The 103,485-nt window shown below is 38.3% G+C and carries 91 protein-coding genes, 1 rRNA gene, 2 pseudogenes, 1 riboswitch and 2 other annotated features (1 of these 97 running past the window's edge); of the genes and pseudogenes, 15 read left to right on the top strand and 79 right to left on the bottom strand.

Features of this window, described 5'->3' with window-relative positions; all coding sequences use genetic code 11:
- From J2S78_RS05715 to J2S78_RS05695, 5 genes are all read right to left on the bottom strand, one after another.
- Nucleotides 1-59 (bottom strand): 16S ribosomal RNA (locus tag J2S78_RS05715); the annotation flags it as partial.
- Nucleotides 60-485: 426 nt separating this feature from the next.
- Nucleotides 486-1,049: a hypothetical protein gene (locus J2S78_RS05710; protein ID WP_306896960.1), complete on the bottom strand. Its 564-nt coding sequence runs from the start codon at nucleotides 1,047-1,049 to the stop codon at nucleotides 486-488.
- 106 nt (nucleotides 1,050-1,155) lie between these two features.
- Nucleotides 1,156-2,517: a magnesium transporter gene (mgtE, locus tag J2S78_RS05705; RefSeq protein ID WP_306896959.1), complete on the bottom strand. Its 1,362-nt coding sequence runs from the start codon at nucleotides 2,515-2,517 to the stop codon at nucleotides 1,156-1,158.
- 200 nt (nucleotides 2,518-2,717) lie between these two features.
- Nucleotides 2,718-3,893: a cation:proton antiporter gene (locus tag J2S78_RS05700; protein WP_306896958.1), complete on the bottom strand. Its 1,176-nt coding sequence runs from the start codon at nucleotides 3,891-3,893 to the stop codon at nucleotides 2,718-2,720.
- Between the two features lie 3 nt (nucleotides 3,894-3,896).
- The gene (locus tag J2S78_RS05695; protein WP_306896999.1) at nucleotides 3,897-4,382 is read right to left on the bottom strand and encodes a cation:proton antiporter regulatory subunit; all 486 of its coding nucleotides are present in this window, start codon (nucleotides 4,380-4,382) and stop codon (nucleotides 3,897-3,899) included.
- Nucleotides 4,383-4,555: 173 nt separating this feature from the next.
- Here J2S78_RS05695 and J2S78_RS05690 point away from each other — a divergent pair, with 173 nt between their 5' ends.
- A complete protein-coding gene (locus J2S78_RS05690) occupies nucleotides 4,556-5,473 on the top strand; it encodes an LCP family protein (protein WP_306896957.1) in 918 nt (305 codons plus the stop codon).
- 2 nt (nucleotides 5,474-5,475) lie between these two features.
- On the opposite strand, the gene J2S78_RS05685 is transcribed toward J2S78_RS05690, so the two are convergent.
- From J2S78_RS05685 to J2S78_RS05665, 5 genes are all read right to left on the bottom strand, one after another.
- Complete coding sequence (locus J2S78_RS05685) at nucleotides 5,476-6,069, bottom strand: CPBP family intramembrane glutamic endopeptidase (RefSeq protein ID WP_306896956.1); 594 nt, start codon at nucleotides 6,067-6,069, stop codon at nucleotides 5,476-5,478.
- A gap of 27 nt (nucleotides 6,070-6,096) precedes the next feature.
- Complete coding sequence (locus J2S78_RS05680; RefSeq protein ID WP_306896955.1) at nucleotides 6,097-7,293, bottom strand: D-alanyl-D-alanine carboxypeptidase family protein; 1,197 nt, start codon at nucleotides 7,291-7,293, stop codon at nucleotides 6,097-6,099.
- A gap of 151 nt (nucleotides 7,294-7,444) precedes the next feature.
- Nucleotides 7,445-7,978: a thiol-disulfide oxidoreductase ResA gene (gene resA / locus J2S78_RS05675; RefSeq protein WP_306896954.1), complete on the bottom strand. Its 534-nt coding sequence runs from the start codon at nucleotides 7,976-7,978 to the stop codon at nucleotides 7,445-7,447.
- Nucleotides 7,979-8,207: 229 nt separating this feature from the next.
- A complete protein-coding gene (locus tag J2S78_RS05670; RefSeq protein ID WP_306896953.1) occupies nucleotides 8,208-10,340 on the bottom strand; it encodes a methyl-accepting chemotaxis protein in 2,133 nt (710 codons plus the stop codon).
- A gap of 227 nt (nucleotides 10,341-10,567) precedes the next feature.
- Entirely contained in the window at nucleotides 10,568-11,212 is a 645-nt protein-coding gene (locus tag J2S78_RS05665) for an SDR family oxidoreductase (RefSeq protein ID WP_306896952.1), read from the bottom strand.
- 154 nt (nucleotides 11,213-11,366) lie between these two features.
- On the opposite strand from J2S78_RS05665, the gene J2S78_RS05660 reads away from it, so the two are divergent.
- The 3 genes from J2S78_RS05660 (at nucleotide 11,367) to J2S78_RS05650 (ending at nucleotide 12,286) form a co-directional block, all read left to right on the top strand.
- A complete protein-coding gene (locus J2S78_RS05660) occupies nucleotides 11,367-11,579 on the top strand; it encodes a DUF1659 domain-containing protein (protein WP_306896951.1) in 213 nt (70 codons plus the stop codon).
- 32 nt (nucleotides 11,580-11,611) lie between these two features.
- A complete protein-coding gene (locus tag J2S78_RS05655; protein ID WP_306896950.1) occupies nucleotides 11,612-11,830 on the top strand; it encodes a DUF2922 domain-containing protein in 219 nt (72 codons plus the stop codon).
- Between the two features lie 261 nt (nucleotides 11,831-12,091).
- Nucleotides 12,092-12,286 carry a YvrJ family protein gene (locus tag J2S78_RS05650; RefSeq protein ID WP_306896949.1) on the top strand — a complete coding sequence of 65 codons (195 nt, stop codon included), beginning with the start codon at nucleotides 12,092-12,094 and terminating at the stop codon, nucleotides 12,284-12,286.
- A 61-nt stretch (nucleotides 12,287-12,347) separates the two neighbouring features.
- On the opposite strand, the gene J2S78_RS05645 is transcribed toward J2S78_RS05650, so the two are convergent.
- Complete coding sequence (locus J2S78_RS05645; RefSeq protein ID WP_306896948.1) at nucleotides 12,348-13,532, bottom strand: FtsW/RodA/SpoVE family cell cycle protein; 1,185 nt, start codon at nucleotides 13,530-13,532, stop codon at nucleotides 12,348-12,350.
- Between the two features lie 254 nt (nucleotides 13,533-13,786).
- Here J2S78_RS05645 and J2S78_RS05640 point away from each other — a divergent pair, with 254 nt between their 5' ends.
- The gene (locus J2S78_RS05640) at nucleotides 13,787-15,004 is read left to right on the top strand and encodes a DUF418 domain-containing protein (protein WP_306896947.1); all 1,218 of its coding nucleotides are present in this window, start codon (nucleotides 13,787-13,789) and stop codon (nucleotides 15,002-15,004) included.
- Nucleotides 15,005-15,094: 90 nt separating this feature from the next.
- Nucleotides 15,095-16,720, top strand: a complete 1,626-nt coding sequence (locus tag J2S78_RS05635; protein WP_306896946.1) for a sensor domain-containing diguanylate cyclase — start codon at nucleotides 15,095-15,097, stop codon at nucleotides 16,718-16,720.
- A gap of 50 nt (nucleotides 16,721-16,770) precedes the next feature.
- On the opposite strand, the gene J2S78_RS05630 is transcribed toward J2S78_RS05635, so the two are convergent.
- The 19 genes from J2S78_RS05630 to J2S78_RS05540 form a co-directional block, all read right to left on the bottom strand.
- The gene (locus tag J2S78_RS05630; protein ID WP_306896945.1) at nucleotides 16,771-17,253 is read right to left on the bottom strand and encodes a chemotaxis protein CheX; all 483 of its coding nucleotides are present in this window, start codon (nucleotides 17,251-17,253) and stop codon (nucleotides 16,771-16,773) included.
- Between the two features lie 18 nt (nucleotides 17,254-17,271).
- On the bottom strand, nucleotides 17,272-17,631 hold the full coding sequence (locus tag J2S78_RS05625) for a response regulator (RefSeq protein ID WP_125557105.1): 360 nt from the start codon (nucleotides 17,629-17,631) through the stop codon (nucleotides 17,272-17,274).
- A gap of 44 nt (nucleotides 17,632-17,675) precedes the next feature.
- On the bottom strand, nucleotides 17,676-18,140 hold the full coding sequence (locus J2S78_RS05620; protein WP_306896944.1) for a chemotaxis protein CheW: 465 nt from the start codon (nucleotides 18,138-18,140) through the stop codon (nucleotides 17,676-17,678).
- 17 nt (nucleotides 18,141-18,157) lie between these two features.
- Complete coding sequence (locus tag J2S78_RS05615) at nucleotides 18,158-20,230, bottom strand: chemotaxis protein CheA (RefSeq protein WP_306896943.1); 2,073 nt, start codon at nucleotides 20,228-20,230, stop codon at nucleotides 18,158-18,160.
- A 265-nt stretch (nucleotides 20,231-20,495) separates the two neighbouring features.
- Nucleotides 20,496-21,146, bottom strand: a complete 651-nt coding sequence (gene phoU, locus J2S78_RS05610; RefSeq protein WP_306896942.1) for a phosphate signaling complex protein PhoU — start codon at nucleotides 21,144-21,146, stop codon at nucleotides 20,496-20,498.
- A gap of 17 nt (nucleotides 21,147-21,163) precedes the next feature.
- A complete protein-coding gene (gene pstB, locus J2S78_RS05605; protein WP_306896998.1) occupies nucleotides 21,164-21,946 on the bottom strand; it encodes a phosphate ABC transporter ATP-binding protein PstB in 783 nt (260 codons plus the stop codon).
- Nucleotides 21,947-22,008: 62 nt separating this feature from the next.
- Nucleotides 22,009-22,911 carry a phosphate ABC transporter permease PstA gene (pstA, locus tag J2S78_RS05600; RefSeq protein WP_306896941.1) on the bottom strand — a complete coding sequence of 301 codons (903 nt, stop codon included), beginning with the start codon at nucleotides 22,909-22,911 and terminating at the stop codon, nucleotides 22,009-22,011.
- Nucleotides 22,911-23,849: a phosphate ABC transporter permease subunit PstC gene (pstC, locus tag J2S78_RS05595; protein WP_306896940.1), complete on the bottom strand. Its 939-nt coding sequence runs from the start codon at nucleotides 23,847-23,849 to the stop codon at nucleotides 22,911-22,913. The genes pstA and pstC overlap by 1 nt, the downstream gene beginning before the upstream one ends.
- A gap of 139 nt (nucleotides 23,850-23,988) precedes the next feature.
- Nucleotides 23,989-25,002, bottom strand: coding sequence for a PstS family phosphate ABC transporter substrate-binding protein (locus J2S78_RS05590; RefSeq protein ID WP_306896997.1), 1,014 nt, complete (start codon nucleotides 25,000-25,002; stop codon nucleotides 23,989-23,991).
- A gap of 281 nt (nucleotides 25,003-25,283) precedes the next feature.
- Nucleotides 25,284-26,024: an MBL fold metallo-hydrolase gene (locus J2S78_RS05585; RefSeq protein ID WP_306896939.1), complete on the bottom strand. Its 741-nt coding sequence runs from the start codon at nucleotides 26,022-26,024 to the stop codon at nucleotides 25,284-25,286.
- A gap of 204 nt (nucleotides 26,025-26,228) precedes the next feature.
- Nucleotides 26,229-26,531, bottom strand: a complete 303-nt coding sequence (rpmA, locus tag J2S78_RS05580) for a 50S ribosomal protein L27 (protein WP_125557091.1) — start codon at nucleotides 26,529-26,531, stop codon at nucleotides 26,229-26,231.
- Nucleotides 26,532-26,546: 15 nt separating this feature from the next.
- Nucleotides 26,547-26,876, bottom strand: a complete 330-nt coding sequence (locus tag J2S78_RS05575) for a ribosomal-processing cysteine protease Prp (protein ID WP_306896938.1) — start codon at nucleotides 26,874-26,876, stop codon at nucleotides 26,547-26,549.
- 11 nt (nucleotides 26,877-26,887) lie between these two features.
- Complete coding sequence (rplU, locus tag J2S78_RS05570) at nucleotides 26,888-27,196, bottom strand: 50S ribosomal protein L21 (protein WP_125556619.1); 309 nt, start codon at nucleotides 27,194-27,196, stop codon at nucleotides 26,888-26,890.
- Between the two features lie 10 nt (nucleotides 27,197-27,206).
- Nucleotides 27,207-27,278 (bottom strand) — a sequence feature (ribosomal protein L21 leader region).
- 67 nt (nucleotides 27,279-27,345) lie between these two features.
- Entirely contained in the window at nucleotides 27,346-28,848 is a 1,503-nt protein-coding gene (locus tag J2S78_RS05565; RefSeq protein ID WP_306896937.1) for an Rne/Rng family ribonuclease, read from the bottom strand.
- An 18-nt stretch (nucleotides 28,849-28,866) separates the two neighbouring features.
- Nucleotides 28,867-29,712 carry a M50 family metallopeptidase gene (locus tag J2S78_RS05560; RefSeq protein WP_306896936.1) on the bottom strand — a complete coding sequence of 282 codons (846 nt, stop codon included), beginning with the start codon at nucleotides 29,710-29,712 and terminating at the stop codon, nucleotides 28,867-28,869.
- Entirely contained in the window at nucleotides 29,705-30,490 is a 786-nt protein-coding gene (locus J2S78_RS05555; protein WP_306896935.1) for a M23 family metallopeptidase, read from the bottom strand. Before J2S78_RS05555 ends, J2S78_RS05560 begins: the two co-directional genes overlap by 8 nt.
- Nucleotides 30,491-30,655: 165 nt before the next feature.
- The gene (gene arsC, locus J2S78_RS05550; RefSeq protein WP_306896934.1) at nucleotides 30,656-31,075 is read right to left on the bottom strand and encodes an arsenate reductase (thioredoxin); all 420 of its coding nucleotides are present in this window, start codon (nucleotides 31,073-31,075) and stop codon (nucleotides 30,656-30,658) included.
- A gap of 14 nt (nucleotides 31,076-31,089) precedes the next feature.
- Nucleotides 31,090-32,421, bottom strand: coding sequence for an arsenic transporter (locus J2S78_RS05545; protein WP_306896933.1), 1,332 nt, complete (start codon nucleotides 32,419-32,421; stop codon nucleotides 31,090-31,092).
- Between the two features lie 14 nt (nucleotides 32,422-32,435).
- Nucleotides 32,436-32,795 (bottom strand): ArsR/SmtB family transcription factor, encoded by a 360-nt coding sequence (locus tag J2S78_RS05540; protein ID WP_306896932.1) that lies wholly within the window; start codon nucleotides 32,793-32,795, stop codon nucleotides 32,436-32,438.
- Between the two features lie 118 nt (nucleotides 32,796-32,913).
- On the opposite strand from J2S78_RS05540, the gene arsD reads away from it, so the two are divergent.
- Together arsD and arsA are read left to right on the top strand one after the other, a co-directional pair.
- Entirely contained in the window at nucleotides 32,914-33,270 is a 357-nt protein-coding gene (arsD, locus tag J2S78_RS05535) for an arsenite efflux transporter metallochaperone ArsD (protein ID WP_306896931.1), read from the top strand.
- Nucleotides 33,271-33,284: 14 nt separating this feature from the next.
- A complete protein-coding gene (gene arsA, locus J2S78_RS05530; protein ID WP_306896930.1) occupies nucleotides 33,285-35,015 on the top strand; it encodes an arsenical pump-driving ATPase in 1,731 nt (576 codons plus the stop codon).
- 132 nt (nucleotides 35,016-35,147) lie between these two features.
- Here arsA and J2S78_RS05525 read toward each other — a convergent pair whose 3' ends face one another.
- From J2S78_RS05525 to J2S78_RS05495, 7 genes and pseudogenes are all read right to left on the bottom strand, one after another.
- Nucleotides 35,148-35,315: a hypothetical protein gene (locus J2S78_RS05525; protein WP_185819699.1), complete on the bottom strand. Its 168-nt coding sequence runs from the start codon at nucleotides 35,313-35,315 to the stop codon at nucleotides 35,148-35,150.
- Nucleotides 35,316-35,610: 295 nt separating this feature from the next.
- Nucleotides 35,611-36,408 carry a septum site-determining protein MinD gene (minD, locus tag J2S78_RS05520; protein WP_125557069.1) on the bottom strand — a complete coding sequence of 266 codons (798 nt, stop codon included), beginning with the start codon at nucleotides 36,406-36,408 and terminating at the stop codon, nucleotides 35,611-35,613.
- A gap of 38 nt (nucleotides 36,409-36,446) precedes the next feature.
- The gene (minC, locus tag J2S78_RS05515) at nucleotides 36,447-37,127 is read right to left on the bottom strand and encodes a septum site-determining protein MinC (RefSeq protein WP_306896929.1); all 681 of its coding nucleotides are present in this window, start codon (nucleotides 37,125-37,127) and stop codon (nucleotides 36,447-36,449) included.
- A 120-nt stretch (nucleotides 37,128-37,247) separates the two neighbouring features.
- Entirely contained in the window at nucleotides 37,248-37,772 is a 525-nt protein-coding gene (gene mreD, locus J2S78_RS05510) for a rod shape-determining protein MreD (protein WP_306896928.1), read from the bottom strand.
- The gene (gene mreC / locus J2S78_RS05505) at nucleotides 37,769-38,725 is read right to left on the bottom strand and encodes a rod shape-determining protein MreC (RefSeq protein WP_125557063.1); all 957 of its coding nucleotides are present in this window, start codon (nucleotides 38,723-38,725) and stop codon (nucleotides 37,769-37,771) included. The genes mreD and mreC overlap by 4 nt, the downstream gene beginning before the upstream one ends.
- 14 nt (nucleotides 38,726-38,739) lie before the next feature.
- Nucleotides 38,740-39,783, bottom strand: coding sequence for a rod shape-determining protein (locus tag J2S78_RS05500; RefSeq protein ID WP_125557061.1), 1,044 nt, complete (start codon nucleotides 39,781-39,783; stop codon nucleotides 38,740-38,742).
- Nucleotides 39,784-40,082: 299 nt separating this feature from the next.
- A pseudogene (locus J2S78_RS05495) lies at nucleotides 40,083-40,250 on the bottom strand (JAB domain-containing protein); the annotation flags it as partial.
- A 180-nt stretch (nucleotides 40,251-40,430) separates the two neighbouring features.
- Here J2S78_RS05495 and J2S78_RS05490 point away from each other — a divergent pair.
- Genes J2S78_RS05490 through J2S78_RS05475 form a run of 4 tightly spaced genes read left to right on the top strand, consistent with a single transcriptional unit; the run spans nucleotide 40,431 to nucleotide 47,232 of the window.
- Nucleotides 40,431-41,675: a site-specific integrase gene (locus J2S78_RS05490; protein WP_306896927.1), complete on the top strand. Its 1,245-nt coding sequence runs from the start codon at nucleotides 40,431-40,433 to the stop codon at nucleotides 41,673-41,675.
- 36 nt (nucleotides 41,676-41,711) lie between these two features.
- A complete protein-coding gene (locus tag J2S78_RS05485; RefSeq protein WP_306896926.1) occupies nucleotides 41,712-44,942 on the top strand; it encodes a hypothetical protein in 3,231 nt (1,076 codons plus the stop codon).
- 2 nt (nucleotides 44,943-44,944) lie between these two features.
- The gene (locus tag J2S78_RS05480) at nucleotides 44,945-46,585 is read left to right on the top strand and encodes a site-specific integrase (protein ID WP_306896925.1); all 1,641 of its coding nucleotides are present in this window, start codon (nucleotides 44,945-44,947) and stop codon (nucleotides 46,583-46,585) included.
- Entirely contained in the window at nucleotides 46,585-47,232 is a 648-nt protein-coding gene (locus J2S78_RS05475; RefSeq protein ID WP_306896924.1) for a hypothetical protein, read from the top strand. The genes J2S78_RS05480 and J2S78_RS05475 overlap by 1 nt, the downstream gene beginning before the upstream one ends.
- Nucleotides 47,233-47,543: 311 nt before the next feature.
- On the opposite strand, the gene J2S78_RS05470 is transcribed toward J2S78_RS05475, so the two are convergent.
- The 22 genes and pseudogenes from J2S78_RS05470 to J2S78_RS05365 form a co-directional block, all read right to left on the bottom strand.
- The gene (locus J2S78_RS05470; protein ID WP_306896923.1) at nucleotides 47,544-50,708 is read right to left on the bottom strand and encodes a type I restriction endonuclease subunit R; all 3,165 of its coding nucleotides are present in this window, start codon (nucleotides 50,706-50,708) and stop codon (nucleotides 47,544-47,546) included.
- Nucleotides 50,709-50,720: 12 nt separating this feature from the next.
- Complete coding sequence (locus J2S78_RS05465) at nucleotides 50,721-51,932, bottom strand: restriction endonuclease subunit S (RefSeq protein WP_306896922.1); 1,212 nt, start codon at nucleotides 51,930-51,932, stop codon at nucleotides 50,721-50,723.
- Nucleotides 51,922-53,517 carry a type I restriction-modification system subunit M gene (locus J2S78_RS05460; protein ID WP_306896921.1) on the bottom strand — a complete coding sequence of 532 codons (1,596 nt, stop codon included), beginning with the start codon at nucleotides 53,515-53,517 and terminating at the stop codon, nucleotides 51,922-51,924. The genes J2S78_RS05465 and J2S78_RS05460 overlap by 11 nt, the downstream gene beginning before the upstream one ends.
- 654 nt (nucleotides 53,518-54,171) lie before the next feature.
- Nucleotides 54,172-55,905 carry a UvrD-helicase domain-containing protein gene (locus J2S78_RS05455; protein WP_306896920.1) on the bottom strand — a complete coding sequence of 578 codons (1,734 nt, stop codon included), beginning with the start codon at nucleotides 55,903-55,905 and terminating at the stop codon, nucleotides 54,172-54,174.
- Complete coding sequence (locus J2S78_RS05450; RefSeq protein WP_306896919.1) at nucleotides 55,892-57,745, bottom strand: AAA family ATPase; 1,854 nt, start codon at nucleotides 57,743-57,745, stop codon at nucleotides 55,892-55,894. The genes J2S78_RS05455 and J2S78_RS05450 overlap by 14 nt, the downstream gene beginning before the upstream one ends.
- A gap of 324 nt (nucleotides 57,746-58,069) precedes the next feature.
- Nucleotides 58,070-59,941 (bottom strand): hypothetical protein, encoded by a 1,872-nt coding sequence (locus J2S78_RS05445; protein WP_306896918.1) that lies wholly within the window; start codon nucleotides 59,939-59,941, stop codon nucleotides 58,070-58,072.
- 77 nt (nucleotides 59,942-60,018) lie between these two features.
- Nucleotides 60,019-60,357, bottom strand: coding sequence for a DUF5839 family protein (locus tag J2S78_RS05440; RefSeq protein ID WP_306896917.1), 339 nt, complete (start codon nucleotides 60,355-60,357; stop codon nucleotides 60,019-60,021).
- A 225-nt stretch (nucleotides 60,358-60,582) separates the two neighbouring features.
- Nucleotides 60,583-61,116, bottom strand: a pseudogene (radC, locus tag J2S78_RS05435) (RadC family protein); the annotation flags it as partial.
- A gap of 19 nt (nucleotides 61,117-61,135) precedes the next feature.
- Nucleotides 61,136-61,717, bottom strand: a complete 582-nt coding sequence (locus J2S78_RS05430) for a Maf family protein (RefSeq protein ID WP_306896916.1) — start codon at nucleotides 61,715-61,717, stop codon at nucleotides 61,136-61,138.
- Nucleotides 61,718-61,841: 124 nt separating this feature from the next.
- Nucleotides 61,842-62,804, bottom strand: coding sequence for a hypothetical protein (locus tag J2S78_RS05425; RefSeq protein WP_306896915.1), 963 nt, complete (start codon nucleotides 62,802-62,804; stop codon nucleotides 61,842-61,844).
- A gap of 141 nt (nucleotides 62,805-62,945) precedes the next feature.
- Nucleotides 62,946-63,599, bottom strand: coding sequence for a hypothetical protein (locus J2S78_RS05420; protein ID WP_306896914.1), 654 nt, complete (start codon nucleotides 63,597-63,599; stop codon nucleotides 62,946-62,948).
- On the bottom strand, nucleotides 63,589-64,179 hold the full coding sequence (locus J2S78_RS05415; protein ID WP_306896913.1) for a PilN family protein: 591 nt from the start codon (nucleotides 64,177-64,179) through the stop codon (nucleotides 63,589-63,591). Before J2S78_RS05415 ends, J2S78_RS05420 begins: the two co-directional genes overlap by 11 nt.
- A 31-nt stretch (nucleotides 64,180-64,210) precedes the next feature.
- Nucleotides 64,211-65,203 (bottom strand): type IV pilus biogenesis protein PilM, encoded by a 993-nt coding sequence (gene pilM, locus J2S78_RS05410; RefSeq protein WP_306896912.1) that lies wholly within the window; start codon nucleotides 65,201-65,203, stop codon nucleotides 64,211-64,213.
- A 36-nt stretch (nucleotides 65,204-65,239) separates the two neighbouring features.
- Nucleotides 65,240-66,004, bottom strand: a complete 765-nt coding sequence (locus J2S78_RS05405) for a prepilin peptidase (protein WP_306896911.1) — start codon at nucleotides 66,002-66,004, stop codon at nucleotides 65,240-65,242.
- 163 nt (nucleotides 66,005-66,167) lie between these two features.
- The gene (locus J2S78_RS05400) at nucleotides 66,168-66,671 is read right to left on the bottom strand and encodes a competence type IV pilus major pilin ComGC (protein WP_306896910.1); all 504 of its coding nucleotides are present in this window, start codon (nucleotides 66,669-66,671) and stop codon (nucleotides 66,168-66,170) included.
- Between the two features lie 99 nt (nucleotides 66,672-66,770).
- A riboswitch (cyclic di-GMP riboswitch) is annotated at nucleotides 66,771-66,851 on the bottom strand.
- Between the two features lie 63 nt (nucleotides 66,852-66,914).
- Nucleotides 66,915-68,123, bottom strand: a complete 1,209-nt coding sequence (locus J2S78_RS05395; protein WP_306896909.1) for a type II secretion system F family protein — start codon at nucleotides 68,121-68,123, stop codon at nucleotides 66,915-66,917.
- 30 nt (nucleotides 68,124-68,153) lie between these two features.
- The gene (locus tag J2S78_RS05390) at nucleotides 68,154-69,197 is read right to left on the bottom strand and encodes a type IV pilus twitching motility protein PilT (protein ID WP_306896908.1); all 1,044 of its coding nucleotides are present in this window, start codon (nucleotides 69,195-69,197) and stop codon (nucleotides 68,154-68,156) included.
- Between the two features lie 15 nt (nucleotides 69,198-69,212).
- On the bottom strand, nucleotides 69,213-70,871 hold the full coding sequence (locus tag J2S78_RS05385) for a GspE/PulE family protein (RefSeq protein ID WP_306896907.1): 1,659 nt from the start codon (nucleotides 70,869-70,871) through the stop codon (nucleotides 69,213-69,215).
- A gap of 14 nt (nucleotides 70,872-70,885) precedes the next feature.
- Complete coding sequence (locus J2S78_RS05380; RefSeq protein WP_306896906.1) at nucleotides 70,886-72,274, bottom strand: hypothetical protein; 1,389 nt, start codon at nucleotides 72,272-72,274, stop codon at nucleotides 70,886-70,888.
- 10 nt (nucleotides 72,275-72,284) lie between these two features.
- Nucleotides 72,285-73,001, bottom strand: a complete 717-nt coding sequence (locus J2S78_RS05375; protein WP_306896905.1) for a hypothetical protein — start codon at nucleotides 72,999-73,001, stop codon at nucleotides 72,285-72,287.
- Nucleotides 73,002-73,150: 149 nt separating this feature from the next.
- Nucleotides 73,151-74,446 (bottom strand): bifunctional folylpolyglutamate synthase/dihydrofolate synthase, encoded by a 1,296-nt coding sequence (locus tag J2S78_RS05370; protein ID WP_306896904.1) that lies wholly within the window; start codon nucleotides 74,444-74,446, stop codon nucleotides 73,151-73,153.
- 32 nt (nucleotides 74,447-74,478) lie between these two features.
- Nucleotides 74,479-77,121 carry a valine--tRNA ligase gene (locus J2S78_RS05365; protein ID WP_306896903.1) on the bottom strand — a complete coding sequence of 881 codons (2,643 nt, stop codon included), beginning with the start codon at nucleotides 77,119-77,121 and terminating at the stop codon, nucleotides 74,479-74,481.
- 51 nt (nucleotides 77,122-77,172) lie between these two features.
- Nucleotides 77,173-77,393 (bottom strand) — a binding site (T-box leader).
- A gap of 144 nt (nucleotides 77,394-77,537) precedes the next feature.
- Between J2S78_RS05365 and J2S78_RS17145 the strand changes: the two genes are divergently transcribed.
- Nucleotides 77,538-77,798: a YszA family small membrane protein gene (locus J2S78_RS17145; protein WP_503167812.1), complete on the top strand. Its 261-nt coding sequence runs from the start codon at nucleotides 77,538-77,540 to the stop codon at nucleotides 77,796-77,798.
- A 16-nt stretch (nucleotides 77,799-77,814) separates the two neighbouring features.
- On the opposite strand, the gene J2S78_RS05360 is transcribed toward J2S78_RS17145, so the two are convergent.
- Nucleotides 77,815-78,798: a YutH/CotS family kinase-like spore coat protein gene (locus J2S78_RS05360; protein ID WP_306896902.1), complete on the bottom strand. Its 984-nt coding sequence runs from the start codon at nucleotides 78,796-78,798 to the stop codon at nucleotides 77,815-77,817.
- Nucleotides 78,791-79,870, bottom strand: coding sequence for a stage VI sporulation protein D (gene spoVID / locus J2S78_RS05355; RefSeq protein WP_306896901.1), 1,080 nt, complete (start codon nucleotides 79,868-79,870; stop codon nucleotides 78,791-78,793). The genes J2S78_RS05360 and spoVID overlap by 8 nt, the downstream gene beginning before the upstream one ends.
- Nucleotides 79,871-80,075: 205 nt before the next feature.
- Here spoVID and J2S78_RS05350 point away from each other — a divergent pair, with 205 nt between their 5' ends.
- Nucleotides 80,076-81,377 carry an MFS transporter gene (locus tag J2S78_RS05350; protein ID WP_306896900.1) on the top strand — a complete coding sequence of 434 codons (1,302 nt, stop codon included), beginning with the start codon at nucleotides 80,076-80,078 and terminating at the stop codon, nucleotides 81,375-81,377.
- A 30-nt stretch (nucleotides 81,378-81,407) separates the two neighbouring features.
- On the opposite strand, the gene hemL is transcribed toward J2S78_RS05350, so the two are convergent.
- From hemL to hemA, 6 genes are all read right to left on the bottom strand, one after another.
- Nucleotides 81,408-82,694 carry a glutamate-1-semialdehyde 2,1-aminomutase gene (hemL, locus tag J2S78_RS05345; protein WP_306896899.1) on the bottom strand — a complete coding sequence of 429 codons (1,287 nt, stop codon included), beginning with the start codon at nucleotides 82,692-82,694 and terminating at the stop codon, nucleotides 81,408-81,410.
- Between the two features lie 135 nt (nucleotides 82,695-82,829).
- Nucleotides 82,830-83,810 (bottom strand): porphobilinogen synthase, encoded by a 981-nt coding sequence (gene hemB / locus J2S78_RS05340; RefSeq protein WP_306896898.1) that lies wholly within the window; start codon nucleotides 83,808-83,810, stop codon nucleotides 82,830-82,832.
- On the bottom strand, nucleotides 83,803-84,585 hold the full coding sequence (locus tag J2S78_RS05335) for a uroporphyrinogen-III synthase (protein ID WP_306896897.1): 783 nt from the start codon (nucleotides 84,583-84,585) through the stop codon (nucleotides 83,803-83,805). Before J2S78_RS05335 ends, hemB begins: the two co-directional genes overlap by 8 nt.
- Complete coding sequence (gene hemC, locus J2S78_RS05330) at nucleotides 84,585-85,517, bottom strand: hydroxymethylbilane synthase (protein ID WP_306896896.1); 933 nt, start codon at nucleotides 85,515-85,517, stop codon at nucleotides 84,585-84,587. The genes J2S78_RS05335 and hemC overlap by 1 nt, the downstream gene beginning before the upstream one ends.
- A gap of 31 nt (nucleotides 85,518-85,548) precedes the next feature.
- The gene (locus tag J2S78_RS05325; protein WP_306896895.1) at nucleotides 85,549-86,379 is read right to left on the bottom strand and encodes a cytochrome C assembly family protein; all 831 of its coding nucleotides are present in this window, start codon (nucleotides 86,377-86,379) and stop codon (nucleotides 85,549-85,551) included.
- A gap of 17 nt (nucleotides 86,380-86,396) precedes the next feature.
- On the bottom strand, nucleotides 86,397-87,791 hold the full coding sequence (hemA, locus tag J2S78_RS05320; RefSeq protein WP_306896894.1) for a glutamyl-tRNA reductase: 1,395 nt from the start codon (nucleotides 87,789-87,791) through the stop codon (nucleotides 86,397-86,399).
- A 195-nt stretch (nucleotides 87,792-87,986) separates the two neighbouring features.
- On the opposite strand from hemA, the gene J2S78_RS05315 reads away from it, so the two are divergent.
- Nucleotides 87,987-88,463: a LiaI-LiaF-like domain-containing protein gene (locus J2S78_RS05315; RefSeq protein WP_306896893.1), complete on the top strand. Its 477-nt coding sequence runs from the start codon at nucleotides 87,987-87,989 to the stop codon at nucleotides 88,461-88,463.
- A gap of 65 nt (nucleotides 88,464-88,528) precedes the next feature.
- Here the strand turns inward: J2S78_RS05315 and yihA are convergent, their stop codons facing one another.
- The 12 genes from yihA to ilvN all read right to left on the bottom strand — a co-directional run.
- Nucleotides 88,529-89,110 carry a ribosome biogenesis GTP-binding protein YihA/YsxC gene (gene yihA / locus J2S78_RS05310; protein ID WP_125557011.1) on the bottom strand — a complete coding sequence of 194 codons (582 nt, stop codon included), beginning with the start codon at nucleotides 89,108-89,110 and terminating at the stop codon, nucleotides 88,529-88,531.
- A complete protein-coding gene (gene lon / locus J2S78_RS05305) occupies nucleotides 89,100-91,430 on the bottom strand; it encodes an endopeptidase La (RefSeq protein WP_306896892.1) in 2,331 nt (776 codons plus the stop codon). Before lon ends, yihA begins: the two co-directional genes overlap by 11 nt.
- Before the next feature lie 200 nt (nucleotides 91,431-91,630).
- Entirely contained in the window at nucleotides 91,631-93,346 is a 1,716-nt protein-coding gene (lonB, locus tag J2S78_RS05300; protein WP_306896891.1) for an ATP-dependent protease LonB, read from the bottom strand.
- Between the two features lie 149 nt (nucleotides 93,347-93,495).
- Nucleotides 93,496-94,773 carry an ATP-dependent protease ATP-binding subunit ClpX gene (clpX, locus tag J2S78_RS05295; RefSeq protein ID WP_306896890.1) on the bottom strand — a complete coding sequence of 426 codons (1,278 nt, stop codon included), beginning with the start codon at nucleotides 94,771-94,773 and terminating at the stop codon, nucleotides 93,496-93,498.
- A 323-nt stretch (nucleotides 94,774-95,096) separates the two neighbouring features.
- Entirely contained in the window at nucleotides 95,097-96,428 is a 1,332-nt protein-coding gene (tig, locus tag J2S78_RS05290) for a trigger factor (RefSeq protein ID WP_306896889.1), read from the bottom strand.
- Between the two features lie 115 nt (nucleotides 96,429-96,543).
- Nucleotides 96,544-97,572, bottom strand: coding sequence for a tetratricopeptide repeat protein (locus J2S78_RS05285; RefSeq protein ID WP_306896888.1), 1,029 nt, complete (start codon nucleotides 97,570-97,572; stop codon nucleotides 96,544-96,546).
- A 73-nt stretch (nucleotides 97,573-97,645) separates the two neighbouring features.
- Nucleotides 97,646-98,233 (bottom strand): 3-isopropylmalate dehydratase small subunit, encoded by a 588-nt coding sequence (gene leuD / locus J2S78_RS05280; RefSeq protein WP_306896887.1) that lies wholly within the window; start codon nucleotides 98,231-98,233, stop codon nucleotides 97,646-97,648.
- Nucleotides 98,234-98,254: 21 nt separating this feature from the next.
- Complete coding sequence (gene leuC, locus J2S78_RS05275) at nucleotides 98,255-99,670, bottom strand: 3-isopropylmalate dehydratase large subunit (RefSeq protein WP_306896886.1); 1,416 nt, start codon at nucleotides 99,668-99,670, stop codon at nucleotides 98,255-98,257.
- Nucleotides 99,671-99,716: 46 nt separating this feature from the next.
- Complete coding sequence (gene leuB, locus J2S78_RS05270) at nucleotides 99,717-100,793, bottom strand: 3-isopropylmalate dehydrogenase (protein WP_306896885.1); 1,077 nt, start codon at nucleotides 100,791-100,793, stop codon at nucleotides 99,717-99,719.
- A 48-nt stretch (nucleotides 100,794-100,841) separates the two neighbouring features.
- On the bottom strand, nucleotides 100,842-102,389 hold the full coding sequence (locus J2S78_RS05265) for a 2-isopropylmalate synthase (RefSeq protein ID WP_306896884.1): 1,548 nt from the start codon (nucleotides 102,387-102,389) through the stop codon (nucleotides 100,842-100,844).
- A complete protein-coding gene (gene ilvC / locus J2S78_RS05260) occupies nucleotides 102,376-103,398 on the bottom strand; it encodes a ketol-acid reductoisomerase (protein WP_125556995.1) in 1,023 nt (340 codons plus the stop codon). Before ilvC ends, J2S78_RS05265 begins: the two co-directional genes overlap by 14 nt.
- Before the next feature lie 32 nt (nucleotides 103,399-103,430).
- Nucleotides 103,431-103,485, bottom strand: partial view of an acetolactate synthase small subunit gene (gene ilvN, locus J2S78_RS05255; RefSeq protein WP_125556993.1) — the 3' portion only. Its footprint extends 467 nt past the window's final position; only the last 55 of its 522 coding nucleotides appear in the window; the start codon falls outside the window, past its right edge; its stop codon occupies nucleotides 103,431-103,433.

The following is a 103,485-nucleotide window of genomic DNA, read 5'->3' as shown; positions in this document are numbered from 1 at the left end:
TGCATGTATTAGGCACGCCGCCAGCGTTCGTCCTGAGCCAGGATCAAACTCTCCAATAAAAAGATGTTTGATTCTAACTGATTGATTCAATCAATATTGAATCGATGTTTGTTGCTTGAATTGACAGACGCTTGACTTTCATTCAATTTTCAAAGAACAACTAAACTCTGTAGCCTTTTTATGGCGACTTAAATAATGTTACTAGACACGATTTATAAAGTCAATAATAAATATTGAATAACTTTATATAATGTCTGTGTCTTAAGCGACAAATACCAATATAGCATCTGATTCAAAGAAACGCAATAGGGATTTTAAATTTCTATCATATCCGCCAAATTGTTCTTCATGTTTAAATCATTCCCCTTCACTAATTGAAGGGACTTCCTATTATAACGTTTCACAAAATAATGTCAATAACACAATGGAAATATTCAAGATAAATTGCAGGAAAGTATGACTATACAAAAAAACAGAACCGTGAATTACCAGTCCTGCTTTCTTTTATGAACAGAAGACAACGTATGAATATTCGAACGACCGTCTTCTAATGAATCAATTTGTAATAAATCCGGAAAAATAACACTACTGTAAGAAGCGTTTATTGCCATTGCTTCAGCCACACTGGACAGTATTACTGGTTTTTTCTCAAATAAATAAAGTTTCAGTCGATCTGTTTCCTTAATAATTGGAACTGTAAAGGTCAACCCATCTCGTCTATCTGAATATTTTCTATACTGCAGCCAACCGCTGAGAACACCAGTTTCTTGTTCTAAAAGAGGCAATAACAAACCCGACACATGAACGAGCCATAAATAATAGGAGGTTTCATAACGAAACCAGCCTGAAGACATATTTACTTTCCACGTTTTCTTAAAAATGTCAATCAAAAGTGTTACATTTCGGTCTTCGACAGGATAGTTCAGTGCCTGTCTAATCACTTTATTGACAACGTCTTGGACAGCTTTTTTCCAAATGTCCATATGAAACATTTGCGTAGGATAGAAGGGTCCCTCTTGATCAAAAAAAGATTCATAACTCTCTTCCATATTACCCCTCCTCCTTTTCGTCGCTTATATTACTTACATTGTACGAAACGACGAAAAGGAATGTAAATAATTTTTTCAAATTAGACTAGAAAATTTGAGAGATTTTCTACACATGCTGTAGAAAAGAGGTGGCTATCGTAAAATAAATCATTAAACTAATAACATCACTCAACGTCGTAATAAATGGACCAGATGCAATAGCAGGATCCAGGTTTAACTTGTTAATAATAAGAGGGATAGTAGTACCAATAACACTTGCTACACCTAACGATACCATTATGGAGAGGCCTACTATGAACCCTAAGAACAAATCTCCATACAACAACCCGAGCAAAAGCGTAATGACAACTCCACAAGTAACGCCAATTAATAACCCAGTGGAAAATTCCCTTACAACAGTTTTCCAGAAACCGCGCTTTTCTAGTGTTCCTGTGGCAAGTGCGCGTACAGCTACGGCTAACGATTGAGTTCCCGTATTCCCAGCAGAACCCATTACCATCGGAATAAAAGCGGCTAGTAAGACTACGGATTCAAGAGTTTCTTCAAAAATTCCGATTACCTCTGCTGTTCCTAACCCAAAGAACATCAGTAATACAATCCATGGGGCTCGTCTTTTCGCGGCTTGGATGGAAGTTATCGTTACATCCGTGGAACCTCTGGACGCTGTAATTTCTCCTACGTCTTCTGTAGCTTCTTGCTCAAGAACATCAATTACATCATCAACAGTTACAATTCCAACAAGCATATTATGATCTGTGACTACAGGAGCAGCTAAAAAGTCATATTTTTGAATAAGTTGAGCAACCTCTTCTTGGTCTGTTTTAACATGAACCGATACAACACGCGAGCTCATAAACGTTTCTATTGTTTCATCAGACATTGAGGTAATCAGATCTCTAATAGATGTTACACCAACCAATTTACCGGCTTCATCCACAACATATAAATAGTAAATCGTTTCAGCATCCGGTCCTTCTTCACGAAGTAATTCTATCACTTCAGCTACCGTATGTGATGCCTTCACCGATATAAATTCTTTTGTCATGATTGAACCAGCTGTATTGTCTTCATACATCAGAAGTTCTTGAACATCATCCGCGTCTTCCTTATTCATCGCCTGTAAAATATCTTCAACGTGTTCCTGCTGTAATTCACCGAAAAAATCCGCAACATCATCAGCATACATTTTATTAAACATTTCGGCCGCGTAGTAATCATTCAGCTCAAGTGCAATCGCTTTTTGTTCATCTATTTCCAGACCTTCAAAAATCTCCGCAAACTCTTCTGGACTTAAAAACTCATACACACGTTTGCGTTCTGACTCCTCTAAACGTAAAAACACTTCCGTTTGATCAGCGGGATGAAGTTCCAGAAATAGACGTCTGAATTCGTCCAACTCCTCTTTTATCGCGGACTTCATAATTTTTTTAAAATAGTCTTCTCTTGTTTCCTCATTCAATTTCACCATTTTCATCCCCCCTATGCTAAAAAGTTTGTTCATGGTGACCGTTCATTGTCCGTTTATAGCAATAAAAACGCCCCCCATGTAGGGAAGGCGTGTATGGCTATACGGAGAAACAAATCGTGTGCATCCAAACAGCGCTTTTTCATTCGTTCTTTAATATAACGTCATAGAAAACATCTGTCAATTTGGTTTATATTGGGCATTTACCTGCCCGGTACTTTCACTTTTTCTACTTTTTTCTTTTCCCCAAATATTTTAGTTGTGATCAAAGGAGCAAATATGAATAATAAAATGCCAATGCTTGCAGAGAGTAAAATGTAGACACTTCCAAATGCCATTATTTCTGCTGTCGCCACACTAGCAATTATAATCGAAAATTCACCGCGTTGTGTAAACGACAAGCCCGCCCGAAATGACACTCTTGGAGATAAACCATACATTCGACCGCCAACCATGCCGACAATTATCTTCCCAATAACGGACCACACTACTAACACCGTCAGCAGAATAGGAGCGGATATACTACTATCCAATTCAATTTGGGTTCCGAACCATAAGAAAAACAAAGGTAGTGTCAATTCCCGTAAAGGAAGAACAAGCGGTTCAATCGTTTCACTCTTTTTCGCTTCCGCCAGCATAATGCCCGCAAGAAAAGCCCCTAGTACTTCAGACAATTCTAAATAAATAGCAACTCCACTGTAGGTAAAGGCAATACCAATAATAAGTAAGTGAAATATATTAGACCCTGCATTTCGTTCAATAAACTTTGCTGCTTTTGCAAAGACAAAACGTCCTAAAAAAACAGCCAAAATAATAAGTAAAAAAACTTTTGATACAAGCCACAAAAAATCTATCCCTTGAAAACCTTCCCCGGTGTTTAATCCAACCAAAATTGCTACCATAATGGGAGCTGCCAAATCTTCAAAAATCAGTACACCAAGTATAAATTCCGATTCCGGATTTGCTGTTCGTTTCGTATTTTCCATCATCTTCATTGTTATCGAAGAGCTAGTAGCGTAAAGTATTCCTCCAATAATAACAGCCGTAAGAACATCTAATCCAAATACAAGACAAAAAAGCGCCGACAATAAAAAGTTCAAAAACAAATCCAATAATCCAGCTGGGGTTACTTTTTTTGCAATATTCCCCAGCTGTTTTATGGGCAACTCTATTCCTAGCATAAAAAACAGCAGTACGATACCAATTTCTCCAGTAAAGTATAGAATTTCTGAATCAGCCAAGAATCCGCCAAGAGAGATTCCTACGACTATAAACAAAATCACATCAGGAATTCGTGATCGTAATCCGATAAAACCAATAACAAACATGATTAAAAGGATTAGACCAGCCACCAGCAACTCTGGCATGTGAGGTTCCACGTATTAGTTCGCCTCCCCTTCTGCTAAATCCTCAAACACAGATATTTGACTGTTCTTCCCCACTACCATGACGGTGTCACCCTTCTGAAGTTTTTCATCTATCCCAGGGCTTGCAATCACATCATCATTTCGAAAAATACCAACAATAGAAACACCTGATTTTTTTCGAACTTCTGATTCACCAATCGTTTGATCAACAAAAATCGAACCTTCCTTTAATTCAATCCATTCTACAACAATTTTACTGCGGAATAGTTTCATTTTATCGCTGTCAACAGGCTGAAATACCGCACCAAGTAGTTGTGCCCCCAATTCACGAGTTTCGTTTGAGGTTAATTCCATCGAAAAATCCGCTTCATCTCCCTCCGGATCTTGAAAAAAATACAGTTCGCGTTTGCCGGTATGATGAGTCACAAGTACAACCATACTGCCTTCCGCTGTTAGAAACGACATTTTTTTCCCGATTCCCGGTAAATCTGCCATTTTCACTTCCAAAGATACTCTCTCCTTCTCTCTCCAACTTTATTGCAAGTTTTTCTTTTATTATAAAGGCATTTCCCATGTTCTGAATAGTTATTATATCTAGTTCGAAAATAATCTTCTTTTCATCGAATAGAAGTGGTATATTTTAACTAGTATTTATTAAAGGAGACGTCGGCGACATGTGGAAAACGAGTATTGCTATTTTTATAACTGTTCTTTTCACAATATTAATAGCCGGGGCAGGGTATGCTTATTATCTGTACGATATGACCTCCGAAAATGTGCAAACAATGAATGAAAATTACACAGAAGAAATAGGCAAAGACATAGAATCTGCCCGATCTTCTTTAAGGGGATCTGTCTCTTTTTTAGTTCTTGGCATTGGCGATCGTCCTGAAGAAAATGGTTTAGCAGATACCATTATGGTAGTATCCGTCAATCCCGATGACGAATCTATTCTTATGTTCAATATACCAAGAGATACTAGAGTCTCGATTCCAGGACATGGAGAAGAAAAAATAAATCACGCATATGGGTACGGTGGGACCGGACTAATAAAAGAAACTGCTGAACAGCAATTAGACCATTCTTTTGATTTTGTGATAGAAGCAAATATGGAAGGATTCACCCAAATCATCGATTTAATCGGTGGGGTTGAAGTAGATAACCCTTTCGCTTTCTCCCAAGACAACGTAGATCATAGTAAAACGTATCACTATGAAAAAGGAACAATTGAATTGGATGGCAAAAAAGCATTGCAATACGTCAGAATGAGAAAAAGTGATCCTCGTGGAGATTTAGGACGAAATGAACGGCAGCGGCAAGTACTTACTACTCTTCTTCAAGAAAGCCGTTCTATCGAAAACCTGTTGCAAGGTCAAGATATATTATCTATTCTCGAAGAAAATATTAAGACCAATATAACGATGGAAGATATGAGAACCTTATTTACAGATTATCGTTCCTCGCTCGATTACGTTCGAACATTTGAAATAGATGGAGAAAATGAATATCAAAATGATGTTAGTTATTACATTGTTTCAGACAAAGATTGGAAAGAAGCTTCCATTCGACTACAAAATCATCAAGAAAAATAAGCTCAAAACTTCTTTTTCATCAGCCAAGAAACGGCACCGTTATAAATCGCATGAGCAGCGATCGGTGCCCATAAGGTACCGGTCCATAAAAATAACCAGCCCAACATTGTCCCCATAACAAACACTACTATGTGAATGACAATACTGCCTTTATACTGTGGTATGTGTAGTGCCATAAATAGTAACGAAACTAGAAACAGCGCCGTGAGATTCCCAACATAATTAGTAGCGATGCCCAGAATAGCACCGCGAAATAATAGTTCTTCTGACACGCCAGCACCAAAAGCAATCGTAAACAGCCCATTCCTTTTGTAAAGCATTTTCTTAATAAGCCGAGTGTATTCATTTTCGGGAAATGATATCCAACGTATATAAAACAGCAACGTTACGAGAACAGTAAAACCCATGCCGAGTGTTGCCCCAAGGATTATTTCAAAGAAAAATCCACTCATCGACCATATTTCTTGTACGTACTGAAAACGATTTTCTCCCATTAAAGCTAAGATGAGTAGAAAGGCAACAGCAATGAAAACCCCAAAACTTCTCCAAATCGCTTGTAATGAAATATCTTCTGGAATACCATTATGTTTGTCCAATCAACCATCTCCTAATCGAATTACAAGTTAAAAGTTGTTTATATTCATCATATACTGCAGATGGTAGTACATTGTGTCGGACACGACAGAACTATATTCAGACCACATTTTCCACGTGTTTTTTTCCGTTTCTTGATTATCGTCCATCGGAGTTGTTTTTGCTCGTTTTTTCGTCTCTGTGCCTGATTTCCCACGTTCCTTCGACAAATAAGTAGAAAAAATATTATTTCCTTCTTTATCCAAAATGTTCAATTTTCCTTTATCGTTCACTTCAAAATCTACGTTTGTGCCTTCCCTCGTTAAAAAGGAACGATCGTTGTGAAGAGTGTAGATCGTTTTATCCGGGGATTGATAACGATCATCTTCGCTCAAGATCTGTTCTTCAAACTCGTCAAATCCCATATTTAAAAGGGCCGTTGTGTCCTCATAAGCATATGAATTACTGTCTGCTTTAAGCACAACCGCAATTAGTTTTCTTCCATCTCGTTTGGCAGACGTCACAAGCGTATAACCAGATTCGGTGACGTAACCATTTTTCACACCGTTTGCTCCCTCGTAATCCCAAAGCAACTGGTTGTGATTACGTAATTCTGTCTCCCATTCTTCTCCCTTCCATTCTTTTGTTTTTGTGGAGACAATATCACGAAAATCCTTATTCTGCATCGCTAATTGTGTGATTTTTGCCATATCTTCCGCTGTAGAATAGTGATTTTCTGAAAATAAACCGTGAGGGTTCGTGAAATTCGTATCTTCTATCCCTGTTTTTTTCATTACATAATCGGTCAATTCTTTAGAAAATTCCTGTTCTGATTGGGAAATGTGTTCGGCAATGGCTGTCCCTGCATCGTTTCCCGAATTAATAAGCATCCCTTCCACCAATTGTTTCAACGGCATCACTTCATCTTCTGTTAAGTAAACTGTGGTTCCTTCTACTTCTGTCGCATTTTCACTAATTGTTACTTTGTCCTTTAAATCTGCCTTCTCTATTGCCATTATTCCTGTTGCAATTTTTGTAATAGAAGCGGGATACATTTGCTTCTCTCCATTTTTTTCATACAATACTTGACCTGTTTTTGCATCTATCAAGACCGCTGCCTCACTATGTAAAGACATATCACTTGTATCCTTATCTACACCTGTAGCCGCAGTCGGCAACCATGTCATACATACGAACAACAGGATAATATACTTCCATTTTGAACGACATACCACATCATTAATCATAAGCCTCTCCCTTCGCTATGACGTTTCCTAAACATTCATTTCTACATTTTTAGACATCATCCCTGCCTATTCACAGAAACAAAAAGATAATTATACTTTCACAACAAGAATCCCGAAAGCTTATAACAGCATTCGGGATACGACATTTTCATTAAGATGGTTCAATTTCTTCCATATACTCTCCAATGTTTTCTTCGGTCATGCCTCCTAAAAGGACACGTTGTACCACACCATCTTCATCTATGAGAAAAGTCGATGGGAGAGGTCCTATTCCGTAATGATCGAGCACATCTTTATTTTCATCTAAGAGTACCGGGAAAGTTAAATCATAACGATTCACAAACCGTTCGACCGCAAGATCTGATTCCCCTACATTAACAGCAAGGATTTCAACTCCTCTATCTTTATATTTTTCATATTGTTTCTCCATATGAGGCATTTCATCTTCGCAAGGAGGACAATAGGTTCCCCAGAAATTTAAAAAAACTCCCTTCCCTCGTAAATCTTCGAGCTCAACTTCTTCTCCATCCATATTCTGAAGAACAAAGTTCGGAGCTACCTCCCCTTCGTGAACATCTGTTTCTTGTCCTGACATAAAATTAGTATAAAAAACATAACCTAGTGCAACCGCTATAACCCCTAGTATAGAAGAACGCATAATGAGACGCTTGCGTTTTTTCGACATTCTTAACAACTCCCTGTCCTAGCGCAGCTAGCATTCATTTATCGAGACATTTGTGTTATTATAACTTACATTTCTCATTTTTAAACTTCATCTTCTAGTATAAATGCTGAAACAAACTTATGCATTCCTAAGATATATCGATTTTATGAAAAAAGAGACTGCCCCAAAAGTGGTGAAACATGACTTTTGAGGTCAGCCCCTTTAATTTAACACACGCATTTTCCTTGTTTTATTCATGTTTTTCATCAAAATCTTCTGTTTCTTGTTCCGCTGTCTCTTCTATTTCCTGATTATCGTCCAACGTAGTTTCTTCTGTTGTATCCTCTGTTTTTCCAACATGAAGCGGCGAGATTGTTGACTCCCCTACCGAAAATTGCCGAATCAAGGTCGATAGATTATCACTTTCTTCATTTAGATTTTCCGCTGAACTTGCAACAGAACGCATTGCTTCTTGCTGTTCATCTGTGGAAGCATTCACTTGTTCAGCTGATGCCGCATTAGATTGAGACACCTCAGCAATTTTTGCAATTGCATTTTCAACCGATTGCCTGCGTTCATCCATCATCGGAATTTCTTCTAGTAAACGTCCCACAACTTCACCTATTGATTCACCGGTATCCTTGATTTTTTCAAAAGATGTTTTCACCTGGCTTACTACCTCTTGTTGTTCCGAAGATACATTTCTTGAACGCTCGACTGTATCATGCACTTTATTAGCTTCTTCTGTCACACCATTAAGAATAGTTTTCACTTCTTCTGCTGATTGATTAGAAGCATCAGCTAATTTACGGACCTCTTCAGCAACAACCGCAAAGCCTTTCCCGTGTTCCCCAGCTCGTGCTGCCTCAATACTTGCATTTAATGCCAAAAGATTGGTTTGGTCAGAAATTTCGCCAATTGATCCCATTGCTTTTTGAATATCAGCAAGTCTATCGGTTAATTGTGTAAACACTTCTTCGACTTCTTCCATCATCGTTTGTGATTGTCCTGCTTTTTCGGTTAGCTTAGAAACTTCAGTTACCCCGTTTTCATTTAATTCTTCTGATGTTTTGGCCCGATTTTCTATTTCTTTCACTTGTTCTTCCAAAAACATAAAGGCTGTCGTTAAAATTCCCATTTCCTGCTTTGTATTTTCTGCTTCTTCTGCTTGAGAGACAGCTCCTTTAGATATTTCATTTACAGCACTTGCTACTTCTTCCCCGGCAGCACTTGTTTCTTCGGACACCGAGCTGAACTGTTCTGACGATGAAGCAACTTGAGACGAAGACTCTTTCACTTGTGCCACAAGAGACTTAATGTTTGATACCATTTTGTTTAAGTCTTGACTTAAATGATTAATTTCCTCATGAGAGCTTGCCTCAAATTGTACAGTTAAATCGCCAGACGACATTTGATTGACTTTCTCCTGCATATCCTTGATCGGATTCGCCACTTTTCTAGCTGCTATAATACTTATAATAATTGAAAGCAGAATAGCTGCAACTGCAATAAAAATAATTGTGTTTCTTAATGTGTTAGATTCACTAACCATAGCATCATTAGAAAATGCAGTGCCAATCACCCAGTTATTTACTGAAATTCTGTCGTAAAATAAATCGTGCGCTTCCCCTTGTCGTTCAAAATTCATCTTCCCGTTCCCTTCTGTCTCCAAAACAGAAGCGAGCGAGTTTCCTTCTTCGATTGTTTCTCCAGTAAAATCCGGGTGTACAATCATGGATCCATTTTCATCCATCAATGTCATAAATCCATTATATGGAACATCCGCTTCTCCCAACAGTTCGTTTAAGTGCTGAAGTGATAAATCCATCCCTACTACACCAAGTGGATCACCGGATACTGGATCAACTACGGCTTTAGCCGCACTTACGACAAACTCACCACCATCTTCACTTACATAAGGTTCGGTCCATCCCGTCTCTTGCGGATTTTCCATCGCCGCTTGATACCATGGTCGGGTTGTCGCTTCCATATCTTCTACATTTACATATGGAGTCGTATGCACCCCATCATTTTCAGCTCCTGTAAAAGTCAATTCAATATTTTCATAACTATTCATAAAACGATTCATCACATCTTCTACATCACTATATCCAACCACGTAATCTGGTCCCTCTTCATTTTTATCGCGCAAGAAAGAAACTACTCTTGTATCAGCGCTTATCATATTGAGGTGATTTTCAAATGTTTGAAAGTATTGTTCTATGTATTCTTTTTCATTTTCAACCATTTGTGTTCCAGAATCAGACGCGTTGTCTTCCACAACATTCGTCATTTGAAAATAAATAATTATGGCTGCCGTCAATAAGGAGACCGTTACTAGACCAGCGCATAACAGTATTAGTTTCGTATTTAGTTTTTTCATTTTTTCCTCCTTCTAATAGTGTGTGATGAATTGAGACTAAAGTTTAATGCAGAATCTACTTTTTATACAAATAATCCACCTTTATGATTCATAAGTATCATTCAACTGATATCATTTATATCGACAATGTATTTAAAAGTTTAACAATTATTAGAAAATATTAGGTATGTATTATAAATGGATTAAAGCAATAAAAAAGAAGGACTACATAAATAGTCCTTCTTTCACTAGATATTTTTTATCGCTTGCTCAACAGGAGTAGAACCGCCAAGCAAATCAAAAGATTTACTATATGTGTTCTTATCATCTATGATATGAGCTACAACATCCGCAACATCAGCTCTTGATACGGAAGCACTCAAATCTTCCACTCTTTCGGCAATATGAACCGTTCCTACCGGTTCATCATTAGAAAGTGGACCTGGGCGAACAATTGTATAATCGAGCCCACTGTTTAGTAAATACTCATCTGCCAGTTTTTTCGCTACTAAGTAGTGCCTCATTTGTACAGGACCAGATTCAGGATCTTCTGAACGAATCGAACTTATCATCACAAACCGTTTAATATTGTGTTTTTGTGTTTCGTCGATTGTTTTTCTAGCTCCCCATAAATCTATCAAAACTGTTTTGTCAGCACCTGTGTGAGGGCCGGAACCTGCAGCAAATACGACGGCATCTATTCCTTCAAACGCGTGAGATATGTCTCCTTCAAGGTCTGCTATCACCGTATTATCAGCTCCAAGCTTGGAAAGATCTGATACTTGTTCTTCCTTACGCAGCATCGCCGTTACGTGATGATTCGAATGCTCGGACAATATATTCACCAGGTTTCTGGCTACTTTTCCATTTGCACCCACAACTAATACGTTCATGGTTAACCCTCCTAAAGTTTTATCCTACTTGATTTTTCCCTTCCGTCCTTATTTTAAACCTGATTGACACTCGATTGGAAATAAAACGCTTCATAACCATCTCCTCCCTTTTTTCTCTATTCCATTATATAAAAAGCGAAAGGAGGTGAAGCAAATGGCAGAAATCATTGATTCTCGATTAACGTTAGAATTCGATGCCGGAACAGACGAATCGGGAGAAAAAATATTGACGTACAAACGATTCAACAATGTAAAAACAGATGCAGAAGACACGTCTCTGCAATCAATCGCAAATGTACTTGGTCCTTTGCAGGAATTTCCGATGGTTGGGATAAAACGTACAAACGAATACGACATTTCCAAGTAAAGAACAATAGTAGGTAAAAAGGAGGGAACTACATGAGCAAACGTTTAGAATTACGTTTTTCTAACCAGGAAGGAAGAAACGTAACAATAGCTCTCGATGAGCCGGCTGATCCTACTGATGAAGAAGCAATAGAAACAGCAATGGCAACCATCATTAATGAGAATGCTTTCATTTCATCAGGAGGGGAACTAGTAAATAAACGGGATGCTAGAATTGTTGAACGTACGGTTAATACTGTATACGAAGAATAATTTGCATCTCAGCGAAGGAGCTGTATCAAAAGGTACAGCTCCTTCTCTATAACAAAGAGAATTCAACCATGGGCAGAAGCTGAGGCGCTGCCCGCGGCAAAGGAGACACGGTGATCCGCAGGGAGCCGATGTCGCTCTTGTGCTCTGGAGTGAAAGCGTCCGCCTGCAGCGCATGCCCTCTTTGTTCACCAATCCCTTTTGGCTGTTAACATACTTTTGATACACCGCCTTTTTTAAGAACCAATGAAAGGAGGGAGGCTAATGGAATTGTGGTTAAACGCTATTGGAGAATATGGGCTGACTACGGCTATTGCGTTTTATTTACTTCATCGCATGGAAAAGAAACTCGATATCCTCATTCACACCGTTCAATCTAAGTCAGAATCACCGGCATCCATAAAGAGTGCTCCACCTGTTCTGGAAGATGATGAAGATTATTATCAGTCTCTTCAATAATATATAACGCTAAACAAGCGGGCTGAAAAGGTTAATCCTACAACCTTTTAGCCCGCTTGTTTCATTCTTTCTGCGCTTCAAAGAAATATGTTTTAGAATGATACTTCACACTCATCACCATACCGAGGGCGAACATTGTCGCTACAAGTGAACTACCACCATAGCTTAATAAAGGAAGAGTAAACCCGGTTACTGGAAGTAACCCAAGTCCCATCCCGATGTTTTGAAAAATCTGAAAAGAAAACATTCCTATTAGGCCAGCACATAAATATTTCCCAAAAGCATTGTGACATCGCATGCTGGTCATAAGAATTTGATAGAGTAATATAAAGTACAATGTGATGACAAAGGCTCCACCTAGAAAACCATGCATAGAACTCACTACTGCAAAAATAAAATCAGTGTGCGCCTCAGGGATATAAATGTTTGTATTAAAATTCCCATAAAGTTGACCTGACCCTATCGCTGTCATCGCCTGCAACACTTGATACCCTTCATCAACATATTCAAATGGGTTTAACCATCCATTTATACGATCGACTTGATAACTTTTAAGATTTGATAATAAATATTTATCTACAAAATTAGGGAATCGAAAAAAGAAAAAAACAAAAGTTAATAGTGCTACTAACGGTCCTCCAATAAGGGGAAGAAGTATTTTATACGTCATTCCCGATACGATCAATAATGCTATAACTATTGCCGCAATCAACATAATACTTCCCATATCCGGTTGTCGATATAATAAACCAATAACGGGTACAACGACAGCCGCCATCTTCCCTAAGAGCAAGACATCTGTTTGGAACGTTCTGTCCTCTCTATACCGCGAGTTGTGCCGGTAAATAATTGCGCTTAATGTTAACACAAGAAAAATCCGCATAATCTCTGAAGGTTGCACCAAACCAACACTAGGAATTTTAAACCAGCTGTTAGCTCCATTTTGCCTTGGCGCAAAGTCTTCATGCGGACTAATGACATCTAACAAGACTAACAGAAAAAGCCCGAACCCGTATAAAAACCAGTGTAGATTTAAATAGTACTCAAAATCAAAATGCAGCACCGTAAAAACCACTGCAAAACCTAGTACATAAAAAACCATCTGTCGTAGATAGAAATCTCCATTATATTGACCCATTTGCTGCGCATAATAAATGTAGAAACAACTTACGACACCAAATAAAAAGAGTACAAACAGCATATTAATATCATATTGTTTTTCTGTTGTTGGTTTATTGAAACTCACCAGTTCATCACCAGCATCTCCTAATCTATGTATATATTCTCTTGCAAAATGATACACGAATATAAATAAAACGTATAGAGAAATAAACAAACTCGCTGTGTTTTTATTATACAACTCGAATGTTACACTTTAAAAGAGTCTGTCCATAGTTTTGTATTTTTTCCTTACATATCTTAAAGGTATAACCATAAACTTAATGGAATTTATAACGTACATCTAACAACGTAACATATAGCATGTAAGGAGGAAGGTTTATGAACATTCGTTCGACTACCAATCAAGAACGATTAATTACACTTGATATTATTAGAGGATTTGCCCTTTTAGGAATATTATTCGCCAATATGGCTACGTTTAAATCTCCGACCTTTCAAAGTCAAAGTATGCCAAGTGAGTTAGCGACCCTTCCGACTGGCATATTGAATCAATGGAGTCAATTTGCTTTAGATCTGTTTGTTAATGGAAAATTTTATCCAATGTTCTCCTTTTTATTTGGTTTAGGGTTTTATTTATTTTATGAAAGATTACAAGAAAAAGGACTCGCTTCCAGTAAGATGTATCAACGACGCATGGTTTTTTTACTAGTGATTGGTTTTATCCACCTTGTATTCATATGGTCCGGAGATATTTTATTTACATATGCATTAGCCGGGTTCTTTCTGTTGTTATTTATACATCGTACTCCTAAAACGATAATGATTTGGGCACTAGGTCTTTTACTAACTTCTTCGATTGTTATGGGTTTTCTATCATTGGTCAGCAACTTTATTATGGTCATGCAACAAAATGACTCCTTCGAAGAGCAAGCCCAGGCGGCAGTCGCCAATGCCCAAGCGATATATAGTAGTGGGACTTATATGGAAATTTTAAATTTTCGCCTTTCTGATGAAGTGCCGATTGTCGTTACTAACCTCATTTTATCCGTTCCTAATGTGTTAGGTCTATTTTTAATAGGGTTATATGTTGGCAAAAAAGGTTGGATACAAAATCCTGCACAGTATCAAGCCGCATGGAAAAAACTTTTTTTCATCAGTCTTATAAGCGGGGGATTATTATCATTTTTATTTGCCTTTTTAAACAATGGACTTTTTCCAACCCCTGCTTGGTTCTCTGCCGGAGCCGCTTCGGGATTAAATATAGTAGCCGGCCCTTTATTCATGCTTTTCTATGTAACTGGTGCGGTTCTTCTATGTCAGCGAAAAGCTATCACTCGTTTTTTCAAACCGATAGCTTTTGTAGGACAAATGGCATTAACTAATTATCTTTTACAATCTATTATATGTTCTTTGATTTTTTACGGATTTGGGTTACAGCTTTACGGAACCATTGATACCGTAACAGGTTTATTAATTACAGTTGTTATCTATATAGGTCAAATTATGTTGAGTTGGTTTTGGATGGGGAACTATTCACAAGGTCCGTTGGAAAAATTATGGAGGTACTGGACCTACCAGAAATCAGCAAAACAATAAAAAAATCACTTGTTTCACCTTGTTCGCAAATGGGAATTAGGTACTACAAGATAAACATCGACACCCTCTGAAACGAAAGGACTTATGAGAATGAACCACTTAGTCGAAAGTCATCACACAGGATTAGTTTTGTTATCAATCTTAATCGGCATCATTGCTTCTTATGCAACTTTAGACTTATCCGGAAGAGTATTAGTCTCCTCTGGGAAAACTCGAATGAATTGGCTTATTAGTGGTTCCATTATCCTTGGATCTGGTATTTGGTCGTTACATTTCATCGCTATGATCAGCCATTATTTACCAATCCCTGTATCATACGACGTTGTTTTGACTGTTATTTCTATGATTGCAGGGATAGCAGGGTCTTTTGCAGGTTTATATATCATAAGTCGCAACCCGCATTCCATGTATCGAATGATTGCTGCAGCAACAGCTTTGGGCGCCGGTATAACGGCAATGCATTACATAGGTATGGCTGGAATGATCATGCGCGCCGATATTCATTACAATGTTGGACTCGTTATCACGTCGATTATCATCGCAGTAAGCGGGGCATTTACCACATTTTATTTTTGGCATAGATACATTAAAAGTAATACTTTTAAAGGAAAAATATTCAAAATGCTAAGCACGATGTTCCTGGCAGGTGGAATTGCCGGATTACATTATACTGCTATGAGTGCAGCTTCTTTTTCACTGTTAGAACAGACACCGGGCCATTTTTCTTTTCCTATTATAAAAACTCCTATGTTAACAGCAGGAGTCAGTATTAGTTCTGTTATTATATTGACAATGATGCTTATTAGTATTTCTATTGACAAAAAGATGTCTATTCAATCACAACGGATTCGATGTTTATTTGATAACCACCCGAACATGGTTTTTGAATTAGATTATAATGGTTGTATTATTTCTATGAATGATGCTTGTCAACAATTAAATGGGTATAATCACTCGCAATTATTACATTCCCCATTTAAAAAACTTGCAAACAAGGACGAGGAAACCAAAATACAGCACCAATTAGAACGGACCCTTCAAAATGAGTCATCTACTTTTGATATGACATTAACATATCAAGACCGAACATCGATGTATGCAAAAGTAACAACTATTCCTATTGTTATTGACGACCGTATTCAAGGAATGTATGGAATGGCAGAAAACGTAACGGAACTGAAAAAAGCGGAAGAGAAGTTACGAAACATGGCGTATTATGACTACTTAACCGAATTGCTTAACTTTCGAGGATATCAACAAAAAATGAAAGAAATCGAATATCAATTAGAAGAACATGAACGGATTTCCATTCTCTACATTGATTGTGATGGGTTTAAAGAGGTGAACGATACTCTAGGTCATGAATCTGGAGATGTATTTTTAACTTATTTTGCTCGTCTTCTTCAACGATCCACAGCTGCAGACGATATCATCTGCCGCGTCGGAGGTGATGAGTTCGCAGTCATTTTGACACGGTTTCATTTAGAAAGAGACGTTAAAGAATTAGCGGAAACAATTATAAACGAATTGAGCGAACCGTGGAAACATAATGATAGCCTATTTTCAATGACAGCAAGCGTCGGTATTTCCTGTTATCCAAGTGACACAACGGATATTAATGCTCTATTAAACAAAGCAGATCGGGCCATGTACCAGGCAAAACGGAGTGGAAAAAGTTCATACTATCGTTACACACAAGATCAAACTACCATATAAAATAAAATGCCCCGCCTTACTATAAGAAGGCAGGGCATTTTTATACATTATTATGATTTTGCTGGAGTGACAGAAACATGAATATAAATTTCACCTATGTCACTTCCTAAAGGAAAAGTGAGAAATGTCTTCTCCATGCGAAACGTTGATTGTCCTTCGTTTATTACGGGAGGAGAAATATCAATGGTTTCTTTCACATTTGACAATTCGGAGGCAGCTTTTCCTGCAACCCAGTTGCCAAACTCCTGGACGGCACTCCACCCCATTTCATCCAACTCATTGATTTCCAGACCACCCATCATACTTCCCACAATCGAACACGCTGTTTCTCGTTTCATCGTACATATTATTTGACCTTCAAGTGTTCCATTGACTCCCATAACAACAGAAATATCAGAAGACATAAATTGTTTTCCAGATACAAACGGCTTTGAAACAGCCGCCTCTATCCCTAAATGTTGTTTGACAATCGTTGTAGCTGCACTTGTTATAGCATTTATGTGATGTGCTTCCATTTGTGGTGTTGAAGACATGATGTCTCTCCTCTCTATCTATCCTAATACTTTATTGATAGCATCCATAACACGATCAGCTTGAAATGGTTTTACAATAAAGTCTTTTGCTCCAGCCTGAATAGCATCAATAACCATTGATTGCTGTCCCATTGCAGAACACATGATTATCTTCGCATCAGGATAATTACTTTGAATCTCTTTTAAAGCTACAACTCCATCTTTTTCAGGCATGGTAATATCCATTGTAACTAAGTCAGGTTTTAGTTCATTGTACATATCCACTGCTTCTTGCCCGTTTGATGCTTCTCCGGCAATTTCAAAATCATTTTTTGTAAGAATATCTTTAATCATCATTCTCATAAACGACGCGTCATCTACTATTAATACAGAAGCCATGCTGTCACCTCAAATTTTCTTCTATTAGTTTTTTTAATACTCTATTATGCTCCGGTTTTCTTCTCTTCACTCTTATTCAAGATTTTGTCTAGATGTAAAAGCGTAAATAAGCGATCTTCAAGCTTTACTACACCCCGTAAATATTCCTCAGCAACCCCACCGACTACTTCCGGAGTAGGTTCAATTTCAGAAACAGGAATGTCCATCACATCATTAGCTCCATCAACAATGAAACCAATTTCATTATCATCTTTATTCAAAACTAAAATTCTGGTAGCATCATCATATTCAAATCTCTCTATATTAAACCTTTTTCTAAGATCTATAACCGGAGTAATAATTCCGCGTAGATTCATAACCCCTATGATATAAGATTCTACACCAGGGATACGTGTCACGGACTGCATTCTCTCGATCGATTGTATATAATCAACTTCCATCGCATATTCTTCCTCTTTTAATTGGAAGACTATTACTTTTAAATAGTCATCAGCCGTTTCTTCCGCCATGAAGGCACCTCCCAGTTTTATTTAATCAGTGCGTTTGAATCTAGAATTAAAGCAACTTGTCCATCTCCCAGAATTGTCGCTCCAGAAATGGCAAATACATTACTTAAATAATTGCCAAGTGACTTCAATACAATATCATGTTGACCAATCAGTGAATCGACGACTAGACCTGCAATTTTATCTCCCTTGCTGACAATAACAAGTGAATAAAAGTCATTTTCATTTTCATTTTTGGCCGGAACATCAAAAATGTCATTCAAAAATACAAGAGGTACCACTTTCCCTCTGAAATCTATAACTTTTTGATTGTGGGCACTGTACACTTCATTTTTATTTACAATCGCGGTTTCCACAATAGCAGTCAACGGCACAGCATATTTTTCACTTCCAACTTCGACCAGCATAACGTCAATGATTGATAATGTTAACGGCAGTTGGACGGAAAATAGCGATCCTTGTCCATACTCAGAATCAACGGTTACCGTTCCACCTAATGATTCAAATGTACTTCGAACTACATCTAATCCGACGCCTCGTCCAGAGATATCGGTAATTTCTTCTGCCGTACTAAACCCTGAAGCAAACAACAGGCCATATATTTGTTGATCTGTCATTTTTTCAAGATCTTCTTCTGTCACAACACCGTTATCTAAGGACTTTTGAATAATTTTATCCTTATTAATACCAGCACCGTCGTCTTCAATCTCGATAAACACGTTGTTACCGCTGTGATACGCTCTTAATAGAACTGTACCTTGAGCTGGTTTTCCGGCCGCTTCTCTTTCTTCAGGCTCTTCAATACCATGATCAATAGAGTTTCTGAGTAAGTGAACAAGCGGATCTCCAATTTCATCAATTATTGTTCGATCAAGTTCTGTTTCCGCCCCTGTAATGTCTAAGCTTACCTGTTTACCAAGTTCTTTTGAAAGACTTCTAACCATTCTCGGAAAACGATTGAAGACTTGATCTACGGGCATCATTCTCATGTTTAAAATAATTTCCTGCAAATCACCGGATATTCTGGACATTCGCTCTACCGTTTCGTTTAGTTCACTATTATTCAAATCATTAGAGATTTGTTCGAGCCGCCCTCGATCTATAACGAGCTCTTCAAATAAGTTCATGAGAACATCGAGCCGGTCAATGTTCACCCGGATCGTCTTATTTAATTCGCTTCCTTTCTTCCCTGCCGATTCTTTCTTGTCATTATTATTGTCTTGTTTAGCAGGCTTTTCTTTCTTTTGTGATGAGGAATCAGCGCCGCTCTCATTCCCTTCTTTCTTATCTTCTTTCTTATTATCTTTCTCCGCCTCAGATGCTTGATCTACATTTACTTCTTCAATAGTTACGGAAGTAATTTCAGAAACCTTCATGATTCGTTGTTCCAGCTCATCTGCTTCTGCAGTTGAAATAACAGTAACAGCAAAAGAAGAGTCGAATTTTTCATCTTCAAGATCATCAGCGGAAGGTGTTGATTTAATAATGTCTCCTATATCTTCGAGCACTTCAAATACCATATACACGCGCGCTGCTTTCAACATCGTATTTTCGTCGAGCGTTATCTCAATTATGTATGGTTGGTATCCTTGCTCTACTGATTGAACAAGTACTGTTCTTTCATATTCATCAAAACTCTCACTGATTTGGCTGGATGCACTCGGTTCCGGCTTTTCTTCGACAGAAGCAGCTGTTTCTGATGAGGCTTCGGCTTCTTCACCGTTCTGTAGTACCTCAAGCTTCTTTACAGCCTCTCCTACATCTCGCTTGCCATCTCCGCCTTTCGATATATCGAGAATCATTTCTTCTAAATCATCCACTGATTCAAATACAGCATCCATTACATGAGACGTTACCTCAAGTTGCTCATTACGAATCAAATCAAGGACGTTCTCCATACTATGTGTAAGGTGTGCTAAATCTTCAAATCCCATAGTTGCACCCATGCCTTTTAACGTATGGGCTGATCGAAATATTTCTCCTACGATAGATATATCTTCAGGCTCTTTTTCAAGCTGCATGAGATTATCATTCAACGTTTGCAAATGTTCCTGACTTTCATCAATAAATACTTCTAAATACTCTTGACTCAACGTTTAACCCTCCCTAGAACTCCTATCTATTTATCCGACTCTCTTTCTGCTCTCATTTCATTTTACTACTTTTATATCGGTTAATATATGAAAAATTTCATAACTAGCACTTCTTTTTTGCGGATAGTGACTAATTAACCAGTTATATATACCTATATTACTAAAAAATACTTCTTCTAAAAGATCCAGTTTTTTCTTCCAACATAAAAAAATTGCCCGTTAAGTGAAAACATCCACTCTATCGGACAACTTTCTTCTATAATTATTAATTTAAATCAAAATGTTTACCACTTGATTCATACACAATCCATTCGGCAAGGTTTGTTGCGTAATCTGCTATTCTTTCAACATATCTTCCTATAAAAGCTAATTGGGTCGTTTGCTCAGCATTCGTTTCATCCGTAAGGGTAAACAGACTTTGAATATAAAGACGATATTTCTTATCAACGGTGTCATCCATGGTGGCAATCTGCTGAGCTTTCATCATATCTCTCTCCTGATAAGCAAGCATTGCCTTCTTTAACATGTCTTGTGCCACTTCTGCCATTTCTAATATCGCATTAATTTCTTCTTCATTCTTTTTTTCTTCCATACGTCTTGAAGCTTTGACAATATCAACTGCTAGATCTCCAACTCTCTCTAAATCACTGGATATTTTTAAAGCTACAATCGTAGTTCGTAAATCAGTTGCCACCGGTTGCTGCCTGGCAATCATCATCGTGGCATCATCATGAATTGTCAGTTCTGCTTGATTAATTTTCGCATCGTTCTCAATTAATTGTTCCATTTCTAATTTGTCTTGTGTTTGTAATAGATTAATAGACGCAGAAAAGGCTTGTATGACTTGTTCTCCCATTACAAACAAATCTTTTTTTAGCTGATTTAATTCTTGCTCATACGACCCTCTTACCCCCATAATGAAACGCCCTCCTTTTAACCAAATCTTCCGGAAATATAATCTTCTGTACGTTTATCTTCCGGAGATGAAAAAATCTTGGACGTTTTATCATACTCCACCACTTCTCCGTTAAGAAAAAAAGCAGTGTTGTCTGAAATTCTTCCGGCTTGTTGCATGTTGTGCGTTACAATAATAATGCTGTAATTCTTTTTTAACTCTTGAACGAGCTCTTCGATTTTAAGGGTTGAAATCGGATCAAGTGCCGACGTTGGTTCATCCATAAGCAGTACATCTGGTTCAACAGCAAGACATCTAGCTATACAAAGACGTTGTTGTTGTCCACCTGAAAGTCCAAATGCGTTTTCTTTTAGGCGATCTTTCACTTCATCCCACAACGCAGCCCCTCTTAAACTATTTTCAACGATTTCATCTAACACTTTTTTATCTTTTATCCCATGAATTTTTGGACCATATACAATGTTTTCATAAATGGATTTAGGGAATGGGTTTGGATTTTGAAAAACCATTCCCACTTTGGTTCTAAGGAGTTCTACTTTATATTTTTTATCAAAAATATTTTGGTCTCTGTAATAAATACCGCCTGTTGTTTTAACTGATGGAACCATCTCTGTTAAACGATTAAGTGTTTTTATAAACGTTGATTTCCCACACCCGGAAGGACCGATAATAGCTGTCACTTGATTTTCCGGTATATCCATTTCGACGTTTTTTAATGCTTGGTCTTCTCCATACCAAAGATTTAATTCGTCCACCCTATACACAGATTGTCTGTCTTCTTCTGTATCTCTTTGAATCATGTCGTTCATGTCTACTTTACTTTTATCTTCACTTGCTAGCATCATTAACACCTCTTTATTTTTTAAAATCGACGTTGAAATTTGTTACGTATCCACACAGCAACTGAATTCATTATCAATAGCATGAGTAATAGAATAATAATCCCCGAGGCAGCGACAAGATGAAATTCTTCTTGAGGCCGACTCGTCCAATTAAAGATTTGAATCGGCATTACAGTAAATTGAGACAATAATCCCTCTGGTAAAAAGGCAATATAAGTCAGTGCCCCTATCATAATCAGCGGTGCTGTTTCACCAATAGCACGAGACAAGGCTAAAATATTTCCTGTTAAAATTCCGGGTATAGCCGCTGGCAGTACAACTCGATAGACTGTTTGCCAATTGGATGCTCCCATTGCATATGAAGCTTCTTTAAGATTATTTGGAACAGAGCGTATTGCCTCTTGAGAAGCGACAACAATTATCGGCAGAATCAAGAGAGCCATTGTTAACCCGCCAGCTATTACGCTGCGTCCTAGAGACATTTCACGAACAAATATTGTTAATCCCAGCAGTCCGAACACAACCGAAGGTACACCAGCTAAGTTGGAAATATTCATTTGGATCAACGCAGTAAATCGATTTTTTCCTGCGTATTCTTCTAAATATATAGCTGTACCGACTCCTAATATAAAAGAAATAGGAGCAGTCACTCCCATCAGCCAAATGGTACCTACAAATGCTGATAAAATACCGGCGTCTTCTGGATTTCTTGACGCATAGGATGATAATAAATCCCAATCTAAATAACCAAGTCCTTGAGTCAATATCCGAATGATTAATATCAAGAGCATTAAAATACTAAAACCTGTTGCTCCAATGAATAACCCTTTAAATATTTTATTTTTTAATTGTCGGCCGGATAATTTTGCAGTTTTTCCTACCCGCTCTGATTTATTTAGTGCTTCTTGTTCAGCAACTTTCATCAATATACCTCCCTAAATCGTTTCGAGATGAAGTGAGCAACAATATTCATAATTAGAGTGAATATAAATAAGGTCATACCAACCGCGTATATGCTGTAGTATACGGTGGTTCCAAACCCTGCATCTCCCAAGCTTACTTGTACGATATAAGCAGTCATTGTCTGCATAGAAGATGTAATATCAAGATCAGTAGTTGGGTTTGCTCCTCCGGCAACCGTAACAATCATTGTTTCTCCAATTGCTCTTGAAATAGCTAAAACAAACGAAGCTATTATTCCGGAAAGAGCTGCCGGGAGTACTACTTTTGCAGCCACTTCAAATCGCGTTGCTCCTAGCGCAAATGCTCCTTCTCGCATTGATTGAGGAACGGAACTCATTGCATCTTCGGATAACGAAGCAACCATAGGGATAATCATTACCCCCATTACTAATCCAGGGCTTAGTGCATTATAAATGGACAGACCTGGTATTAAGGCTTGAAGTATCGGAGTAATAAATGTGAGCGCAAAGAAACCATACACAATAGTAGGAATTCCTGCTAGTACTTCTAGAATTGGTTTAACAATTCGTCTTACTTTATCCGATGCATATTCACTCAAATAAATGGCAGAGGCTAGTCCAATTGGTATGGCAACACACATTGCTATTCCCGCTATTGTAAGCGTACCTAGAATGAGGGGACGAATCCCAAAGTCTGGATCTCCAAACATTGGATACCAATCGGGGCTTGTAATAAATTCCATGAACGAAATTTCACTAAAAAAAGTGAATGTTTCAAATAAAAGAGTTAATACAATACCTACTGTTGTTAAAATAGAAACAATGGCACAAAATAAAAAAACTTTCGGCATAAAGCTTTCAGCAAAGTTCGTCATCCCTTTTTTTGAAGCTTTTTCTTCTATCATTTTATTTACTGAGGTTTTGGAACTGTTTTTCATCACGCATCCCCCTTGAGTTTCACGGTGTTTCAGATAACATAGTAACGTTTATTTGCAGCATAAGCTGGTCTGCTGTCGTTCCTATCACAAATGATGGGAAAATAGAAAGGTAAGATGCAGGCATCCTACCTTTCTTTTTTTATTCTCCTGCTACTTCTTCTATTTTTTCCATGTTTTCATCATATTCTTCTTCCGTTAAATTAACATAACCAACTTCAAGTGCCATATCACCGGCATTCTCATTAAGGAATTTCACGTAGTCAACAACTTGCGGTTCCTGCAGAGATTCCTCTTTCACATAAGTGAACAAAGGACGTGATAATGGAGCATAAGAGCCGTCATTAATTGTCTCTTCAGATGGCTCGACTGGTCCATCTCCATTATCAACCGGAACGACTTTCAAACTATCTTTGTTTTCAGCGTAATAGGCGTATCCAAAAAATGCTGTTGCATATTGACTTCCTTGCACACCGGTTACGAGTACATTATCATCTTCAGACATTTGAGCGTTACGATTAATATCTTCATCTTCAAGGATTACTTCATTCCAGTAGTCAAATGTGCCGGAATCTGTACCTGGAGCAAAACGTTCAATTGGCTCTTCCGGCCATTCGTCGCGAACGTCATTCCATGTTTCAGCGCCACCGTCAACCCATATTTGTTTCAATTCTTCCACAGTTAGATGGTCAACAAAGTCATTTTCTTGACTCACTACGACCGATAGACCATCATAAGCAAGCGGCATTTCAAAAAAATCGATTCCATTTTCCTCTAGTGCCTCAGCTTCTTCATCTTTTATTTCACGAGAAGCATTACTTAAATCTGTTTCCCCAGCGATGAATTTTTCAAATCCGCCGCCGGATCCGGAAACTCCTACAGGGGCTTGAACATCTGGCTCTTCTGCTGTATATTCTTCAGAGATTGCTTCCATAATCGGGAACACTGTAGAAGATCCGTCAATTGCCACTTCTCCGGTTAGTTCTCCTTCTTCAGCAGAAACTTCTTCTTCCGAACCATCACCAGAAGTTTCTTCCTCTGTACCGTCTTCCTCTGTTGATCCTGTATCATCGGTTTCATCTGTCTCTCCTTCTCCACAAGCTACCGCAAATACCATAACGGCTACTAGTGCTAAGAGCATCCATACTTTTTTCATGCTCACGAGTAATTCCTCCTCTTTTTTCTGTAGGTTAATAGTTTTAAAGGAGTGTGTTCCTCTCCCCACTCACAAGGACAAGTATAGGAGAGGAATATTAAGCATACATGGTGCTGGTGTTAAGATTTTGTAAATAAATATTGTATCTTGTAAATCTTTGATCAAATTGGTCCGATATAGTTTTCAAAATCACACAAGAAAATCGCCTGAAATTCGTTATAAAAAAAGTCTCCAACCCTCTACATGCGGATTGGAGACTTCATCCAAAAATTAAGTCGTTGTTATATATTTTTAGACCAGCCAGATGATGCTGTTTCGACATGAGTATCCGGACACTCATTTTGCGCCTCTATTACAAGTTGTTTATGATCACCAAAGTGTGGCAGGTGTGTTAACAATAAAGCTGGAACTTTTGCAAGACCTGCCATTTGACCCGCCTCTTCACTTGTCATATGACCGAATGGCGAGCTGTCTTGTCCTTTATAGAAGCTCGATTCAGCAATTAGTAAATCTGCACCTGCTGCTGCTTGAGCAATTTCTGTTGTGAATCCTGTGTCTGCTGTGTAAAAAAGTGTTGAATGCTGCGTTTCTATTCTCATCGCATAACAAGGAACAGGGTGTGTTGTTTTATAAAAGTGAAACGTAAAGGGGCCTATCTGTAGCGATTGATTTGCTTTATAAGCTTGAGTATTCACTTTACCTTCAAACGACAATTTTTCAAAAGCTTCGGAGTCTTCCCTGTGGCCATAAATCGTAAAAGGTTTTTGTGGAGATGTAGAAATATGAGGCTGCAACAAACGATAATAATGAAACGATCCTATATCAGATACGTGGTCATCATGATAGTGAGAAATAACAACTGCATCCAGTTCGCCCAAATCGCAGTAGTGCTGTACTTGAGACGCAACTCCACTGCCGCAATCCATTAATACTTTGAATCCATCTTCTTCAATCAAATACCCAGATGTTGCTTCTCCAGCTTCCGGAAAAGCGTGCCAATAACCTACTACAGTGATTTTCATTTGTCTCCTCCTTTTTTTACATTTATCTCTTTTTTCAGTATAAACTTGTCCATATAACCTTGAAAGCTATTTTTACATTTGTCAAAAAGCATACATTCGACAATGGTTGTTTATATTATACGTTATCCTCTTATGCGCACGTTATTTTTATTTATATGTACATAAAAAAACGCCTCATTAAATAATGAGACGTTTTCTTTGACGTTACGCTTCTTGAACCTGCTTTGATTCATTTGCGTAAACGCTCACTTGCTTACGTTTTTTACCAACGCGTTCAAACCTTACCACGCCGTCTACTTTAGAGAAAAGCGTGTCGTCACCGCCTTTACCCACGTTCTCACCAGGATAAATGCTAGTGCCGCGTTGACGTACAAGGATAGATCCGCCAGTTACGTGCTGACCGTCTGCACGTTTTGGTCCAAGGCGTTTTGCGATCGAATCACGACCGTTTTTCGTACTACCTACACCTTTTTTCTGGGCGAAAAATTGGAGATCCAATTTCAACATATTTCTCACCTCCTATTAATCTGAAATTTGTATATAATCGCTGTACTCATTAGCGATTGTTTGCAACGAGACGAGCATTCCTTCTAAAAGCAACTGCACCTCGTTGCTGACGTGCCCTGTCACATGACCAGGTACCACACAATGAATGTAACCACCTTCATCAGCCATATCCACATCAAGCTCTACTTCACATAAGGCATCAATGGCATTAACCGTTCCAAATGAGACAGCAGAAGCTCCAGCACAGACAAGATCATATCCATATGGTCCACTGTCAGCGTGACCGGACATGGAGAAAGCAGTAATACGTTTCGTATCGTTGCGGTCTACCTTTACGTTAATCATGGCAGTCGACCTTATGCTTCAATTTTGTCAATAACCACTTTGGTATATGGTTGACGGTGACCGTGTTTACGACGGTATTTTTTTCTTTTTTTGAATTTAAATACCGTGATTTTCTTTTGACGACCGTGTTTGTCTACTTTTCCTGTGACTTTTGCGCCATCAACAAAAGGAGAACCTACCTTAACATCATCGCCGCCAACGAAAACAACGTTGTCAAACGTTACAGTCTCATCTTGGGAAGCGTCCAGTTTTTCAATATAAATCTCTTGACCTTCTTCCACTTTCACCTGTTTACCACCGGTTTCAATAATAGCGTACATATCAGCACCTCCTATGACTTAGACTCGCCAACACAGGTGCCTCTCGGACTTATAACCTGTATATGCGCGGTTGAAGTTTGGGTGCAAACCAAACAACTAACAAAAGAAATAATACCACAGCCCAATCCCTCTGTCAATCACGGTTCCGCTTATTCTCCAGCTCGTTTTAAGCTTTCAAGTCTGTCCTTTGCGATTTGTATTGTTCCGTTGTAACGAATCGTTATCTTCTCAGTAAAAGGGGAACCACATAAAAACAACGTGAAATGATATCGATTTTCCCACGAACTTAAAAATTGCGCGCCTTGGTCGTGGAGCCATTCGTACACTCGTTTCGGTACTTCCAATACCATCGCTTCAGCCTCTGTTTCCCGATATTCATGCAGGAGACGTTCTATCTGGTATGCAATCGCTTCCTCCGAAAAAACCAATCCAGCACCATTGCAAGGTTCACACGCCTGCAGTAATGTATCTGCCAGGCCTTTTCGTATTTTCTTACGAGTCATCTCGACAAGTCCTAAAGAACTCATCCCGGCAACATTCGTTTTTGTACGATCTTTTCCTAACTCACGCTCTAACGTATTTACCACTGTCTCTTTATTCTCTTCTTTTTTCATGTCGATAAAATCAATCACAATGAGACCGGATATATCCCGTAAACGCAATTGTGTTGCAATTTCAACGGCTGCTTCTATATTTGTTTTTCGAATTGTTTCTTCTAAATCCTGCTTGCCCGTATAGCGACCTGTATTCACATCAATAACGGTCAACGCTTCTGTTTTTTCAATCATAAGAAATCCACCGTTTTTCAACCATACTGTCGGTTTTAACGCTTTATCCAGTTCCTTTTCCACTCCTTGAGAGGAAAAAAGATTCTCATTCCCTTTATAGTGAACTACTTTTTCTATATCTTTTTCTTCATAACGTAATAATCGTTTAACATATTGAACATCAGGAAGGTGATCCATAATAATCTGTTGAATTTGTTCCAACGGATAATCACGCAAAACTCTTTCGACAATACCACCATCCTGATAGATAAGACTTGGGGTGCGCTTTGTTTTAGCATCCTTCATCAGCCGTTCCCAATCCTCACGTAAAAAACGGATATCTTCAGCAACGATATCTTCAGCCAACGGTTCACAAATCGTTCTTATAATGACACCTTCTTGGTTATGAAGCATCCTTTGCGCCTGAGTCCGCCATTTTTCACGGCTATCCTCTGTTGACATTTTTTTAGAGACGCCTATATAACCACCATCAGGTAAATACACCGTATATTTTCCCGAGAGAGACACGTTTTCGGTAAGACGTGCTCCTTTTTGTCCAAACTCTTCTTTGGTTACTTGCACGACAACTTCTTGTCCTTCAGTAATAAACTCAGATATACTCCGTTTTTCTTTTACCTCATAAGCTTCATCTAACAGCTTGTATCCAACTAACTCGTCCCGATACAAAAAACCATTTTTTTTACGTCCAATATCGACAAAAGCTGCTTGCATACCCGGCAGCACATCTTTTACGCGTCCTTTATAAATGCTTCCAGCAATCCGTTCTTCTGCCGGTCGTTCAATAAATATTTCTTTTATTTTCCCATTTTCTCTGACAGCTCCGCGCCGTTCCGTGGTTGCTGTATTCAATAGGATATCAATCATACCCTTGGCACCTCTTTATCATTCGGAGAGAAGATCTATGAATTTGATCAGTCCTCTTCTTTTTTTTACGATTGCTTCAAGGATATAAGATTCAGGCAATGTTTGTCCATTTTCAATGATAAAAAAAGAGGTAACCTTGTTTTTCCCTATATATTTTGCTGCATCTACCGGTCGGGCATGCCATGAAATTTTCTTATCTGTGAAACGTGTATGGTGACGGTGATCCAACGTCTGTTTCCCCATTAAAAATCGAAAGAAACTGTAAGGCTGCTGCTTCCATTCAGTATAATGGATAATGATAAAAAATAATAATAGAAGCCAGCCTTGTAAATGCAAAGGATAGTAAAAAAATAATAATACCGTTAAACCTCCCAATACTAAACAAGAAGTCCACCACATTTTCTTTTGTGCCCAATAATACGGGAGAACACTCATATACAAACAAAACATTAGCTTGCCGCCATCTAGTGGCCAAACTGGTAAAATATTAAAACAGAGGAGTGTAATATTATAATAAATAAACATTGTATGATCTGCGGTCGTCCAAAATGGTGTGTGAAGCAATAAGAAAGAAAGACCTATTAGTGGAACATGAACAGCTGGACCAGCTGCCGCAACAATTATTTCTTCAAAAATCGGTCGATTACCATGCTCTTCCGTTTCCATCATTCCACCGAATGGGAGCAGTTCGATTTTTTTGATTCGCCATTTGAAATGAATCGCAGCAAAAGCATGTCCAAGTTCATGTAAAAAAATAATTAGGAATAATAGCATGATATCGTAGAAAAAACCGGTAAAAACAGCTGCCCCAGCCATCACCCAGAAAAGTGGATGAAAACGAATCATGCTAAGCTGCTTAATCAATGGAAATCACTTCCATCGGGTCAATATATTCCTCATTTTCTTTCATAGCTAGTGAAAAACGACCACTGCCGTCTTCGGCATCAACAGTCCCAATCACTGTTCCGGATGACACATGATCATATAGTTTCACCTCTACATTATCAAGCATTCCGTACCAGGCTTCTCCACCTTCATAATGCTGGATCGCAACAGCAAGATCCCATTCCTCATGCGGGCCCGTGTGCATCACAACACCACCATTCACTGCCTCAATAGAACTATCATTGTCTGTTTCTAATACAACCCCCTTTCCATTTTCTGAAAATTTTTCTGCTACTGTTCCTGACACAGGTACCGCCGCATTATTTGTAGGCGAATGATCAGGACTTTGGGAGACTGGTTCTTGTAGATCTGTTTCAAATGGAAGGAATGCCAGCGGACTGCCAAATCGTTCTTCATACCATGCTGTGGCCGTTGCAAATGGAAACTCTTCCTGAAAAGATGTGTGAACAAATTGTTTAGCTCCTTCAAAAGCTGGATGAGTCGATTGGAACAAAATTCCAACGACTAAAAAAACAATCGCCGCTATTAAACTTTGTAATATCCACATACCGTGACGCTTGTCCGATTTCGTTTCTCCTTCTTCTCGCTCCTGCCATTTATAAAATTCGGGTTCATGATAAGGTGCATCGCTGTGGTGAGGGTAAAACTCATAGGAACGCTCCCGTTCTCGATTCATCTCTCGTTTTTTTCTTTTATTATTGATTTGCTTTCGGACTTTGTGAATGTTTTTATCCATCGTCATACCTTCCCCCTTTATGACCATAACAACAGCTTGTTAGATTCGTCTCCTTGTGGTCATTATATGAATCATAAAGAAAGATATTATTCGAATAGATAAAAAAATTGTCCTCAGCAAAAATGCTTTGAGGACAACTTTTTGAGAAGTTAGATCTATCGTTATTTATGATGTAGTTTGTGCAAAGTGTTTAATGCGTTCGCCTATTTCATCACGTACACGTTGGAAAACGCTCCATTTTTCTGCGTCTGTTCCATCTGCCTGCGCAGGGTCATCAAAGCCCCAATGTTCTTTTGTCACATGCGGTGGAGTAGTTGGGCACACGTCATCTGCGTGACCACATAACGTGACAACCATGTCTGCGTTATGAAGTAACTCCATATCGATTTTGTTAGAGGACTGATCTGAAATATCAATGTCTACTTCTTTCATTGCCTCTACTGCTTTATCATTCACACCATGCGCTTCAATTCCAGCTGAATACACATCCCAACCTTCTAAAAAATGGCGCCCAAAGCCTTCAGCCATCTGACTACGACAAGAATTACCTGTGCATAAAAAATACATTATTTTGTTATCACTCATTGTTTGCTCTCCTTTTATCCAATAATTAAGAGCCAAATATACAATCCGGCTAATGTAATAAATAACGTGGGTATTGTAATGACAATCCCGACTTTAAAATAATAACCCCAGCTGATTTTGACACCCTTTGTCCACAGCACATGCAGCCACAATAACGTTGCAAGAGAACCAATTGGGGTTATTTTCGGACCAAGATCAGAGCCAATAACATTTGCATAAATCATTGCTTCTCTTAGTGTCCCCATTGTATCGGTATCAGAAATGGCAAGAGCATTAATCATGACAGTTGGCATATTGTTCATAATCGATGACAAAAACGCTGCCGCAAACCCAGTTACCATCGTTCCGGCAAATATCCCTTGATCGGCGGCAGACTCAAATCCCGAAGCCAATATATCCGTCAGACCAACATTCCGAAGACCATACACAACAACATACATACCGATGGAAAAAACAACAATGTCCCAAGGTGCGCCTTTTATTACCGAAGACGTCTCAACTGCTTGACTTCTTCGGGCCATTATTAGAAAGAAAATCGCAATGACACCAGAAATGAAAGAAACAGGGAAAGCCTCCGTATCTCCAGTAACCGGATTGGTCCAAGGAATAAATTCACTGACGAAATAGCCAACTAACAACAAACCAAGTACAAACCAGGATAATTTAAACATTTTCTTATCCTGAATCGCCTCTTTTGGTTCTCGCAAGTCCGCCATGTTATACGTTTTAGGTATTTGTTTTCGAAAGTAAATATACAAAACTATAATACTTGCGATAAGAGCAAATAAGTTAGGAATAATCATCCTCGAAGCATATTCTACAAATCCTATTCCAAAATAGTCGGCCGAAACAATGTTTACTAGATTGCTCACTATCAAGGGCAAGCTTGTTGTATCAGCGATAAATCCACTTGCCATCACAAAAGGTAATACCATAGCTTCTTCAAATCGAAGAGCCCGCACCATAGCCAAAACAATCGGTGTTAAAATAAGCGCTGCTCCATCATTAGCAAACAGTGCCGCAACAACTGCGCCTAAAATAGAAACGTAAATAAACATTTTCAAACCATTTCCGTTAGCCATACGAGCCATATGCAGCGCCGCCCACTCAAAAAATCCAATTTCATCTAGTATTAACGAAATGATAATAATGGCAACAAACGTCAATGTAGCGTTCCAAACAATATCCGTCACATCACCGACGTCCTGAAATGAAACAACTCCCGCAAGTAGAGCAAGAACAGCACCAAAAATAGCCGACCAGCCAATCGACAGTCCTCTTGGTTGCCAAATAACCAACACGAGAGTTGCGATAAATATAAGTACCGCTATCACTACTTCATTCATTAATCTTTAACTCCTTATCGTTGAATATCACACCAAACAACTCTACTACCATTTTCTTCTAGCGAATCCAGTTTTCCTTTTTGAGATGGCAGCTGTTCTACTAAGCTTTCCACTAGTGAATAAAGTTCATTTTCAATATTCAGCGAGTAAAAAACCCACTGTCCCCGTCTTTCTTCTAACACCACACCAGCATCACGTAACTTACGCAAATGCTGACTTATGGATGGCTGGGACATTTCAAAAATTTCCGTGAACTCGCATACGCAACATTCGCCTTCCATGAGCAATGCTGTCATCGTCAATCTCGTTTTATCGCCGAGCAATTTTAATATCGGTGCCGCCTTTTCGATCGGTATTTCCTCCATCGTTTTCATCGAATCCTCCTTTCTTTTCCTCTCTTGAAAAATGTTTAACTATAATTTATTATAATATAAGTAAATGATTATATGTCAATAAATTAATATATTATTTTTAGAAAGGAAGTCTTAGAAGATGAAATTAGAGATTTATGACCCTGCTCTCTGCTGTTCTACTGGTGTATGTGGTCCAGACGTAGATCCGGAATTGGCACGTATCGCCACTGATATACACATATTGCAGCAAAATAATCAAGACATTCAGCGTTACAATCTTGCTCAGGAACCTGAACCTTTTGTTCAACAGGCTGAAATTGGTGAATTGATGGAAAAAGAAGGAACAGATATCTTACCAGTATCTGTGCTCAACGGAATAGTCGTTAAAACGAATGCTTACCCTTCCCGTCAAGAGTTGTGTGAGTGGTTTGGGTTAAATCGTGACCTATTGGAAAACAGAGCCTCTCCCGCCCGCATAGACATTTCGATTAAGTAAAGGAGCTAATGACCATGCGTTTTCATCCGGATCAACTCCCTCAGACAAAACATTTATTTTTCACTGGTAAAGGAGGAGTAGGTAAGACCTCGATTGCTGCTGCTTCTGCTGTCGGACTGGCTGATAAAGGATATCAGGTATTACTAGTTAGTACTGATCCAGCTTCGAATTTACAAGATATTTTTGACACAAATCTTTCTAATCAACAAACAGCTATTCCTAGTATACATGGATTACATGCCTTAAATATTAATCCAGAAGATGCTGCTAGTACATATCGTGAAAAAATGGTAGGGCCTTATCGAGGGAAATTGCCTGACGTTGCTATTAAAAATATGGAAGAACAGCTTTCAGGAGCATGCACGGTCGAAATTGCCGCTTTCGATGAGTTTACGACCCTTCTTGCAGACACTGAATCAAATCAAACATTTGATTATATTGTGTTTGACACTGCTCCAACCGGTCATACACTGCGATTGTTACAGCTTCCAACAGCCTGGAGCGACTTTCTTGAAACGAGTACACACGGAGCGTCTTGTCTGGGACCTGTATCTGGTTTAAAAGAAAAGCAGTCGCTCTACAATCAAACAACAACTACTCTAGCTGACGAGAAACAAACCTCTCTTTTTCTTGTTAGCAGACCAGAAGAGGCCTCTATGTTTGAGGCTAACCGTGCTAGTACTGAATTACATGAGCTAGGTATTAAAAATCAGTATCTTGTCATCAATGGTATTCACCCTTTTGATGCAAGTGATGATCTCATTGCGTCCGGTTTTATATATAACCAAAACCAAGTACTTCAACAGCTTCCTTCAGCGCTTCGGTTATTACCGCAATATCAAGTTCCTCTGTTTGCAGAAAATATAGAAGGAGAACGTGGACTCCGAACCATTTTTGCAGAAAATGTAATCAATGAGAAAGTCGAAACATGTCCTGCTCCACACTTACCAGGAACAAATGAAATTGTTGATGAGGTTATCCAAAACAATACAAGGCTTATTATGACAATGGGGAAAGGAGGAGTCGGAAAAACAACGACAGCTGCATCACTTGCACTAGATCTTGCTAAAAGAGGATATTCCGTTCATTTAACAACAACGGATCCCGCTAATCACTTGCGTTTAGCTTTGGTAGATCAAACAATTCCGAAGGCCATGACCGTAAACCGAATTGATCCGAAAGAAGAAACAGAAGCATACAAGCAAGCCATTTTGTCGCGAGTAAGCGCTGACTTGGACAAAGACAGTCTGGATTATATAAAAGAAGACCTTGATTCACCTTGTACTGAAGAAATAGCCGTATTTCATGCATTTGCCAAAACCGCTGCTCGTGCCAACGAAGAATTTGTCGTCCTAGACACCGCTCCAACCGGCCACACTTTGCTTTTGCTTGATGCGGCTGAATCTTATCACCAGGAAGTTCTGCGTTCTAACGGCGACATACCAGCAGAAGTAAAAGAGCTGCTTCCCCGATTGCGTGATCCTAATGAAACAGCTGTTGTCGTAGTTTCTTTACCAGAAGCAACACCTGTATTAGAAGCTAATCGTTTAGAAGAAGATCTCATACGAGCCGATATTAAACCAACTTGGTGGTTAATTAACCACAGTTTTCTTGCCACCTCCACAACAGATCCCGTTCTATCAGGGCGGGCGATTCAGGAAGCAAAATGGATAAATACAATAACAAACACTCATCCCGAACGAACTTGTCTTGTACCGTACCAAGCCCGTCACTTAATGATTTGAATACAAAAGAAAAAGCCGTCGATATTGTAAATGGGCTAATCATTATTAAACCTCATTTCTTTAATCGGCGGCTCTTTCTTATTCCCTTAAGTGACCCGTAAAAGCCTGTGATATTCCCCGTCAATGTTCCACCTACGACCGGCTTGTATCGTGTCGCACTCTCGCTTTTTCATATATTAGTGTTATTTGTGTCGTATACCGTTTCAACGCTTTATCATCTTCTGCATGCTGCACTTTATCTTCCAACTCATCGATTTTTTCTTTTTCTTCCGTCGATAAATAGTCATATTCCATCGACATCTTAGTTTCCCTCCTTTCATTCACTTGTTTTACTCTCATTATGAGGATTTCTCTCTGTTTTTAGACATGAGACAGAAAAATAGGAAGGGGATCATGCAACATGGGTCAGACTTTCCTTTAGCTTTTAGAAAGGTGGTTAAATGAAGAACGATTATTCTACTGAAAATATATCATATCCATTACAAAAAAGTAAATTTCAGAATCTTTTTTTCAGACAACTAAAAACATGTGTTTTTTAGACGGGACATATACAAAACCTGCCTTCTGATTGATCAGGAGGCAGGTTTACGATAGATTATGCTTTTAATCCTAACATGCTTTTCATTTTTGCAAAAAATCCCTTTTTCCCTTCAATCGACATAAGAGGTACTGATTCGCCGAGAATACGTCGTGCAATATTGCGATATCCAATAGAAGCGCGACTGTTTGGGTTCATCGCAATCGGCTCCCCCTTGTGTGCTGCTTTCAACACCTCTTCATCATCTACAATCATACCTAGAAGATCAATCGCAAGCGTTGATACGACATCATCGACATCCAATGTATCTCCATAATTCGAAAGATGGCTACGCACGCGGTTAATTACTAGTTTAGGTGCTGCTAGTTCTTCCTGCTCGAGTAAACCGACAATTCTATCAGCATCCCTCACTGCCGATGTGTCAGGTGTTGTTACAACAACAGCCTGATCAGCACCGGATACAGCGTTTTTATATCCTTGCTCGATTCCGGCCGGGCAATCAATAATAATATAGTCATAGTCCGGCTTTAACTCTTCTACAACTTGCTTCATTTGCTCAGGGTTCAATGCGGATTTGTCTTTTGTTTGGGCCGCCGGCAGTAAATGCAGACAATCAAATCGTTTATCTTTAATAAGTGCTTGCTGCACCCTGCATCTTCCTTCGGCTGCATCCACCAAATCATATATTATCCTGTTTTCAAGTCCCATCACTACGTCTAAATTACGCAATCCGATATCTGTATCAACGAGACAGATATTTTTCCCCTGGAGGGCCAGGGCAGTGCCGATATTCGCGGAAGTGGTCGTCTTACCCACACCACCCTTACCGGATGTTATAACAATAGCCTCTCCCACTGCAATTCCTCCTTCCAGACATTAACGAATAATGGCTATTATTCTGTTTTGAACTGGTTTAAAAGTCTGGTTTTTTCAAATGAAATTTCTTTCTCCGGAGTTGCTATGTAAGCATAAACAGGTTCGTCAAACAACGGGCCGCTTTGTTTTTTTTCATAACGGTCTGGCGCATAAAACAAAACATCTGAAATAGATATTTGGTTAGGTTCCATGACGGAGGCACTTACTACCGTCTGAAGATTACCTTCTAAGCCAGCACGAGCGGTTCCTTTCAGAGTTCCCAAAATATATACATTCCCCGTCGCTTCTATTGCTCCTCCCGGGTTTACATCTCCTAGTAAAAGGATATCACCTCGAACACTGACGACTTGCCCCGAACGAATAATTTGGGTAACAGCGGTCAAAGCATCTTCTTCACGTTGCCGTTTGGCTTCCTCTTTTGTAATCACTTCGGAATGAAACTCTTTTACTTTTATTGCCTGCGCCTCTTCCAAAAGGTCCGTTATTACTTTTTCATGCTCTTCATTTACATATCGATAGCCTGCGTCCACTAGGACTTCAACTTCAGGTCCACTACTAAACACCTGTTTGTCTCTAGCCATTTTATCTTTCAATTCTACTTTCAAATCATCAAATGAACACTGGTCATCAAGTATAATCGTCAGACCTTCTTTTGTGCCTTTTATCGTAACCAGGTTTTTCGAGGATCCTGTCTTCATCTGCTTCACCTCTGAAACTTGAGCCATTATCTTTTAATTTGTCGAGCGGATTTCATTAACTTCCACATTTTCTTCATGAAATCCTGCTATTATCGTAAAACTCTTGAAAGAAATGAAAGTTTATCGTTGCTGTAACTCTTCCAATTCTTTTAATTTATGAAAAAATTGTTGAAAAGGATAAAGCAATAATAGTGCAACTAAACCGTTCAACATCCATGATGGAAGCATTCTTGTCATAAAAAATTCTTCAAATATAATATCAGTATTGCCTATGACATAATGCAATCCATACGTCATCCATTCTAGTACAAACAGAGCTCCAAGAGTAATAAGGAACTGCCACCAATAGCTCGTTCGTACTGCTGTGAAGGTGAATGAACTAATATATGCTACAAAACCTAAGCTGAACATATATACACCAATTAAATCAGTATATACAAAGTCATAAAATAAACCAACTACGACGCCATAGAGCATTCCAAGACCAGCTCCGCGGAAGATAGAAATCATGACGATAGCTATTAATGTTAACCGGGGAACGAGCACAATCTCACGTTCAAACGAAGGAGGAACAAAAATTTGAAATAGCGTTCCTTCTATCAGAAATAAGGCAAACACTAACAAAGGGAGTCCAAAACGAATCATGATGTACCCCCGCTCTCAAAGTCATCTTCTTCAAGTTCAATCGGATCTTCGTCATCTTCTCCGTCTTCTCCATCTTCCTCATCATCTGTCTGCTCTTCAATATCCTCATCCAGCGTTTCACTTGTTCGTTCAATCACATTGACTTGTTCCAAATTATAGTAATCAGCTGCCGGTTCTATCAAAGCATTATAAGTCAAACCGTATTCATCAGGACTAATAGATGTAATTTCACCTATCGCAAGACCGCGCGGAAAAACACCACCAAGTCCTGAAGTCATCACCATTTGACCTTCTTCGATTTCTGCGTCTGACTCAATTTTTCGAAGCATTAATCCTTCCCGTTCTTCATCCCAGCCTTCTATAAAAGCATAAACGGGCTCATTGTCTGTATTTACCATAGCCGATACTCGATTTGTCCGATTTCCATCCGATAACAACTGAACAGTAGAAGTGAACTCTGATGCCGTATCAACCTTTCCAATCAGTCCTTCAGAAGTTACAACCGCCATATCTTTCTCCAAGCCATCTTGAGCCCCTTTATTTATACCAATCGTCTCTGTCCAACGATCAGGAGTCCGGTGAATAACCAAAGCAGATCGGGTTGTGTAATTCATTAAACTTTCTTTTGAATCAATCATTTCTTTTAACGTATCGTTTTCTTGTTTTGTACTCTCTAACTCAGCCGATAACGAAGCAAATTCTTCCATACGAGATTTCAACAGCTTATTTTCTTCGTACACATTTGTAACATCAACGATGTCTCCAAAGAAACCCGCTACAAAATGAGCGGGACGACTTAATACGGATTGAACGACTCCTGTAGAATCACGGACAAATTTTTCCGGCCAGGTTGCTGATTCTCGTTCGCGCATCGAAAAGCCTATTAAAGCTACTAAGACAATAATACTTACCATTAATAAAATGAGTCGTTTGTTAGAAAAAAAGTGGGGCATATCTTACACCTACTTTACAACGTGTCCCGGTTTGACCTAGCGGTTATCCCCGCCTTCGACCGGAATAGATGTAAATTCTCAAGCGCCCTGCCAGTACCAAGTGCTACACAGTCCAATGGTTCTTCTGCCACTAATACAGGCATATTCGTTTCATCACTCAACACCCTATCAATATTACGTAACATCGCACCGCCGCCTGTTAAGACTATTCCGCGATCCATAATATCGGCTGATAATTCCGGCGGTGTTTGCTCTAATGTACTTTTGACTGTTTCCACAATAGCATTCACCGTATCGGCCAATGAATCAGAAATTTCCTCGGCGGAAACAGAAATCGTCTTAGGCAGTCCTGAAACAAGATCCCGTCCTCTAATGTCTAAATTATCAATTCCTACAGGAGTCCCAGCCGCACCGATTTCCATTTTCAACGTTTCTGCTGTTCTCTCCCCAATCATCAGATTGTACGTTTTCTTTATATAATGAATAATCGATTCATCCATTTCATCTCCTGCAATCCGAATTGATTGGCTTGTAACAATCCCACCTAATGAAATGATGGCCACTTCAGTCGTTCCACCACCAATGTCGACAACCATACTTCCTGTTGGTTCCCACACTGGTAAATCAGCACCAATGGCAGAAGCAAACGGCTCTTCAATCGTATATGCTTCTCGAGCTCCAGCCTGTTTCGTGGCATCTTCTACAGCCCTCTTCTCAACAGCGGTTATCCCGGAAGGTACACAAACCATAACGTTAGGTTTGCGGGTAAAAATCGATCTCGTTCGTTGCGCTTGCTGGATAAAGTACTTCATCATTGTTGCTGTCGTATCAAAATCGGCAATAACCCCGTCTTTCATAGGGCGTACAGCTACAATATTCCCCGGTGTTCGTCCAATCATATTTTTGGCATCATTTCCTACCGCTTCAATTGTTCCCGCGTCTGTCCGCATGGCTACAACGGAAGGTTCACGTACAATAACACCTTTACCTTTTACATATACCAGTGTATTGGCCGTACCCAAATCAATTCCCAAGTCTTTCGAAAAACCACCAAACATCCTATGTATCTCCCTTCATCCTTTGCAAACTCTGTTTCCTATTTATTCTCTTCACGTTGTCCGGCTTTTCTTACCGCACATTTTAGTATCCATCTTTTAGTCATTATACGAAGTGAAAATATTCACTATTCCTTATTATACTGAAAACAATATGAAAAACATAGACTTTCCATTTTCTTTCACAATTTTATCTTATTGTTTTCCTTATTATTTTAATTCATAAAGATTCTCAACTTAAATAGTTTATAAGAAATATGTGTATTCATCAAGAGTAGAAAGGCAGGAGGAAGAAACTAAATTTAAATGTACCCTTTTTCTTTCAAACTGCTGAATTTTCGATCACCAATAATAATGTGATCAAGCACTTCAATTCCTAATATATGACCACATTCTATTAATCGTTTTGTCACTTCTATATCTTCATTACTTGGGGCTGGATCTCCGGATGGGTGGTTATGGAGGCTTATAGGTACACTTTGAGGCGTTAATAGTTATACGCAACAATTAATATCATTTATCCGTTGATGTTACTTTGTTTTTAATTTCGCCAAACTTAAAAGTATAAAGGCTAAATGTAGCATGTAGCAATAAATACTATAAAAAGCTAAAATATAAGGAAGTAACAAAACTAGGGGTAGGTTGATCATATGGAGCTAAGTGAATCCTGCAGGTTTATTGTAAAGGAGATTAAAGAGGTTTATGGTAATAATAAAATCGTATCGATAATGGTACATGATCTAAGAACAAACATCCAAGTACCTCACCCGATTACCGAATTTATAACTGTAAAATTCGCATACCACGGAAAATCATTAAATTCACAATTGTTACCAGCTAGAGTAGTATGTCGTTTTCTAAACTATATTCTTAAATCAATAGCTAAGAAAGATAAATTGTTCATGCAGCTATCAATTACAGGTTTAAAGAATTTGAATCTATATCATGGCAGCAATTATATTTCTCATCTAACAAGAAATGGTTTATCAAAGAACACAATTAAATTGTATGAAGGTGTACTTACTGATTTTTTTGTGTTTTTAAGCGAGAAGAACTATATTAATGAAGATATAAAGGTTGAATTTAATTATTATAAAGATAGAAGAACGGTTAAATCATTATTTAAAAGAAGTCACCTTCAAACTAAATATCCTTCTTCAAAGAAATCAAATACTATTTTAAAACTAAAAGATTTCGGCAAAAATCGTTACGAGCTTATGATCTTATTCATACAAGTGGCTAGAGCTGTTTCACCGGATATTGCACTAGGTATTTGTTTTCAATTTTATGGTGGATTACGTAGAGGCGAGATTGTAAACGTTACTAAAATAGATTTGGAGGTAATTCCAACTGAATCCATGATGGTTCACATAAAGGATAATAGACATATCCTATTTCAACATTTAGAGGATACTTCAAACGAGTTTCCGAAAAGAACAAACTATCTTAGCCATAGGCTCTGTAAACAGACGATAATGGATATACCTTTAGTTTGGGAAGTTTATTTTGAACATATGGATTACCTTCAAAATATGAAACCTAAAAATAAACAGGCAATATTTATAAATAAAGATGGCAATCCAATGTCTGGTAAGGTTTATGATCGAAGGTTCAATAAAGTGAAAAAGCGTTTTTTGGAGGAATTATTAAAGCAAGGAAGATATGATGATTACACGTTGTTAAGCGAAAGTTATTGGTCGACTCATATAGGCCGAGGAATATACAGTAATATACTGTTTGACATGAAACTTACCCCTACTCAAATAGCTATTGCTAGAGGTGATACTAATATTAATTCATCCATGGAGTATGTAGACGAAAAAACAACTATTAATGCAATCAAAGACAATTTGCCTCGAGTTACTAAATTAAGTGAAAAATATTTCCAAAACTAAAAAGAATACTGAAACAATCACAGGAGGAAAATAAATTTGGAAGATAATCATATTGATTTGTCCTCATTTTATTACAATAAACATAATATCCCTGTCACTAAGAATAAAGTTAAACTTCTAATCCAGGAGGGCCATCTTACTGTTAACAGAATTAACAATATAGCCTATTTTAATCGTGATGAAATAATGAAAGTTGTTAAGATTGAAAAGAACATATCGGAAAACTATTTAAGTACAGATAGTTTTCTAAAAACTGTTTGTAGATCGTCTAGTTGTGCATCTTATAGGGAACATTTATTCGAAATACTTTCCAAGTGTAATCAATTATATAAAATACATACTGTTAACTACAGGGATTCCTTATATTTCAATAAATCAGATGTGGAAAAATTTATTGATAATGTATATCATAAAGACGAAATTTTGCACAAATTAAACATCAATATTTTTATCTACGAAAACATTGTACACACCGAGGATGTAAATTTAATCAGAATCTCAAAAAATACAGAATACATCCCTAAATCCGATTTAACTAAAGCAAAAGTTTTATCAAAAAACTTTGCTCCTAAAGAACTTAAAGCTAAATGGATCAAAGGAACAACTATAATTAAAAGTAGTATTTTTTCGGAATTAGTTAATAAAAATGAAACTTTGCATAAACTCTGTCTTGAAAATTCAATTAAACATTTTAGGAATCGCGATAGAGTTTTATATGTAGAGTACCATTCTCTTTCATCGTTTTATAGGAAAAATCTAAATTTATCAAAGAACTACTATACATTTACAGAGATTAGAAAATTATTTGGTATGAATAAGACTTCAATTTCCATTTTAAAAGCTAACTTTGTCCCTAGTTTATTTGAAGTATGTGAAAAGTGGGATATTAATTATTTTAAAACAGGTAAGCAACTTTTAGGAGATAATATTTATTTCAAAAAAGATCATATCAATGAATTCTTGGCTAATTATCTTTCTAATAAAGAAGTGATTAATCAATATAATATTACTTTCCATCAATTAAACTTTTTGATCAATTATCATAACATTGAACAGATTGATTTACACATTAGATTAAAGTTTTATGAACGAAAAAAGATTATTGAAATGTTTAACAAAGATGATACATGGCTTTATCTTGGGGAAAAGGAGAAATTCTATTCAAAAAAACAAAGCTTACAACTTTTGAAAATTTCAAATAGTGAACTTACCGCTATTAGAAAAGAAGCTAAACTATCATTTTATTACTTCCACAATACCACCTATTACAGTAAAGAAGAAATAAATAATTTATCTAAACTAAAACAAAATATTTTAGAGAAGTATGTACCTTCGTCTTTGGTTTCCAAAACACTTGGAGACCATTACTTTAGGTACTTTAAAAATAGAAAAAAGCCAACGGGTATCGAAAGATACGCTTTCAATAAAAGCTCTCCAACATTCTTACTTTTTCCTAAATCAGAGTACGAAATTTTATTACAAAAGAAAGAACATCAAGAACTTTTAGACTCCATATCATACAATGAACCACTTTCAGCTTTTTACGAACTACTAAAAATAAATGGCATTAAATTTCACGAAAAATCATCAATTACGCAACAATATTGGTTTAATTACTGCAATGATTCTATTCTATATAACAATAAAGCAAAAGAAACTTTACCTTATTTTATAAATACATTAGTTAAATGCACTGTGTTATTAACGGACTTTATTTTGGATTCGGAGCTACATCTAAAATCGAGCAATGATATAAATATTGGTTTACTAAATTCAAATATTCCAATTAGCCATCGCAATATTTTAATCCCTTTTATTAATAAACTCTATTATGGATTAATTCAAGATAATATCAAAAGTTCATTTAGGATACAAAAAAATAAAAAAACATTTACATCCAAAAAGTCAGTAGATCACGACACGGAGATATACGACTACTCTACTTTTAAGGAAGTTTACTCATATGTAAACAACCTTAGTCATAGGGTGCCTGCAATAAATGACGGTTTACTCAGAAGCTCCCCTGATACATCAAAGCTTTGTAATGAATATGCCTATTCTTGGCTTTATATATTATTACACCTAAGCAATGCCTGGAGACATAGAGATATATGTAACCTAAAAATGATTGATATTACTTTTCTAAATATAAAGTCTTTAAAAGAGTTTAGAAATAGAACTCTTGCCGACGATGAGGTAGATAAAATCGTCAATTTGCTTTTAACAAAGGAATACACGGTTTCTAAAACTAAGGCTAACAATAACTTTTTTATATCTGATAACATAAAAGTCGCTGTTGCGAACGCCTATGTAATTTGTCATTTGATAAATCAACATTTCTACCCTACTTTAGATAATATTATTAATTTCAATAATAAAAAGAATAATTTTCTCGACACACACAACAATAATTTTTTTAAGGGGTTTCCTGAAGAATTCAAATTCAAAAACAGAAAGATGAATAGAACATTGCTTACTATAATGTACACACTACTAAAAAAGGAAAAACATAGTGGTGCAGCCCTTAAGATCGCTCAGCGACTTCGTTCGCATAAAAGCGAAGAATCAACCAATATATATATTAAAATCCCAAATGAAGATATTAATGCACTCTCCATAAATTTATTTAATCGTGGAATATTTGGTTACATACCAAAAATACTTAGTGAAATAGTTTGTGGAAATACAAGCGATCTGACAAAGGAAACAAATAATATTCTAAAGTTAAAGTCAGTTTTTAAAGATATTTATAATATTGAAGCCACCGCAGGTTTTTTAAATAGTGTAACTAAACAAAAAAAATCTATAATAGAATTATTTATAAGTAAAGGTTCCGACGACGCATTTGAAACCTTAAATAAGCTACAAAAGAACTTTTTACCGGGGAAAGACGAGGATTTTCAATGTATAGTTTCAGAGAAAGGTTGTCTTAATACTGGTTTAGACTGTAAGAACTGCATCTATTCTGTACCAAATTTTTATGCCACTGCTAACATAGTCTCAAACGTTACAAATACACTAGGCCAGTTTAAAGATGACTTTAACAACACTAATTTTGAAGTTGAAAAGATAAAACAAGTAAATCTATTGTTTATGGAACTAGATTTTTTAAACGATGCGGTTGATAAGTTTGGCGAAGATGTCGTATTAAGTTTTTTTAAGGGAAGCAAACAAGGATATATAAAGTTACTAGATCTATTAAATGAAATTGATTCGGTAAAACCTATACATGAATACGCGACTTATACACCCAAGGGAGTTGATTGATCATGGGTGATAATACAACTACAAAAGTTAATGTTTCATTTGATAATTCCTATCTGTCCGAGTATGAAGTTACTTACACAACCAATTTAATATTTGAACTTAAATCAAAAGGGGTATTTCTATCGAAATCACTTTACGATGACATTTGGATATTTTCGCATGAGTATAGTTCAGGAAGAACTATAAAACTAGATTTCGGAAAGATTGACAACCATTTGAGCAAAGACGATCTATTACTAATTAAATGTTGGATTGGGTCACTACTTGAGAAATATCGACCATCTACGTGTATCCACTATTTCCATCATTTTTGTATAGCAGTCAATATTACAGATTTTTTCTCTTTAGATCGTGTAAACCATTTTGTGGAATGGCTTCACCAAGATCATATAACCAATAATGAAAAAACATACGTACTGTTTACTGTGTTTAGTTTTTTTGACTTTAGTGAAATTAACAATTCAAGTAAATACCTTGCTAATTTATACGATACACGTAAAAAAATTAAATTTGATAAAAATCCTATCCAATTGCCTTCATCTAAGTATATCCTATCGTTCTCATATTATTTAGAGAAATATTTTACTGACATCCAAAAAGATAGCATGTTTGATGATGAAGAAACTTTGAAAAAGACAATCCTTTACTATCCAATCTTAATTTGGTGGAATTTAACTACGATAATTCCGATTAGATCTACTGAATTTTGTTTAATAAAAAGGGATAGTCTTTCGAAAGAAAGGAATAAATATTTTGTAACAATAACTAGAATAAAGAAACCTTTAAACGATAGTGTTAATTATTATAATAAAATTGAAATAAACGAAGTTATGTACCACTTATTAAATAAATATATTGATCTCACAAAAGAATATGGAGAAAGTGAAACACTTATCTCTTATAGGTCTTTAATTTACGCCGACAACACAGGACGAAGAGAATTACAAAAACGAGACCTCAATTCTTTCAATAAAAATAATTTAGAAAAGTTACTTGACCGTTTTTACAAAGAAGTCATTAATGAATATTACCAAATTAACGTACCTTTCAATCAAAAGTTAAGCCCAAATGACACTCGCCACATAGCTTTTATTTCACTGATGATGCAAGGTATTTCACCTGTTGAAATTGCACGTTTAGGGGGGCATAGAACAATTGCAGCACAGTATCATTACAGCTTTCACAGCGAGTACTGGATTGATAACGAGGTATTTAAGTTAATTAAAAACTATAAAAACATGTCGAGTTTTGATAAAAATATTAGATATATTCCAGAAAATGTTAAACTAAAAGCCTTTGAATCACCTACATCTAGTTTTAGAGGAAAATTAGAAATCGGCTATTGCAGCGATTCACTTATTCGTTGCGAAGCAAAGGAATGTATGCTTTGTAGTCACTGGCGAATTGATTTAGATGATTTAAAAGTGCAACATGACCAGATAATCAAAAAGGTTAATAAAAATCGAGACAATCTAATGGAACTCATGAATTTCATTTATAAAATTCATACAAATACAGCTATAAATATCATGACACCTGAACACCTAGAAAACGAGAAAGGCCTAGAGCAAACATTCCTAAATATTAAGTCAGAACTCCAAAATTTATCAAAACTAATCCAAATTGAAAGGAGTATCTATTAATGACTAAAAAAGGTCGAAAACCGATATTAACCGAAACTGAAGCTAGAGAAATAGTGAACGGTTACGTACTGAAGCATAGTGTATCTAAAGAGATAAAATATATTGACTTACACGAGTATTGCATTGAACTATATCATAATCAAGAAATCCCTAAATTACCGTCAGAATCATTTTGGAGGAAAAAGGATCGGGCTGGCAGGAAATTAATAGATGAGGTTAACTCAGCCCTATCTCACAAACTTAAAAGACATGAAAAGAATTATGAGCTAGAAAACTTACTAAACTTAATAGATAATAAACTCACAAATAAAGAACTAAAGACAACCCTTTTCAATGAATTAAAATCTAAGCAAAGTAAAATAGAACTGCTCGAAAAAGAGATTAATATAAAAGAAGAAAGTATATTATCGTTAAAGAAGTCACATGAATATTTACAGCAATTGAATAAACAGCAACAAGATTTAATTTCACAGGTTTTTCATTATTTCCTAAAAAAACCTTCGCAGGAAAATTTGGTTTTTTTTGATTCTGCTCTAAAGAATATATTTTCAAAACCGTTAGATTACCTTACGTTATTGAGGGAGGAAAAGACTCAAAATCAAAATAATATAGCTGACTTTTTTAAGAACAGACTGAAAAATAATTAAAAAGTAGGTAGCAACACACTATCCGGTGTGCCATATTTACCGATTGTCATCTTTTTCACTTGCGAATGCCATAAGATTTAAAATTGAGTATTGCGGACAGAATGAGCCAGTAGTCCGAAGATTAAGGGACGCTTTCAAGAAGATAGTCCGTTTCTATACTTAAACTCCACTTCAACAATTTGAACGGCTGACTTAAAAATCTTTTTATAGTACAAAAAAGCAGCACCGATGTTTCCAGTACTGCTTTTTCCAAGAAAAGGAGGTGATTAGATTTATTATATTATCATCTTCCCTCACATATAGAATTACAATTATCTTAGTTCGTCATCTAACGGTACGATTTGTTCATCTAGTACCTTTTGCCATTCCCTTTTCATCATTTGAGGATAACTAAACGGCTTTATGTCAGGATGATGCGTTCTAAAGGTCTCGTAATCCTTGCTCTCGATGATGCTTTTCATATTTGGAATTCCGTCCATTCCGACCATATACCGAATCGCAGAAGCATGCAGTTCATTATTGGAGACACACCAGTAAGTACTGAATGTCTCTACAATTTGATATTTCTTCTCAGTAAAGAAGCGTCTCTTCACTGCAAATACGTCTTCATTCTCTTCGATCTCTTTCTCGTCCATCGCATTTAATATATTCCGATACACGTCTTTTACTATGTCAGACTTATTTAATTTCTTTAATGCACTCTCGATTTCTTCACGAACATCTGGATTATTCGCTTCATATGTGCCTAACAGCTGATCAATATAACTTGAATCAATATCATAAAGCTTTGTCGTGGCATCACTGTAGAAGGTTAAATCTGAGAAGTCTGGTTCATCATCGGGATCGTCCTCACTATCGACCTCCACCAGCGAGCCCTTGACAGTTTCATAGACGCCAACTTCTTCTTCCAATGCACGCACTTGTTCCTGTAAGGCTTTGGAGGTATTTATATCATTGTTATAGCTGTCGTACGTCACTAGGGCTTCGTAAGCATTATTCAACTCCTGAAAAGCTTTTACATATCCCACCCGTGTTTCCAGCGTGGAGTGCTCGTTGACTTCCCCTTCTTTCTCGATGATGTCAGAAAACGCTTTATACGCCTTCTTGAATCGTTTCTTAGCGGAATCATAGGTTGGATAAATCAAACCGGATTCTTCTTTCACTTCCGAATACAGCTTGGTGGCTTTCTCCACGTTCTGTTCCATCTTAAAAGGCTTGCGGAACGTGACAATTAAACCTCTCGATTTATCCGGATAGGTTCGATTTGTTCGGGAAAATGCCTGAATCAAACCAGCATATTCAAGATGGCGATCCACAAATAACGTCTGAATCGTCGGCGCGTCAAACCCTGTCAATAACCGGTCCACCACGATCACCAGGTCTACTTGGCGCCCCATTTGTTTGTACTCCGCCCGTTTTCTCGCCAGGCGATTATTAATATCCCCGTTATAGCGTTCGAGGTCTGTGAGCGACCATGCGGTTTGGTAATACCGATTGTAGTCATCGATGATGTCTTGCATTTCTTGCTGCTGTTCTACCGCATTCTCTGTATTCTCGTCCAATGAATACGTGATCGCAACTCTTGGGAAGTCTGGGTCATTCATGGTACGTCCTTCTCGAATCGGTCGATTAGAAAATACTTGTTCCATCCAATCCTCATCTTGCGTTATGGCTTTAATGGCATGATAATATCGCTTGGCCATAGCAATGGAACTCGTTGTTAAGATCGCTGATTTCGTCGGTTTTCCATTCTTAAAATCAAATTTTGTATAGGCATTATCAGGGCGCAGGATCTTCTTAATCACTTTATCAATGTGATCGTCCTGCTCATACATACTTTTCTCGATATAATTTTCTTTCTCCACCCCTGACATATCATCAATTGCTTGATTTATCGACTCCGAGGGAAGGTGGGTATAGCTCTCGCTGTTTTTTAGTTTATGATAAATCATGTTATCTAAGGAAGTCGGCTCAATCGTCGTTTCGTGTTCCACTTGAAAGCCTAGAACAGAGCCATCTTCTAAAGCGTTCTTAATGGTGTACGTATGTAGTACCTCACCATATTGGTCGTGCGTGGTCCTCGCTAGTTTACCTTTCGCCTGTTTCTTGTTCTCTTCAAAAATAGGGGTGCCGGTAAAGCCAAACCAGGTGGAATTAGGGAAGAATTCTTTGATCTCTTCCATGTTCTCCGCACTTAATGCACGGTGACATTCATCCACAATGAACACAATATGTTGCCCCATCAGTTTTTGATACCGATTCGTACCTTTTTTCTCCTCACTCCATTTCGCGTATTTTAACGCAGAATCAAGTTTTTGGCGTGTCGTCACGATGACGACATTGGAATTGGCATCTGCCAAGAGCGTCTTGCTTAATTCTTTTGAACTTCCCGTTCCCACAATCAAACTGTTCGCAGGCGTATTTCCTGAAGAGATCCCCGTGTTAAATTCGGAGGCAAACTTTGTGAATTCACTGGTGGTCTGGTTATCCAGATCCTTACGGTCCACAAGCATAATGGTCCGGTCGATTCCGGATTTTTTAGCTAAGAGTTTCGTGGAAACAAAGCTCGTCAACGTTTTTCCGGAACCTGTGGCATGCCAGACGTACCCGGACTGATGTTTATTCGCTGCTGTAAACAGGGCTTCAATAGCATGTACCTGATACGGCTGCAGCACCATCAAGGTTTTGTTATCTTGGTCCTCACTGACGATGGTATAGTGAGCGATCAAACGGTGCGCATCTGGAATATTCAACGCTTGCTTACAAAATTCATAGAGGTTCTCGACTTTCTTATTGTCTTTCGTGCGCCAGCTGAACATGAGCTTCCTATGCATATTTTTCGGCATCGCATTGGCAAAATAACGGGTCGTTTGCTCATTGGATACAACAAATAACTGAAGGGTAGAAAAGATGTTGTTTCGGAACATGCCTTCTTCCGCGTATTTCTTAATCTGGTTGAAGGCTTGATACACCCCGTCTTTGGCCGTTACCTTTTTCAATTCCATTTGGACAATGGGCAGCCCATTAATCAAGAGCGTCACATCAAAGCGTCGATCTCGACCCTCACTCTGGTCACTTTTCTTGGCAATCTGATGGACCACTTCATAGCTGGAAATTCCGCCACCAATATCCTGATTGGAATAGAGAACTAGGGAAGCGAAGCCAAGACTGTTGTCTTCCCGTTCAATCGTAATACGGGCAATTCCGTTCTCCCCTTTTAACCATTTTGCCGCATCAAACGGGGTTTGAGTGCGTAAGAGTAATTCTGTTTTAACCGCCTCAAACTCTTTATCCGTCAAAGGACGATCTCTAAGCTCAGAGAGGTTGTTCTGCGTGATTTTTTGACGGAGGTTTTTCCAGAGGTCAGCTTCAGATTTCAGGTCATTACGAAACGTCCACTGGTTATGTCCTTCCCCCAATACCTCAATCAAATGGGATTCAATTTCAGCTTCCGAGCGATGTGATAGTGAATGCAATAACGTCACCTCCTAGACAAACATTTTTGGTAGGAATCCTTGCTTTGTTTTCTTTAAAAGTTCTAATTCTTTTTCATGCAGAGCGATAGTATCATCAAGGTTTTTGAAGAATTGGCCGATTTTTTGTTGTTCTGCTTTGTTAGGAATGTGAATCGGCATATTCAAAAATGTATCTACATGAATTCTTTTAGCTTTTCTAGAACCATTTGCTATAGTTCCAAGATGTAAATAGAATTCAGCTCTTGATACATACTCCAATAAAAAATGTGAATTCATGTCTTTAGATATGTCAAACGCAGGTGAATCTAATGTAGATTCATAGCCGTCAAGATGATTCGGCACAATCCCAAAAGCCTGATTTAAAAAGTCTAACTTTCCATACATAAACTGACCAGATTTTCGAACATAGTATTGTGTAGCAACACTTCCCTTGAAGTCAGAATTTTTTTCGACAATCCCCTTCCCCCAAAGCTTTACAGTTAGTTTTTTAGCATCAAATCCATTCGATCCTTTAATTCTACTTTCTTTGAGATAATTACTTATTTTTCTTTCTTCCCAATTCCCACTAAATCTATCAAACCGAACCTCCGGAACATGCTCTCCATCTTTCGGAAACATCTTCTGCAAAAATCCTTGTTTGCTCTCTTTTAATAATTCGATTTGGCGTTGCTGAAGGGCGATTTGATCATCGAGTTTTTTGAAAAATTGGCCGATTTTTTGTTGTTCCATATAATGAGGAGTAGAAACCAAAAAAGAAGATAGTGCTTCTTTTGTAATTGTCTTAATTGTTCCACCAGGAGCTTTTCGTTTCTCAATCTCAAATTTTTGTTGTATTGTGTAAGCCCAAAATCGTTCATCAGTTCTATTTTTATAGCTCTCAAAAATAAGTAATGTTCTATCTACATAGGCATCATATTGTGTTATAGCCACTCTCCCAATACTACCTTGAAGTGTAACAACAACTTTTCCAGCAGGAACAAATATACTTTTCGGTTGAGCTAAAACACTTATTTTTTGTTTAGTATCATTGACCAATGTTAAATGCTCTGTGACATCTACAACCTGTATAAATGGCATCGCTCCTTCTCCACCATACCACTCTTTGTTGCCGTAAGGCTGAGGAAAAGAACCACGCCTGAAATTAGCATAGTTTGCAATATTTTCTTCTATCCAATCTTCACTAAAACCATGAAATCGAAACTTCGGTGTAGTTTTATTCTTCATCGCCAAACACCTCTAAAGCGCCTTGAATCCATTCCGCGTATTCATCAGTGTATTTAAGAGACGAAATATCTTCAAACAAACTCTTTTGCAGTACTTTCTTGTTCTGTTGAATCTCTTTCATTTCATCACCAACTGATTTCATATCAACAGGCTTTTCTTCTTCAAACGTATCCACGTATCTTGGAATATTTAAGTTATAATCATTCTCTTTGATCTCCTCAAACGTGGCAAGATGAGCGTACTTCTCTACGCTTTCTCGTTTGTTGTAGGTATTGACGATCTTCTCAATGTTCTCTTTCGATAACTTATTCTGATTTTTCCCCTTAATAAATTCACGACTGGCATCAATAAAGAGCACATCACGTGTACGGCGATTTTTCTTTAAGATTAGAACGGTCGTTGGAATAGAGGTTCCAAAGAATAAATTCGGAGGCATGCCAATCACAGCATAGATACTGCCATCTTCCAACAGTTTCTTACGGATAACTCCTTCCGCAGCCCCTCGAAATAGAACCCCATGAGGCAGGACAATCGCCATCGTTCCTGTTTCTTTTAAGTGATAATAACCGTGTAAGACAAAGGCAAAGTCAGCTTTGGATTTTGGAGCGAGCTTTCCGTAACGATTAAAACGAGAGTCATCCAGGAATGTTTCATCTGCCGACCATTTGGCCGAATACGGTGGATTCATCACGACGGAATCAAACGTATACGGTTCATCTGTTGGCCAGTCCTTGTTTAATGTGTCCCCGTTACGAACTCTCATTTCCTCCGGATCAACACCATGTAAGATTAAGTTCATTTTGGCCAAGTTGAAGGTTGTCGTATTTAGTTCTTGGCCGTGATACTTTACTTTATCCGAGTAATTAAGGTAGTTTCGTACATTGAGCATTAATGAACCTGATCCCATGGTTGGGTCAAATACACTGAACCATTTCTTATCTTCTTGCCCAATGGCAACAATCTGCGATATCATGTCGGATACCATGTGAGGAGTATAGAACTCGCCAGCTTTTTTCCCCGCCTCCGATGCAAACTGACCAATCAAATACTCGTAAGCATCTCCGATCACGTCGCCTTCATAACCAATGAGGTCCACATCATTCAGCTTCTTTAAAACATCCGTTATGGTGACATTACGTTGTTGGTCGTCTGATCCTAATTTCTTGGACTGCAAATCAACATCATCAAACAAGCCACTGAACGCATCATACTTCGTGGATAGCTGAATGAACGCCCTATTTAGATCATTTAATTGAAAGATATTTTGTTTCGCATGATTTGCTAATACATTGAATAAATATCGTGGCTCAATATCATAACCTAACGTATCAACAACAGTCGCAATTAAATCTTCTTTTGTATCCTCGTCAGCCAATAACTCTTCATAGAGTTTTGTTTGCTTTTCAGGAGTTGAATAGGCTTCTAGCGATTCATCTGCTAACTCAACAACTTTTAGCAATAACTTGTCGGATAAGTATTTATAAAATATTAATCCCAATAAGTAATTCTTGTACTCTGATGCATCCATTTTACTGCGGAGATTATCCGCCGCACTGAATAATTTTTGATTTAATTCTGCTCCCATTTTCTAAATACTCCTTATGTATGTTTAATTTTGTTAGTTAAACTAGAGAAGGAAATACACTTTGAACAAAAGAATATAAAACATTTATTCATTATATATAATTTAATTCTACTAATATGATAACACCACCAGTCAATAAAACTCTCCTTTCCCCTAACTTTTCAGCTAACTCTTGATGTTAAGTATTGTATAGAAAAAAACGTATTCTATGTTTCAGACAATAATAAACGCAAAGAATTTTTATTTTAAACTAAACTATGACTAGGAGATGCAATACTGAATTCTCCAAACTATTCTAAATTAATAATAATAAGTGCAATATAAAAAGCCCAAACTCAAGCAGCCTGGACAAAAGTGTGACCAAATCTAAAAAAATTGAAATGCAGAAAAAAGTTACTATGGTACGGTCCCCACACTAGCAACTCCTATAAATATAGTATCTTTATGTTAACGTTTTATACTGAAAAAGAAAAGGACCCTTTGTAAAATTGGGCATGTTAGTCTAGCCCCCCTATTTTTTGATATCAACAGCCAAAAGGGGCATGCTCTCAAGCAAATTGCTCTTTGATTTTTGGCATTCAGCATGCGACAAATCCCTATCTTTCTAAAAGGTAGGGATTATTTGACGCTTACATAGTTAAGCGTATTTTGTGCTTATTCAATAGTAAGCTGATATTCTTCGATTGAACCCGAAATGAATGGTGAGGGTTTTTTATTAAATTCATAATACCTTTGTGCATTCGATGAATAAAATCGCTTTATCGAGTTTGAAATAAGAAATACATACTCTTTTGCCCTTGTAAGGGCTATATAATGCAGATTTTCATCTTCTCTAAGTTTTACAGGTTTACCCACTGAACGAAAATCCGGGAACGTGTCTTCGAATAAGTCTAAATGTAATACGACATCAAATTCTAACCCTTTTGAACCGTGAATAGTTAATAATTGAATCTCATCTTCCTTAAATGGCTTAAAATTTTCAAGTAACGTTGGATTGTTTATCAATTGATCACAGGCTACTTTGGTTAGTTCACTTATTTCATAATCAGGATAAATATTTTGAATTATTGCACTAAGAATATTAATTACTCTTTCGCTTTTTTTAACATCTGTAGCTTCATTTTGACATTCAAGTTTAAACTCTTTTATTAAATTCTTAACAGCATCTATATTTTTTCTTAATCCTCGTACACGGTAATCAAAATAACACTCAATGAAATCCTTAGCAGTGTACTCCTTCTGATTAAATGATAAAATCATCAATTGCCGCAGCATATTGCCACCAATACTTCTGTCGTCATTTAAGAGTAATTTGTGCTGTAATCGATGTTGAATTGTTAATACGTCTGATATCATTTCCAATGTTTCATTTGTTCTTCCTAACAATGCAATCTCAGACTTCTTTTCAACACCTGATATTTCAATAATTTTTTCAATGGATTCGTTCAACCAATATCCAATTTGATATTGCGTACCTGTCAATGAGACCCTAACAATTCTACTATCACCTTCAGGAATAGAATAAATATTCATACCTCTTTGAAGACATAGAAATAGGTCTGCATAATTTTGGATAAAGGGTTGACACCGATGATTAATATTCATATCAAATTTCTCAAAAGTAGCCATTGTTGTTAGTTGTTCCATATACTCAGGACTTCCGGATTTAAACGAGTATATGGATTGATTAAAATCACCAACTGCCCAACTCATTATTCCAATTTCTGATAATCGTTTAAATAGGCTAAATTGCTCGAAATCGGAATCTTGAAATTCGTCAATAAATACATATCGATACTTTGCTTTTAAATATTTAGCACATGTTTCTGAACTCAAAAGTATTAAATTTGCCATACCACCAATTAAATGTAGATCAAAGTATCCCGAAAGAAATCGTTCTTCCAAATACATTCTATAAGAAAGGTCTAATTCTTCATATACGCAAATTCCTTGGTCATACAGTTGGTGAACGGGGTATTGAGAATATTTTTCTATAATCGCTTTTATTGCTTTTTTTATAGATTTTATAAGTCGTTCTTGTTCCTCATCCTGGACTTTTTCAACTAAAACTGGTCCTGAAGCTGTTCCCATCAGTCTCTTACCGAATGACAAAACGATTTCTGAGCTGCAAAAACTATCGATTGTACTAAAAAAAGATTGCTTTGTTTCACCACACAATAATTTTGCTCTCTTTTCTAATTCTTTACTTGCTTTATTTGTATAAGAAATAGCAATGACTCCTTGATATTCTCTACAATCCTCTATAACTTGTTGAATCTTTTTAGCAAGGGTCCAAGTCTTTCCGCTGCCAGGTCCAGCAATAATTACTGCGTTATTATCCCAGCTTAATATGGTATTTTGTTGAGGTGTCGGATCAAAGTTCGCCATGATTACCAACCCTCAATTGCTGTACGATGGTTTGACATGCATACAATGGTCCCGATAAAGGATCATCCTTCAAAGAACTTAAACAGTCTCTATTTTTTTCTAAAAAGTGATACATAAATGTAGATTTTCCACTTTTCATTTCTAATACCATATCTTGAATCACTAAAATTTCCTCATCCTCTTGGCTAGGTGAAAAATAATGATTTATTGAGTCTTGGACAGTTTTATTTGAATAATAAATATCTTCTTCTAATCCTTCTTTTGCTAAAAATAAGCCATAATTACTTAGTGGTTGGTAAAATAAATCGTACATTTCTAGCCTATGAGAATTACTTGCAGCAGAATTTTCTGTAAGTTTTTCTTTATTTTCAAAAATCAATTCTGCAAGGTTTACTAGCTGTTCTCCAATTGGTACTTTACCAGAACATTTTGTTGAATAAATATTAATTAATCTTCTTATTCCGGTTAGATAATAAGCTTCTTTTAACTGTTGCTTGGGTCGTTTGTATTTTTGATAATCATTGTCCGTTCTCATCACCCAAGGTATACCCAGTGCATTTAATAAATCAATATATCTTGTGAAACCAACACCTTCAACAGATAAAATGCTTATATTTAACTTGTCCAAATCCACTCCTATTTGATGAGCTAAACTCTTATAAAAAACAATTTCAGAAGTTCCCTCAACTAGAAGTACACAGTCACTAAAATATACCTCTGCAATAAGAGGACTTAGACGATATTCCATCGCTCTAATTTGGTCCCCCAATTCCTTCGATACTCCATTTTGATTACAAACAGTAGCTGGAGAACCTTGTTTCGTATGTAACCTTATAATTGAATTAGGATGAAATTCACATGCAATATAAGGAGAATGAGATGTTAAAACCACCTGAGTTGGTAATACTTTAACTAGATATTCGGCCAATTTCCTTTGTTGATGTGGATGAAGATGTGACTCAGATTCTTCAATACAGAAAATAGAAACTTCGTCTGGTTGTCCATCTTTAATAGAAATTTGATTTAAAGCAGACCACAGAGCAATAAAAGCCTGGTTCTTTCTTCCTTCACCACCCAATTGAATTGTGTGTTCTCCGATACTAGATAGAAGACTTATTTTTCGAAATAAATCATCGTTTGATGGTAAATCGACACCTAACTTTAATTTCTGTTCTTGATGGTGTTCAGACAAGTCTTTTAATTGGTTATTAAGAATTTCTCCAGCCTTTCCAATAAAGGATAATGTATTCAATTCATTTTCTATAACTTTTATCCGACCACTTAAATCTTCAAACCTTGCATTATCTGACTGTTCTTCCTCCTCCGACCTAGCATCTTGCAAATATTCTATAAGCTTATTTTTTTGACTTTTTAAATATTGGTCTATTTGTCGAGTAGCACTAACGTATCTCATGTTCAATGCTCTTAAATAAAACCTACTTGTAACTAGTTGTAGTTCATCAGGAGATGTTCCCACAAATAGCTTATAGTCTTTTATACCACCGATTCTGGTCCGTGTAGCAATATACCTAATGTAAACTTCGTCTTTATCGCTGATAAGTTCCCTGAAACATGACAGAATACATTCTTCAATAGCTTCGACAAAGTGAAGAGTAATAGAAAATTCATTGGTTTCTGCACCTGAATAAATGCAAAAATCTTCATCAAGGGGTTCTAATTCGTTTTCGGATAATGATTTATCTAAGAGCAGTCGTAAGGCATATAAAACATTAGTTTTACCAATATCATTTGCTCCGATAATTAGTGTCTTTTCATCAAAACCTATTTTAGTATCGATAATATTTCGGTAGTTTTTCAGTTCAATATAATTTAATTTCATTTAAAGTCCTCCGCCAATTATAAGACAAGAAATGTTCCTTTTTATTCTATCAAAATACATAAATTTTGGAAAATTTTATATAAAAGTCTTCGAAATTTTGTCACGGTTTTGCTGGTTACAAAACTAAGGACCTCTTAATGTTAAATATATAAGCAAATTTAGTAACTGAGATATAAATCCCGTATCTTAGATTTCAAAGTAATCATGGATAAAGACTATTTATTATTTTGCTACGCAGTAAGAATGCAATATAAGAGTTACTCCACAATCTAGCCCGTTTCTGGAACAACTTTGTCCGGCAAACGCGCCCAATTGTTGAGAACACTAATTATAATTTATTAGTGAATACTTCTTAGTTTTAGCTTCTTTTTTCCATTTTTCATAATCCTTAAGATCAGGTTCCCCAAGCCTGTATATTAAATCGTTACATAAAGCAATTACTATTGAATGCAACCATTCAGTATATAACTTTAGTTCTATTTCATCTACTAAAGCAGAGTGAAGAATCTTATTTCTAATCCTATACAATCTTGCTAATAAACTTTTATAGCTTATTTCTAGCTTCGAAATAAATCTTCCCCTAGTGTCTATTTTTTCAAAAACACTCGAAAACTCCCGTAAACGGAATATGAGGTACTCACTGGTACAGTACTTTTCGAATTTAAACAAATTATCAGCAATTGTATATAGATTACAAGAAAACATAAAATCTGATAATCCTGGTAAGTTCTTTATTTCTTCTGGTATAGGAGTTTCTCCGACCGTGATCTTGTTAGTTTTCTGGTGAAATGTAGCTTTTAGTTGATTGTATATATTAATAATCTCTGTTCTGAAGTAATTTCTGGTTAGTATTTCAGAACCATTTTTCAATACACTAGACTTGACGTTATTACCAGTATCCCTAATACCTACTAAATACTCTAATGCAATCCAATAATGAATAAATTTATTTATATAAAGATCTTGATCTTCTCCAACATGTAATGATCGCATCCCTTTCATTAACCAATCCTTCATTATATTATCGGAGTTTAAAATAGTATTTATAGTACTCTCATCATCTAATTTGTCTTTCCTTATATCCTTTTCTAGCTCAAATCCTCTATATGATCCCCCTGTATATTTACTTGCATCCCTCGCTCTAAATAAAGGTGATCTACTTTGAAGGCCATATCTGATGCAACACTCATTACTTATACTAATATGGTCAAGGTTATATGTATATCTAAGTGTATTTACAACTTCTTCTACTTTTTTTCTAGCTATTTTAGTTGCCAAGTTTGTGTTAATTTTTTTTAACCAGATTCTACAATGAGCATCAGTATATTTAATTTCTGACCAATCACTGTCACTTAATGTACTAAGGGAATTACGGAATTTATCTAGAATTTCCATTTCTTTCCTTTCCAAGAGACCCTCTTCTATAAATAGTACCTTTTGGTTAAACTTCCATTCTAATAAATCAGATCTTATTGGATTATAAAATAATACATCATTTATTTCATATGGCATCATTGTTTTTAAATTATTAACTCTGAAAATAACTAATGTATTCCTAAAACGGTTTTTGGGTTTTAATGTTTCTATTTTCCGTTGAAATTGTTCTTTTAATGACAAGTAAATCATGTTTTGTTTATCAAAGTCGTATTTATTGGCTAAATATACTTTTTCTTGAAGAAATTCGCTTGAATATCCTGCTCTCAATAATTCTGAAATCAAATCATTGACCAAACTTTTTATTCGGTAGATATTTATTTCAAATGATTTATTATCATATACTAAAAAGCTTAATTCTCTAAGCATTTTATCGATGGTAAAAGTTTGGGTTTCTTTGAAGTTTTTAATTATGCCTTTTAAATATTTCAAATCACTTTTAATATCTTGTTTATTATTAGATGAACTTATTTTTTTAATTTCACTTTTAATTTGGAAGGTTTCGTTTGTGTAAATGGTGTTAAAATAATGATTTTTTTCTATATAAGAAGTCATTTCTTTTAGGAAAAACAGTAGGCCATTACTGGTTTTTGTTATCTTTGGTGTATTCTCTAGCAAAGCAATGTTCTCTAATAATTCATCAATAAGGGTATTAAAATTATTAAGTTTGAATTCTTCATAGGTATAAATGTCGATTCTAAGTACATCAAACCAATAGTTTTTTATAAAATTAATTTTCCGTTTACTATCTTTACTTAGCAAAAAAATCATTCCTATTAGTTAATCTAACTTACAACTTTTATTGATTTTTAATTAGTATTGAGCATCTATCATTTATATTAACACTTTGTGTTGAATAACCTCTTCTGTATTCCATAATCATGGCCCGATTGTTTAACTTTTAAAAACATGTTTTTTTCAGGTTCTTTTTCCAATAACTTGATAACACGTTTATATTTTTGTTTTTTTTCTTTATCTTCTTCACGAAAAACATTCACAACAAGAAGGGGTCTATTCCCTCTTTTTGTTTGAACTAACACTATATCACCCTGTGCAATCGGCGTATCTCTTATTCTTTTAGGAATATGCCAGTGATACATTTTATTTGTATTTAATTTCAAATTTTCATTTTCAGTTCCGAGCACATGAAAACCGGCAACAGTATTATTATTATTCACTTAAGTTCCTCCTAATTGAATCAGAAAATGAAATCCTCCTCTCTAGTATAAGGTATTTATTAACGCAAACATAATAATTTCATCAATTTTCTCTTCCAGGAGTTAACTTATTTCTCTACTTCTGTCCCACTTTCAACTTAATTTCGCCTTAAGAAAAACGGCGAAATTAATATAACATTATGAACACAATAATTTATAATTTCGCCCTTAAATTTTTATACCTATATGAGCCAAAATAACAGACGCGGCAGAACGGCGGAGTGCTTCTTTAAATAATTCTCTGGGGTGGACAATGCTTGAATTGAGACTACCGATAAACAGGGTTTGACGATGAATTACTTGGTTTTTTGTGTTTAGGCAGAGTATCACAAAATGTTCTTGTGTTAAAAATCTCATATCCTCCATGACATAGCTTGATACATCTTCCGGAGAACGTATGACATATTTTTCTCCTTCTTGGTAAGTGTGAATACGCCGGCCGAGTTCTAACGCTGCACGGAGTTCTAGCGCCTTAGCTTGTCCAATTCCTTTTATTTTCTGCAACTCCTCCACCGTTGCTTCCTTTAATAAGTGCAAACCATCGAAGTCATAAAGAACACGTTGAGATAATTGAAGAACAGATTCATGTTTAGATCCCGTGCGAAGCAAGACGGCTAATAATTCCTGATTAGATAGACACTCTGGACCGTTCTTGATCATTTTTTCTCTCGGCCGTTCAGATACAGGAACATTTTTTATCATTGTAGAAGGTTTTGTCATGTCAGTACCTCTTTTCTGGCTAATTTGAAGAAAAAGATGGGAATACGTCAAATGCTTGTAATTCCCTCATCACTCTGGAAATAGGAAGCCCAACAACATTAAAATAGTCCCCCGTTAACGATTCAACGAACAAGCGGCCTTTTTCCTGAATACCATAAGCGCCTGCTTTATCATAAGGTTCTGATGTTGATAAATAGGCTTCCAGGAACCAGTCCTCAAGCGGATAGAATCTAACTTCTGTTTTGACATGGAATAGTCTAAGTTTTTTTGGGGAAAGAATTGCTGTTCCAGTATAAACATGATGAGAACGCCCAGACAATGACTGTAGCATAAAACGTGCTTCAGCTTTTGTAGACGGTTTTCCTAATATTTGGTTATCCGAGCTAACAACCGTATCTGCCCCAATAACCACATGGTCTGGCTGATAGGAGAAAACATCCTTAGCTTTTTCGAGTGCTAAGTCCTCTACGACTTTGGCAGGATTGGAACCATTCTCTATGATTTCAGGGGCCAAGCTTTTTTGGGAAATGAAAGACAAACCTGCATGTTGTAATAATTCTTTTCGACGAGGGGATTGCGAAGCTAAAATAAGGGAAGACATGAAGAGAGACCACCTTTCTAATACATATTGTCCTACGTATTATACAAGGTGTGGCATAAGTTTACCAAATAAGAAAGCGGATAACAAGAAATTTTTTCCTGCATCCGCCTCTCTCTCAAACAGCTTATTGTTTATCGGTCTCCACACCATTATGAGCGTAAACCGCTTCTTCATAATGAAGAACAGACTCTATTAAAATTTCCTGTATCTCACTCGACGATTCTTTTGCTTTTGACCATTCTTCTTCCAATTTTCCGATAGATTCATGCAAATGGATGAACTTTTCTCCCTCCCATGATTCCGTTTTTTCTAATAAATTTGTCACGTTAGATACTAATTCATCATCTACATTTTCATCCAATACCGCTTCGGCAGTGTCGGTCAGAATTTGTTTCGCTTGTAAAAGTTGCTTTGTCACCTCTTCGTTATTTCCAGTTGCTTCAGGATCAGGTACGGTTCTCGTTTTTTCATACACTTCCACTTGTTCCTCTTCAAAATAATCTAATAACCGTTGCGAATTTTTTTCTTGAAAAGATACACCTGAAAACAAATAGTAAAATTCACCATCATACGTTAATATCCCAGGAAACCCTTTGTCTAATAAATGATTTTGCATCTCTATCCCTTTTTCCTTGTTCGTAAAGGCACCAGCTTGTACAAAATACATGGTTAACGAATCATTGAACTCAGCAGTGATAGGAGGAGGTTCTTCGTCATCAATCACTGCCCCTGTAGAAGTATCACCTGCAGAAACAAACTGGAGTAACATAATTCCAAACAATAATCCTAAGGCTGCTGCTCCACCCGTTAATGATATAAAATAAAGAGAAATAGGCTTGTTTTCTTTCGATTCTGTTTGTCTAAGGCGTTGCTTTTTTCTCATCATTTTTAACGGAAGACCAGGTTTTTTGTTTTTTTTAGGCTTTTGTTCCCGGTCTGCCGCTGCTTCTGTTTCAGCTGCTCGTCGTTCGTTCCAATCTATGATGGAAAAATCATTGGAGGGCGCTTGAACTTGTTCGGAGCGAGTCTTTTCTTTCACATGCTTGCCGTTAATTTTTAAGGAAACATCAGGCTCGTCCTTTTTCATCACATCGTCCCCTTTCCAAAGCTATTAGCATTTATTGGTTACCATAGCATATTAAAATTAAAAAAGAACGAGACCTCTGTCGGCTCGCTCTTAAAAAGATTGTCAATTATCGTCTCAACTTGAATAATCGAATTTTCTTTTTTATGACTCTTCCATACTAGAAGATATATCACGTTCTTCTAGCTCTGTTTCTGGATAATAGAAAGCAGTAAGAATAATTGTTGTCGTTAACGGATCTGGCTCTTCGTCCTCCCAAACTTGCTTTTCTCTTCCATCAAAACGAAGCATATCTACATTCAGCAGGCGCTTACTATGATCAATAGATTCTAAAAAACTCGCTACATTCTCATATTGAGGCGTTCGTACACGGACAAGGTAAGAAAAAGGAGTCGCCTCGCCCCGGTCTTCTGTTGCAATTTCTTCTTCCGGTATGTCTGCTTCAGAATCCGCAGCCGTTGTATCAACTTCGTCTAATTTTTCAATGGAAAGAATATAGCTGTCAGACATTTCTTCAGCTCGATCCAGCTCTAACAGTATTTCATCCGGCATCGGCTGCAGCGGAAGCTCTCGCTGCAAAGAATACAAATCAGCAGCAACGTCTTTTGAAGAAGCGGTGCTTTCTCTTTCTGCTTCCCCTAACCTATTTTCTAATACTTCGATTTCTTCGGCTAGGGTTTGCTGGCTCGATTGGAGCGGTTGAATGGTTGATATATATTGATAACAACTGATACCAACAATCGACAGTCCCGCAACTATGATAACAATCCAGTGCAGCCGTTCAACATTAACTCTCATATTGTTCACCTGATTGTCTTAATTCTCTGCCTTCTACATTCATCTCAAACACCGCTTTATACCTTGGAATACGTTCCTCTTCATGGAATCTTTCCGGATTTTCTTCTAATGGATCAGAATAATTCACTGATACCATCGACACATTAGAGAAGGATTCCTCTTCCTGAAGAGTGTGCTGCAAATCAGCTGCTTCATTTACTTCATTAACTTGCACCGTTACATTTAATAAGGACGGATAGGCGTAATCTATCGCTGTAATGTAACCACCGTCGGGCAATGAAGCAGTCATTCTTTCTAGCAAGCTAGAAGCGGGAACAATCGTGTTATGTATAGTGTTAGCTGCCTGTTGGAGATCGGCGATTTCTCCCTCTTCTCCCTGCCTGGATTGTTCCGCTTGAATCTCTGATGACAAGGCCTGCTGTTCCTCTTCTAATGTTGCCACCGCTTCTTCTTCTTTTGCGATCATAAATTGAGTTGAAACATAAACCATTACAAGCAGCACAAGGAGAACACTAAAAACAACCAGCCAAGTTCCATCTTTTTTCTCTTTTTCTGGAAGTAAATTGATATCTGCTATCATCGACGTTCCCCCAACTAGTTTCTGTCTATAGTCAGTTTCGTATGTTTTCCTTTAAAACGAGTCCTGCGTTTTCAAAAAAACGGACCGGTATTTCTTCTTCCAACACTGTCATCTTTGCTGTTGCAGCTTCACTTACAGGAATCTCAACTCGTTCAGCCAACGCATCCACCCACATTTGTAAAAAAGGGTGGTCTCCTCCGACTATCATTCTATCAATCCCGTAGGTTCCTTGTTGAAGAGAATATCTATAAAAACTCATGATTCTTTCTATTTCATCGGTTACTGTATCAACTTGCTCACGTAATGTTTCATCATTTCCAATCCATTCAGGATAATAGTCTTCTGTTCTACCCGTCTTCATTTCCCAAGATTTCAGACTCTTTTCTAACGGTATGTGACTGATAAACAGTGGTTTATCTGCTGTGTAAATACTAACAAGTGCTGCCACTGCCTGCATGTCCATTTGCAACAACAATGTATGCTCTTTTGCACTGACAACTTTTGTAGCAGCAAGCGTACGATAAAGGCATATGGCTGAGATATCAGCTGCATTCGGTTTACATCGGACCTTTTGTAGCATTGATGCGTACGCCTCTACATGATATCGAGGAGCAGTTAACAAGATAACAGCATGGCCTTCCGGGGCATAGACAAAATCGAAAACTGGATCTTCAAAAGGAACTGGGATGCTTTCGCCAATTTCCATGTATAAGTATGCCGCCGCTTCATTTTTTTCTGTATCTTCTGGTAAAGATACCTTCCTTGCTACAATGAACACATCAGGGATGCAATATTGGACTGGTTGATTACGTAATCCCCACTGATCGACACATTCTAAAAGAATTTGCTCAAGCCTTTCATCGTCTTCGATTTTCCCTTCACTGATGACACCTTTGGGCAAATACTTTTCTTCCATACGTTCTATATTATCTAAACCTGGTCCTTTTGCTTTTATAAAACGAATGACATGATCCTTTATCATGAGAGTGTTTCTTTTTTCTTTTTTCTTTCCGAACAACTCCATGTCACCTTTCCCCCTCAGACCTGCACACCCCTAAAATCATTTATCTATGAAAAAATCAGTATACCAAGTCAACAAGTTGTCTCCAATAAATAGTGTAATGATACTACCTGCTGCGATAAATGGACCAAAAGGCATCGGCACTCCTCTTTGTACTTTTCCAATCAACATACCGATACCGCCAATGACAGCACCTAAAAATACTGCAAGGAAGAAAGTGAGCACTAACCCTTGCCAACCGAAAAACAGACCAAGAAGCGCGAATAATTTTATATCACCGCCACCCATGCCTCCCTTGCTGATGATAGCAAGTACTAGCAGCAACACAAAGCCTAAAGCTGCTCCAGCCCAAGCATTCCACCACGGATCAAGTGGCGCTGCGGTCATCCTTATTAAAAGGATGGGGATCGTAAAGACAATCAGAATTTTGTCGGGAATCAGCATGGTTGATATATCGCTTACTATGATAATGATAAGGAGTGAAATCAGTAATAAAGCAGCAAGCATCTGCCAAGATAGTCCCCAAGAAAACCAAGCAGCTAGATAAAGAACTGCCGTCAAACTTTCTATAATAGGGTAAAAACAAGATACTCTTGCTTTACATGTTCGACACTTGCCACCAATCATTAAATATGACAAGACCGGTATTAAATCTATTGCCTGCAATGTTGTTCCACATGTCGAACAACGGGACCTTGGACTTATAATAGATTCCCTTTTTGGCACTCGCAACCCTACAACATTAAAAAAAGAGCCGAATATTAGTCCAACTATGCCTATGTATACAGACCAAAAGACATCCATGTTATGTCCTTCCTTCGACTATTGTCGCATATTATTGACTTTATTCTACCATACCTTACGCATGACGAATAGCAGTATTCCATTCTATCTGTTAAAAAACTGCCTTTATAGCGGATGTAAGAAGAGCATCCTACTAATATAAGGCAGTATGATATACAATATATTAATTATTACCGTTCAAATCTACTAACTCTCTTCCCTCATCATCTTCACTTCCTCGGAGGGCATCAATTGTTTCATCGCTAATGTAATTTCCACCTTCCTCAGCAGCTAGTGTAATAGTGTAGGTAGGATTTTCATTTCCATCATCTCCATCACCATCTCCACCATTATCTATCTCCACGATAGAATTACTATGATCATACGGACCATTATTACCAGGGCTTTCCACGTTTTCTATATAGCCGCCCTCTACTAAGTCTTCTATTGAATACTCGTAGGTGCCATTTTTTTCGTCTACTGCTAAATCTGACACTTGTGCAAGTCTAGCTGAACTTACCATTTGTTCAGCATTGGCAATATGAGCGTCTTTTTTACTATTATCAATAATTCCACCTATGCTCGGAACAGCGATTGCCGCAATAATCCCTAAAATAACAATTACGGCGAGCAGTTCAATCAACGTCAACCCTCGTTCATTTTTTGCAGCGTTTAATACATTTTTCATTTTTTCTTCCTCCTTAATTCTTTTAGACCAAGACTTAATACCTTTTTTCGTTAAGTTAAACATAAAAAATGGCCATTGTACCTGAATGTGTATTCAGTCTAAAATGGCCGGTTGCACTAGCAGCTACGGACGACCCAAGTGCCCAAATACAGGTAATCCCTCTTCGCTTCCATAGTTCTATATGTTCACTACTTTTTTCATTATAGTGAACAAAATGAGATTTGTCATCCTTTTTTTCTAGATTTATTGAACAGCATCAAACATATCAAACATCGGAACAGCAATAGATGCTACAATGATTCCTACGACTGCTGCTAGTATTAAAATCATAATCGGTTCAATCAGTGATTTTATCTGATCTGTAGCAGCGTCCACTTCCGCTTCATAATAGTCTGCCACTTTGCTTAACATCGAATCAAGCGAACCAGACGTTTCTCCAACAGCAATCATTTGAGTTACCATTGGCGGAAAAACCCAGTCTTTCTCTAACGGACTGGCAATCGATTCTCCTCGTTCTACTTCTCCTTTAGCTTTTTGCAATGTAACAGATATTATCTCATTCCCCGTCACACGTTGCACAATGGATAGGGAAGATATAATCGGTACAGAACTACCTAACAAAGAACTGAGTGTTCTTGTCATTCTTGCAATCGCTGCTTTTTGCAGTAATACTCCAAAAATAGGAAGCTTTAATAAAACAAAGTCTGTATAATATAAAAAAACGCTACTCTGTCGTCTTCCCGCTTTTATAAGGAACGGTACAATCCCAATCGTCACTAAAACAATCCACCACCATCGTCCAAATAACTCTCCCGCATTCAACACCATGAGAGTGATAGTAGGGAGTTCCTCATCAAACGATTCGTACATATCCGCAAATGTAGGTACAATATACATTAATAGAAAAAAGACAACAGCAACTGCTACAACACCTATTACTGATGGATATGTTAAAGCAGAAATAACCTTACGCCTAGTATCATATTGCTTTTCAAACAAAGAAGCTAGTCTATCCAATATTCCATCCAAATTCCCACTTGCTTCTCCTGCTCTTACCATATTTACGAATAGGGAAGAAAAAACACTTGGATATTTCGCCGTTGCTTCTGAAAAAGATACACCTGCCCGTAATTCATTTTCTAATTCTGACAAGATTATTCGGAACGATTTCTTTTCCGTTTGCCTAATAAGTATATTCATCGCTTCTACCAAAGTAATTCCAGCTTGAAGCAACGTAGACAATTGCCGTAGAAATAAAACAAATTCTTTTGTCGAAACTTTTTTACCTATGGAAAGGTCTTTATACAAGATACCTTCCAGCATTTTCAATTCTTTTGCTGCGATTCCCTGTTTATATAGTTTTTCTTTTACGTCGTTTGTGCTGGCACCTTTCTTTTTGCCGCTAACAATCTGTCCTTTTTTATTAAGGCCTTTATATTGAAAATAAGGCATATTTATCTCCTACCTGTTTATAAAATGCTATTACTCCGCCGTTGGGGTGGTGAGAAATGATTGTGCTGCTGTTTTATCAATGACATCTTTTTGAAGCAGCTCCTTTATCGACATTTCTAATGTGTGCATACCTTCTGCTTTACTCGTTTGCATGACACTTGGAATTTGATGGATTTTTTCATTCCGAATTAAATTTTGAACAGCTCCATTACTTGTTAACACTTCAGTTGCTGCCTGCCTTCCCTCTCCACCTTTTTTACGAAATAAACGTTGACTGATGACAGCACTCAAAACAGATGCAAGTTGAATTCTAATTTGAATTTGTTGATCAGGAGGAAATACATCAATGATACGATCAATCGTTGCTGCCGCGTTCGTCGTGTGAAGTGTTCCAAGTACCAGGTGACCAGTTTCAGCTGCTGTAATAGCTGTTGAGATTGTTTCTAAATCTCTCATCTCTCCAACTAATATAATATCGGGATCTTGACGCAAACATGAACGCAGGCCATTCGCAAAGTTTTGCGTGTCAAACCCAATTTCTCGTTGATCTACCAAAGAGCGTTGATGTTTATGTAAATACTCTATAGGATCTTCGAGTGTAATAATGTGACGTTTCATCGTTTGATTGACATAATCTATCATCGACGCAAGTGTAGTTGATTTTCCACTACCTGTCGGCCCAGTCACTAACACCAATCCTTGTGGTTTTTCAGCGATTGTTTGTACAAATTCAGGCATATGCAACTCTTGCAAAGATGGAATATGAGTTGGAACAACACGAATCGCCATACTTACACAAGAACGTTGAAAATAAGCGTTCATTCGAAAACGCGACACCCCACGAATACCATGCGAAAAATCAATCTCACCTTTTTTTTGAAACTTATGCCATAGCGGCTCCATCATTACCGATTTAGCCATTTCTTCCGTATCTTGCGGGCGCAGAGGTTCATCACCTTGACGTGAAAGTTCCCCGTTTATCCGAAAGATTGGAGGAATCCCTACTGTAATATGAATATCTGAAGCTCCTTTTTCAAAAGCATCCGTCAGTAAAGTATCTAAGCGATGTGACATGCCTTTTCCCCCTCCTTATTCATCGACAGCTACTCTCAAAATCTCTTCTATCGTTGTACTGCCTTGTTTTACTTTTAACAAACCATCATCTATTAGAAAAATCATACCTTCTTTTAGTGCATATTGCCTTAACGTAGCTATCGACTCATGATTCATGAGCATGTTTCGAATCGTGTCATCCATTTCAAGTAGTTCATGAATAGCCAATCGTCCACGATAGCCTGTATGGTTACATGATGAGCAGCCCTTCCCTTTATAAACGGTACCCGGTGCTATCCCGCGTTTTTCAAATAGTTCTTTTTCCATCTCGTTTGGTTCATAAGGCTGGCGACAGTTTACGCAAATTTTGCGGACAAGACGTTGAGCAGCAATCCCGGATAATGATGAGACAACCATATACGGCTCTACTCCCATATCCATTAAACGAGGCACGGTTGCAATGGCACTATTAGTATGTAGTGTACTAAATACAAGATGCCCGGTAAGAGAAGCTCTGATAGCAATGTCAGCCGTTTCTGAATCCCGGATCTCCCCCACCATTACTATGTTAGGATCTTGTCGCAAAATTGAACGTAATCCAGTCGCAAACGTTAACCCTATGTCAGCATTTACCTGCATTTGATTAATTCCTTCAAGTTGATATTCTACAGGATCCTCGACCGTTATAATATTGACCTTTTCCGTGTTCAAATGATGCAGCGATGCATATAAAGTTGATGTTTTTCCAGAACCTGTAGGACCCGTCAACAAGACCATTCCTGATGGCTGTTCTATTAAATTTTTAAAACGGTTATAATTTACTTTATTAAAACCTAATTCAGAAATATTATTTAGCGAACTGCCTAAATCCATTATTCGTAAAACGATTTTTTCTCCAAAAACAGTAGGAAGTATCGATATTCTAAGATCAATGGGGTGCAGGTCGACCGTTGTTTTCACACGTCCATCTTGGGGAAGTCTTGTTTCTGTAATATTTAAATCAGCCATGATCTTTATTCGAGCTGTGAGGGCGTTCTGCATGTTTTTTGGGAAGGCCTGATCTGTCTTTAATATACCGTCAATCCGGTAACGAACGAGCACTTTCGATTCATGCGGATCAATGTGAATATCACTTGCCTGCTGCTTCAGTCCGTATGAAATCATTTGATCAACCATTCTAATGATGGGAGCATCTTCGTCTTGATTTCCTTCCTCATCCCAATTTTCCGGGCTATCGTTCTCTGCAAACTGTTCTAACGACTCTTGAATATGGTAATGCTTTTGAATATATGTCCTAAGTTCTTCGTGCGTTGCAATGACCGGATCTATGTGGAAGCCGGTAGCTACACGTAATTCATCAATCGCAAAATAGTCCATCGGATCTGCCATCGCTACACGAAGGCGCTGTCCTTCCTTTTGGAGCGGTAAAAGTACATGTCGGAGCGCAAACTCTTTGCTCAAAAGCCGTATAGCACTTTCTTCCACCGGGTGATTATGAAGGCTGATGCGAGGGATACCTAATTGGTATTCCAACGCTTCAATTAATTGTTGTTCATTAATATAATTTCGTTCAATCAGCGCGTCTCCAAGCTTTTGATTGTTTCGTTTTGTTTGGAGTGTATCTTCTAGTTTATCCTCTGTAATTAAGTTTGCTTCGAGCAAAAGATCCCCTAGTCGTTTACGTCTTTCTGCCATATGTCACACCCCTTTTAATCGTAACCTTTGACTGGAGTATCATCATCCGTATCTTCAAGTGTATCTTCTGGCTCCCTGTTTTCTTCTTTCTTTGCTTCACCTTCCGTTACAGTCGTATCATTTTCTGATTCCTCTAACTCCTCTTCTGTTTCATCAACATCATTCATTTCACCTTCTGATTCAGTAGATTCGTTATCATTTTCTTCCCAAACTTGTTCAGGTATTTCATCATCCATAGCCGCTCTATCCTGTAAACTCCACTCTTCCAATCGTTGAACAGGTGCGTAATAATCTTGTGCCAGCTCAGTTTCCTCTATCACAACGTCCTCATCGTTTTTCACTTCACGAATAACGTCTGCAAAATGCCCAACTTCACCATCAGTAAGAGTCTCTTTTTCACCGGGAGACCGCGAAGAATTGAACGTTACAATGGTCCTTGGTTCCATTGTTTCCTCTTCTCTTGTTCCCATTGAATAATCGTGTAAAAAAGGCAGACCTTGCAACGAAACAGTTAATTGATTTCTTTCTACTTCTAAATTCCATTCATAAGCATATATATTCGGATTATAAAAACGTAAATCTTCTTTCTCCGGTTCAACATGGGCATCTTGTCCCAATTCTATATAAGAAGGAAGACTTTCATTAATATGTCGTTCGCTTAATACGAAGTTCGTTTGGCCCATTACTTGAAAAAATGCAGAAGCTAGTACATCCAAGGAAGGGTCATCAAAATAAGACACATCGCTTCCCTCTAATGCCTGTATTAAAGAAAACGTTGTATGAGACGGTGTTTCATAACCATCTAATGCACCTATCCATTCTTGGAAATACGATGGGAAAGGTTCATTTCGCGTGATTGTTACTTGATTAAATGTCTCTTTTTCCAACGCATAATCTTCATCAAAATAGTCCGCAACATCAACTTGCTCATAATCACTGTCTGTAATATTAGAAATTACAGTTAATCTATTTTTTAAATCTGCCATAGACACACGTTCGCGCAGATTGGCAAAGGAGAAACGTTCAAGGTGATTCTCTACCGCTGATTGATTAATGGTAGCTTGCAGCGGAATACTTCCTTTTTCAAGAGCAAGATCAATACTTTTTGCCACATCTATGTTTATCACCTCAGAATCGAAAATAACTTCCTCATTAAATAAGGAAAGGGCTGTACCAGAGCTGTTTTTCCAGTTTTCGCTCTCTTCAGTAAGTATTTCATTAGCGTCTGATTCGAGTAATCCCCCTACATTAACACCACCAATGACAGTGCTTTCTGGTAAGCGTTCTTCAGAAGTCCAAGCTGCTTCCATAGCAACTGTACTCCCCCAAGAAAATAGAAATATAAAGAATGCTGTCAATGTTAACAAAATAAAAGATTTTTCGATGTAATAGTTTCGTTTCATTAGGCGCACCTCACCGGTTACTCTCGTTTATTGCATATTCATCGTCTAGTTCTTCTAATAATCTCAGTCGTTTATCGGATATGTCTGTTTTGTTTATCTCGTCGTAGGACCGTGTATTGTTTTGTTGGACCACTAAATCTTCTTCTGCCTCGTCCTCTTCTCGCTCTTCCATGTCTATTTCTTCTTCAGATTGTTCGTCTTTTTCTATTAAGAAAGAACGATGTTGAAAAAAGTCCAATTCCCCATTATCTGTCGTACTATCTTCTTCGACAAAAGAACTCGTGTCTAACATATCGTCCTTCTTTGAAATGAAATCACCAGCGGCGTTATTATCTACGTTCAACTCATCGTCCGCAGTAAGATAACGATTGTCTGCTGACACACTATAAGCAGGCGATTCCAGTCTTTCACGTGCTTGTCCGTAGTTCTCTTGTTGCTTTATTTCAGCGACTTCATCTATCTTTTCGATTTTCTCCGACTCCTCTGCAATAGTATCAGCATATTCCATTTGTTTACCAAAAATAATAGAAAACAATAAAAGCAGAGCAACTAAAACAATTAATCCTAAGGACCAAAAGTAAATCTCTTGTATTAAATAAACTAACATAACAATCATAAAAGCTGCTGTAATCAGCTGTATTCGTAATCGTCTATTAATCTCTAATGGTATTACACGTAGGACAAAATACCCTAAAATAGCTCCTGTCCCCATCATTACAAAGACCATTGAACCACCACCCTTTGTCCTATCATATCGTATTTTCTTACGTATGTGTAACTCTCTGCGATAATTTTTACATTTCAACATAGAAAAAGGATAACCAGATCTACTGAAAGATCGAGCTATCCTTGTTATATAAACGTTAACATAAGAAGTTAAGATTTTATAAAGTTTGCAACTTCCGATATAAAATAAAGAGAACCGGCAAACACAACAATGTCGTCTGTATCTGCTTTTTGTTTAATAGTTTCCCATGCCTCTTTCCAACTCGAATAGGCCTTTGTTTCTGGAATAGGGCTTTTTTCTGTGATGTCTTCTGCTTTGGCTGCCCGGTAAAAATCAAATGTTACCATCGATGCTGAAGCGATGGACAACCTTTTAAGAGGATCGAGCAGCAAATCTGGGTCTTTTTCTTTTGTCATTCCAACAATGAAATGAAAACGACGTCCTGTAAAATGTTCCTCTAATGCTTCTGCAAGACTCTCCATTCCTTCTTTATTGTGAGCGCCGTCTAATAGAAGTGGTGGTTTTGTTTTTCGATAATCAAGACGTCCGATCCAAGTTGCTTTTTTTAAACCTGTCCGAATATGTTCTTCGTCAACCGGAAGAGCAAAGTACATCACTAAATAACGGAAAGCCATTAAAGCTGCAGCGGCGTTTTTCGTTTGATGAGCCCCCAGCATCGTTATTTCTAAATCACTAATATGATTGAGATTAGATTGAAATGAAAACATCCATCCATGTGCATTTGATTGAGCATTTATCACTTCAAAATCGCGGTTCATTTGATACAATCTCGTCCTCGCATCTGTTGCAGCTTCCTCAAAAATAGACAATGCTTCAGGATTTGTTTCACATGTTACAACAGGAACACCCGATTTTATAATGCCTGCTTTTTCCCGAGCAATTTCTTCAATAGTGTCCCCTAAAATCGCTTGATGATCATGGCCGACATTTGTGATAATGCTCACCATCGGATGAACCGCATTAGTCGAGTCAAGACGTCCTCCAAGTCCAACTTCCCAAATGACAAGATCAGCAAACGCCTTAGAAGCGAAATAATGAGCCGCAATCACAGTTAGAACTTCAAATTCGGTTGGAGAACCAAATGCACTTTTCGCTATATTTTCTGCTATTGGTCTCACCGCGTTTGCACTTTCAAGAAAATCTTGTTCAGAAATGGGATCGCCATTAATCGCAATTCTTTCTCTAAATTCATGCACATAAGGAGAAGTGAAGGTCCCACACACTAATCCCGCTTCTTTCATCGGTTCTTTTAGGAAAGTGACGGTCGAACCTTTTCCGTTCGTTCCTCCAACATGGATACTTTTTAAACGTCGTTCCGGATTACCGATTCCTTCGAGCATCATTCGAACCCGATCGAGTCCTGGACGCATTCCAAAGGCCGTGAACTCACTTATCCATTCTCGTGCTTGTTCATACGTCTGCATAGTCGTAGCATTCCTTTCGTTCATCGATCCGTTTATGCTTGTAACTCTCGTATGCGAGCTTCCACTTTTTCACGTTTCTCTAAATAATCATTCTCTTTTTGTTTTTCTTCAGCAACAACATTTTCTGGTGCTTTTTGAATAAATCCATCATTGGACAGCTTTTTCTGTACACGTTCTACTTCTTTATCGAGCTTTTCTTTTTCTTTTTCAAGTCTTGCGATTTCTTCCTCAAGATCTATTAAGCCCGCAAGCGGCATATAAAGCTCAGCACCAGTCAGCACATGGGAAATCGACTTTTCTGGCACCTCGAGATCAGTATTAATTACAAGTTGTCCCGGATTGCAAAAGCGAGTTAAATAATCGCGTCCGCGTTCTAGTTGTCGAGCGACAACGTCATCTCCTGGTTTAAGTTGTAAATCAATCGCTTTACTTGGTGCTGCATTCATTTCTGCCCGTGTATTGCGGACAGCGTGAATAATGCTTTTTAGGATTTCCATGTCCTGTATTGCTTCTTTATCCATGTAGCTTTCATTTGCTTTAGGCCAAGCTGCAACAGTTATCGATTCTCCATCATGAGGGAGATGCTGCCATATCTCTTCTGTAATAAAAGGCATAATAGGATGCAGAAGACGCATTGTTTCATCTAGAACATGTGCCAGCACCGACCGTGTCGTATGTTTTGCAGCTTCGTCTTCCCCATACAACGGTAATTTAGCCATTTCAATATACCAATCACAAACGTCATCCCAAATAAAGTTATACAGCAGCCGACCAACTTCTCCAAATTCATAATTATCCATCAAACGTGTTACATCCCTCGTCGTCTCTTGCAAACGAGTCAAAATCCAGCGGTCGGCAATCGTTTTATCTCCATCAAGGTTGATTTCTTCGTATGTCAACCCGTCCATATTCATTAATGCAAAGCGAGAGGCATTCCAAATTTTATTAGCAAAATTCCAATTAGCTTCTATCTTTTCCCAATGGAACCTTAAATCATTTCCAGGTGTCGTTCCGGTCGCTAGAAAGAAGCGGAGTGCATCGGCTCCATATTTATCAATAACATCCATCGGGTCCACTCCGTTCCCAAGGGATTTACTCATTTTTCTGCCTTCAGAATCCCGTACAAGCCCATGAATCAAAACGTCTTTAAATGGGCGTTGACCGGTAAACTCAAGACCTTGGAAAATCATACGGGAAACCCAGAAGAAGATAATGTCATATCCAGTAACAAGAACGTTTGTCGGATAAAAACGCTGATAATCAGAATGATCCTTATCTGGCCATCCCATTGTAGAAAACGGCCATAATGCTGAACTGAACCAAGTATCTAACACATCTTCATCCTGCTCCCATTTTTCTAAGTCAGAAGGGGCAGTGTGTCCGACGTGCATTTCTCCAGTTTCTTTATGATACCAAGCCGGAACCCTATGTCCCCACCAAAGCTGTCGGGAAATACACCAATCCCGAATATTTTCAAGCCAATGTAAATATGTTTTTTCAAAACGATCCGGAACAAACTCTACTTTTCCTTCTTGTTTTTGCAGTTCGATCGCTTTTTCAGCAAGAGGCTTCATTTTCACAAACCACTGCGTAGACAAATAAGGCTCGACAACGGCACCGCTCCGCTCAGAATGACCAACAGAGTGCATATGTTCCTCGATATCAAAAAGAATGCCTTCTGTTTGCAAGTCTTTTACTAGCTGTTCGCGGCATTCAAACCGGTTTAACCCTTGGTACCTCCCGGCATTTTCATTCATTGTTCCCGACTCATCCATCACATGAATTCGTTCGAGTTCATGACGATTTCCCATTTCAAAGTCATTCGGATCATGAGCAGGAGTTATTTTCACAGCACCTGATCCAAATTCCATATCAACGTAATCATCAGCAATAATTTCAATGTCGCGCCCAATAATTGGAAGAACCGCTGTTTTACCTATCAAATGACGATACCGTTCGTCCTCCGGATGAACAGCAACGGCAGTGTCCCCTAGCATTGTTTCCGGTCGGGTGGTAGCAACTTCAATATGCCCAGATCCATCTTTAAGCGGATATTTCATATGGTAAAAGTATCCCTGTACTTCCTTGTATTCCACTTCAATATCAGAGAGGGCTGTTTTTGTCTCTGGATCCCAGTTAATAATATATTGTCCACGGTAGATTAAACCTTTGTTATATAAGGAAACAAAGACTTCACGTACAGCAGTTGAAAGGCCATCATCAAGCGTAAAACGTTCCCGGGAATAATCAAGGGAAAGACCCATCTTCGCCCACTGTTGACGAATAAATTCTGCGTATTCCTCTTTCCACTCCCATGATTTTTCTAAAAATTTCTCACGTCCGAGTTCATAACGGTTTGTTCCTTCTTCCCTCAGTTTTCCTTCCACTTTAGCCTGTGTAGCAATACCAGCATGATCCATTCCTGGAAGCCACAGCATATCATACCCTTGCATGCGTTTTAGACGAGAAATAATATCTTGAAGCGTCGTATCCCAAGCATGTCCTAGATGAAGCCGGCCGGTTACATTCGGCGGCGGGATAACAATTGTAAACGGCTCCTTATCTCCTTGTCCTTCTGCATTAAAAAACTTACCTTCCGTCCAGTATGGATACCATTTTGTCTCCGTGTCTAATGGATTATATTTTGTTGGCATATTTGTTTCTTGATTAGCCATATGACACACTCCTTCGTGTTATTTTTTACATAAAAAAATCCCTTCATCTTGAAAAAGGACGAAGAGAAGATCGCGGTACCACCTTTATTCACAGACAAACGTAATCTGTGCGCTCTATTGGGATAACGGATCAACCGGCTTCCACTACTTCATTTCAAGGAAGCTGCTCGAGGGCGACATTCCGAACTTTTAACCTGAAAAATCTCTCAGCCGTGGATTTTTCTTTCTGTACAGGTGGAAAAGGACGTACTCCTCCCTGTTCTCACAATTTTATATAACCATATTTTACGTTTAAAACAAGCAGGCGTCAAGTTGCCAAATCATCCACAAAAAGTATTTTGGAATAGACAAGCACAATGTTGTTCTTTGATGCATAACATATCATAACTATTCTTAGGTAGAAAAGGTGGTAAAATATGGGATATCACCCTCCTCCTCATCATGGACCGCCGCGGCCTCATTATTGTCCGCCAAAAAAACGCAAAAAAAAGCACCACCATCATAGACCTCGGCCACGATGGTGGATAAAGTGGAAGTTGGCTTGTATGCAGATATTACTTCCGCTTATTTGCTTTCAGTTATTGCGCACTCTTATTTTCCCAACCAGCTTTGACGTATTGTTACTATTTTTTTTAATCGGTTTTTATGCCTTTCTCTTTTTCTCACGAAAATACTGACATTACTTCAAATGCTTTATTCCTTGTTTATTTCAGGCCAAGTGTCCATATCCTTTTTTATTTTTTCGAATAACCAGACATGTTGTTCGAGGGCTTGGGTGAGGTTTGGTTCCTCACAAAGTTCTCGATGACGTGTATCTTTAATAAATCTAGAAAGAGGACCAGGGTAGAGTATTTGACTTTTAACCAAAGCTTGATCAGCCTCATTCAAAGGGGAATGTTGATTATAAGTCTGCATCCAGCTATACCCTTTCACAGGCTCCCAACACCGTTCTTCCATACAGCTTTTATACATCCAGGCAATATCATGTGCAGGATGCCCCACTTCTGTTTGTTCTAGATTGATAAAACGGTAATTCAGCTTGGGATCGGTGATTAAATGATGTGGTGACGGTCTTCCATGACACTGAACTAGTCGTATTGTTTGTCGTTCTTCTGCTTTTCTTTCCCACTCATCAAAAAACGACATCGAACACTGATACATATCATAAATTAACGGAAAATGAGACAAATACGATAGTTCCAACGGAGAAAAATATCGCTTCTTTTCTATTTCATCAGCCAATACTTCCAGTTCCAACAATTCTTGGTCTCGTTCTCGCCTCATCTTTTCTCCATTTTCCTGCCATTCTTGACTTCGTATCGCTATTTTCTTATCCGTCGAGCGGTGAAACACAGCCAGGGTTTTGAAAAAATCTGTTTCTTTTCGTTTACCACCACAGCTTTTTCCCCATGGCGAAAGATAATATATTTTTCCTCCTTGTTCCACACTCCATTCCCCACTTTCAGTCGGCAATACGGGAGTTACGGCAGGAAGTTGTTGTTTTTGAAAAAAACGAAGCGTCTGTAAAAACCGCTCCGCTCTTTCTTGTTTTATATATGTTTCTTTTAAAGCGAAAACACCTTCCGCTGCTTCCACTTTTATCGCTTTTCCATATCGTGTGAAAGTGATAGGGTGAATAGGATACTTATATAGCACCTGTTCTATATCATTATTCATTATCATTACTACTTCTTGTGGCCGTAGCAGGAATGTATAATATTTGACCTTCTTCCAAATGTTCATGGTCGAGCCTGTTAAAACGCAATAAGTGACTGATTGTTGTTTGATAACGAGATGCAATAGTATCTAATGATTCGTTTTCTTGAATGATGCACATTTTCAAACGGGAAAACTCTTCTTCTCCGTTCGTCATGACTTTTGTTAAATACAAGGCATTATCATCCCGATCAGAGGTCGCTGATGTTTCTGGTTCTTCTTCTGGCGCCGCTACTTCTTCGGTTTTTGTTTCGACTGGTTGTTCTTCTTCGTCCTCCTCGAATTCTGGTTCTCTACTATGAAAAGCTGTTACGATGACATCTGTCTCTTCCTCTGCTTCCGTTATTTCTTCTTCCTGCTGTTCGACCGTTTCGTCCTCATAAAAAGAAGGAACTTCATCAACATTCTCAAGCGACTTTTTTTCTACCTCTTCGTCTTCTTGAAGGTATCTTAATGATTCAACTTCTTGATTTTCTGTAGACGATGGTTCTACCGCCCTTTCTTCTGTTTCCGGCTGATAAGTCGCTTCCATATCCCACCTGGGCATCGGCTCCGGGACGGATACTGGTTCGACTCTTTGTGGTTCTTGGCCTGGTTTCTCTTCTTTCATCCCCGTAATACTTACATCTGCTGTGAGCTGAATGCATCCAGGTTCTGGAAGGTCATAATCAAATCCATCAATATTAACGTAAATATCATCCAAATTCTGAATGCGGTTTAATGGAATCGTGACATCAACCGGAAAAAAGTGCTGCAGCTCACCAATTCCGTCATCACGGCGTGTATTTTTTTCTATATATTGCGGTACAGGCTGTGTTTCTTCCTCTTCATTACGCGATTCATTTTCGGCGAAAGGGTGATATTCCCCGTTTAGATGAAGCCCCCCTTTAATTTCCACATAATCATATTTTTCTTCAATCCGAATATCTGGCTCTAATCCCAATGACAACAGCTCACTTATTTTCTCACCCTGATCTAGCCATACTGCTTCTTCTAAACTAAATGTTAATGCTGAAGAATGTTCTTCTCCCATACGTGAGTCCCTCCTTCATATATGATAAACATAAGGTTGTCTTATTCTTCCTGCTCATAGCTTCTATCAATTTTAATGTATGCTTTTAACAATCAAACTATGAACCATAAATCTCTTCTATTACGTTGTCATTTAATATCGGTGCTGATAAAATTAATTCGTATTGCGAATCATCAACTTATATTACATCTTTGAGGGAGTTTGTATGAAAAACTTAAGCAATGTACTACAATCTCTATCATCGAAACAAAAACTACCGTTGCAGCCTACCTTTTTCTATGGATGGATCATTGTTGTTATCGCCGGTCTCGGAGCGTTTTTTTCGGGGCCAGGGCAAACGTATACGTTATCTGTTTTTATAGACGCCTATATCGAGCATTTTTCTGAATCCCGTACAACCATTTCAAGTCTATATTCTGCCGCTACTTTATTAGCAGGAATTTTATTATTTTTAATTGGTAGAATCATAGATAAAAAAGGTCAACGTTTTACCGCTATCCTTGTCGGATCTATGCTCGCTGTTGCTTGCTTTTGGAACAGTGCTGTTGTTGGGCCGATTATGATGTTTATTGGTTTTTTTATGCTCCGGTTGTTTGGGCAGGGGTCAATGACACTCGTTCCCAACACATTAATTCCGCAATGGTTTTCCAAACAAAGGGGGCGTGCTTTCAGCTTCATGACACTTGGCGTACTCCTTAGTGCTGCTGCTATGCCGCCTATTCACTTGTTTTTAATTGAAACATGGGGGTGGCGATTTGCCTGGCAATTCTGGGGAACGATGCTGGTCATTATCTTTCTTCCCCTTGCTTTTGTTTTCATTCGGAACAAGCCAGAGGATGTTGGCCTGCTTCCAGATGACGAAGGGAAAAACGGAAATCGAGAAAAAGCAGCTGCCGCATCAGCAGAGGAACGCCAAGCTTCTTCTTGGTCTGTAAAAGAAGCTGTACATTCGAAAGCGTTCTGGTTCGCAATGTTTTGTGCGGTTGTCCCTGCTCTTGTCAACACTGGTATTACTTTTCACCTGTTTTCCATTCTCGGCGAAAAAGGCATTGCTCGTCCGGTCATTGCATTTCTCTTAAGTCTTATGCCAATATCAGCTTTTGTTTTCACTTTAGTCGCAGGTTTTGTGGTTGAAAGAATTCGAGTTCATCAGCTTTATGCGTTAAGTTTCCTATTGAGCGCCGGAACGTTAGTTATGCTTATCTTTGGCGAACAAATTTGGGTTATCGTTCTATTTATCATATTGTGGGGCGTGTTTGATGGAACCTCGAAGATTTGTAACAATATGATTTGGCCTGAATATTTTGGATTGAATAACTTGGGGAAATTAAAAAGTTTTGCAACAACCGCCGTTGTAACAGGGTCTGCACTAGGACCTCTCCCTTTTGGAATGGCATTTGATTATTTTGGTCGATATGACGAAATCCTATGGATCATGATGGGACTCCCGTTACTTGCTATGATTCTCGCATTTTCATCACCACCTCCAGTAAAAAAGAGCAGATGAGGAGAATAACTCTCCAATCTGCTCTTTCTATTATTTGATTTTCGCAAAGGTATGTTCCGCTGCTTCAATTGTTTTTGTAATGTCTTCTTCACTGTGTGCAGTAGATAGGAAAATACCTTCAAACTGCGAAGGTGGCAGTGAAATACCTTGTTGCATCATTTCCCGGAAATACCGGCCGAACAAATCTAAATCTGATGTTTTCGCCGTATCAAAATTGACTACTTTTTCATCTGTAAAGAACAATCCTGTCATTGCACCAGCACGATTAATATGATGCGGAATTCCATGCTTTGTAGCGGCTTCTTCCAAACCATCCGCCAATTGATTGCCAAGTTTGTTAAACTGTTCATAGTGTTCTGGTGTCATTTGATTTAATGTCTCGAATCCAGCGGTCATCGCAAGAGGATTTCCTGATAATGTACCAGCTTGATAAATCGGACCAGTCGGCGCGATTTTTTCCATAATGTCCGCGCGACCACCATAAGCACCCACAGGTAAACCGCCACCGATAACCTTTCCAAGACAAGTTAAATCAGGAGTTACACCATATTTACCTTGGGCGCTGTTGTAACCGACCCGAAAACCTGTCATAACTTCGTCAAAAATTAGCAGACTTCCATTTTTATCGGTAATATCCCGTACACCTTGTAAAAATCCATCTTCAGGGAGAACAACCCCCATGTTTCCTGTCACAGGCTCCATAATAACAGCAGCAATTTCTTCTCCATACTTTTCAAAAGCCAACTTCAAACTTTCTAAATCATTATACGGCACCGTCAACGTATTAGATGCTATTCCTTCAGGTACACCTGGACTGTCCGGAAGACCAAGGGTTGCAACACCAGAACCCGCTTTAATAAGTAGAGAGTCGCCATGACCATGATAACAGCCTTCCATTTTTACAATCTTGTCACGTCCAGTAAATCCTCGCGCTAACCGTAAGGCACTCATCGTTGCTTCTGTACCGGAGTTAACCATTCTAACCACATCAATCGATGGGACCCGATCAATAATGAGATTCGCCAGTTTTGTTTCCATTTGGTGAGAAGTCCCAAAACTTGTTCCTTTTTCGGTTGCTTTTTTCAACTGCTCCACCACATGATCATCAGCATGTCCCCGAATTAATGGTCCCCAAGAAAGGACGTAATCAATAAATTCATTTCCATCCAGGTCCCATACTTTTGAACCTTTTCCTTCCTCGATATAAACAGGAGGATGACCGACGGAATTATACGTACGCACTGGGCTGCTTACCCCTCCCGGCATCAATGGTTCAGCTTTATCATAAGCAGACTGGGATTTATCGAATTTTTTCATTTCAAACACTCCTTTAGTCCATTTCTCCATTCATTTTCACTCTACAAACAGCTTATCAAATTTGCCTATATTTTGTCCTGCTTTGATTAAGAAAACACATCTGTCCTGGCACAAAAACCAGGACAGTGTATATTATTATTCTTCTTCAAGCCATTTGGCAGCATCGATAGCAAAGTACGTTACAATCAAATCGGCACCCGCTCTTTTCATACTAGTCAACTTCTCCATCACTACTTCTTTTTCATCAATCCAACCGTTTTGAGCAGCGCTTTTAACCATGGAGTATTCCCCTGATACGTTATAAGCGACAACAGGCATTCCGGTTTCATCCTTTACTTCACGGACGACATCAAGATATGACATTGCTGGTTTTACAATTAGAAAATCAGCTCCTTGTTCTACATCTGACTTCGCTTCACGTAGAGCTTCTAAACGATTTGGCGGATCCATTTGATAGGTTTTGCGGTCACCAAATGACGGTGTACTATGTGCCGCATCCCGGAACGGACCATAAAACGCAGAAGCAAATTTTACGGAGTAAGACATAATCGGTATGTCTTTATGGCCTGCTTCATCCAAACCTTTTCGAATCGTAGTCGTAAATCCATCCATCATATTCGATGGGGCAATGATATCTGCTCCGGCATTTGCTTGTGAAACGGCGGTATCCGTCAATAGATGAAGAGACGGATCATTTAAAATCACACCGTCTTCGATAATACCGCAATGACCATGATCCGTATATTGACACAAACAAGTATCAGCAATAACAGTCATAGAAGCATTTGTTTCTTTAATCTGCCGGATTGCTTTTTGAACAATCCCTTCTTCTGCATAGGCTTCCGAACCATTTTGGTCTTTATGCTCTGGTACTCCAAACACCATAACCGACAAAACACCATGATGTTCCAGGCGATTCATTTCTTCTGTCAAGTAATCGAGCGAAACATGAAACACACCGGGCATAGAAGGTACTTCTTTTTTTATATTTTCACCTTCGACCACAAAAATAGGATAAATTAAATCTTCCTTGCGCAGAAAATTTTCCCGTACCATTTTTCGAATCCCCGTTGTACGGCGTAATCGACGATGTCTATCATACGTTATTTCACTCATTATGATTTTCCTCCTTTATTAAGTCCGCTATACTGCGAACCATCCCTTCAATCGTATAAGGATAAGCCGTTTTATGACAGGTGAACCCTTGTCGTACCACTTCTTCATCTGTCACAGACCCGATACTAACGACAGGATTTTTTTTCCATAGAGCGGGAGGGGTTTCCTGTAAAAATGAAACAAAGGCTTTTACGGCAGAAGGACTTGTAAACGTCAGTATATCTACATTGCCTTTGTTTATATAGTCCAGCAGCTTCGTCTTGTTTTCCTCCGCAGGAACGCTTGTGTAAAGTGGCAATTCTTCTACATAAGCTCCTATTTCTCTAAGCGCCATCGGGATAACAGGACGAGCACGAGCACTTTTCGGAAATAATACCCGCTCTCCCTCCGCAACGTGAACTTGCAGCAATTCTGCTAACCCTTCCGCCGTATATTTATTGGGCACTAAATCAGGAGTTCTGCCCTTTTTTTTCAACCAGTTAGATGTTTTTTTTCCGACAGAAGCTATTCGAACATCGTCATGTAGTGAAAGACCGGTTTCTTGCTGTACTTCCTCAAAAAAAGCTACCGCATTTGCACTTGTAAAAACAATCCAATCCCAGGAAGAAGATTGAACTGTGGAGATTTGTTCTTTACTTTTTGGTAAGCGTACCGTACGAATTAACGGAAGGTTATGTGCTACACCGCCTTCTGCTTCAATTAAGCGTTGCAAGGCGGGAGCTTGTCGAGGCGGCCTTGTCACAAGGACAGTATGTCCCTTGAGTGGCTGGGACATTAGCCATCCAGCTCTGCTTTTACTTTATCAAGAATTTCTTTGCCGCCTCTTTCAAGCAATGCACGAGCTGCCAACCGTCCTACTTCTTGTGGATCTTGTCCTGTTCTTTTTTCACGTAAAATCGTTTCTCCATCCGGCGAACCGACAAGAGCTGTTAAGGAAATATCACCATTTGATTCCAGTAACGCATATCCCCCTATTGGAACTTGACAACCGCCTTCTACTTCTTGTAAAAAGGCTCGTTCTGCTGTCACTCTCTTAGCAACGGCTTCATCATTTAATTCAGCAAGCACACGTTGTACTTCCTCATCATCTGAACGACATTCTAAACCAAGTGCGCCTTGACCAACAGCAGGTAAACACACATCAGGATCTAAATATTCCGTTACAATTTCTTCGCTCCAACCCATTCGACTTAAACCAGCTGAAGCCAATACAATAGCATCAAAGTTTTCTTCACGCAGTTTGCGCAATCTTGTTTCAATATTTCCGCGTATCCATTGCACGTGTAAATCGGGACGCTCAGCTAAAATTTGGGAAGATCGGCGCAAACTGCTTGTACCGACAACAGCCCCTTCTGGAAGATCAGCAAAACGAACATTATCGTTTGAAATCAGCACATCACGAGGATCCACACGGTTGGTAATGGCACCAATCATAAATCCTTCCTCTAATTCACCGGGCAAGTCTTTCATGCTATGTACGGCGATATCAATTTCGTGATTCATCATCGCTTCCTCGATTTCTTTAACAAAAAGACCTTTCCCCCCTACTTTTGAAAGCGTCACGTCTAAGATTTTATCACCTTTTGTGACAATCTTTTTTGTATCAAACGTGTAAGGAAGATCTCGTTTATTTAATTCATTTACTACCCATTCAGTCTGCTTCATCGCCAGATTGCTTTTTCGAGTTCCTAATATAATTGTACGCATGTTATTCCTCCATCCATGATGACTGCTTTTTCTAAAAATACCAAAAATGAAAATCCGTCAATTCGCCTGACAAAAAATAGTTAATTAACACAAGCAGAAATCCCGCCAGATTAAGAAGTGCCATATTGTAACCTCTTCGATGTTTGACCGCCCAGAGGTATAAGTAAACACTATAAACAATGAGCACGAGCTCCGATCCAATTACTTTTGCATCCAACCATGGAAGTTCCTGAAGTTGTATCGACGCCCAAACAAACCCAAGAATGAAACCAAGCAACATACACGGTACGCCAATTGTTGTCATTAAAAAAGAAAGACGTTCCATCTTCGGCAGGTTTTCCAAGCGTAATAACCGTTTTCCCCACTGTTTCCTTTTCAAAAGGTGATGCTGCAGCATGTATAAAACAGAAAATACAACAGCTATCGTGAATGCAGCGTAGGAAAGCATTATAAGTGATACATGAACGACGAGTAATTCCGAAATAAGTAAGTCGTTTAATCCATTCGGCACGTCACCATCTGGTGTAAATAGGCTGAACGACATCATGACAAAGCCTACCACATTAGTAAAAAAAACAAGGAAATCTACTCGAAAAAACCAATTGATAACCAACGATAAGGTTACAAGTAACCAAGCATAAAAAAACAGCCCCTCAAATGGTGTAATAACGGGCATTCTGTCATATTGCAACGCCCGGATGATAAAAAATGCTGTTTGCAGCACCCAGACTATAGAAAGCAACCAGAAGGCGAATCGATTCACCCTCCGGTTATTTTGCAAAAAGTCTATGAAATACCCAAATACACTCAGGCTGTAAAGCACGATGGTTACCACATAGATAATTCCAGCTGAAGCAACCATTCGTTAAAACTCCTCTCCTAGGAGCGGAAGGTAACATCTTTTGCATAAGCATAAGGAGAAATAGATCGTTTCTTTTGTTTTCCCCAGGTTTTCTCCGCTTCTTCTACTTTTGCTTGTTGTTCTTCCGCTTCCTTTGCCATTTCCACTTCTTCTTCTAAACCGAAAATTTCAGTGAATAAAGCCAGGGAATCGTCTGCATCCGGTTCCGCAGCCATTTCTTTAGCTCTCGTAATCGGCTCACGCAACATTTGGTTTATAATACTTTTCGTGTGCTTTTGCAGAACTTTCTTGTCCCTATCAGACAAATCTGGAAGTTTTCGCTCAATACTATCCATTGTTTCTGATTGAATAGAAAGAGCTTTTGAGCGCAAAGCAGATATTACAGGAACGACACCAAGTGTGTGTACCCACTCTTTAAAAGCGTTTATCTCAGGTTGAATCATACCTTCAATCTCTTCTGCTTCTTGTTTACGTTCCTTCATATTCGCAGCTACAATTCCTTGTAAATCATCAATATCATACAAGAAAATGTTATCTAATTCAGCAAGTTCCGGATCAAAATCCCGTGGAACTGCAATATCAACCATAAAAAGTGGACGTCCTTTACGCTGCTTTAACACTTTTTGGAGCATTGGTTTATCCAGTACGTACTCCGCTGATCCTGTGGAAGAAATCACAACATCTGCATCAATCATGTGCTGACGCAGATTGTCCATACTTCCTGCCTTTCCAAAGAAACGTTCAGCAAGTTCTGCTGCCTTAGCATACGTTCGATTTAGTACTGTCACTTCTGCTGCGCCGCTTGAGTGAAGATGTTTCGCTGTTAGCTCACTCATTTTACCGGCACCAATTACGACAACATGCTTGTCCTTAAAATCACCGAGGATTTTCTTCCCTAGTTCAACCGCCGCATAACTTACAGAAACAGCATTATCATTAATCTCTGTATCATTATGGGCTTTTTTAGCAAAAGTTATAGCCTGCCGAAATAATTCATTTAAAACAGTTCCAGTCGCTTCCTCATTTTGAGCCTGAAAGAAACTGTGTTTCACCTGACCTAAAATCTGTGTTTCTCCAAGCACCATAGAATCCAATCCTGTTGCAACACGAAACAAATGCTCTATTGCTGTATCGTTTTCGCGAATATTTAAATGAGCCCCAAACTCATCTATAGGTAAACCAAACCATTCATATAAAAACTTTTTTACAAAATGGCGTCCTGTGTGTAATTGATCGGCTACCACATAAATTTCTGTCCGATTACAGGTAGACACAATTGTACACTCCAGAATACTTTTCATACCACGAAGTTTATGCAAAGCGTCAGGAAGGGATTCGTCTTGAAATGCCAACTGTTCCCTTATTGCTACAGGGGTTGTTTTATAATCAAAGCCAGCCTCTATAATATGCATCTTCTACTCACCCCCACCATTGCTGCAAACACAGTTGTTTGTCTATATTATTCATTATTTCTACATATTCGTAACATCATACATTATTGTAACATGTATGAAAAAAATATCAAAAAATCAAATGTGAACAGTACTTGACATTTATGATATCATAAACATTCGACATGATTCTATTCTATGTTCTGGAGGGCTGTCATGAAAAAACAAAGCCTTTTTTACGGTATTATTCTGGTCGGAATCGGCCTTCTCTTTTTATTACAACATTGGAATGTTGGTATCACAGCACGTTGGTTTGACTGGCCGACTCTTTTACTGATTACAGGTATTGCTTTTGTAGCTGAATCTGTTATTGGACGTTCGTCCCAATCTTTTCTGCCAGGAATTCTTATGCTGCTTTTCGGACTTCATTTTCATTTTTTAGAATGGTTTACGAATTGGCCAAATCACATTAGCATGTACACTGTATTAATAGGCAGTGCTATCCTGCTTAGTTATATAAAAACACGTACAACTGGCTGGTTCACCGGATTGCTACTACTTTTAATCGGAGCTGCCTCCTTTTATTCTGGGGAAATAGGGACATTAATTGGAGAATCTATCGTATCTTCCCTCCATCGTTTTGGCCCGTTGCTCCTCATCATTGTTGGTATTTATTTCATATTTAAAAAATAATCATAAGAGAATAATGACAATATAATTAAAATACCACGTTAAAAAACCTTATCCAAGCATTTTGCTCAGATAAGGTTTTTTATAGCTTTCCAACTGTCTTCTTTCCCATGGCCTGTTTCAGCAGAAAATAAAATAATCGAATCTGTTTTCTCCATTTCTAACGTTTCTTTTATTTGTTTCACATGCCTTGGACGTTTATTTTTTGATACTTTGTCAGCCTTAGTGGCAATAATAACAATCGGAAGATCAAAGTATTTAAGGTACTTGTACATTTGCACGTCCTCTGAACTAGGTAAGTGTCTTACATCAATAATTAATACAACACCCCGTAAACTTTCTCTTGTGGAAAAATAAGTTTCCATCATTCTTCCCCAGGCCGCACGTTCGGTTTTAGAAACTTTCGCATAACCATATCCTGGAACATCGACAAAGATATAGCGCCCCTCAATGTCATAAAAATTCAGTGTTTGCGTTTTTCCTGGTTTTGACGAAGTATATGCCAAGTTCTTCCTAGTTAATAACGTATTAATAAATGATGATTTCCCCACATTAGACCGACCGGCCAAAGCGATTTCCGGCAGTCCATTTTGTGGGTATTGTTCCGTGCTTACTGCGCTTATCATCAGTTCCGCCTGATTAACTTTCATTTTCCTCCCCCAATGCATGTGCTAAAACTTCATCTAAATGTGAAACAGCAATAAAGGTAAGGCCTTTTTTCACACTCTCTGGAATATCTTCTAAATCTTTTTTATTTTCTTTTGGAATGATAATTGTTTCCAGGCCGGCACGGTGAGCACTCATTGATTTCTCTTTTAAACCGCCAATTGGAAGAACTCTTCCGCGTAGTGTAATTTCACCTGTCATACCAACTTCTTTTTTTACGACTCGGCCGGTCAAGGCAGAAATTAAGGCAGTTGCCATCGTAATACCGGCAGAAGGCCCATCTTTAGGAGTGGCTCCTTCAGGTACGTGAATATGAATATCGTATTTTTCATGAAAATCTGGTTCAATTTTTAATTCATCTGAACGAGAACGTATATAACTGAAAGCTGCTTGTGCGGATTCTTTCATCACGTCTCCCAGCTTACCAGTCAAGGTCAATTCTCCTTTGCCTTTTGCTAAGGACACTTCAATTGATAGTGTGTTTCCACCTGCGGTTGTATAAGCAAGTCCTGTGGCAGCTCCTACTTGATCGATTTCTTCTGCTTTTCCATAACGGAATTTTGGCTTGCCCAACATTTCTTCCACCGTATTTTCGGTCACAATCACTCTTTTTCTTTCGCCAGAGATAATGCGTTTAACCGCTTTCCGGCAGACTGTCGCAATTTCTCGTTCCAAGCTTCTTACACCTGCTTCTCTAGTGTAATAGCGAATCAACTTTAACAGCGCATTATCTTTGACTTGAATTTTACCCTTTGTTAAACCATGTTCTTTTATCTGTTTTGGAAGAAGGTGATTTTTGGCTATTCCTTGTTTCTCCACTTCCGTATACCCTGCAATCGAAATGAATTCCATTCTATCAAGCAGAGGTTCCGGGATGGTTGACACGTTGTTAGCTGTTGTAACAAACATTACCTTAGAAAGATCATACGGTTCTTCAATAAAATGATCACTAAATGTATTATTTTGTTCAGGATCTAATACTTCGAGCATAGCCGACGATGGATCTCCACGAAAATCGCTCGCCATTTTGTCAATTTCATCAAGCAAAAATACAGGGTTTGTGGATTCTGCTTTTTTCATACCTTGAATAATACGGCCCGGCATCGCTCCAACATATGTACGGCGATGTCCGCGAATTTCAGCTTCATCTCTCACACCGCCGAGTGAAATTCGTACAAATTTCCGCTCTAGTGCACGTGCAATAGAACGTGCAAGTGAAGTTTTACCTACACCCGGAGGTCCAGTTAAACAAAGAATGGGTCCTTTCAGTGATTGTGTCATTTCCTGGACGGCTAAATATTCAAGCACTCGCTCTTTTACTTTGTCGAGTCCATGGTGGTCTTCATCAAGAATTTCTTGAGCGTGATTAACATCCAATCGGTCTTCTGTTTCTTCTGTCCAAGGAATGGCCACTAACCACTCGATATAGTTTCTAATAACAGAACTTTCCGAAGAGGATGAAGGCATTTTTTCGTAACGATCCAATTCTTTGTATGCCTTTTCCTCTACATTTTCCGGCATTGTAGATTGTTGGATTTTTTCTTTAAGTTCTTCTACTTCTCCAGTCTTTCCATCCTTGTCTCCGAGTTCTTTTTGAATAGCTTTCATTTGCTCACGAAGGTAATACTCTTTTTGCGTTTTTTCCATCGATTTCTTAACGCGCTGTCCAATTTTTTGTTCTAAACCTAGCACTTCTTTTTCATTGTTCAAAATTTCTAATATTTCCATCAACCTGTCTCTTACGGGTATCGTTTCGAGCAACTTTTGCTTTTGAGCTACCTTTAACGGCAGATGAGAAGAAACAACGTCAGCTAAACGTCCAGGCTCTGCAATATCCTGAACTGTTTGCAACGTCTCATTTGAAACTTTTTTAGAAATAGAAACATACTGTTCAAATTGCTCCATTACGTTTCGCATTAACGCTAACTCTTCTGAATCATTAAGGTTTTCGTCAGGATTCAATACTTTCATTTCCACTTCAAAATAGTCATCCCGCTCAATAAATTGACTAATCTCTGCACGACCAAGCCCTTCTACCAGAACACGAATCGTACCATTTGGAAGCTTAAGCATTTGCTTTACTTTTGCGAGAGTTCCAATTTGATACATATCATTTTCAGACGGATCATCTATAGATAAATCAACTTGACTAGTAAGTAAAATTTCACTGTCATCTACCATCGCTTGTTCCAATGCCTGCACTGATTTCTCTCTTCCTACATCTAAATGAAGAACCATAGTAGGAAAAACGAGCAGACCTCTTAACGGCAGCAACGGAATTCTTCGTGCGACTTCTTGTTCCACTGGAAAACCTCCATTATCTTTATTAAACTTATGTACCCTCATTTTAAAAGAGCGTAAGGGACGCTTTATTGAAAACGTGTCATGTTACACATTTTATTTTGTAAAAAGACCCGCTTTTCACCTATCCCTTTCATCAAAAGCGGGTCTTACCATTTATATTCATTTATATTAACAATTTTCTATTCCTTGTTCATTCTATCCTATTCGTCTTGTGTTTGTCTAATACCCAGCCCTGTGGGAAATGAGACAGCTTTTCTCATTGATTTATCCAAAGTCCACAGATTTTCCTGCCACGATTCTTCTTCGTTATCATCAACAAGAGCGGTTTGTAGCAAATCTTCCATGCGGGTGATTGGTAAAACTCGCACCCCCTTCTCGTAATGAAAAGAGGATTGATCATTATCTGCTGGGATAAGAACAAGAGAAGCTCCGGCTTTAGCTGCCGCTTCTACTTTTGCTGCTACTCCTCCTACCGGTTTTATATCACCATGAATCCCAATTTCTCCTGTTACTGCAACATCATTATATACTTTAATGTGTTTAATTGCCGAATAAACAGCAAGAGTAATGGCAGCCCCGGCTGAAGGTCCATCAATTGGGATGCCGCCTGGAAAATTAACGTGAATATCATAATCTTTGACAGGCAAATGCAAGGATTGAAGAACGGTCACAACATTTTCCACAGAGCTTTTAGCCAAACTCTTTCTTTTTGTGGAATAAGAAGGGGTTCCGTGATTCTCCTCTTCCACAATGCCCGTTACAATAACGTTTCCTGTTCCCTTTACTTTTTTCGCCGTTGCTTCTATTTCAATCAGCATCCCCATGCCCGCCTGCGTTACTCCAAGACCATTTACGACACCCACAGCTGGTGTATGTCGGACTTGTTTATCAAGACGCGGACTTAATCTGCTCGCTTGTATCACCCATTGCATATCTTCCTTCATAATATTATTTCTATTGTCCTCTTTCACAACTCCTGCAGCTATCTGCACGGTGTTAACTGCTTCACGGCCGTTATGCGCAAATTTTGATACCAATTCAACTGCTTCATCTGCTAATTCTACCTCACTTTTAGCTGCAGCATGCGTAGCAATCTCTCCTACTTCAGCTGCATCCAACCCACGGAAGTAAATTTCCATGCATCTAGAACGAAGGGCAGCTGGTAATTCTTCTGGCTGCCTTGTTGTTGCTCCGACTAAGCGAAAATCAGCTGGAAGACCATGTTTAAAAATGTCATGAATATAGGTGGGAATTTGATTGTTGGACTCACTATAATAAGCACTTTCTAAGAATACTTTTCGATCTTCAAGCACCTTCAACAGTTTATTTAATTGAATCGAATGAAGTTCGCCAATTTCATCAATAAATAGCATACCACCGTGCGCTTTAGTAACCGCACCTTGTTTAGGTTGCGGTACTCCGGCTTGCCCCATCGCACCTGCTCCTTGATAAATTGGGTCGTGGACCGAACCGATGAGCGGGTCAGCAATGCCACGGTCATCAAAACGGGACGTTGCTCCATCCATTTCTACAAACGAGGCATTCTTCTTAAAAGGAGACGCTGGATTTCGTTTTGCTATGTCAAGTACAAGTCGTGCAGCAGCTGTTTTTCCGATCCCCGGGGGGCCGTATATAATAACATGCTGCGGATTTTCACCACACAAAGCCGCTTTCAAAGCTTTTACCCCTTCTTTTTGACCGATCACTTCAGACAATATAGATGGTCTCACTTTTTCAGATAGTGGCTTGGATAACGATATCGAACGTAGCCGGCTTAATTGTTCTACTTCTTTTTTTGAATCTCGATCTACTGATACTTTTTGGGTACGTTGTTGTCGTAGCAAGTTCCAAAAATACATTCCGATGATAACACCAAAAACAAGCTGAATAACGAGAGCAATCATCATAAAATTCAATAGAAAAGACCCCCTTGAATGAATCCCATTGCTTGTAGTATGGATATCTTCTATAAAAAACATGCAAACAATGAACAATCACTTAAAAGGGGGATATAGAAAAAAGCCGCCCGGTATCATTACAAAACCGGGCGGATTATTTTATTCTATCAGGCGCTTTCTTTCGGTTCTTCTTTTTTATCTAAAAAAACTTCTTTTCCTTCGCTCGTCTTCAATACTGGAGACGCATCATCTGTTACTGCTTCTGCTGTAATAGTGCAACTCACTATATCTTCTTTATTTGGAAGGTCATACATTACATCAAGCATAATTCCTTCGATAATCGAACGAAGACCACGTGCACCTGTCTTACGGTCAATCGCTTCTCTAGATATTTCACGCAGTGCTTCTTCTGTAAAATCAAGTTCTACTTCATCCATTTCCAACAAACGTTGATATTGTTTAACGAGAGCATTCTTTGGTTGTGTAAGAATTTCAACCAATGCATCTTCATCAAGTTGGGAAAGACTTGAAATAACAGGAAGACGACCGATAAATTCTGGAATTAAACCATAACGAAGTAAGTCTTCTGGTAAAATTTGACTCATGTACTCATCAGTTTCCATTTCAACTTTTTCTGATTCGGAGCCAAATCCAATGACTTGCTTTCCAAGACGTTGTTTAACAATTTGATCAACACCATCGAAAGCTCCACCGCAAATAAAGAGAACATTGGTCGTGTCAATTTGAATGAATTCTTGATGAGGGTGTTTTCGTCCCCCTTGTGGAGGTACACTTGCAGTCGTTCCTTCTAAAATCTTCAGCAATGCCTGTTGAACACCTTCACCGGAAACATCCCTGGTGATGGAAGGATTTTCTGATTTTCTAGCTACTTTATCAATTTCATCAATGTAAATAATGCCTTTTTCAGCTTTTTCTACATCGTAATCAGCAGCTTGAATAAGTTTTAATAAAATATTTTCCACATCTTCCCCAACGTAGCCGGCTTCGGTTAAAGACGTTGCATCTGCCATCGCAAACGGAACGTTCAAAATACGGGCAAGTGTTTGTGCCATTAATGTCTTACCGCTCCCCGTCGGACCAATTAGACAGATATTACTTTTAGCAAGCTCTACTTCATCCTGTTTGGTCGATGTGTTTACACGCTTATAATGATTGTACACAGCGACAGCCAGTGAGCGTTTCGCACGCTTTTGTCCTATCACATAATCATCCAGTATTTCATTAATTTCATTTGGCTTTGGAATTTCTTCAAATTCCACTTCTTCTTCTGTTCCAAGCTCTTCTTCTACGATTTCCGTACAAAGCTCGATGCATTCGTCACATATATAAACACCAGGTCCAGCCACTAATTTTCTGACTTGGTCCTGCGTTTTTCCGCAAAAAGAACACTTTAATTGTCCTTTTTCTTCGTTAAACTTAAACATCAACTTCACCCCTTACATAAATATTGTACACGAATCTTCCGTTTTCAGTACACAAATAAGCCCTGAATTTTTGCGTATTTTTTGAGAAGCCTATTTGTTAGTGTACATGTCTTTATTATTATATGACCATGAACTGCATTGTATCATATAAACAGAACCGACATGAAATAATATGGAAAAAAGATATGTATATGCTTTCTATCCCGGCATAGGTCTTTGTAAACCCTTTACTACTTTCGATAGCTGATTGGTGAATTCCTTCTTTTTTCTAGTATTATAGAAAAACCCTAAAAGCCTTGAAACTTTTAGGGTTTGGTGAAGACTTACTCTTCTTCTTCATTTTCCTCAGACTTAGGAACTGTTTTGCTATGTTCTACTAAGAAATCAATTGCTTTTTGAACACGCAAATCACCTTTTAACGCATCTGTTCCACCTTGCATAGCAAGGAGTTGGCGAATTTCTTCTTTCTCGCGTTGATACGTTTCCGCCATCTTATCAAGTTCTTTTTCGACATCTTCATCTGAAGCTTCCACTTCTTCAGCTTCCGATACTGCTTCTAACGTAAGGTTCATCTTAACGCGCTTTTCAGCTTCGGATTTGAACTGTTCTTTCATGCCTTCTTCATCTGTACCAGCTACTTGATAGTACATATCCAAAGACATGCCTTGAGCTTGCAGACGTTGATCGAATTCCTGCATCATACGATCCGTTTCACTTGTAATCATAGCTTCCGGAATATCGACTTTCGCATTTTCAGAAGCTTTTTCTACTACTGTATCACGTTCATGATGCTCTTTTTCGTGCTCTTTATCATGCTTTAGCTTGTCCTTTTGTTTTTCTTTCAATTCAGCTAATGTTTCTACATCTTCATCCACATCTTTTGCGAATTCATCGTCGAACTCTGGCAGTTCCTTACGCTTAATGTCATGAAGTTTTACCGAAAAGACTGCTTCTTTTCCTGCAAGATCTTCAGAATGATACTCTTCAGGGAACGTAATAGTAATGTCTTTTTCCTCACCGGCTGTCATACCAACAAGTTGTTCTTCAAATCCAGGAATAAACTGGCCAGAACCGATTTCAAGAGAATAATTTTCTGCTTCACCGCCTTCAAAGGCTTCTCCATCTACAAATCCTTTGAAGTCCATAACGATGGTATCTCCCTCTTGAACTTCCCCTTCTTCAACAACAACAAGCTCTGCTTGCTGCTCTTGTAATTTGTTCAATTCTTCTTCGACATCTTCATCTGAAACAGAAGTATCAAATTCTTCTACTTCCAAACCTTTATATTCACCAAGCTCCACTTCCGGTTTCACGGTTACAGTAGCTTTAAATACAAGATTTTTTCCTTTTTCAATTTCTTCAATATCAATTTGCGGTTGGTCTACAGGGTCAATATTTGTTTCCTGGACTGCTTCAGAATAAGCATCCGGCAAAACAATATCCACTGCATCTTGATAGAGAGATTCTACCCCAAAACGTTGTTCAAACAACTTGCGGGGTACTTTCCCCTTACGAAAACCAGGTACGTTCACTTGCTTCTTTACTTTTTCAAATGCTTGATCCAGCGCATTGTCAAACGTTTCCGAATCGACTTCAACAGTCAACACGCCCTGGTTTCCTTCGAGTTTTTCCCAATTAGTACTATTGGCACTCATTTATCTTTCCCTCCAAGTTTCATAGGTTATATCCGTATTCACAACCTCCTTATTATAACATATCAATTATTCATTTCAATGAAAAATACCATAAGAAAGCCTGAAAGAACACAGATTATAACTCTGACAGTTTGGTTTTTAATTTATCATATTCTTCTCTTGTTTCACAAAAATTTTTTTCTAATATTTCATAATGACTGCATAAAAAAAGTACATTCACTTCCAGCCCTGATTGGTTTAAGGCTTCTGCGTGAATCACTGCTGCCAGCGGCTCCATTTGAACAGATGGCGGAAACGGATAATAGAACAATAAAATTTCTTTTAACAGATGAAGGGCATTTTTAAAAAGAACAGGATCTTCGTGAGCCAAACTATTTTCAAGTAGTTGCGATACTTTTATGTACGTCATACTTTCTTCTATAGCTGAAAGTGAGGTTGGCAAAAATTCGCCTTTACGATCGATTTTTTCGATCCATACATTTTTCTCTATATTCCAATCTTTCAAAAGGAACAATAACAATGTTTTTAACAAAGGCTTGCATTCTTCATCCGACAACATTTCTTCTATCACAGGCGTGACTTCTTCTGGATGTTGCTGTCTCATTTCGCTTAAAACGGCTAGTTTATTTTCGGACTCACGGTGTCTTTTTAACTCATTTTTCCAATCAATATCATGGTTGGATTCTCTGAATTCTGTGTTTTCATCGTTTGGAGTTTTTTCTACTTCAGCATTTGCCATATTACGAGACAATTCAAGAAGCTCAAACAATTGTTCAGCCATTCTTGCCGGAAAACGTTCTTCTGCCTGAACAGCTTCAAGCGTGTGAACAACTTTCTCATACGCTCCTAATTGAGCAAGAAGAGAAACATATACTTGGAGCACTTCAAAATAACTGCCTGTCGCTTTTTCCATCATTTTTTCAGCCCACTCACTGCCCTGCTTTAAACGTCCAGTCTCCGCATACGCCAACAGTAAACCATATGCCGCTTCTTCATGGTCATTATCATGTACCAACGCTTCCGAAAATAAGAAGACTGCCTTCTCTTTGTCTCCATTTTTTAACTCTTCTAATCCTTCTTTGGATAATTTGTTTGCTGATCCGGGGAAAGGGACGATGTTGCTATATTCATCTTCATCACTCATCCTCCATCCTCCTTTATACAGCACGAATGTGTGTAAAAAAGAAGGCAGCCACAGTACAGGCCGCCTTCCTGTATTAAACCTTCATCTTCTCTTCGTACTGATCAATCTTGTCTTCATAACGCAAAGTAATACTAATTTCATCCCAGCCGTTTATAAGCATTTCTTTGTAATACGAATCAATTTCAAAAGTTTCTTCAAAACCGTTGTTATCCTTAATCGTTTGATTAGGTAAATCAACTGTTACTTCATACTTGCTATCTTTCCCATTTTCCATGAGTTTATAAACTTTTTCTTCTGCTAAACGGATCGGAAGAATGCCATTTTTAAAACAATTACTATAGAAAATATCTGCAAAACTAGGAGCAATAATGACACGAATTCCATAATCCTGCAACGCCCAAGGAGCGTGTTCCCTCGAAGAACCACTGCCAAAGTTATGATCTGCAATTAATATGGAAGCAGCTTCAGCTTGCGGTTGATTTAATTCAAAATCAGGATTGTCGCTTCCATCTTCTAGAAAACGCCAATCAAAAAATAAATATTGACCAAATCCAGTACGTTCCACACGTTTTAAAAATTGCTTTGGTATAATTTGATCTGTATCCACGTTCACCCGCGGTAAAACGGCAGTATTTCCTGTGTGTACCACAACTGGTTCCATAACCTTCACCCTCTTTTCGTTTTAATTCGTAACTGTTTCGTCTAGGTGGCGAATATCTACAAAGTGTCCTGCGATTGCAGCCGCAGTTGCCATAGCCGGGCTAACAAGGTGAGTGCGTGCACCTTTCCCCTGCCGACCTTCAAAGTTTCGGTTAGATGTAGAAGCACAGCGCTCTCCTGCTGGAACAAAATCAGGATTCATGCTTAAACACATGCTACAACCGGATTGTCTCCAGTCAAACCCTGCTTCTTTAAATATTTTGTCTAGTCCTTCTTCTTCTGCTTGCATTTTTACTTGTTGCGAACCTGGTACTACCATTGCTCTTACACCATCAGCGACTTTTCTTCCTTCAGCGATTTTAGCTGCTGCGCGAAGATCACTGATTCGAGCGTTCGTACATGAACCTAGGAACACATGTTGAATAGAAATATCTGTCATTTTTGTACCTGGTTCTAAATCCATGTACTCTAATGACTGCTCAATAGCCTTTTTCTCAGCCCCAGTTTCTGCGTCTTCAGGATATGGAACCGTTCCATGAATTCCTACTCCCTGGGATGGATTTGTTCCCCATGTCACCATTGGTTGAATTTCCTCACTATCAATTTCTACAATGGCGTCATATTCTGCACCTTCATCTGTTGCTAGAGCTTTCCATTCTGCAACCTTTTTCTCGTAATCGTCCCCTTTTGGAACATTTTTACGTCCTTCCAAGTAGTCAAATGTTACTTGATCCGGGCTAATCAAACCTGCTCTAGCCCCAGCTTCAATTGACATATTACAAATGGTCATCCGCTCTTCCATGGTAAGACCACGAATAGCCTCTCCTGTATATTCCAGCACATATCCAGTTCCAAAATCCACACCGTGCTTTGCAATAACAGCCAAAATAATATCTTTTGCTGTAGCTCCAGGATTCAAGCGTCCATTCACTCGTACTTCCATTGTCTTTGGTGGAGACTGCCACAACGTTTGAGTTGCAAGCGTATGCTCTACTTCACTTGTTCCTATTCCAAACGCTAGAGCACCAAACGCACCATGGGTGGAAGTGTGACTATCTCCACAGACAATGATTTTACCAGGTTGAGTTAGACCTAATTCTGGTCCGATTATATGAACAATTCCGTTGTTAGGACTATCTAAGCCTGCTACTTCAACCCCGAACTCTTCGCAGTTTTGTGACAAAGTCTCCATTTGTTTTTTGGAAATTTCGTCTTTTATCGATGATCTGTTTTCAGTTGGTACGTTATGGTCCATTGTTGCAAACGTTAAATCCGGGCGACGGACTTTTCTGCCTGCAAGACGAAGTCCTTCAAAAGCTTGTGGAGAAGTTACTTCATGTACCATTTGCAAATCGACATACATCAAGTCCGGTTTTCCCTCTTCAGAAAGGACTTTGTGACTTTCCCAAATTTTCTCTACAATTGTTTTTGGTTTCATCTTACTTCCCTCGCTTTTTTCATATATTTTAAGTGTCATCTAATCTCTATTTTTTCAAGGCATTTAATACTTTTTCCGTCATTTCCTCTGTTGATAAAACAGGCTCTCCCTGCTTAGCAATATCTCCTGTACGATGGCCGTTTGTAAGGACGTCTGCTACAGCTCGGTCCACTGAATCGGCTTCCTCTTGCATATCAAATGAATATTTCAACATCATCGCAGCCGATGAAATGGTCGCCAATGGGTTTGCTTTTCCTTCACCAGCTATATCTGGAGCTGAACCATGAACCGGTTCGTATAAACCAGGTGCTTCACTCCCTACACTGGCAGACGGAAGCATTCCGAGAGAACCTGTCAGCATAGATGCTTCATCGCTCAAAATATCGCCGAACATATTTTCAGTTACAATGACATCAAATTGTTTCGGGTCACGAATAAGTTGCATTGCTGCATTATCAACGAGCATGTGATCTAATCCCACTTCCGGGTAATCTTTTTTCACTTCTTCTACTGTTTCTCTCCACAAACGACTCGATTCAAGCACATTAGCTTTATCAACGGATGTTAACTGTTTACGGCGGAGCTTTGCCATTTCGAATCCTTGGCGGACGATTCTTTCAATCTCTGATTTTTTATATTGGAGGGTGTCAACAGCCGCTTCTTCTCCATCTACTTGACGGCGTTCTTGTGGTTCACCAAAGTAAAGCCCGCCGGTGAGCTCCCGCAATATCATAAGATCTACGTTATCTACTACTTCTTTTCGAAGAGTAGAAGAATCTGTTAAACTTTCGTGACCTGTAACCGGGCGCAAATTGGCAAATAGTTTAAGTTCTTTTCGAATGCCAAGCAGCCCTTGTTCAGGTCGAATACCTTTAGGATGGTTATCCCATTTTGGTCCTCCAACGGCACCTAAGAGTACCCCATCACTGTTTTTACAAGCATTAATGGTTTCTTGCGGCAACGGATTTTCATATTTATCTATTGCAGCACCACCAATGTCTGCATATTGATAGTCAAAATGATGCCCATACATATCAGCTATTTTATCCAGTACGACAGTTGTAGCTTTCACTACTTCAAGACCAATCCCGTCTCCTGGAAGAATTGTTATTGTTTTGTTCATCCTTTTCTCTCCCTTACAGATACGTAGAAAATTGACGATTTAAGCGCGTTATACGTTTACTTTTTCTGCTTGCTGTCGCAATCCATTTTGACGGTTCAATACCCGATTCACAGCGTTAATATAAGCTTTAGCTGACGCTTCGAGTACATCATTTGCCGTACCTCGACCAGAAACTTCTTCGCCCTTATATTCAATTTGGACAAAAACTTCTGCTAATGCATCCCGGCCACCGGTAATCGATTGAATTCGATAATCCTTAAGCTGTATTTCGCCTCCGATAATCCGTCCAATTGTATTATAAACGGCTTCTACACTTCCCGATCCGGTAGCAGCTTCCTGTACAATTTCACCCTTTGGATCTTTAATAGTAACAGTCGCTGTCGGTATATTTGTTGTTCCATAGTTAACCTGAAGCGTTTCTACATCGTAATAGTTCACAGCTTCCCCGGCTTTTTCTTCCGACATTAATGCAAATATATCTTCATCTGTGATTTCATGCTTTTTATCTGCAAGACTCTTAAATGCTTCGAACACTTTTTTCAACTCTTGTTCTGTTGCCTTATATCCTAAAGATTCAATCTTTTCCTTAAATGCATGGCGTCCGCTTAATTTTCCTAGCACCATTCGATTGGATGTGACTCCAACCAAATCAGGTGTGATGATTTCGTACGTGGACTTTTCTTTTAACATACCATCCTGATGAATACCTGATTCATGCGCAAAAGCATTGTCTCCTACGACAGCTTTATTGTTTGGTACAACCATGCCGGAAAGCTTACTTATCATGCTGCTTGTTCGTTTGATTTCATTCAACGTAAGGCCTGTTTCAGCTTTATAAAAATCGTTACGGATTTTTAAAGCGACAGCAATCTCTTCTAGTGAAGCATTACCTGCACGCTCTCCTATTCCATTAATCGTTCCTTCAACTTGGCCTGCCCCTGCTTCCACGGCAGCAAGAGAATTAGCCGTTGCCATACCAAGATCATCATGACAATGTGTAGAAAGAATAGCCTTGTCACTGTTTGGCACTTTCTCTTTAACGTATCTGAATATATGACGAATTTCTTCCTGCGTGACATAACCGACAGTATCTGGAAGATTAATGACTTCCGCTCCGGCATCAATTACTTTTTCAATGATCTTTACTAAAAAGTCAAGATCAGAACGGCAAGCATCTTCTGCCGAAAATTGCACGTGCGGAAAGCGTTTTTTAGCATATTTAACGGACTCCACTGCATTTTCAATTACTTGATCTGGTGTCATGCGAAGTTTGTGCTCCATATGAATGGGTGATGTTGCGATAAATACATGCAGCCTCGGTTCTTCCCCATTTTTTAACGCTTCCCACGCCGCATCGATTTCTTTTTGGACAGAACGAGAAAGACCGGTTACAGAACTGCCTTTCACTGTTTCAGCAATACTCTTCACTGATTGAAAAGCCCCTTTGGATGAAGCCGGGAATCCGGCCTCGATGATATCCACACCGAGGCGTTCCAGCTGTGTTGCTATTTGAAGTTTTTCTTCAAAGTTGAAATTCACACCGGGAGATTGCTCGCCGTCACGAAGCGTCGTGTCAAAAACGTTAATTTTTCGCACTACCCACCACTCCTTTAGATTTGCCTTTGACAAATGGCATCATTTCTCTTAATTCGCGTCCAACTTCTTCAATTTGGTGTCTATTTTCACGAGCATTTGTCGCATTAAACTCTGGACGATTTGCTTGATTTTCTAAAATCCAGCCTTTAGCAAAACGTCCTGTTTGAATATCTGAAAGGATGTCACGCATGGCATCTCTAGTTTGATCTGTAATGATACGAGGTCCTGCTTGGAAATCTCCCCATTGCGCTGTATCCGAAATGGAGTGACGCATTCCTTCTAATCCACCTTCATACATCAAGTCAACAATGAGCTTCATTTCATGGAGACACTCAAAGTATGCGACTTCTGGTTGATAGCCAGCTTCTACAAGTGTTTCAAAACCTGCTTTAACGAGCGCGGAAGTTCCGCCACAAAGAACAGCTTGCTCACCGAAAAGGTCTGTTTCCGTTTCTTCTTGGAACGTTGTTTCCATAATGCCTGCACGGCCAGAACCGATTTGTTTGGCATATGCAAGAGCAACGTCTTTTGCTTGGTTTGTCGCATCTTGATAAACCGCAATAAGGGATGGGACTCCAGCACCATCTTCAAATGTACGACGAACAATATGTCCCGGACCTTTTGGCGCTATCATGAAGACATCAATGTCAGCTGGCGGAACAACTTGATTGAAGTGAATGTTAAAGCCGTGTGCGAAAGCGATAGCCTTTCCTTCTTTCAATTCAGGTTTAATTTCGTTTTCATAAATAGTAGGTTGATACTCATCCGGAAGCAAAATCATAATCACATCAGCTTTCGCTGTAGCTTCTTGTACAGTATAAACATTAAATCCATCTTCTTCTGCTTTTGTCCAAGATTTACCCTTTCTAAGGCCGATAATAACATCTACGCCGCTTTCTCTCATATTTTGAGCGTGAGCGTGACCTTGAGAACCATACCCCACTACTGCCACTGTTTTTCCTTGTAGTACACCTTCGTTTACATCTCCGTTATAAAATACTTTTGCCATGATTAATACCTCTCCTTTTTTTAGAATTAAGTTTAATGAATAATAGAATATTTCGGGGTTTCAAAATCGCTTTTTGTCGTGCCTCGT

The sequence above is a fragment of the Salibacterium salarium genome, assembly GCF_030813635.1.
Lineage (GTDB): Bacteria > Bacillota > Bacilli > Bacillales > Marinococcaceae > Salibacterium > Salibacterium salarium.
The sequence above is the reverse complement of the archived record's forward strand: the minus strand, read 5'-3'. Positions and strand labels throughout refer to the sequence as shown.

Excerpts from the sequence above, each read along its gene's own strand:
- J2S78_RS05395 (WP_306896909.1), bottom strand. The coding sequence starts at position 68,123 with ATGCCTTATTTTCAATATAAAGGCCTTAATAAAAAAGGACAGATTGTT.
- leuC (WP_306896886.1), bottom strand. The coding sequence starts at position 99,670 with ATGAAACCAAAAACAATTGTAGAGAAAATTTGGGAAAGTCACAAAGTC.
- J2S78_RS05420 (WP_306896914.1), bottom strand. The coding sequence starts at position 63,599 with ATGAGAGTTAATGTTGAACGGCTGCACTGGATTGTTATCATAGTTGCG.
- J2S78_RS05590 (WP_306896997.1), bottom strand. The coding sequence starts at position 25,002 with ATGAAAAAAGTATGGATGCTCTTAGCACTAGTAGCCGTTATGGTATTT.
- J2S78_RS05665 (WP_306896952.1), bottom strand. The coding sequence starts at position 11,212 with ATGAACGTATTAGTTGTGGGTGCAAATGGAAAAGTAGCCAGAAACCTG.
- mreC (WP_125557063.1), bottom strand. The coding sequence starts at position 38,725 with ATGCCCCACTTTTTTTCTAACAAACGACTCATTTTATTAATGGTAAGT.
- tig (WP_306896889.1), bottom strand. The coding sequence starts at position 96,428 with ATGAGTGCCAATAGTACTAATTGGGAAAAACTCGAAGGAAACCAGGGC.
- spoVID (WP_306896901.1), bottom strand. The coding sequence starts at position 79,870 with ATGGGAGAAGAACATTCTTCAGCATTAACATTTAGTTTAGAAGAAGCA.
- J2S78_RS05350 (WP_306896900.1), top strand. The coding sequence starts at position 80,076 with ATGAAAAACTTAAGCAATGTACTACAATCTCTATCATCGAAACAAAAA.
- J2S78_RS05640 (WP_306896947.1), top strand. The coding sequence starts at position 13,787 with ATGAACATTCGTTCGACTACCAATCAAGAACGATTAATTACACTTGAT.
- mreD (WP_306896928.1), bottom strand. The coding sequence starts at position 37,772 with ATGATTCGTTTTGGACTCCCTTTGTTAGTGTTTGCCTTATTTCTGATA.
- J2S78_RS05465 (WP_306896922.1), bottom strand. The coding sequence starts at position 51,932 with ATGAAGAATAAAACTACACCGAAGTTTCGATTTCATGGTTTTAGTGAA.
- pstB (WP_306896998.1), bottom strand. The coding sequence starts at position 21,946 with ATGATTCAAAGAGATACAGAAGAAGACAGACAATCTGTGTATAGGGTG.
- J2S78_RS05490 (WP_306896927.1), top strand. The coding sequence starts at position 40,431 with ATGGAGCTAAGTGAATCCTGCAGGTTTATTGTAAAGGAGATTAAAGAG.
- J2S78_RS05625 (WP_125557105.1), bottom strand. The coding sequence starts at position 17,631 with ATGGCTTCTGTATTAATAGTAGATGACGCGTCGTTTATGAGAATGATG.
- clpX (WP_306896890.1), bottom strand. The coding sequence starts at position 94,773 with ATGTTTAAGTTTAACGAAGAAAAAGGACAATTAAAGTGTTCTTTTTGC.
- J2S78_RS05365 (WP_306896903.1), bottom strand. The coding sequence starts at position 77,121 with ATGGCTAATCAAGAAACAAATATGCCAACAAAATATAATCCATTAGAC.
- J2S78_RS05425 (WP_306896915.1), bottom strand. The coding sequence starts at position 62,804 with ATGAAAAAGGACGAGCCTGATGTTTCCTTAAAAATTAACGGCAAGCAT.
- leuD (WP_306896887.1), bottom strand. The coding sequence starts at position 98,233 with ATGGAACCAGTTGTGGTACACACAGGAAATACTGCCGTTTTACCGCGG.
- J2S78_RS05415 (WP_306896913.1), bottom strand. The coding sequence starts at position 64,179 with ATGATAGCAGATATCAATTTACTTCCAGAAAAAGAGAAAAAAGATGGA.
- J2S78_RS05455 (WP_306896920.1), bottom strand. The coding sequence starts at position 55,905 with ATGGCGAACTTTGATCCGACACCTCAACAAAATACCATATTAAGCTGG.
- arsA (WP_306896930.1), top strand. The coding sequence starts at position 33,285 with ATGCGTTTTCATCCGGATCAACTCCCTCAGACAAAACATTTATTTTTC.
- J2S78_RS05585 (WP_306896939.1), bottom strand. The coding sequence starts at position 26,024 with ATGAAAATCACTGTAGTAGGTTATTGGCACGCTTTTCCGGAAGCTGGA.
- J2S78_RS05690 (WP_306896957.1), top strand. The coding sequence starts at position 4,556 with ATGTGGAAAACGAGTATTGCTATTTTTATAACTGTTCTTTTCACAATA.
- arsD (WP_306896931.1), top strand. The coding sequence starts at position 32,914 with ATGAAATTAGAGATTTATGACCCTGCTCTCTGCTGTTCTACTGGTGTA.
- J2S78_RS05405 (WP_306896911.1), bottom strand. The coding sequence starts at position 66,004 with ATGGATGTCTTTTGGTCTGTATACATAGGCATAGTTGGACTAATATTC.
- J2S78_RS05285 (WP_306896888.1), bottom strand. The coding sequence starts at position 97,572 with ATGAGTGATGAAGATGAATATAGCAACATCGTCCCTTTCCCCGGATCA.
- leuB (WP_306896885.1), bottom strand. The coding sequence starts at position 100,793 with ATGAACAAAACAATAACAATTCTTCCAGGAGACGGGATTGGTCTTGAA.
- J2S78_RS05380 (WP_306896906.1), bottom strand. The coding sequence starts at position 72,274 with ATGAAACGAAACTATTACATCGAAAAATCTTTTATTTTGTTAACATTG.
- J2S78_RS05450 (WP_306896919.1), bottom strand. The coding sequence starts at position 57,745 with ATGAAATTAAATTATATTGAACTGAAAAACTACCGAAATATTATCGAT.
- rpmA (WP_125557091.1), bottom strand. The coding sequence starts at position 26,531 with ATGTTGAAATTGGATCTCCAATTTTTCGCCCAGAAAAAAGGTGTAGGT.
- arsC (WP_306896934.1), bottom strand. The coding sequence starts at position 31,075 with ATGAGTGATAACAAAATAATGTATTTTTTATGCACAGGTAATTCTTGT.
- J2S78_RS05660 (WP_306896951.1), top strand. The coding sequence starts at position 11,367 with ATGGCAGAAATCATTGATTCTCGATTAACGTTAGAATTCGATGCCGGA.
- J2S78_RS05635 (WP_306896946.1), top strand. The coding sequence starts at position 15,095 with ATGAACCACTTAGTCGAAAGTCATCACACAGGATTAGTTTTGTTATCA.
- phoU (WP_306896942.1), bottom strand. The coding sequence starts at position 21,146 with ATGGGGGTAAGAGGGTCGTATGAGCAAGAATTAAATCAGCTAAAAAAA.
- hemB (WP_306896898.1), bottom strand. The coding sequence starts at position 83,810 with ATGAGTGAAATAACGTATGATAGACATCGTCGATTACGCCGTACAACG.
- J2S78_RS05500 (WP_125557061.1), bottom strand. The coding sequence starts at position 39,783 with ATGTTTGGTGGTTTTTCGAAAGACTTGGGAATTGATTTGGGTACGGCC.
- pstC (WP_306896940.1), bottom strand. The coding sequence starts at position 23,849 with ATGAAAAACAGTTCCAAAACCTCAGTAAATAAAATGATAGAAGAAAAA.
- J2S78_RS05400 (WP_306896910.1), bottom strand. The coding sequence starts at position 66,671 with ATGAAAAATGTATTAAACGCTGCAAAAAATGAACGAGGGTTGACGTTG.
- rplU (WP_125556619.1), bottom strand. The coding sequence starts at position 27,196 with ATGTACGCTATTATTGAAACCGGTGGTAAACAGGTGAAAGTGGAAGAA.
- J2S78_RS05525 (WP_185819699.1), bottom strand. The coding sequence starts at position 35,315 with ATGTCGATGGAATATGACTATTTATCGACGGAAGAAAAAGAAAAAATC.
- pilM (WP_306896912.1), bottom strand. The coding sequence starts at position 65,203 with ATGGAGTTGTTCGGAAAGAAAAAAGAAAAAAGAAACACTCTCATGATA.
- J2S78_RS05480 (WP_306896925.1), top strand. The coding sequence starts at position 44,945 with ATGGGTGATAATACAACTACAAAAGTTAATGTTTCATTTGATAATTCC.
- J2S78_RS05555 (WP_306896935.1), bottom strand. The coding sequence starts at position 30,490 with ATGGATAAAAACATTCACAAAGTCCGAAAGCAAATCAATAATAAAAGA.
- J2S78_RS05370 (WP_306896904.1), bottom strand. The coding sequence starts at position 74,446 with ATGCAGACGTATGAACAAGCACGAGAATGGATAAGTGAGTTCACGGCC.
- J2S78_RS05540 (WP_306896932.1), bottom strand. The coding sequence starts at position 32,795 with ATGAAAACGATGGAGGAAATACCGATCGAAAAGGCGGCACCGATATTA.
- hemA (WP_306896894.1), bottom strand. The coding sequence starts at position 87,791 with ATGCATATTATAGAGGCTGGCTTTGATTATAAAACAACCCCTGTAGCA.
- J2S78_RS05545 (WP_306896933.1), bottom strand. The coding sequence starts at position 32,421 with ATGAATGAAGTAGTGATAGCGGTACTTATATTTATCGCAACTCTCGTG.
- J2S78_RS05315 (WP_306896893.1), top strand. The coding sequence starts at position 87,987 with ATGAAAAAACAAAGCCTTTTTTACGGTATTATTCTGGTCGGAATCGGC.
- J2S78_RS05335 (WP_306896897.1), bottom strand. The coding sequence starts at position 84,585 with ATGTCCCAGCCACTCAAGGGACATACTGTCCTTGTGACAAGGCCGCCT.
- resA (WP_306896954.1), bottom strand. The coding sequence starts at position 7,978 with ATGTCGAAAAAACGCAAGCGTCTCATTATGCGTTCTTCTATACTAGGG.
- J2S78_RS05575 (WP_306896938.1), bottom strand. The coding sequence starts at position 26,876 with ATGATTAACGTAAAGGTAGACCGCAACGATACGAAACGTATTACTGCT.
- J2S78_RS05630 (WP_306896945.1), bottom strand. The coding sequence starts at position 17,253 with ATGTCTTCAACACCACAAATGGAAGCACATCACATAAATGCTATAACA.
- ilvC (WP_125556995.1), bottom strand. The coding sequence starts at position 103,398 with ATGGCAAAAGTATTTTATAACGGAGATGTAAACGAAGGTGTACTACAA.
- J2S78_RS05390 (WP_306896908.1), bottom strand. The coding sequence starts at position 69,197 with ATGTCACATCGCTTAGATACTTTACTGACGGATGCTTTTGAAAAAGGA.
- hemC (WP_306896896.1), bottom strand. The coding sequence starts at position 85,517 with ATGCGTACAATTATATTAGGAACTCGAAAAAGCAATCTGGCGATGAAG.
- J2S78_RS05375 (WP_306896905.1), bottom strand. The coding sequence starts at position 73,001 with ATGGTCTTTGTAATGATGGGGACAGGAGCTATTTTAGGGTATTTTGTC.
- J2S78_RS05460 (WP_306896921.1), bottom strand. The coding sequence starts at position 53,517 with ATGGGAGCAGAATTAAATCAAAAATTATTCAGTGCGGCGGATAATCTC.
- hemL (WP_306896899.1), bottom strand. The coding sequence starts at position 82,694 with ATGAAAAAATTCGATAAATCCCAGTCTGCTTATGATAAAGCTGAACCA.
- J2S78_RS05360 (WP_306896902.1), bottom strand. The coding sequence starts at position 78,798 with ATGAATAATGATATAGAACAGGTGCTATATAAGTATCCTATTCACCCT.
- J2S78_RS17145 (WP_503167812.1), top strand. The coding sequence starts at position 77,538 with ATGGGATATCACCCTCCTCCTCATCATGGACCGCCGCGGCCTCATTAT.
- J2S78_RS05565 (WP_306896937.1), bottom strand. The coding sequence starts at position 28,848 with ATGATTGATATCCTATTGAATACAGCAACCACGGAACGGCGCGGAGCT.
- J2S78_RS05475 (WP_306896924.1), top strand. The coding sequence starts at position 46,585 with ATGACTAAAAAAGGTCGAAAACCGATATTAACCGAAACTGAAGCTAGA.
- J2S78_RS05680 (WP_306896955.1), bottom strand. The coding sequence starts at position 7,293 with ATGATTAATGATGTGGTATGTCGTTCAAAATGGAAGTATATTATCCTG.
- J2S78_RS05430 (WP_306896916.1), bottom strand. The coding sequence starts at position 61,717 with ATGTCTTCCCTTATTTTAGCTTCGCAATCCCCTCGTCGAAAAGAATTA.
- J2S78_RS05650 (WP_306896949.1), top strand. The coding sequence starts at position 12,092 with ATGGAATTGTGGTTAAACGCTATTGGAGAATATGGGCTGACTACGGCT.
- J2S78_RS05710 (WP_306896960.1), bottom strand. The coding sequence starts at position 1,049 with ATGGAAGAGAGTTATGAATCTTTTTTTGATCAAGAGGGACCCTTCTAT.
- J2S78_RS05655 (WP_306896950.1), top strand. The coding sequence starts at position 11,612 with ATGAGCAAACGTTTAGAATTACGTTTTTCTAACCAGGAAGGAAGAAAC.
- J2S78_RS05670 (WP_306896953.1), bottom strand. The coding sequence starts at position 10,340 with ATGAAAAAACTAAATACGAAACTAATACTGTTATGCGCTGGTCTAGTA.
- minC (WP_306896929.1), bottom strand. The coding sequence starts at position 37,127 with ATGAAGACAGGATCCTCGAAAAACCTGGTTACGATAAAAGGCACAAAA.
- mgtE (WP_306896959.1), bottom strand. The coding sequence starts at position 2,517 with ATGGTGAAATTGAATGAGGAAACAAGAGAAGACTATTTTAAAAAAATT.
- pstA (WP_306896941.1), bottom strand. The coding sequence starts at position 22,911 with ATGAAAGTTGCTGAACAAGAAGCACTAAATAAATCAGAGCGGGTAGGA.
- J2S78_RS05620 (WP_306896944.1), bottom strand. The coding sequence starts at position 18,140 with ATGGCGGAAGAAACGGCTGATGACTATTTAAAAGTAATAGTCTTCCAA.
- yihA (WP_125557011.1), bottom strand. The coding sequence starts at position 89,110 with ATGAAAGTTAATCAGGCGGAACTGATGATAAGCGCAGTAAGCACGGAA.
- J2S78_RS05325 (WP_306896895.1), bottom strand. The coding sequence starts at position 86,379 with ATGGTTGCTTCAGCTGGAATTATCTATGTGGTAACCATCGTGCTTTAC.
- J2S78_RS05385 (WP_306896907.1), bottom strand. The coding sequence starts at position 70,871 with ATGGCAGAAAGACGTAAACGACTAGGGGATCTTTTGCTCGAAGCAAAC.